Below are 115343 nucleotides of genomic sequence, written 5' to 3'. Positions count from 1 at the left end.
GGAAAGACCGACAAATCCTGCTTCGGGTTTCCCTGCTTTTGTACGTTCTTCTGCAGGTTCTATGCCATGGTCCACTGCATTTCTAAGAAGGTGGACCAGCGGATCGCCAATCTCATCGAGTACCGTTCTGTCAAGTTCGATTTCTTTACCTTCGATAACAAGGTTGATCTGTTTACCTTCTGATTTTGCAAGGTCCCTGACCATCCTCGGGAACCTGCTGAATATCTGGTCGATGGGTACCATCCTGGATTCCATGACCTCTGTCTGGATCTCGTTTGTAAGCCGGTCAAGATTGGCCAGCGATTCATCCAGGTGTTTTGCATTAAGGTCGGATGCAAGCTGGTTGAGCCTGATCTTGTTTATGATAAGCTCACCCACCAAGTTCATCAGGTTGTCCAGGCGTTCGATGTTCACCCTGACACTCTGTATGCTCTTTACAGTATCCGGCCTCTTGACAGCAGAAGTACTCTCTCCGGCTGAACTGCTTGCCTTTTTCTCTTCGGAACTTTCCTCTTTTTCTCCGCTGTCACAGATATACAGGGGTGTGATCTCAATATCCTTTACTTCAGAGATTTTTCCGATGGCTTCTTCAATGGTCTCATCGCTTTCTTTTGTTGAATAGATGATTGTGAAATCCCTGTCAAACTTTTCATCTTCCAGGTCTGTTTCAGAGGGAATGCATTTGATGATCTGTCCCAGCTTTGAGATATTTATGAGGACCAGTGTTGATCTTGCGGATTTCAATACACAGGACTCGTCGAGGACTACCTTCAGCGAAGATATATTGTAACCATCCTCCTTTGCACTTTCAATAGATTCCTTTTCCTCATTCGAAAGATCGATCTCAGGCAGAACCATTTCCTCATCTGATGAATCAGGTTCTATCTGGCTGGCTGCAAGGTCTTCTGCAGCATCTGTTATGCTCTCTGCAGCGCAGATCGTACCGTCCATGGCCTGCGCAAGTGTGGCCTGAAGGTGGGATATGTTTACCTCTTCATCGCTGTCCACATTATCTACAAGGGCTTCAAGGGTGTCGAGACATTCAAACAGGATATCGATGAGTGAATCGTTGACAGCGACCTGGCATTTACGGATCATGTCCATGAGGTTCTCCATCTCATGGGTCAGCTCGGCAATTGTTCCAAAGCCCATGGTAGCCGACATACCCTTGAGAGTATGTGCCGAACGGAACATTGTATTGATGAATTCCATCTCCTTTGGGTTTTGTTCAAGCCCCAGAAGAGATTCATTTAACTGCTGCAGATGTTCTTCGGACTCAGCTTTAAAGATATCTTTGTATTCTGACATGTCCATGTCAAATCACGCCCTTATCAATTCGATCACTGTTTCAAAATCTAACATTTCCAATCACCCGATTATTTAAGCATCATTACGATCTCATCCGATATTTTCTCAAGAGCCACAACACTATCCGAGAGACCACGCTGAACAGCAACTTTTGGCATTCCGTAAACCACGCAGGATTTTTCATCCTCAGTGATCACTTTTCCTCCGGTCTTCTTTATCTCTTCCGCACCATCTGCTCCGTCGGCTCCCATTCCTGTAAGTATGACAGACAGTATGTTCTGTCCGTATATCGGCACCAGTGATTTGAAAAGAATATTCGCACAGGGTCTGACCCCTTGCTCACGGGGTTTTTGATTCAGGGAGATTACTTCCCTGTCCCTTCCATTGATATTTTTCCGGACTATCTCCATATGGAAATTGCCGGGTGCCAGGTAAACAACCCCGTTCCTGACTGTTTCTCCGTCCTTTGCTTCACATACCTTGAGTTTTGATTGCGTATCAAGCCTCTGTGCCAGTGAAGCCGTAAATCCGGCTGGCATATGCTGAACTATAACAACAGGTATGTTTAGATTGCCGGGCAGCTTTGGTATGACCTGCTCGAGTGCACGGGGTCCTCCGGTAGAAGAGGCTATGGCGAGTATCTTCTGCCTGGATAAAGGTTTTCTTTTAACGCTTCCCAGGTTGGTCAAAGGCTTTTTCTCCCTTTTTTTGCCAATGTCCTCCCTGGACTTGGTAACCTGCTCTTCCATGAACTCAAGTTTTTTAAGATCCACCTTTGCTGCCATCTTCACTTTCTGGCGGATATTTTTGGCTATGTCTGAGATGTTCAGGCTGATATTCCCGGAAGGTTTCTGGATAAAGTCAACTGCTCCGTATTCAAAAGCACTCAATGTTCTTTCTGCAGACTTTTCATCGACGGCTGTGAGCATCACCACAGGTGTGGGGCATTCACTCATAATATATCCGAGTGCATGCAAACCGTCAAGTTCCGGCATTTCGACGTCAAGGGTAACAACATCAGGTCTGAATCTTTCGACTTTTTGCACAGCATCAAGTCCGTTCCTGGCTGTTGCTATTACTTTTAATTCCTCGTCTTCTGAGAGGATATCCGAGATAACCTTGCGCATCAGTGCCGAGTCATCGACTACAAGAACATTGATAGTCATTTACATTACTTTCCCGATTACTTCAAGCACCTTGGCAGCATCAAACGGTTTAACTATGAAATCCTGAGCTCCGCATTTGAGGGCGTCTGTTACTACAGACTGCTGCCCTATGGATGAGCACATAACTACCTTTGCATCAGGATCCATCTCCATTATCTTCTTGAGTGCATCTATGCCTTCCATATTTGGCATGACTATGTCCATGAAAACGAGTTCGGGTTTTGCTTCCGGATATTTCTGAACAGCATCTAATCCATCAACACATTCTGCTACGACTTCATGGCCGTTTTTTTTCAGGATGTCCTTGATGACCATACGCATAAAAGCGGCATCGTCCACGATCATTACTTTTGACATTTTACTTGTATCTCCCTTGATCTATTTGTGTTCGTAACAAATGCACAATAAGTGATTGTCATGTGGTTTTCTATTCCCACGTAATTATATAGATGATAATATAATATATTAATTTATTGTTTACAGTAATCTGATATAACATACTCCTGGAATGTCTGAAAACCAATGGATAAAATATTCAAGTGAATCTCTTTTGTCTGTGCAAGCAATGTTTATGCTAATCTACACAGTATGGATTATTGAATCTGTTATATTAATAATTAATTAATATTTATAAAAATAAAAAGTTTCTCATTCAATATATCTGGATAACTTATTCTCATGTCTCCTGTCTCTTTTATATGACAAAGAGAAGGATTAACAGCACACAGAATCTGACAAGAATGCTAAGACTTGTGGAGAATGCAACTATGCGCAGCCCTATACGTGGCCCGAAAATTGAGATATAACGTGGTAGCAGGCTTCTGAAACTGAACAGGGGTAGCATGAACATACTCCCGAGCATGAGAACTATCATTGCCTGATGGTAGGAAATGCTGTTGCTACTGATCATGGGTCCAAGCAAAGAGATTCCCAGTATAGGGCTTGCCACATAGCTTGTGAGGGGAACTATGCTTTCTGCGGGAACTCCGAAAACCTCGGCGACAGGTAGTACACTGAAAGCTTCAAATGCACCAATATCCCTCAGGTAGAATACAAGTGTTGTCATTCCAAGATATATCACCACGATCTTGATGAAGAGTTTCCGGTTACGCTCCAGGGATCCCTTTACCGCTTCTTTTAAAGTTATTTTTTTCTCGGTTATCTCTTCCTCGAAGATGCAGTGATTCTTTGTCAGGAAGAGTCTACTGAGAATTACAACGGTACTTATCTTTACGATGGCGGTGATGATAAAGACCATTACATAGAATCCGCCCACGACTGCACCCAGTGCCGGGAGTACAATGGGTATCTGGTAGGTGATTATCCCCCTGATGTATGCAGGTGTGCTGTTGAGCAGTGCACAGATCATGGTCTCCCTCTCATTGATACATTTCCCGTCCCTGAAATTTACCACCATGCTATTAGCTGCGACAGTGGATCCCATGGCCACGATGAATGCGGATGCACATGTATCCGGCAGGTTCGTATATTTGAAGAGTGGACTTGCAAAGCGGGAAAGTTTCTGCATAAGCCCCAGCTCGATCAGGATCCCGGTACCGAATAACCCGACAAATATCATTATGAGTACGGGAATTGCAAAGTCAAGTACATCGATCAGGATCGAGAACATAGCTTATCTTTACAGGTCAGCACCTAAATTAAGCTTATCTTCAGAAATCGATAACACTCATTGATTCTCTGAGCATGGTTCTCAACACGAAATCATCCTCTGTACCAATTGATTACGATATTAATTATAAGCAAAAACTTATATCCGGGTAATCTATTGATAGATTGTGATCACAATGAAAAAGGACCTGATGGAAATTCTTGCATGCCCCATCTGTAAAGGTGATCTTGTTCTGAACGTTGAGAAGGAAGACGAAAATGAGGTCATTTCCGGAACCCTTTACTGTTCCGTTTGTAATGAATACTATCCTATAGAGGAAGGCATACCCAATATGCTCCCGCCTGACCTCAGGGAATGAAAAAGCGAGGACATCTAATTGCAACAGGTACACATCAACAGACTTGGAGTAAACTCCATAGAGTTCGATACCGATACTGTTGAAATACCCCTGTCTCCCGGTGAGGAGCGCAGTTTTGAGATCGTAATGATAAATTACGGTGCTCCAACACACGTCAATCTGGCTGTCAGCGATTCACTGTTTGAGAATATCACCATTCTTGAAGACAATCCTTATGTCAGGCATGAAGAATACATCCCTCTCATTGCCAGGATATCATATGACGGGAGAATCTATACGCAGGGCCAGGTATTTGTTACAGTGGGATACGGTTCTAAGAAAGAAAGCTTTAATCTGAACATAGGGAGTCCGGGTCCTGATGAAAGCAATTTCTCAGTGGATGTGGACGAATCACTGTCCAGTCCTAAAAAAAGCTCTTCTCCGGTAGTTTCCCGTAAACGTGAATGGGGCACACACCTGCCAAAGATATCCCTGCAGATGCTGGAATCAACAGTTAAGCTGGCATCTTCCAGGTCTCTTTACCTTATGGCTGCATTACTGATAGTCATATCTGCAACAATGCTTGCACTGACGTTTACTTCCATTGACCTTGAACCGCTCTTTGGTTTTTATCAGGCGGTCTTTTATTCAATACTCTTAACTTCTTTCATGGCTTTTCTATTAATCAAATTACCAATATTTAAGTAAAAACTCAAGGTAGAGGCATCATATGAAATATATTATAGTAACAGGCGGAGTAATGAGCGGGCTGGGTAAGGGAATAACCACCGCTTCAATCGGTCGGAATCTAAAGAACAAGGGCTATAAGGTAACAGCCATCAAAATAGATCCTTACATTAATATTGATGCAGGCACCATGAGTCCTTTCCAGCACGGAGAGGTCTTCGTTCTGAAGGACGGAGGGGAGGTCGATCTTGACCTTGGGAATTACGAACGTTTTCTGGACACCGAACTTACAAGGGACCACAATCTCACAACCGGAAAGGTCTATGAGTCAGTCATAGCAAAAGAGCGTAGGGGAGAGTACCTGGGTAAGACGGTCCAGATCATTCCTCATATCACAAATGAGATCAAGGAACGTATCAGAAGGGTAGCTGCCAAGAGTGGTGCCGATATCTGTCTTATTGAGGTCGGAGGTACGGTTGGTGACATCGAAAGTATGCCTTTCCTGGAAGCTGTCAGGCAGATGCACAGGGAGGACCCAAAGGGTGATATTGCCTTTGTTCATGTAACACTCGTACCTCTCGATCCACAGGGGGACCAGAAGACAAAGCCGACACAACACTCGGTAAAGGAGCTCAGGGAACTTGGTCTGACTCCAAATGTGATTGTCACAAGGTGCAAGGAGCCTCTGCTTGAGAGCACGAGTTCCAAAATTGCCCTTTTCTGTGACGTTCCCGAGGAAGCTGTGATCAGTGCCCATGATGCCGCTGACATCTATGAAGTTCCTCTCATGATGGAAAAGGAGGGTCTTACCAGCTACCTGATGAAACTGATGGATCTCAGCTCCGACACCATAGATCACTCATGGTCTGAAATGGTGGACAGGATGAATAAACTCAAGGACACTGTAAATGTCGGAATTGTGGGCAAGTATACCCATCTTGAGGATTCCTATCTGAGTATCAGTGCATCCATCAAACATGCATGCATTGAGTGTGGAGTGAATTTCTGTACTAGCTGGATAGATTCCGAGTCCTTTGAGGAAGATCCGTCTCTGGTGAAAGAGCTCTCGAAATATGATGGTATCCTCGTTCCCGGAGGTTTTGGTGAGAGGGGAATAGAAGGAAAGATCATGGCGATCAGGTATGCACGTGAGAACGACATCCCCTATCTCGGACTCTGTCTGGGAATGCAGCTCTCGGTTATCGAGTTTGCACGAAATGTAGTAGGCCTGCAGAACGCCAACAGTACGGAATTCGACGAGAACACTCCATATCCTGTAATTGATCTTCTTCCCGAGCAGGAAAATGTGGTGGATATGGGTGCGACCATGCGTCTCGGAGACTACGAAGCAAGCTTAAAAGCCGGCTCACTCGCCGAGACAATATACGGATCATCCATTATTGTAGAGCGCCACAGGCACAGGTATGAGGTGAATCCGAATTACGTTGACAGGATAGAAGCTAAGGGCATGATATTTTCCGGAAAGAACCGCAACAGGATGGAGATCGCAGAGATCCCCGATAAAAAATTCTTCTTCGGGTCCCAATTCCATCCGGAATTCAAATCAAGGCCCGGACGCCCTTCACCACCGTTCAAAGCTTTCATACAGTCTATGCTTGACTGAAAAATAAAGTTAATAATTCTATGTTCTAAAGGGACATATGTCCCTCTAACTCATTTTAAGCGGTTCCACTTTCATATATTCTCTGAGAACCGTTGTTGCATAGCTTCCTTTGGGAAGTGTAAAATCCAGGGTTGCCTTGCTTTTTCCGGGATTGAGTTCATCCTCAGCAACCTGGAAAGAAGGTTCGCAATGGAGAAGTATCTCCCTGCGAAGTCCCTTTGAAGCCATGTCCGGCATATCTGCTACCTTGAAATCATTTACTGACAGGCCGGTTTCGGAAAAGATATTACTTTCAATTATTCCAGGCTCATCGGAAGCCATTTCGGTATCGTAGCCGATCAGGGGAGCAGTAACAAAAGCCCTTTTCCTTCGGATAAGATTATTCATCCCGTCAACATTTTCCCCTGTTACCTGCTGTGTTCTTGTGACATCCGGCAGACCTTCTTTATTCTTGAAACAGACAATGTCTCCAGGTACTGCTTCATTCAACGGAAGTCCTTTCTCTATACGGCGACAGACTATCCTGTTGAAAACGTATGACTGGTACGCATGTACGAAAAGTCTGCTGATATTTCTGGAAAGCACCCCAAAGCAACCTCTGTAATCTCCCGGATTTTCAACCAGATAATGCATCATCGCTCTTTCATATCTCAGGCGCAGGGGATAGAGTTTGAGTCCTTCAACAAAGTCCCTGTCCTCCCAGACCATATCGCGTACCTCTCTTACTTCATCGGGCTCATCAGGGAATGACTTTGCTATATATGTGAGCGCTGCCTTCTCAAAATCTCCCCTGAGAATGTGCTCGCCTACAAGGTGAGTCACAGGTCTGATGGCGCCAAAACGCTGTATCCCGAAGAAGTTCGGAACTCCTCCATAGGATTTTATCTCTTCACCTATTGTCGTAAGATGTGAGTTAAGCTCTTCCGGCTTTTGATCGATATCCCTGATCGTGATCACAAACTCATTTCCGTAAAGGTCACCGAGTTCAACGGACCTGTCGGACCTTCCGATCACGTTTATTTCCACATCTTTCATGTGGAAGTTTTCCATCTCTTTTTCGCCAATATCGTAGATACTGATCTTCTGGGTGGTCCTTGCTCTTTTGTCCTTGGTTCCGGCAAAGCTGATGCGTTTCTGACTGATGCCCAGCTTACGTGACATATCCCTGACAAGATGATGCATGTCCCAGTTGCTTTTGCTAAGTTCGATTACGAGATGCTTGCCGGAATCTCCTTCATCACGGTTGCTTATTTCCTTTACTACAAAATCGTCAACTTCCTGCCGGAGCCGGCCACCAAGGCCTTCTACAGATGTGCAGTACAGGTCAATGCCTGTCTGCTTTTCCACTGGGGGTATATCCATTTTATAATTCCTCGTCCTGGGGTGCGATATCAATTACTGTTACCTGGCTTGTGTTCAGGAAGGTCCATCCGCCCTCTACAGGTGCGGTACCTCCCGGAAGTCCTCCTATATATACACTGGAGGTTGGGTCCATCATGAGCCAGTAACCGTACTCATCGCTTGTATAATATACGGGTAGAGGTCCGTAATAATTCTGTATGGATCCTATGACATTCTCTATATTGCTTTCATCTCCGGCATACACTGCAGCAAATGCATGGGTGTCAGTCATATATATCCTGGCTGTTCCTCCGATCGATTCTACAAGTGACGCCAGCAGGATAGCATAGTCATCACAGTCACCGGCACCCACCTGCAGCGTGTCACGTGGCTCTGACCAGAGATCACGTCCCCTGGGATCACTTATATACTGGATATTATCCCTTGTATCATCGAAGAGGGAACATAACTGGTAGATATTATACTGGCCGGGATATTTCTTTGCTGATACGGCAGCCATTTTTCTGACTTCAATGTCATAGGGAGTTATCTTTTCGTTAACCAGCTCAAAAGTACTCACAGGGTTGTACACATAAGGGCTTTCCTCCATTACCGGCTGTGGCTCGACATCTACTGTGAACTCATCAAAGTACTGCCTCTGGTAGTCATACCACTTACCGGAAGATGTCCTGACCATCATGGATATCCCTGCTTCAAGTGTTATCTCATCGGTATTTTCCGGAATATTGAAGGATATATGTCCGATCACCTTCTCTTCACCCGGCAGTATTGTGATGCTGGTGTCCTGTCCGTGCCACTCACCATTGTTTTTCTGCAGGAGTCCAAACTCGTAGATAAAGACGGTATTGTCTCCCTGATTCTTTACGTAAATGCTGGTCACACCTTCGGTACCTTCGTAGAAACCCACATAGTAATAATAACTGCTCGATACTTCAAAACCCGGTGCCAGAACATCACTTGAAGATGGTTTGTTCTCAAGTGTATAGGGTGCCTGCTCGGGGGTAACTGGAATCGTAAGCCTTGCAGGGTCCGGCTCATATGGTGTTTCTGACTCCATCAATGTCGCTGATGAAGATGACATGAGTTCCTTTACACCCTGTATTGGTTCAGAAATACATCCTGCTGCCAGGAGTGAAACTATTATTAAAATAAAGGTCAGGGGAAGGATGTACTGTCTTTGCAGGTTTTTCATATTTTTCCCTGATATGTTTTATTAATTTTTTTAGCTTATGGTCAAAGGAGTTTAAGGTCACCGGTTATCCTGTCGAGTTCCTCTTCTTTTGCAGGCCCTATGCCAAGTACGGTTACAGTACCCGGCTTGATCTCCGTAAGCCCTGCATCCTGAATGAGTGCTGTGGCTATGTTATGTTTTCTTGCTATTTCTTTCAGCTCGAACAGTCCCCGTGTATCCGCCACTCGCAGAACAACCTTTTTCTGGCCTCCTTCCTTCCATTTCTCGAGGGTTGTCCTGTCGGCCCACTCTGAGGCAGAAACTGCAGCATGGGCAACCTGAACGGCAAGCTTGCCTTTTGATAATTTCAGGTCGTCCCTGACTATTATACATTGTTTGTATTCACTCATGGCTATATCATCGTTCTACAGCTATTTTAGATTTTACACTCAGAGCCGTTTGAGCACAGCATCAATGATATTTTCCGTGACATCAATGTTCCAGGCACTATAAATTCCAGCTCCGGATGGCGTTGCATTGATCTCCAGTATTTTTGGGCCATCCGGTCCTTCGATGATATCAACACCTGCAAAAAGAGTACCTGCAACCCTGGCGGCTTCAATACAGATATTCTCCTGTTCACTATCAAGCGTGCATCTTTCGGGATTCCCTCCCTGGCTGAGATTGTTCAGCCATGAACCCGGTGCAGCCTTGCGGTATATGGAGCCGGTAACTTCATCATCCACCACAAATGCCCTTATATCCCGGCCGGAGTTCTCAATGAATTCCTGTATGAATACTATTCCCTTCTCCCGAAGCATTGAGTCAAGCAGCCCAAAGATATCTTTTCCTCCGCTGCTTCCGTCAGGTCTGATAATCTCTCCATCCTTTATTCTGGAAATTCCGATTCCCTTGAATCCAAATACGGGCTTTAGTACAACATCCCTGAAACCTTCGAGAATATCCATAGCACTTTCAATGTCCTGTACCATCCTGGTTTCAGGAACCGGAATGCCTGCCCCTGAGAACAGGTATGAGCAATGATATTTATTTGCCGCATTCTGGATCGCAGACGGTGGATTAACAACAAGCACTCCTTCTGCCTCAAGTTGCCTGAGAAGATCAAAACGAAAAGTAACCGCATCATTTTTTCCTGAGCCCATATCTCGGACTATCAGTGCATCAAGTTCTCCCAGCCCAATCTCATCCACTGAGTATGCGCGCCCGCTTCCGATGCTGGCCTTTGCTTTTCTCAGATCGATCGTCCGGGCTTTGATACCCTTCTTCTTCGAGTTTTTGACAAATGCTTTTGCAGTCCAGTCTTCAGGGTCTGTTACGGCGATCCCAAGTTCTGTCATTTTTCTTATCCTTCAGTAATATCAGTATCAGGACTTAATGTGTAAAGAGATATTTTATCCCTTCCTTTTTCGGCTATGACACAAGCCGGGATATCGAGAACATTGTTTACAGAGTCAATTATTACTCCATCCGCAGTGGCAACTACTGAATCATTGGCTGCTTTTTTCAGCTCATGGTCCACTGTCCTTGATGTGCATACAGTTCCGGGTATTGAGGCTTCATTGAAGCTCTGCCTGATAAAGCCGGCGAGTTTTCCACTCATACTCATCTGAAGATCCAGGAGTAAAATCACGGAATGCAAATTAGCTGCCATGAGTACAGAGTTCATCAGCTCCACGGCCCTGCAGGTCGTCCTGTCATTGACATGGTTGTTGAACACTCCCCTGTTGTCTCTGATGAAACCATCATCGCCTGTCCACATCTCCTCGCCTTTCAGATAACTTTCCAGGGTGATCAGCACGTTGTATCCATCAATGAGGAGATGTCGGCCTTCGGTATCAGTACAGTTAACCCTTTTTCTCCGGCGGCCTGAGGCGACAGACGGTGCAAGCACATTTCTTGACAGTATGAAACGCTGTTTATCTTTCAACCTGTAATGATCACCTACAAATCTTACAGCGCTGCTGCCGGGATATCCTCTTTCGAGCAGATACCGGATATCCTTTGCAGCTTCTATTAATATACTGTTCCACTCATTGGTCTCTTTATTCACACAGATATCCAGCCTTTTATGGGACTAGTTTGAAAGTATACCTTTCAAGATTGAAATATGTAATTTTTGATCTTTTTAATACGATAGTTAGTATAATATTTATATGCTTTAATTATATATGTTACATTCCAAGGGAATACCGGACCATTGCTTAAAGGACAGGATGGTCCTGCTGAATGAGTGATCACGGAATGGATGATGAAAAAAAGGGCAAAGTCCTCATTGTAGATGACGAGGAAGTTAATGTTAAACTGCTTGAAGCCTATCTGATGAACGATTATGAGATAGTCACCGCCTATGGTGGGGTGGAAGCTCTTGAAAAGGTTGAAGAGCATAATCCCGACATAATACTTCTTGATATAATGATGCCTGATATTACAGGCTACAAAGTATGTGAAACACTCAAGGGTTCGGAAGATACCAAATTCATACCTATTGTCATGGTAACGGCACTCTCGGGCATCGAAGACAGGATAATGGGAATCAAAGCAGGTGCCGATGATTTTCTGACAAAACCCCTTGACAGGATAGAGATCAACACAAGGGGGAGTTCCCTTCTCAGGATCAAAAAATTACACGACGACCTGATAAATCAGCGTGACCAGGCAAAACTTTACCTGGATCTTGCATCGGTTGTACTGGTTGTGCTGGATGAAGTCGGTAATGTCAGGCTCATGAGCAAAAAGGGATATGAACTTCTGGGCTACACAGAAGAAGAGATTACAGGCACCGACTGGTTTGAGAACTATGTCCCGGACACTGCACGTCGGGAGTTCAGGGATATGTTCAACAGCTTCCTGTCGGGTGGAACTGATCTGGATGCTTATTTTGAGAGCCCCGTGTTGACCCGAAGCGGTGAGGAGAGAATAATAGGCTGGAACAATTTTGTTCCTATGATCAATAATGATCATGTGGGTGGCTTACTGATGTCCGGTACGGATATCACTGAAAGAAAAGAGGCCGAAGAGAAGATAAAACGTGCAAACGAGTATCTTGATAATCTTCTGAAGGCCTCTCCGATCGCGATGCTTTCCCTTGACAGCAAGGGAAATATCCTGACGGTCAATAATAACGCAACAGAACTTCTTGATATGGAAATCAATGACCTGCTAGGCAGGCCTCTGAGCTCTCTTATCGCCGGAGAAAGTTCCATTGAATTTAAGGACATGAAGGACAGAGAAATTGTTTTTGTCAAAGGCAACGGAGACCAGGTTCCCATGAACGTATCAACGTCCGTGATAGCAGGCAATGAAAACGACAAAAATCTCATTCTCACTTTGCAGGACAGGTCCGAGCTACGCGGACTTTTCATCACACCTCTGACAGAAGATGTTCATGAGCAGGCGGAAGAAGACGAATCAGAACTTGAAGCCGGTTTTATCTATCTCGCGGACTGTGTGGACTCCGGGGATGCCTATTCTTTCTTTTCCCATCTGGTCAAACAGGGAAAACCTGGCCTGTGTATAACAAGGAACAACCCGGAAAATATACGTGTCAGATACGGTCTTCCAAAAACTCCTTTCGTATGGCTCAGTAAGAACAGAAGTCAGGACCAGCAGACCATAGATCCGGCAGAGCTCTTCAGGATACACCCTACAATATCTGATTTTGTTGACAAGGTGGATGACGGGATCATACTTATGGATGGTCTGGAATACCTTCTGCTTGATAATGATTTTATTTCTGTTGTCAAACTGATGGAACAGACCAATGATACTATAATGGCATCAGGTTCAAGGTTTATACTGGTGATCGATCCCGATACTCTTGAGAAAAAAGAATTCCATATGCTTAAAAGATGGATGAAGACATTGAACAAAAGCGATTGAACCGGCGCAACCCGGACAATACCTTTAATTAAAAAACAGGATATAGTATTCATATACAGGCAGGGAATAATGAGATTTGTAGACACAATACCCGGTTTGAACGAGGTTTTCGATACTGATATTCCCAGGAGCAGTGTAGTTCTTGTGACCGGAGCCGCAGGTACTTTAAAATCCGGTTTCAGCTTTCAGCTGATGTCCAACTATCTGGATGAGGCAGATGAGTATGGTCTGTATATCACTCTTGAGCAGAGCAAAGAGAATCATCTCAAGAATATGGAAAGTATGGGTATACATGTCTCCGGCAGGGTGCATATTTCCGATTTCAGTGATTACAGAATAACATATGGCGACTTCCCGGATGATCTGTTGAAACTGCTTGAGCAGAATATACTGGATTTCAAGGAGAAGACCGGTGGTAAATGTACCTGTATCGTTATCGATTCCCTTGGTGCACTGTATTCTCTTATGAACATCGGGGAAAATGAACTGCGCAAGAGAATGTACAGAATGCTGGAGACATTCAGACGTGAGAACCTTACAACTTTCCTGATACTTGAAGAGGAGAAAAGTTCAGGTATCAATGACTCCTCAACCGGTGCCGAAGGTTATCTGGCAGACGGCATTATCGAACTGGGACTGCATTTTAAAGGTAATGTGGCAAACAGGTATATACGCATTAGGAAGATGCGTGCTGCTTCCCATAGTATGGAACCATGGATACTGACAGTATCCGATAACGGCCTGAAGGTTTTCAAAGGGAATTTCTGATCCTTCCAGAATACAGAACTATCGTCGGTCGACAATTCTTTTCGGACGTCCTTTTACTTTGTATAGTTCAAGCTGTCCGGGACCCACATAATTGAAAAGGATATTGAGATTTCCCTGTATGTAGGCATCTTCGAGTCCCTGTTTGAACTGGAAGAACGATCTCAGGAAATTTTCTTCAATAAGCTCCCTGTCGCATTTCTCCGGGTATTCGCATTCAACACTTACTCTTAATGTGGTTTCATCATCCTCTCCGCCGTAAAGGAAAGCCTCGTACTCGCCGGTAAGATATTCCATATTCTCACGCTGGAACACACCCTTCTCAACATCAACGCGGTTAAAAGGTGTCTCTGCCACCCAGAATGTTTCAGCTTCCCTCTGGGGATTCAGTATTTTCATATGGGTCCTGCCACAGGCGCATTTTTCCCTAGTGGTAACCACGGTGGTATCCTCTGTGTCGTAATTGAGTAAGAGTGTGCCGCACTTTGCTCCCACGGGCAGGAGTGTTGTCAGGACTATCCGACCACATTCTCCATCCTTTACGAAATCCTTCATATGGGGATCATAGACATCAAGGTGCACGAGGTCTTCCGGGACATGCAGTCCGTCAATATATGAGCACTCTCCGCACATGGTACCTTCAGTGCTTCCGTAGGTATTGAATACATCACAACCCCAGAGCTCAGAGACATAGCTACGTGATTCCTCCGGGAAGCTCTCGCCTCCTACCACAAGTTTCTCGATGCTTGATTCTGAAGGCTCCATCCCCTGCTGCTTCATCCTTTTTGCAAGGTGTATCAGTTTGAAGACACTGCCCACAATGGACGTGGGTCTGTATGAGCTCATTACTCTGGTGGGGAATGTGCATTTCCCCAAAGGCACGATTGTCATTCCGATATTTCTGGCTGCCAGTGTCATGGTATTTGCGCCCACATTCATGCCATAGGATGCACAGATGATTACCCTGTCCCCGGGACCGAAGCCCTGGGACATAAAACTCCTTGAATATTTTTCTGCATAACGTTCCCAATCCTCCCATGTAAGGAAAAACGATTTCGGGGTTCCGCTTGTGCCGCTTGTCTCATGTATTGTGAACACATCTTTCCAGTCAACCGACCTGAGGGCAAAATCATCGATTTCAGGAGGCTGGTTCTCACGTATGGTTTTCCCGGAGATTATTGGCAGGCTAAGCAGGTCTTCATGGGATTTAATCTCAGATGGTTTGATGTTGTTTTCACGGAACCATTTGCTGTAAAATGGGGAATTTTTTGCAGCATAATCTACCGTATACCTTATTCTTTCTTCCACGAGGGCATCAAGTTCCCCTCGGTCCATGGTTTCTATTTCCGGGTTATAGTATCCTGTTGCTTCCATTTTTTTACCTGCCCTGTGAATGTATTTCCGTTGATTTCAAGTGTCTGTTCTCAATTGTTTATATACTTCATCCCTGCTGTTCACAGGAAGACTGCAGTTATAGTTTTCACAGATATAGGCAGTTGCTTTTCCATCTTTCATTTCCATCTCACTGACAAATCCTGCCATCTTCTCTATTCCTGAACTCTCTCCGGAAGGCTTGAAGACCAGCACTTTATTCGGAATGAAATCATGGTTTATGCAGGACAGTATTTCTTCGGTATCCTCGTCTCCGGATTTACCCACAACTACGATCTCCCTGGAAGGACCGATAGCAAAATCAAGTGCCGACAAAAGCTGCGTGTACCCAAGGGGAACTTTCTGAACCTGACTTGCGAATATATCAAAGACCCCCCTGGCAAGATCCTCAAGATCCGTATCTGCTGTCATGCGCCCAAGCTGTAGCAGATTGAGTGCACATATTGAATTGCCTGAAGGACTGGCTCCGTCATATACATCCTTGTTCCTATATAGCAGGGATTCGGAGTAGTCGGCAGTATGGAAGAATCCACCGTTCTCCTTATCCAGGAAATGTTCTATAAGATGTTCATTTAGCTTTAGTGCCTGTTTCAGGTATTTTGTATTAAATGTCACCTGGTAGAGTTCAGTAAGACCCCAGATGAAAAATGCATAGTCTTCAAGGAAAGCTTCTACAGCGGCCTCGCCTTCTCTGTATCTGTGTAAAAGTCTGCCTTCCTGATTTTGCATATCTTTAATAATGAAATCAGCAACCCTGATGGCAAGTTCCCTATACTCTTTATCACCAAATGCAGCGGAAGCTTTAGCAAGTGAAACTATCATCAGGCCGTTCCAGTCAGTAAGTATCTTATCATCTTTTGCCGGACGTATACGCTTCTCACGATGGTCGAACAGTTTTTGCCTTATTGTCTCATACCTGGCTTTCAGGTCTGGGAAGTCCATATTGTTCTCTGCAGCAAAATTTTCCAGATCCTTCTTCTGGTGAAGGATATTCGTGCCTGTTTTGCTTCTGGTGGCTTCTTCCATGAAATTTCCACCGGGAGTGATGTTGAAGAATTTATTTATGAATTCTGCTCCATCCTTTTCCAGTACATCGTCAATCTCATCTTCGGTCCAGACATAGAATTTTCCTTCTTCCCCTTCACTGTCGGCATCCTCTGCAGAGTAGAATGCGCCTTCCGGTGAGAGCATATCTCTTATCAGATATCTGAATATCTCCCTGACAACTTTTTTATATCTTTTTTCGTGGGTTGCCTGATATGCTTCGGTGAAAGCCATGGAGATCAGTGCCTGGTCGTAGAGCATTTTCTCAAAATGGGGTACAAACCATTGTTTATCAGTTGAGTACCTGTGAAAACCAAATCCTATATGGTCGTATATTCCACCACGCCGCATTTCCTGAAGTGTTCTTTCCACCATCTCAAATGCGTCACTATCACCTGTCCTTTTCCAGTAGCGAAGCAGGAATGTCAGGTGATGCGGGGTCGGGAATTTCGGTGCGTTTCCAAAACCTCCGCTGACCGGGTCAAAGTTATTACGTAACATCTGGTATGTTCTGTCCAGAACATCCCTGTCCAGAGTTGCCTCATCTGATTCTTTTGTAGATTCGGAAATTGCTGAAACGATCTGGTCTGCATTCGATATAAGCTCCTCACGCTTTTGTGCCCACGTCTGTTGCAGCATGGGAATAAGATCCAGCATACCGGTGGCACCAAATCTGCTTTCTCTGGGGATATATGTTGCTGCAAGGAAGGGCTTCTTTTCAGGCGTCATGAAAATTGTAAGTGGCCAGCCTCCGCGTCCTGTTAGTGCCTGACAAACGGACATGTATATGCTGTCTATATCCGGTCGTTCTTCCCTGTCAACTTTGATCGGAACGAACGTATCATTTATCAGGCGTGCAACTTCCTCATTCTCAAAGGATTCCCTCTCCATTACATGGCACCAGTGGCAGGTAGAATATCCGATCGAAAGGAAGACAGGCTTGTCTTCTGCCTTTGCCTTCCGGAATGCTTCTTCTCCCCAGGGGTGCCAGTCCACCGGATTGTATGCATGCTGAAGAAGATACGGGCTTTTTTCGTTTATTAATCTGTTCGCTCCTCTTTCACTCCGCTCTGTCCTTCTTTCCTGCAATTTTATTACTTCCAGATGTCTTTTACCCACTCCGAATACTAAATCTGAGTATCTTGTTATTTATACATGCTTACCAATTTTTACAATTTTTTTCCTTCAACGATATGTCATAATGATGATAATCATCATTTAAAATATTAGAAGAAAGTTTATATAATGAACTAATCTAATTAAAATCAGTAAGAAAGTTTAGAATTTAAATTATTATCTGGTTAAAGGTGGTACAAAATGAATATTAAACTGGTTGTTATTCCTGTTATACTATTTGCAGCCGTTATCCTGTTTAGCGGCTTGATCAATGATGGCGCGGCTCCGGCTCCGGAAGTTGATGATGCTCCGGTGGATGCTGGAAACCTTGATGATACTCCGGCTCCAGAAGAACAAAAGTCTACAGCATCCAGCGACAATGATAATGTTCCTAAAGAGGAGCCTGAAAAAGAAGAGGATTTAGCTCCTCTTGGAATAGGTGGTGGATCTGCAAGTTTCTCTGGTGGCGTGTCGGCTAGTGCTCAGGAACAAACTGATAATGAGAATACCGATAATGAAGGATATACCGACGGTGAGGAGCAAAACGAAAATCAGGAAGAAGGAGGCAACGAAACGGCAGATGATGGTGAAGAACTGGCCGGTGAAGTTGAAGATGACTCTGATCAGAAAAAAGTATGTCCAACACCTGAAGAAATACCTGAGTTCCCGACAGTTGCACTTCCAATGCTTGCAATCCTTGGTCTGGCATTTATATTCAGGCGTAAGTAAGTCTAATATCAATTGAACCGTTCTTTACGGTTCAATATTTTACTTTCATATATCCGCCTATCTGTTTTTTACATATGCTTGCGTGCTTTTCTTCGTCTCTTATTAATTGTTCGAGATCTTCAAAGAATTCCTCCAGGTCATCTTCCTTCTCAAACAGTGCTTTTATGACATCTGGATCTGCATTCTTCATGTCTTTATAGGCATTTAATGCAAGGATCTCATATTTTACGATCATACTGAACATTTCCGGGGAAGAGAGTCCCTCAAAATTTAAAATATGATTTGGCAATCCTTTAGGTGTACTCTCAGGTATCTGAATGCTAGCTTTTTTAAGCCATTTTTCGACAATTGATCCGTGCCTGTCAGAATCATGGGACAATATTTCCAGAGCCTCTAAATTGTCATCCATCATTTCCAGACGCCCTTCCCAGGTGCCCATTTGCTCCATCTGTAATTCAAGCCAGTACATCTTCTGCATCAGAGCAATTAGAACTTCCTTATCTTTAATAGCCGGCAAAAAAACCCTCTTTTATTTGTTGATGAATATATAAGATGCTCTATATTTATTTACCTTTGTTGCTTAAAGCGATGCTTACTTATATTAAAGCTGTATTCTCTGGGTAATATTCCACGAATACTAGTTATGATTTATAATTATCTGGAGGATTTATATCACTACTGCAATAGCCCTGTTAAGCAGCGGTCTTGATTCTGTTACCGCTATATCGGTTGCAATGGAGCATACCGAAGTTAAATTGGCACTGGTGTTCGACTATGGGCAGCGCTCAGCCAGCCGTGAGATCGAATGTGCAAAGAAGATAAGTGAGCATTTCGGATTCGAGCTTAAGGTAGTGGACCTTGGCTGGCTTGCCGGGATAACTGGGACTTCCCTTGTAAATACCAGCAGTGATGTGCCGGAAATGTCTCTTGAGAAGATATCCGAAGAAGCAGACCCTTCAATATGTGTTGAGTCCGCAAAGAGTGTCTGGGTACCCAACCGCAATGGCGTTATGATAAACATCGCTGCAAGTTTTGCAGAAAGTATGGGACTGGATAATGTTATTGTGGGTTTCAATAAGGAAGAAGCTGTAACGTTCCCGGATAATTCTCAGGACTTTATCGATGCCATTGATAATTCTCTTTCCTATTCCACACTGAATAAGGTAAAGGTTATGTCACCGCTTATCGGACTTGATAAAAAGCAGATAGTCTCAAAGGCCATGGAAGTTAACGCTCCTCTTGAATTCAGCTGGAGTTGTTATCATGGGGAAGATATTCCCTGTGATACATGCGAGAGCTGTGTGAGGAGAAAGCGTGCTTTTGATGAAGCAGGTGTGGCTGATCCTCTGCTGGTAAGGCTTGGAGTATTACCTGAATAGGCTTTGTATTGGGATAACATGGAATGTATAATACTTGATGAAAGGCTCGATTATGACGGAAATCAGATATCGTCTCTCTGGGCATATAATCTGGCGGATGTACAGTCGGATTCTATAATAGCTTTCAGGGGAGCATGTGATGTGAAAATTGAGCATATGATTGACCTTGAGGACAAAAAACAGGGTGACATGATATTCTCCACGGACATGCTTCACTTTATTATCGAACATTTCGATTCAACAGATCTCAAACTTATTTATGCAAGACAGAGGTTGTTCACAGCAATTGTCCGTGAGATTCTCTCATCCCGCTTCCTGGATATAGAAAGGATGGGTGATGATCTTTTCATAAAAGGTAAAAAGCTCACAGTGTCCATTGCAAGTACATCCCCGGTTTCCCAGAAAATCCATTTTGGTATAAACGTGGTTCATGACCACTACGGAAGCCTGGATGAAATAGGGATAGGGGGTGATGAGGTCGGCAAAATTCTGCGGGAAATAGCAAATTCTTACACCAATGAGATCGCTGATATTGAAAAAGACCTCCGTAAATCCCGTCCACTTGATGTGATATAATGTATGCTCCCATAAGTGAGGTATTCTGCTCTGTGCAGGGTGAAGGTCCGTATGTTGGTTCCAGGCAGGCGTTCGTACGCTTTGCCGGATGTAATCTGAGCTGTCCCTATTGTGATACACAGGCAGAGGATCCTGAAACCTGCAGGTTCGAGGAAAAGCCAGGATCCGATATTTTTGAGTATCTGGACAATCCACTTTCTACAAACGCTGTTGAAAGGATGCTTTCATCTTTTGATAATATACATTCGGTGTCACTTACAGGAGGGGAGCCCCTTCTTCATGCGGATTTCATAGCAGATATGAGCATAACAAGTCCTCTGTATCTCGAATCCAACATGACCATGCCACATCTTGCAAAAAAGGTAAGGGATAAGCTGTCCTTCGTTTCCGGGGATGTTAAAATAATACCTCCTTCCTCTGTGGAGGATTTTGAGAATCATATAGAGAGGACCATAGAGTGTTTCAGGATACTCAAAACTACAAAGAACAGGGATTGCTTCTGTAAGATAGTTGTCACTAAGGATACGGATGCAGATGATATCGAAGCGGTGATAGGGGCTATCTCAGGTTATATATCCTGTCTTGTATTGCAGCCAGTCTCGCAGCCAGACAAGCTGCCAGGGCCCGGATATCTGCTGGATCTCCAGGAAAAGCTACTCGATTATGTTGATACTAAAATAATACCACAGACCCACAAGATGTGGGGGTGTCTGTAATGAAAATGAAATTAGGAATAATAGATTATATTGACAGTGCCCACTACCTCCCGGAACACAACACATGCGGAGTGGTCCACGGGCATACTTACAAGGTTGAGATCGTGATAGAAGGTGAAAAGAAGGAAAGCGGGATGGTCATGGATTTCTATGAGATCAAAAAGATCGTCAAGGAAGTCCTGAAAGAGTACGACCATGTGCTGCTTAACGAGATACTTGAGTACCCGAGTGTTGAGAATCTCTGTGAACATATGCATTCGACTCTCTCGTCAAGACTTGATTTCCCGCTGTCCCTGAAGATATGGGAAGGACAGGGCAAGTGGTGTGAAATATGTCCTTAGACAAAGTGTGCAGGATGACACAAAACTATATTATGGGTTAATGCTTATTTTGAGCTGAATTTACAGGAGCTGCCAAGGAGCTGTAAATATGGATAATCAAAAATCAGAAGAATGTGAAATGGAAATTTCCAGGGATAAGGAAGTCAAGAGAGTAATAGCACAACATCCCTGTTATTCCAAAGAGGCCCAGCACAAGTTCGGGAGAATCCACCTGGCAGTAGCTCCGAAATGCAATATTCAGTGTAATTATTGTGATCGAAAGTTTGACTGCGTTAACGAGAGCAGACCCGGTGTTACCAGTGAGGTATTAAGTCCTGAGGATGCTCTTGAGAAAACAAGACAGGTTCTCAGTGAATATCCTTTCATAAAGGTAGTCGGTGTTGCAGGTCCCGGTGACCCGCTTGCAAACGATGAGACCTTTGAGACTCTGGAACTTATCAAGAACGAGTTTCCGGACGTGACACTCTGCCTGAGTACCAACGGGCTTGTACTGCCCGAGAGAATGTCTGATATTCTCAGGACAGGTGTTACAACTCTGACCGTGACGATGAATGCAATCGACCCTGAGATCGAGGCTCAGCTCATAAGCCATGTTTCCTATAAAGGAAAGGTCTACAAGGGCATTGAAGCCGCGGAGATTCTGATCAAAAATCAGCTTGAAGGTATCAGGCTTGCGGTTGAGGCGGATCTTGTGGTAAAGGTAAATACGGTGCTTGTTCCGGGTATCAACGATGAGCATATTATCGAGGTCGCAAAGAAGATCAATGATCTCGGTGTTTATATCATGAATGTGATGCCACTCATCTGCCAGGCAAAGTTTGCTGACAGGGAAGCTCCTTCACCTGCCGAGTGCAAGGCCGTGCAGGATGCATGTGCACCCTATGTACAGCAGATGAGACACTGTCGCCAGTGCAGGTCAGATGCTTACGGTCTGATCGGTAAGGATCTCTCGCAGATGAGTGAGGAACGCCGTAACGTCATTAAACTTGATATGAAAAAGAAGATGCATTCGGATGAGAAGGCTTAGGCCTTTTCACTGAAACCTATTTATTTTGTGTCTGCATTCAATCTAATAACTCTATAATCATTGTGCAGGTGTTTTTTTGTATATTGAAGAGCTTGCGGAAAGTATCAGGAACTTTGAAGGGGTAACCCGTAAAAAACCAATATCTGATATTGTCAGTATCTTTGAGACAGTACGCCCGGAGTACAGGGATGCGATTGTGGATTTCGGTGACGACGCCGCTGTAATTGATATCGGAACCGATGATGTTATTCTTTTCGCGGCTGATGCCATATGGGGAAAGATAGTCAATAAAAGTCCCTGGTGGACCGGTTATACTTCCGTGGTTGTCAATGTGAATGATATCTCGGCAATGGGTGGAAGGCCCCTGGCCATGGTAAATGTCATGTCATCCAGTGACCATGATTCAACTGAAGAGGTGATGAGGGGTATCCGTGACGGGATAAAAAAATTCGGTGTACCCATGGTCGGAGGACATATGCACCCGGACACGCCCTATAATTCTCTGGCTGTTTCCATCATAGGTATAGCCAAAAAGGACTGTGTGATCAGGAGTGACACCGCAAAGCCGGGTGACATTGTCATTGCGGCCTATGATATGGATGGAAGGGTGGGAAAGAATTCTCCCTATAGCTGGGATACAACATCATTCAAGGAGCCTTCAATTGTACGTGACAGGTTCATGGTAATGCAGGAGATCGGCGAGAAAAAGCTTGCAACAGCCGGCAAGGACATAAGCAATCCCGGTACCATCGGTACCCTGGGAATGCTCTGTGAGGTAAGCAGGGTAGGTGCATCCGTGGATCTCAGGAATATACCAAGGCCGGATAATGTGGATTTCGAGCAATGGCTCAAGATATATCCTGCCACAGGATACGTTCTGACTGCAAAAGAGGAAAATGCTGCCGAATGTATTGAAGTGTTTGAAAAATGCGGTATCGTTGCTGCCGTAATCGGAAAGATCGAAGAGACCCGCAAACTTGACATCTATGATGACGATGGCAGAGCAACGGTTTTTGATTTCTCAAAGGATAAAATAACCGGAATCGAAATTTAAGCCGGATAAATTACGATTGGATAGTAATCAAATAGTTTTAGCATGGCCTGCGCTTATTCGCTATTGATCCATGCTTCCAGTTCTTCTTTCAGGAATTTTTCAGCAGCCTGTACTTCTTCAAGGCTTCCACGGAGCACGATAACTTCTCTTTCGGTAGGCTCTACCACAGTAACGCTTACCTTTCTGTCAAGTGGCTCGAGTTCGAACTCTTCCACCAGATCATAGATTATATATGAGGGAGTTCCGGGTGGTATTATGAGATCATAGAGGCCTTCCAGTTCATCTTCACCGATTTCGCTTCTGGCTTTGCTTTCCTCTAGATCCTCAATCTGTAATTTTTTGACCAATTTTATCACCTTGTCTTAAGGCTTGATGGTCCGCGCCGGATAAATAATAATCGCTGCGGGAACGAAAATTTCCTGAAACTAATTGACTATTTGAAGTATCCTTTATTTCTAAAAGCACGATTGAAAGTAATGGATAATGATATCTTTGATGCGGTCCTACCGGTATGTAAGGGAAGGATTTGAATGAGACTGATAGATCTATCAGATGCCAAGGGACAGATACGGGTGGAGTTTGCAGGATGTAACATGCGCTGTCCTTATTGTGTGCATATACATCAGCCAATGAAAGAATGGTCTGTTGAAGATGTTGTTGATTTTGCAAAAAAGTCCACAACTGAGAATGTTTATCTGGGAGGCGCCGAACCAACTCTCCAGAAGGACCTCATGCCTTTGCTCAGGCAGCTTCATGAAAACGGTAAAAGGATTATTTTGAAATCAAATGGCATGAGACCTGCCGTACTTGAGGAAGCTCTCCCCTATGTGGAGGGTTTTGTGCTTGAGATAAAGGCTCCGCTTGATGACATTCAGGCTATTATGGAGCTGACAGGCATGTCCGAGGAACGTAGTAAGAAATACGTAAAACTGCTGCATCAGTCCCTTGACATAGCCCGCAGGAAATGGCTCAGGATATGGATAAGGGTCATTCCGGAATATGTGAACAAGGACACAATTCCCCGTATTATGCCAGATCTGGAAGGTGCTTCCGAGGTCATGCTCTATCAGTTCATGAGTAATCCCGAATTCGATCTTCCGTTCAATGGACATGAAGGGCCTACCCCTTCGTGGAGTGAGATCAGGGAACTTGGTGAGATGATACTCCCCGGGGTAGAGCAGGTCAGGCTTGTGGGAGATCAGGGAAAGCTGGTACTGAAATAAGCTGATTTTGAAAGGTTGCTGTAGATTACTTTATATTGGTCTGGTATGCCGTTTATAGATCCCATGGGTTCCGGGACCTATGATAAACTGGTCCTGATTCCCGGCAATTGTCTTTTTCATGACCTGTCCACTGTTGAGCCTGAAAACAGTTCTCTTTTTTTCATGGCTGAGGACAGGGATTTTTGTACTCGTTTTACATATCACAAACACAAACTCGTGCTGATACTTTCTGCCATGAGGTCATACAGGGACTGGCTGGCTGAGAGATTTGATCTTGTCTATTACGGAATTGAGGATGCTACCGATCAAAGCTATAAAGAGAAACTGGGTTCTGTTCTTGAAAACCATGGGATAGAGAAACTCGTTACCTATGAATTTGAGAATGAGGGATTTTCAAAGCTTATCAGGACTTTGTGCAAGGAAAAAGAAATAACCCTTGAAACAGTTGCTTCTCCCGGTTTTATTAACTCTGTTGATGAATTCAAAACCTACAGGGGAGATAAGGAAAAACTGCTGCTGAATAACTTTTATATTTTTCAGCGAAAAAGAATGGGATATCTTATCAATGCAGATGGAAAGCCTGCAGGTGGGAAATGGAACCTTGATAAGCAAAACAGGCAAGTTCTGCTGGATTCTGTTCCTGTTCCGTCTCTGCCTTCGTTTTCCGGCGATGTTCATACCGGGGCTGTGGTGGAATTTGTTGAGAGGGAATTCTCATCCCATCCGGGAAACGGTTATGATTTCTATCTTCCGGCCACGAGAGACGATGCGCTACTATGGCTGGATGATTTTCTTAAATATCGCCTGAAGGATTTTGGCCCATATGAGGATGCGATTAGAAAAGGAGAACCTTTTCTTTTCCATTCAGTACTGTCTCCTCTGTTGAACATCGGCCTGCTGACACCTTTCGAGGTAGTTGAAAAATCTCTGGACCATTATGAAAATAACCGGGATACAATTCCTCTGTCGAGTATAGAGGGTTTTATTAGACAGATTATAGGCTGGCGTGAGTTTATGAGAGGTATGTATCACGGACCTGACATGAGAGGGAACTTTTTCGGACATCAGCGAAAGCTAAGTGAAAAATGGTACACTGGTGAGCTTGGAATCGAAGCTGTGGATGATGTGATCGGAAAAGTGCTCAAATACGGTTACTGCCACCATATAGAAAGACTAATGGTTCTCGGTAATTTCATGTTGCTGTGCGAGATTCATCCTGATGAGGTCTACAGATGGTTCATGGAGTTGTTCGTTGATGCATATGAATGGGTTATGGTGCCGAACATATATGGTATGAGCCAGTTTGCCGATGGTGGTACATTATCGACAAAACCGTACATATCGGGATCTAATTATATATTGAAGATGAGTGATTATCGCAAAGGTAGCTGGTGCGATGTATGGGATGCTCTCTACTGGCGATTCATTGACAAAAATAAAGATGTTCTTCGGAAGACTTTCCGAATGGGCATGATGGTCTCTGCTTATGAGAGGATGGACTCCGAAAGGAAAAGTAACATGCAAAAAATAGCAGAGAATTTCCTGGAAACCCTGTGACCCATTAATTCATTTTTTAAACTAAGGTAAAAAACAGTTATCGTGAACTATGATTCAAAAACAATAAAAGTTCACAAACTGCTTATTAATCAAGCAATCCGAAATTCAGAATCAGGGATTGCAACTAGGGGGTTTTAAGAATTGAAAATCAGGCTAGGTGTAATGTTATGTTTTTTGGCTGTACTATTTTTAATGTCAGCGGGAACTGTAACTGCACAAATGGTCCAGGGAAATGAAACACAGATAACGACAAACGAATCAAGACAGTATTTCCCTGTCGTTAATGATGACAAGATCGTATGGATGGATGACAGTAATGATAACTGGGATATTGCCATGTACAATCTGTCCGACGAAGAGATAATGAATATTACTACAAACGAATCACGACAATACTATCCGTCAGTCTATGAAGACACTATCGTATGGATGGACGATCGTGAGGATAACTGGGACATATTCGCATACAATGTATCTTCGGAAGAAGAGATGCAACTGACCACAAATGCATTGAGACAATACTTCCCTGCTATTTATGAGGACAAGGTTGTCTGGCAGGATAGTCGCAATGGCAACTGGGATATTTATATGTATAACCTCAGTTCCGAGGAAGAGACCCAGGTAACGACCAACGAATCCAACCAGAGGCATCCGGCTATCTATGATGATAAGATCGTCTGGGAAGACAGCCGCAATGGCAACCGTGATATCTTCATGTATAACATCACAACTGAAGAGGAGACAGAGCTGACTACAAACGAATCACATCAACGTGACCCTGCTATCTACAATGATAGTGTGGTATGGGTCGATGAAGGCAATGACAGCAGGCAGGTTGTCCTGTACAATCTCACTTCAGAGGAAGAGACGCAGTTGACAAGCAATGATTCAATAAAATGGTCTCCAAAGATCTATGATGACAAAGTTGTATGGATGGACTATCGTAATGACAACTGGGACGTCTATATGTATAACATTTCGTCAGAAGAGGAATTAGAGGTCACGTCAAACGAATCTGACCAGAGGAATCCCTCAATCTATGGGGACATTATCGTGTGGATGGATCATCGCAACGATAACTGGGATATTTACATGATGACCCTTGAAGGGTCCGAAATTACAAATATGACCGGGGAAACGGACACTACTGTGGTAACAGACTCCACAATGGATGACAACACTACTATAGAGGACAACATAACTGAGGAGGACAACGCTACCGATGACAATGTCACTGTAGTGGATAACGTGACTGATGAGAATGCTACCAGTGAAGATGATAATGAAACCATGGAGGATAGTGCCACAGAAGATACAAATTCTTCATGATTTCTGACACAACTTACACGTAGCTTCGGGAAATGCCTTATGGACATTTCCTTTTCTATTTAATTCCTCTTTTTCAATAAATGTAGAACTTTTATTCCTGATGTGTTGATCTGATTTTTATGTTCATGTAAAAGCTGATTGCAGATCAATCTTCAGTTGTTTTTTTCCTGCGCTTAACGTATATTGGACGATATCTGTCATACAGTACTACGTTCAGTGTCAGTAACAGGATGAAAAAGAGTGTGGTTTCAAGGTTTACCGAACCACCGTATCTGGACATAAGATAGAATACATAGATAAGAACGATTCCGAAGTTTGCTACTGACATGAAAATGAATTCCTGCAGAATGGATCTCCAGCTGGTTCCTCGCCTGGCCAGCCAGTGGCTCAATACGGTGTTCAGTATAATTACAAAGCTTACTCCGATAGCAAGCTGGTAGTTCGTAGCCCTGACTTCTGGAAGTATCTGAGAGAATATTATAGTGATCAGGGATACGAGGAAGATCTTCTCGACAAGTTCGCTGTTAAAGAAATGCTTTGAAGATTTTTCGTTACCGATAGTATAGATCATTCCTATATCATTGGGAATCGGATCTGCTGCGATAGAAAATCCTTTTTGCGGTGCAGGCATCTTCCGGAGTATGAGCCAGACACCAAGTATGACGATGGCTGCCCACCCCACAAGAATCAGTATTGTCCAGGGATTTGCCCTTATCATATCCGTCGTGTCAAGTTGGGCTATGTGTATCCAGTATTCCTGCGGGATCTTGATAAATATCCAGATGAATGCAACGGCAGCTATGACATGTTTTCTCGTAAGCTGTATGGGGTTCCACTTAACTCTGACAAGTTCGTAGAATATAAAGAAATATTCGAAGGTGTTTGGAAATACAAGCAACAATGTCCTTACCTGTAAAAGCTCGAAAAGCACCACTCCCACAAGTCGGTAATAGAAGAGAAAACGGTTAATCTCAAAGGCAAAGAGATTATTCCAGTTACGCATTGTGGACAGATAAGTGATGGCAAGATAATAGATGTCAAGGGCTTTGTCATATCCCTGATATCCTTCAAGGGGCAGGGCTGTGAACTGCTGGAATATCGTCTGATCGATGCCGTCAAGGACAAGGGCAGCGATGACACCCGGCAGCGGGTATCTGGGAATAGCAAGCGGAATAAAGAAGCGTGCAAGGACCACAGCCCAGAATATCAGCATATCAACTGTATCTACCATACTTTACCCCTGATTTCCCCTTTAATTCCGCCGTAGTAAGTTCCTTACGGATTCTGGTGCTTTTAAGTGGCGACCAGTTTTATACTACGTATCCTGAGGATACTGACGGAATCCACAATTATTGTATGTTCTATTTTACATTTAAACTCTTCTAAATTGCACAAGATCTGCTTAATTCTGGTATATCTCGTATAATTGGAAAAATGACAGCCAGGCAATCTATTTTCAGAAAAGGGGGGCCTGGTATACGGAAGTATCTTTTCGCCGCGGATGCTCTCTTTTTTAATTCCGGTAATTGATGCAATATGATGCTGAGTAAGAATTTTTCCATGTGTGTTCTCATTGAGATTCTGTCTTCATCTCTACCGGTAAATTTATTCGCATTAAGACTGTTATATTCGTCTGATTGAAATGCAGGAATACAAGTTAAAGCGCGGTTTTAAGCCGGATATGGACAGGATATACGAATGTCTTACAGAGACATTTCCCAGTGAGATCAGAAAAGAGGATGACAAATTCGTTACTTCTTACGGCATTCTTTCCGAGTTGACCGTCTGGATAGAGGGTAAGAAACTGGTTGTTGATACGGTTTCTGACACTTCCGTCACGGATGATGAACTTATTCTGGATTCTAACAAGCGTTTCAGGGATTTCCTTTACAACGCAACAGGCTACACTGCCAAGGAACGTCTTAAGCAGGCAAAGAAGGCAGTTTCCAAGTAAGTCTCAAAGTAATTGACTTGCTTTTTAACAAAACCGGAATCTGTTCAATATGGATTTTATTGAAAAACTGAAAAGCTTTGAGATACCCACATGTCTCAGGGTTTGTGCAGGGACCGACGGATCGGTCACCTTCCTGCTGGAGATCATGACGAGATACCAGACTGCGGTTGTGACGGAGTTCCAGCATATAATCCCTGCGGATGAGAGAATGGCAGAGATCTTCGAGGTGAAGGTCGGTGCGGATATCAATGAACGTGTGGTCACACTCATGTCAGGGGATATCCCACATGTGTATGCGCGATCCCTGTCCGCAATTGAGAAGATGCCCGAGGGCGTAAAGTGCGATATGATGAAAGCCGATATCCCCATCGGAAGGATTCTCCGTGACCACAATATAGAGACGCGCAGGGATTTCGAGGGCATTGAGCTCATAGAAGATGAACCGCTCTTCGGTGCGGATACGGTTCTGTCACGCTCATACAGGATCGTCCATCACAATGGTGTCCTGATGTGGATAAACGAGCGTTTCCCGGTGGATTCCCGCTGGGAACTCTGATCTTTTTATAAACAACGATCTCCCGACCGAAACCTTATTAATTGATTCTGCGTATTATGTGCCAGCGCCCCAAGAATTATTCTGCGCCTCGGTGGCTTAGGGGTATAGCGCGTCCTTGGTAAGGACGAGGTCGCGGGTTCAAATCCCGCCCGAGGCTTGATTTATTTCTTTTATCTAATGCTCGAATTCTGATGTTAAACGAACTCTGTTCTTGTAAAACTGTCCGGTAAAAATCTAAAATTATAAGTTAGATTTTAAACTTAAACTTCTATACCTGCTTTATTATCTTATCAACATCATAAAATTATGTCGAAAGACTTATATCATTTCTGATGTTATACTGGAACCGGGGTTGTTGGATTTAAATTGAAATGGTGTACGATATGAAATACTATATGAATGAGCTTGCCTGCCGAATATACAGCCCGGACATCCAGGAGAAGGGGATCAAATGTCTTTTATAGAGGATATCAAACCTGTCTTACTCCTGTATGTGGTCGGGGATACGTTAACCACTTTTTGTGCCCTGCAGACCGGAATGTTCTATGAAGGGAATCCGGTGTTGTCACATATATTCAGTATCTACGGATACACTGTACTTATCCCCTTGAAAATTGGCTTTATGTTCCTATTGTACCATGTTTACAAAAATGCGAATCGTTACTACTGGAACATTACAAGATATGCGGTGACCGGTATCGGCCTTCTTGCGACTGTCAGTAATATGGCGGTTGTCCTTAACGGATGAGCTGGATATGCTGAACATTTCATATGAAATGTGAATGAATACTCTTTATTTAATCTCTGTAATCGACGTAGAGTCTTTCAGATAGTACTCAAACAGTTCTTTTCCCCATGCTACTGTTACTGGACTGCAGCTCATAAGCTGTGTATAGTCATATGCCCCTTCTTTTGTAAAAGATTGTAACAACATACAGGATTCACTTAATTTAAGCGAAACAAAGTCTATGTCCCGAGGATATTTATAAAGCTTGATCTGGCTCTTACCGATTAGTTTAATTAATTCCTCATGTTCGTCTACTAAAAGTTTATTGTAAAGGCGTGGATCAAAAATGATTGACAAATTTACTTCACTGTCTATCATTTCTCTTAAAAGATCCGATAAATAAGGACGAATCGAGACTGCTATCATATCAAATGTTTTTGAGCTTTTGAATAATTCATGCGCCTCTTCATTATGATCGAAGATATCAGATAACCTGGGCTGAATTTCAGTCAAGCCATCCATTTCATATAGTCTTTCCAGCAATTGCTGAGGAATAAAATTTATGTTCCGGTTTTGCCAGTAATCATAGACATTCTCCACAACTTTATCAATGGGTAGATTGGGATTTAATTTGTCTGAAACCAGTTGCCCCATCTCTGTTAATCTGTAGAAATCTGCTTCTTTTGTTATCAGTTTATGCTTTTCCAGTAACTCTATGATTGAGAGAAAAGCCATTATGTCCATACCTGAAGCTGTACAAAGTTCATCAGATTTTTTTGGCCCATTTTCAAGAGATAGAAGTATATTCCTATTTCTTGCTGTTATCACTGTTTCAAGTGATTTATCGTTCATCAGTTTGCCTCCTACTAAAAAGGGAAGCTTAAAAGAGTTGAGTAAAAACTTTTGGAAAGAGTTCTTCAACAGCTTCCTTTCTACAAGGAATGCTCAAAGAAAAGTTGTAAGAGAATCCTTCGACAAGAATTCTTCAATCTTCCCTCTTCCACAAGGAATACTCAAAGAAAAATCGTAAGAGGATCTTTTCACAAGAATCCTTCAACTACATTCTGCGGTACTTTATATAATGGTGTGATAGCAGATATAGTTTGACAGTATAATATTAGTCCAATGGTATAATCACAAACGATGTATGTGGAAAGTTTTTCCACAATACCATAAAACTATAAATTATGTATTGTGGATCCTGGAATATTTTCAAATTCCGTGCAATGAAGTTAAAATAAGCATTAGGGAGATCTCTCTTATCAACAAGAGATGAACTATCTTGGTTTGTGAAGTTTTTCAGCAGATGATTCTTTCTTCTTCTGTCAAGTGCTTGGTTTCAGGGTATGGTATATCAAGGCGCGCATCAATATTTTTCACCCGGGTAATTTGTCCTGGCATCTATATTTATGTAAATACAAAAGAATATCTGCCTAATAAAAATTTATTTATCTATAGTCTATTGTATTTTGGTATTATTATGTTCTGAAAAATATCAGTTTCATCTAAATATTGATATAGTATAGCGATATTTACTGATCTATAGTATATTGTTCCTCTGAAAATAAATAAATTATATATATCGACCTAGATAAATATTAAGTAGTAATAGGTCTGTATACTCCCTGTGTCATGTGTCAGAAGATGAACACATCTTTTGATTCTGTGGTACTGGAGGGGAAAAACCTTGAAAAAAGAATCTTTACTGGATGTATTGCTTGAGTCCGAAATGAGGCTTGATTCCTTATTAGCCTTAAAGGAGGGTCCAAGGGACCTGGAAATGTTACTAAGAGATATGAACGCTGATGAAGAGACATTGCTTTTCCATATGAACACGCTACAGGAATACTATCTTGTTTCTGATAATGGTGAAAGATACGGACTCACAACAATAGGAGAGGTCATTGCGGATGAAATGATGCCGCTACTGGAACATCTTGACGAACTTGAAAAAACTCTTGGACCTGGGGAGGGATTTAAAAGCCCTTCGAATCCCGGCTACTCACTACGGACTTGATCGATAATATCTACATAACTCCATTGTTCGCCGGACACACTCGCCATACACAAATATTGTCGCAATGACCGGCTCTGTCCAGCAGTTCTGGCATGCCGTATCATTAAGCTAAAACATTATGACCGATCTGTCAGGATTCGGTAATTATGCAGATGAATCGGTTTGATCATTGAACCTTTTTCCTGCATCTTTTTCATATTCTCTTTTCAGCGATTCAAGCGGAGGAATGAATATCTTCTTTCCCGAGGATGTCACGAAAACACACGGGGATTTACAGGCAATTATCTCTTCCTGAATCAGATTCTGCTGTCCGAAAGGTCGCAGTACAAAGCGGGACATTAGCTGGAAACCTCCCGGATTGCATTCCAACTAAAATGATATCTCCGGCTTACGGAACAAAGTAGGCACTCAGCAAATCTGTCTTCAACTGCAATATTCAGTCTCGTTATACCTGCACCCCCGCGAGACTCCGGACATTTACTGCTATACACTCTTTCAATACGGAACGAACTCCCGTTAATTCGGTGTGTTCCTGTCCTTGCAGCTGTATGCGGTAAGCTCAGAGAGTATTAAATATCAACCGAATGCCCCTCCCATCCGATTCACTTGCTCCTGCACTAACCAAGCTAACATTTATTCTACCACTAGGATTTGAACCTTTGCCCTTTGCAAGAGAGAAAAAATATTTTTTATCAGGGTATTAAGGAGCTATCGCCAGAATTTCATCTGCTGTCAGATAACAAATACCGTCTCTTATTCAGCTGAAAACCGGATTGTAGCTGTCCTTACTGGCTTAAAGGGATAATCCTACTATTGAAGTTTCCGGAACATTTGCTAACTCTCACTAATCCGGGTAGTAACCTGATCCCACAAGGTATGCCTCATCTCCAATGTAGGTTCTTTTGATGTAGGTATGTTTCATTGATGGCTCGTTTTCACCGGGCTTTGGCCAGTAATAATCGACCCATCCTTCACCTTCCACGCTCAGTGCTGTGTCGATAAAGAGCTGCCCTATGGGTTTGCCGTTGTAGTCCTCAAGGTCGCTCATGTCCTCCCCTTCACTGCTCACGTCAGGCGGATAGACGACGCGGGTTCCGTCAGTTTTCCAGATGAATATGTAAAAATCATCATGAAACCATTCGCTATTGTTCTCCCTGAACTCCGGGAACGCCTGCTCTCCTTTATCGTTCATCAGATCGATTGCCTCATTAACCCGGGATATTGTGTACTCTTCCTGAGGTGTCAGTCCTGTTTCGATCTCTCCGACTATCTCTTCTTCCTCTTCATAGATGGATGAATCCTCAGTCGATGTACATCCAGCTGCAACTATCAGTAAAAAGCTTATGATAAAAATACAGGGTATGGATTTTGAACTACTCATTTGTACTCCCCTGTCTAGATTTATAACTTGAAGGTTAAAATCTTAGTTAGTACCTTTTACTGCAGGAAGAATTAGCTTTTTCAGAAAATACTCTAGAGTCTATTATGTAAATTCTTACTACAATTATTAATAAATTAATTTTTTATTATTTATTATATAATAAAATCTATATAGGCCCGGGTATATTGACTGTAAAACGTTATGATTTAGAGTACTCCTGATCACATATGATATCACCAAAAACGGTTCGGGCTTTTCTGTTACTATTCATCCTGACTGGTCTGCTAATTGGCGAAATCGGCTTTGTTTCTGCTCAGGATTCTGCAAATGTGACATCAGTGTCTGATCCCGGGCATAAGAAGGCAACGATACTCGTGCTTCATTCCTATTATTCTACATACGAGTGGTCAAACGATATCACAAAGGGAGTTATGTACGTTCTGGATAACAGCGAATACCGTGATGCTGATATATATTTTGAATATATGGATGCAAAAAGGCATCCCGAACCCGAGTATATCGTCAGTCTCTCTGAAGTGTACAGTCATAAGTATGATGATCCTGAGCAATTTGACCTGATAATAGTGTCTGACAATCATGCAATTGATTTCTTAACTTCAGAGGCAGGACTTGAGATCTTCCCGCCTGACATTCCTGTTGTTTTCTGCGGAGCCAATGACTTTGATCCCGCATGGCTTGAAAAAAGACCCAATATGACAGGTGTTATCGAATCCATAGAACCTTCCGAAACCCTTGATCTGATCCTGAAGTTCCATCCTGATACAAAGAACCTGCTTGTGATAAGTGATCACAATACCCACACATCACGGATAGTTACAGAGCAGACAAAACAGGCCTTTGAACCTTACAACGGGACTCTGGATATCCATTACCTTGAGGACATGACCGCAGCTCAGATGCAGGAAAGAGTTGCTTCAGTATCAAATGATACGGTTATATTTCTCCTCCTTTTTAATCGGGACAGGGCGGGAAATGAGGTGACAATGATGGAATCCATTGAGATGGTGACATCAAGTTCGAAGGTGCCTGTCTATTCTGCATGGGATTTCTATTTAGGTAAAGGGATCGTGGGTGGCAAACTGACGAGTGCTTTTAATGACGGAAGACTTGCAGGCGAGCTTGGCGTAAGATTACTCAATGGTGAGGACCCTGCCAGCATCCCGGTACAGGACAGCAAGTATCATGATTTCATGTTCGACTGGGAACAACTGGAGCGTTTCTCAATATCCGAGGATGAACTCCCGGAAGGTAGTATCATTATCAATCGCGTTCCGAATCTGTATGAGTTGTATAAGACTGAGATACTTGTGACTGCAATTGTAATCGTTTTCCTGCTCATTGTGGTTTCCTTCCTCCTGATTAACCAAAATAGGCTCAAGGACACCCAGGCTCAACTGCTTGCTGCAAAGGAGAAAGCAGAAGAAGCGGACAGGCTGAAATCCGTATTCATTGCTAATGTAAGCCACGAACTGCGTACACCTCTCAACGGGATTCTGGGTTTTTCAGAAATGATGAAACTGTCAAACATTTCCACAGAAAAGAAGTTGCATTACGCAGATGTCATTAACACAAGCGGAAAGCAGTTGCTTGGCCTGATAAACAATATACTGGACATCTCAAGCATAGAAGCAGGCAAGGTCACAGTCCGGAAGACGGAATTCGATGTCAATGAAATGCTTCTTGAGCTATATTCCGTATTCAGGCCACAGTTTGAGATTAATAAACCCGGTGTTGACCTGATATTTAATCAGGCTCATGATGACGAAAATTTCTTGATATACTCAGACAAACAGATGATCCGCCAGATCCTTACCAACCTGCTCGGCAATGCGTTGAAGTTCACACAGGATGGTATCGTAGAATTTGGCTACAGTATGCCGGATCATAATACCATTCAGTTCTACGTAAAGGACACGGGAATAGGCATCCCGGAAGAGAGGTATGATTGCGTATTCGGACGTTTCAAACAGGTGGACGACGGTTCCTCAAAACAGTATGAAGGAACGGGCCTTGGTATGTCCATATCAAAGGGTCTTGCACAGCTTCTGGGTGGCGACATCGAATTTGAGTCTGAGGTTGGTGCGGGGAGCGTTTTTTATTTGAGGGTGCCTCATGTCAGGAGGTTCCATGAACGTGATGGTAAGTTACAGTAGAACAAGTGACTACAGAATGTTTTGCTTTAATGTTTAATCTCAATGATAATTTTCAAACTCGGATTGGTGGAGGTCGACCAAACCTATAACTACACCACCAAACACAATACAAAATAAGGAATTCAATAATTTGTGCAATCGGCCGGCTTTCGGGAGTAGCGGGTCATTTGCGGGATATAGGATCTGAAGGGATCGATTTTCATGTCCGGGGTAGATGAGGATAGTCTGTTCTACAGGAGAATACTGGATAGTATATGGACCGGAGTCTGGGCTGCGGACAGGGATGGGAGAATAGTTTTCTTCAACAGGGGGATGGAAGACATCTTCAATGCCTCCGGGGATGCGGTTATGGGTAACAATGTCCTGGACTACATCAAAGAGCAGAGCATGCGCGACCAGAAGCACTTCTGTGAGCTCTTCTGCCGTGTGAAAAGAACGCTCAGGCCGGCTCCTTATGATTCCCTTGCCATGACAACAAAGGATGGCAGTCTCACGTATCTGAGCGGTGTTCTCATACCTCTGCTGGATGAGGAGGGAAACTATGACGGAATGGTGGGCACAGTCGAGGACGTCACACGCAGGAAACTCGGTGAAAAAAAGATGCTCGATTCCCTCAGGACAGAGAAAGAACTTGAAAGCATCTACAGGAGCAGTCCCGTGGTGGCATTTCTCTGGCTTGCGGGGCGTGAGAGGAAGGTGGAGTATGTGTCGGATAACATCAGCCAGTTCGGATACACGCCCGAGGAGCTCACTTCAGGGGGTATGAACTATACCGACATGATTTGCCCTGATGACCTGGAGATGATCAGGTTCCGGATGTTCTGGGCTGAACAGGACGATAGCCGGCATTTCTCCCAGCAGTACAGGATACTCTCAAGATCCGGGGATATTCACTGGGTAAGTGAGCGCTCGCTTATCCTGCGTGATGAGCGCGGCAAACCTGCTTACTACCAGGGTATAATCATCGACATCAGTGAGCTGAAGATGTCCCAGAAGGCCCGGCTGGAAGCCGAAAAGAAATACCGCCTGATATTTGAGAACTCTCCCCTTGGGATATTCGACTTTGACAATGAGGGAATCGTCCGACATTGTAACAGCATCCTGATCAGAATACTCGGACTGCCGAAAGAAGAGATAATCGGGTTCAACCTGATGACATCCCTTAGAGACGAAAAGATGAAAGAGGCTTTTGAGTCTGTTTTTGAGAAGAAGTCCGGCTATTATGAGGGTAACTACAAAGCAACCACAGGGGATAAGGTCACACCCATAAGGGCGTATTACAGCCCTAATCTCTCAAATGACGGCTCCATACCTGGCGGTATAGGGATAATCGAGGATATCACCGAGCGCAAGAGAGCATATGATTCCCTGAAGGCCTCGGAGGAGAAGTACTCCTCCCTTGTGGAGAACAGCAATGACGGGATTGTCATTATCCAGGATCAGGTTCTGAAATTCGCCAACTCGAAATTTGAGCAGCTCACAGGCTATTCCAGAGATGAGATAAACGGAAGGCCATTTCTGGACTTTATATCTCCCGAACACAGGGACTTTGTCCTTGAGAGATACAGAAAGAGACTGGAAAAGGACCCTGCAACTTCCCGCAAGTACGAGATATCTATTCTCTCCCGTGAAGGAAAAAAGATCTCCACCGAACTCAACGTCTCGCCCATAAGTCATGAAGGACGGCCTGCGGACATGGCGATAATAAGGGATATCACCGAGCGCAAAAAAGCTGAGAAATCCCTGAAACAGTATGCTCATGAACTCTCCGTGGCCAACGAAGAGCTAAAGTCCCTTGACAGAATGAAGGACGAGTTCCTTTCAAATATAAGTCATGAGCTGAACACACCTATCGTTTCCATAAAAGGATATTCTAACCTGATCTACGACGGAACCCTCGGAAATGTAAACGAAAAGCAAAAGGATGCCCTCAAGGTCGTGCTGCGTAATATCCAGAGACTTATACGCGTGGTCAACTCACTCCTCTATATCAGCATGCTGCAATCCGACACCGTCGAGTACAGATTTGAGGAGACCCGGATCACTGACATCATAAATAATGTTCTGGATGACATGACCTTCCAGATAGAGAAAAAGGACATAATTCTCGAGAAACGAGTACCTGCTGACATCCCTCCCGTTAAGGCCGACAGGGAAAAACTGGCGATACTCTTCACAAACCTCATGGACAATGCGATCAAGTTCACCGGATCCGGGGGAAAGATAATATTTGAAGTAAAGGAAGAAAGAGAAGAAGGTTTCATCCATATACGGATCACTGATACGGGTATTGGTATTCCTGAAGACCTTCTTCCGGAGATCTTCCAGCGTTTCTATCAGGTAGATGCATCCAACAGGCGCAGGTATGGGGGAACAGGCCTGGGATTGTATATCTCCAAAAGTATTGTCGATGCACATAAAGGACATATATGGATCGAAAGTGAAAAGGATGCAGGAACCACCGTACATCTAAGATTGCCGATATACGAATACTCGGTATTCTCTGAAGCTTCGGAAGATTAGAAGAGAATATCGGATTAAGGAACTTCCTGTCTGAGGATCCGTTTTCACATTTTTTCCCTGTGAGTATTGATCTTTAGTGTGATGTGCTGAGAACACCGGACATTCTGGATATCAATCCGTTGACCTTTTGCTGATCAGAGGTGTTTTTTCTTTTATTCGTCTTTAATAAATGGCTGTATCTGTCTATTATTTCCTGGGCTTCTTTACTATTTGCTTCTTTACTATTTTTTTCTGTTCGTTTTTTCATTCAAGTGCCTCAAAAGCTGTTTTCAGCACTCGGATTTCAATAATGGTTTATATCCCTTTTGTATGCAGGGTGAAAGTATTATTTAATAGTAATTTATTTTTGTGATATGCAAAAAAACATTTTCCGATCCGAACAGATATGCCTATCTTCTGCCCCTGGTCCTCCTGTCCCGTATGTATATGACAACACCCTTGCCGGAACCGTTCTGGGATTTCTTATCGATCTCGAAAAGGTTGGTTGCCTCCACCAGATCTCCGAGTTTCTTGTAGCCGTAGTTCCTTGGATCAAAATCAGGACTGCGTTTGATGAGGTTGCCTCCGACTTCAGCCAGCAGGGCCCAGCCGTCATCGTTGGCCGAATCCTCCACGGCATTTCTCAGAAGGTTAACAAGCCTTGAATCTCCCTTGAGTTCATTGGTGCTCCATTTGCCTGTAGGTGAGGATATGGTATCTTCAACCTCGTCATCTTCCTTCCTCAGGTTCTCGGTATAGATGAACTTGTCACAGGCTGCGATAAAGGCCACAGGGGTTTTCTTTTCCCCGAATCCATAGACCGTGAGGCCGGCTTCTCTAATCCTCTGTGACAGGCGGGTAAAGTCACTATCGCTGGATACGATACAGAAACCGTCAAGTTTCTCGGTGTATAGCAGGTCCATGGCATCGATTATAAGTGCACTGTCCGTTGCATTCTTGCCGGTGGTATAGGCAAACTGCTGTATCGGCTGAATAGAATGCTCAAGCAGGGTATGCTTCCATGGTGTAAGGTTTGGAGTGGTCCAGTCACCGTAGATCCGTCTGACGCTGGCAATACCGTAGATTGCTATCTCATCCATAAGTCCCTCTATTATGGAGGGTTGGGCATTATCAGCATCGATCAGCACAGCCAGTTTATCATCTTTTTCATTTTCATCCATTTTTTTGCACCATATCTGCATTCCGGTATACACAGCTAACTAATTAATATTGTGTGCATATTTTTATATTTATTTATTCCAGTCATATTTCAACACATACATACAATGGCTGACCGGTGTACAGTCTGTATTTTTAATAGCCGGGTTGATCTCGGATCACAGTTTTCATGAGTCTGTACAGCCATCTGAGGAGTAAGAGATATTTTTTAAATTACCGGGTACATGCTATGCTAAAAGTTTCTCAAGATGCTGCATGCCAAATACCTGAGTTACATCTTCCTTGTAATATTCAAAGAACTCCCTGCCCCATTCAAGTGCATCGGGGGTTCGGGACAGAAGAAGCCTGTTCTCGAAGGTCCTATCCTTTTTTGACATGAAAAGAAAAAGACCATCGTCATTCTGTGAAAAGGCCGGAAAGCGTATTTTTCCATTGTATATGAAGAATTTAATTTGTCCGCTTTCCATTGTCTCACAGAGTTTTTCATAACTTTCCGTTCTGAATTTATTCAGTATTTTCTGAGTGGTGACGAACTCCATGTCTATGTCCGTTCTTGATAATTCATGCAACACTTCCATGGAATCAGGATATATTATGCTGGTAACTATTCTGGACTTCTTTGTTCTTCTCAGTCCTTCATCAAATACCCTGTTCATTTCGAATATCTCAGGCAGTTCCGGTTCAATTATGGTATAATTCCCGATCTCATCAACTCTTTTCAGCAGCTCAATTGGTATAAAATCAATATTGTGGCTTCCCCAGTATTCCATATCCCTATCAAAGAAATTCACCATACTCAGCAGAGGTAATGTCTTGCTCATCAGCAACTCACTAATTGTGGTAAGCTCACACACCCCATCTTCTTTTAGCAGGAGATGCTTTTCCTCCATGAGCTTGATCTGTGGTAGAAGTGCCGATCGTTTTGTTTTAAGAGTCTCCAGTATTGTTTCCATATCTCGGGGACCATCATCCAATAAAAGCATTAGTCTCTTTCTTTTCTCTGAATTCAGAATGGTCTCAATAAGAGAAAGGCTGACATGCTCACCTCCTTTGATTATTGTACTGGCAATTGTTTTTTATGATCTGATAAAAGAGATTATCCTGTTCCACTTAAACTTTTCGAATTTCTGTTGTTATCTTATGTGCAGGTGATCTGTAGCCTGATTCGCCACTTTCAACTACCCGGTGACAAAAAAAATAACTAATATTCCCAGTACACCTGGGCACTTTTGACCACGCCGACACTTTTGAAGAATCCCCGCAGACGTGGGTTGTCTTTTCTGAGTTCATAGAACTGATAATCCGGAGTTTCGGTATAATATATTGATACGATACCGTATTCCTTGCCTTCTTCTATATAGGCCACCTTATCGTAACTATCAAGCTCTCCGAGTGGCGACTGTGAACCTGTACAATCAATGAATGTCAGTCCCTTATCACTTGTCTGGAATGCATTAATGGCGTGTCCCTTTTCCAGGTCGTAGAAATCAATCGAGACATATGCGGCACGTATGCCTGCCTGCTCCGCATTGTTATGCAACCTTTCTGCATAATCCACACAATCAAAGACATTGCTCTGGTAGAGTATCCTGTCAGTATCGTCTTCCTTCAGAAAGGCCATCAGCTCATCCCAGGTAGGGTCCTGGGCTGATTTGTTGTTTATCAGCTCCACAGGTTCACCGGATGCCTTGTAGGAGAGCACCCTGGGTTTCATACTTATGGAATTCTCATCGTACTCGAATGCGAATACAAAGTTTATGTATGCTAATATTATCAAAAAAATCAATGAAATGCCGGCTAATTTCCGGTACGTAATGTTACGTTTTGCTAAGCTTTTCATTTGTTTTTCACTAAAGGATGAATGTACGTTTGAGTATATATATTTTGCAATATATAATATTTTCAAAAGCTGATGGCTCAATTCCATAAAAAGGAAGTTCGGTTCATATTAATAGATTCTGAATCTTGACTATTGGAACCGACTTAAGACGTATGCATCTGAGGACTGGTTAAGGTTAAACGAAGGAAAACGAAGTCAAACACACCTCATACGCTGACCTTCAATTAAACTTATGTATTTGTTATTGTATCTATGAAAGTAACGATGCCAGAATTTGTCACGTTTTGCCGCAATGTGTTTATACCCGTTACCAATGTTTGCAGGAATAACTGCGGATATTGCACTTTCAGACGTAGTCCTGATGATCCGGAAGCAAAACTTATGACACCGGACGAGATCCTTCCGATACTGGAAAAAGGCAAGGATGCAGGCTGTACGGAAGTTCTTTACACACTGGGTGAGTATGGTGAGGAACTGCCGGAGTATCAACAATGGCTTGCAGATATGGGCTATGGGTCTACTGTTGAGTATCTTGCAGAGCTATGCAAAACTGCGATCGATAAAGGTCTTCTTCCCCACACGAACGCTGGTGTGCTGAATTTTACGGAACTTGAGACCCTGAAACCGCTGAATGCAAGTATGGGACTTATGCTCGAGACAACCGCTGAACTTGATGCACATGTCTCCAGTCCGGGAAAGGAACCTTCCGGCAGGATAAAAACGATAAAATACGCGGGAGAACTGGAAATTCCCTTCACAACAGGTTTGCTTGTTGGCATCGGGGAAACACTGGATGACCGGATCAACTCACTTCAGCTGATTGCTGAGCTGCATGAGGAATACAGGCATATACAGGAAGTCATAATACAGAACTTTACACCAAAACCCGGCACTCCGATGGCTGACTGTCCGCCCCCCACAGACGAGGAGATGATGCAGACAGTTCTGATCGCCAGGGAGATACTTCCCGAAGATGTGACAATACAGGTTGCACCAAACCTTGTGGACCCCTATGTTCTCATACAGTGCGGAGCCACAGATCTTGGTGGCATATCACCTGTAACCGTGGACTGGATAAATCCGGAGGCTCAGTGGCCAAGCGCTGAAAAGCTCAGAGAGATGCTCAGGGACATACCTCTTAAGGAGAGGTTACCGATATATCCTCAGTATCTGAAAAAGGGCTGGTACAGTGACCAGATAAAGGACCTTGTCCTGTCCCTCTCTGATGAGGAAGGTTACAGAAAGGAATTTGTTTAATACTGAATAAAGTCGGTTTTGCCGGATATATGAATACCGCTGGAGAAAGAAATGAAAGCTACTATCAGTGACGACGTTATCGAAAATGCGCTTGCGGGCGAGACTACAAAAGAAGATGCGCTCTCATTGCTTCAGGCCCACCCGTTCGAACTTTTTGAGCTTGCCGACAGGTTAAGATATGAATCCGTGGGCGATGTAGTAACATACATTATCAATCGTAATATCAACTTTACCAATAAATGCATAGGCAATTGCGGCTTCTGTGCCTTCAAGCACAATTCTGACGGCTATATTCTCAATATCGAGCAGATACTGGACAAGGTCAGGGAAGCTGACAGGCTCGGCGCAACCGAAGTATGTATCCAGGGTGGTCTGTTGCCTGATGTTGATCTGGATTTTTATCTTAACATCATTGAATCCGTCAAAGAGGAGTTCCCGCACATAAGCACCCATGCCTTCTCACCCATGGAGGTCTATCATGCAGCAAGGCAGAGTGATGTTTCTGTGGATGATGCTCTGCTGGAACTTAAAAAAGCAGGCCTTGGCTCCATGCCGGGGACAGCTGCCGAGATCCTTTCCGACAGGGTCAGGAAGATCATATGTCCCAACAAGCTCAGTACCGACGAATGGGTCGATGTTGTCACAAAGGCACACAGGACCGGGATCCCAACCACTGCCACGATGATGTACGGACACATCGAGACCATGGAAGAGCGTATCGATCATATCATGCTTATCCGGGAAGTCCAGAAGACCACAGGCGGGATCACTGAATTTGTCCCATTGCCATTCATGCCATATAATAACCGCATCGGTGAGAAGATGCTGGAATCGGGTCAGTATATAACCCCCGGTATGGAAGATCTCAAAATATATGCTCTGGGCAGGATTATTCTTAACACACATGTTAATAACATCCAGTCAAGCTGGGTGAAACTTGGCAAGAAGCTTTCACAGGTTGCCCTGTTCTGCGGTGCCAATGATCTGGGAGGAACACTTATGGAGGAGAAGATATCCAGATCTGCAGGTGCAAGCAACGGAGAATTCATGTCCGGACAAGAACTTGAATGGTTCATCAGATCTTCTGACAGGCAGCCAAAGCAGAGGAATACGGTCTATAGCAAGTTCTTTGATGCAACAGATCAATCAAAAACAGGTGTAAAGATCGCATAAGGTATGCACATGAGAGCAGTGATCCCCTACAAAAAACAAAATGCAAAATCAAGGCTTTCTCCGGCTCTTACACTTGAAGAGAGGGAATACTTTGTTGAGCTTATGCTCAGGGACGTTGTGGAAAGCCTGCAGGCTGCCGGAGTGAATAAGATCGACGTGCTCACAACACCCCAAAACGGAGTTCCGGATGACCTCGATGTTGATATTATCTTCAGTGAACACGATCTCAACAAGGCAATCAACGGCTATCTGGAAACAGTCGACGAACCCGTACTGGTTATCATGGCCGATCTTCCCCTTGTAACTCCGCAACATATAAGAAATATCACGGATATTGAAGATGATCTGGTCATCGTTCCCGGAAAAGGCGGAGGGACGAATGTCCTCTTTATAAAAAATCCTGACAGTTTCTATGTCAGGTACTATGATTCCAGTTACATTAATCATTGCAGAATTGCTCAGGAGATGCAACAATCGGTTCATGTCTTTGATTCCTTTCTGCTGAGTACCGATATCGATGAACCTCAGGACTTGGTGGAGATCATGCTTCACGGACATGGTTTGTCAAAATCCTATATTGACAGCAAGTTCGGTATGGAGGATAACGGCAGGGCACGGGTCAGAGTAAGCCTGTGTCAGTAAAATAAAATCTGCTGCTGACAGAACCGAATATTTTGCGGTTCCCGTTTTAAAAGGGAAAAAAGATATACTTTCTTCAAGAATCTTCTATAAAAAGTTACATTTAATACAGGTGATAATTGGTGACCATTAAAGTGAACAAGTTCAAATGCGGATACTGCGGTGCATGTGTAGGTGTGTGCCCTGCCGGTGCGCTTGAGTTGGTCGAAACTTGGATCGAAGTGGATGATAATTGTACAAGCTGCGGGATATGTGCTAAGATCTGCCCTCTGGGAGCTATTGAGGTGAGCAGGTGAAAGAATATTATGATGTGGTGGTGATAGGAGCGGGTCCTGCAGGTTCGATCACAGCTAAAACCGCAGCAGAAAAGGGTCTGAGTGTCCTTTTGATCGAGAAGAGACAGGAAATAGGAGATCCCGTAAGGTGTGCGGAAGGTGTAAGCAAGATCTGTCTTAAGAAACATATCGATCTGGACGACCGGTGGATATGTGCCGATGTCAAGGGCTCACGCATATTTTCCCCCGACGGTACAATGATAGAAATGGCAGAAGAGGTTGCAGGTGCCGAGGTCGGCTATGTCCTTGAACGTAAACTGTTTGACAGGGCCCTTGCATATGAAAGTGCTAAAGCTGGTGCCGAGGTATTTGTAAAGACAAGAGCCACCGGACTCATCATCGAAGACGGTTTTGTCAGGGGTGTCAGGATAATGCACCGGGGCGAGGAGCGTGAAGTCCGCTGTAAGATAGTCATTGGTGCTGATGGTGTTGAATCAAAGGTAGGCAGATGGGCAGGCATTGATACATCCCTCAAACCGGTGGACATTGAGACTTGTGCACAGTTCCTGATGAGTAATACGGGTATAGATCAGGAATATTGCTATTTCTATCTCGGCAATGAGATGGCACCTGCAGGATATATCTGGATCTTCCCCAAAGGGAATGATCTTGCAAACGTGGGAATAGGTATCCTGGGAAGTAAATCCGGACAAAAGACTGCAATTGAATATCTGGAAGACTTTGTGGCGGAGAAATTCCCTGATGCCCGTGTCCTTGAAGTGGACGTCGGAGGTGTTCCTGTAAGTGGCAGTATAGATAAGACAATTGCAAACGGTCTGATGCTTGTGGGGGATGCTGCAAGGCAGTCCGATCCGATCACAGGCGGAGGAATTGTCAATGCCATGGAGGCTGGTGAGATTGCCGGTGAGGTTGCCTATGAAGCAATTTCCTCAGGTGATCTTTCCGAGACAAAGCTCGGGGAGTATGAGAAAAAATGGCGTTCTACAGTCGGTCTGGAGATCGATAACAGCCTCATTGTCAAAAACGTGTTCATCAAATTCACCGATAAGGAACTCAACGACCTGGCTCATTCACTAAAAAATGTCAATTTTTCAACAATGAGCCTGCTGGATCTTCTTTATGCCCTTTTCAAAGCCAACAGGAAGCTCCTGTGGGATCTGAGAGTATTGTTCAAGAACGTTGCCAAATACGGGCTTGACTTTGAGCGCTGAGAAGACAGATTATCCTGTCTTCATTTTCTTATTCTTTTTTATTCCGTATCTATCTTCTCCAGAATTCCGGCGTAAGCATAACAATAACCGTGAAAACCTCAAGCCTTCCTATCCACATATTTGCTATCAGTAAAAGCTTTCCAAGAGCAGGTACTACATCGAAATTGGACATGGGGCCAACAGCATTGAATCCCGGACCTATATTACCCAGTGTGGCGATGGATGCCGTGATAGAGCTTATCAGTTCCATTCCAAGAAGAGAGAGTAATGCTGTGGATACTGCAAAGATCATCACATAGATGACGGCAAATGATACTATTGCCTGCATGATTTCTTCAGGCACTGTTTTATTGTTAAACTTGATCGGCTTTACAGCTTTTGGATGAATGGACCTGAAAAGAGCGTTCTGTGAGTACTTAAGCAGAAGCAGGAACCTGACCACCTTTATTCCTCCTGCTGTGGAACCTGCGCATCCGCCAATGAACATTACCGCAAGCAGAACGATCCTCGCAGAATCGGTCCACATATTAAAATCAGCCGTAGCATAACCTGTTGTTGTGACTATTGATACTACCTGGAATATGGCATACCTGAAGGAAAGCAGGATATTCTCTCCCATATCATTCCAGAGTGAAAAGGTCAGAATTGCGGTTGCAGTCAGTACTATAAGTGTATAGAATTTGAATTCGTTATCTTTTATCAGGCTCTGGCGGTCGGCATACAGGGTCCTGTAATGAAGAGCGAAGTTTGCTCCTGCTATGAACATAAAAACGGTGATGATTCCCTCAATGAGAGGACTATGAAATGCAGCGATCCCTTCTGCATAAGGGGAAAATCCGCCGGTTGACATGGTGGTAAATGTATGTGTAACAGCATCATACAGCGACATACCGGCAAGCATAAGCAGCGCAGCCTGTATTGCGGAAATTGCAACGTAGACCGTCCAGAGGATCCTGGCAGTTTCCCTGATCCGCGGTTTTATCTTATCTTCCGTGGGACCCGGTGCTTCAGCCCGGAAAAGCTGCCTTCCGGCGACACTGAGCTTTGGAAGGATCGCTATGAAAAGCATGATGATACCCATTCCCCCAAGCCACTGGGTCATGTTACGCCAGAAAAGTATGCTTCTGGAATGACTTTCTATGTCCTGGAGGATGGTTGCTCCGGTTGTAGTAAACCCGGACATTGATTCAAAAAGAGCGTTAATAGGAGTAATTCCGTCAAGCAGGTAGGGGATTGAGCCGAAAACAGCAGCCGTAAGCCATCCAAAGGCAACAATTGCAAAGCCTTCTCTGATCTTCCAGTCACCTTCGGCCTCATATCTATATGATATTACGATGCCCAGAACCCCGGTGACCAGTATGGCAACTGCAAAGGGCAGCAGTGAATCCCCGTAGTAGAAAGCGACCAGAAGCGGTACGACCATTACAAGTCCAAGGAACCTGAGCAGATTTCCCAGTACATTGAGTATGATCGCATAGTTCATCATGGGGACACACCATTAAAATGACTTATTTGAACAGTTTTTCCACCTGAGTATTTGCGGATTGCAGGGCAAACACAACTACTCTGTCCCCTTCTTCAATTACATATTCACCACGGGGGACGATCGTGTTTCCTTTGTGGACCACCATACTGACAATGGCTCCTGGCGGGAACTTGACGCTTTTAAGTGGTTTTCCTACAATTTTTGATTTTTTGGAAGTGGTATATTCTATTATCTCTGCTTTTTCTCCTTCTATGGTGGTAACTGTCTCGATTCCCTGGCCCATTGTCAGTTTCAGAACCTCGCTGACTGTGGCCTGCCTAGGACTTACAGCACTGTCCACACCTACCATCTCAAAAAGGGATACATAGTCCGAGCGGTCAGCTCTTGCTATTACTTTCTGAACGCCAAGCTGTTTGGCGATCAGTGCACAGAGAAGGTTTTTCTCATCGCTGTTTGTTACCGCTATGACAACATCCATTTCTCCGACACCTTCTTCCTTGAGAAGGTTGATATCGGTGCCGTCACCATTGAGCACAAGGGTGTTGGGAAGCTCATCTGCTATCTGGGTGGAGCGTTCCTTATCAGACTCTATGACCTTCAAATCGAACTCACCTTTGGATACAAGTTTTGCAAGGTAGAAGCCTACGATCCCGCCTCCTATTATCATGACCTTGCTTCGCCCGCCGACCTTTTCACCGAACTTGTCACGTACATCTTTCATGGCAGCAGGCTTTCCGATGACGACGATGTGATCATTCTCCTGTATCTTATCCTCGCCATGTGGGATTATTACTTCAGAGTCCCTGAAAAGAGCACTTACAATACAGCAATTGGCCATGTGAAGTTCCTGTAACTCTTTTCCCACAAGCTGACTGGCATCGGATACGGCAAATTCCATCATCTCAACCTTTCCCTCTGCAAAATATTCCGCTCCTATGGCATAGGGAATCGAAAGTATCTCTGCGACTTCCGAGGCCAGCGTGAGTTCGGGGCATATCATGGTATCTATGCCTATCTGGGTACGTTTTGCAACGGGTTTATCGATATAATCAGGATTACTGACCCTTGCAACGGTATTCAGCTTTCCGTCATCCTTTACAATAAGTTTTGATGCCATGCAGGCGACAATGTTGACCTCATCCGATCCGGTAACGGCCACAAGCAGATCCGTGTTTTCCAGAGTCTGGGTAAGTATGGATACATTGGCACCGTTGCCCTGTATTACCTGAACATCGAGTTCATTGGCACGCTCACATGCTTCCTCGCTCTGGTCAATGATAACAACATCATTTGCCTGGTGAAGTGCTTTTGCAATATGATAACCGACTTCACCGGCTCCGATGATTACAATTTTCATATTATTCCTTCATAATACGTGTAGTTGATAGAACAAACACGCCATATATCCGGTATTGCTTTTTAAAGCTTACCGTTATATCGGTAAAAAAAGAAATAAAAAAAGATTTCGTATATTCGGACTTTGAATTTTAATCAAATGCTTCCTTTACTTTGTCGAATATGCCCTTGCCACCTTTGGTATGCTTTGCCTGCTTACCTTCTGTTGCAAGGCTGAGTTTCTTGAAAAGCTCTTTCTGCTCGTCGTTGAGTTTTGTAGGTGTCCTTACAATGACCCTCACAAGCTGGTCACCCTGGCCGCGTCCGTGCAGGTATGGCATTCCCTTGCCCTTCAGGCGTAATATGGAATGGGTCTGGGTTCCGGGCTTGATGTTCATTTTGACTTTCCCGTGCAGTGTCGGGACCATCACATCATCGCCAAGGGCTGCCTGGGTGAAGTTGATCGGCAGCTCATACAGTATATCATCTCCGGCACGCTCGAATAGCTTATGGGGTTCAACATGGATGACCACGTAAAGGTCACCTGGCGGAGCACCCGGACTTCCATCCTCTCCTTCCCCGCTTATCTTTAAACGCATTCCGTTATCCGCACCCTTGGGTATCTTTACGGAGATCTTGCGTACCTTTTTCTGCTTTCCTGTACCTCTGCACGCTGCACAGGGATCTTCTATGATCTGGCCCGTACCATGACATGTATTACATGTGGTTGTTGACATGAAGCGTCCGAAGGGTGTATTACGGGCATGTGTGACCTGGCCGGAACCCTGGCATGTGCTACATGTTTTGGGTTCTGTGCCCGGCTTTGCACCGGTTCCGCCACATACTTCACATCTTTCAGCTCTGGGGACATTGATCTGTGTCTCGGTTCCCTTTGCAGCCTGATCAAGTGTGATCGTCATATCATATCGCAGATCAGAACCTCTTACAGGTCCACGGCGTTGCTGTCCGCCACCAAAACCTCCGAAGCCTCCAAAACCTCCGAAGGCGCCGCCGAAAATACCGCCGAGGATGTCCTCAAGATCTTCGAAACCTCTGAAGTCAGCATTTCTGAATATATCTTCCTGGCTGTAACGACTATCAATACCGGCATGACCGAAACGATCGTACTGCTCTCTCTTCTCGGCATCGGACAGAACAGCATATGCCTCGGATATCTCTTTGAATCTCTCCTCAGCATCCGCTTCTTTGTTCTTGTCCGGATGGTACTTCATCGCAAGTTTACGATATGCTTTTTTGATCTCAGCTTCTGTTGCATCTTTCGATACACCGAGTATTTCATAATAATCGCGTGTAGTGGACATGTATGATTCCTGTGAATTTCCTCTGCTATAAAAATATCAATGTAAGATACTGTCACAATTGCAGTATCTTACTTGTAGTTTTCTTAGCTCTGCTTCTCATCGTCGTCGACTACTTCATAGTCAGCATCAACGATGTCCTCATCAGAGGATCCTTCCGCTGAGGATGCTGCACCCTCCTCGGCTGAAGCGGCTGAAGCAGCCTCTTCCTGTGCCTTCTGGTACATTGCAGCGGATATGTCATACATGGCAGTCTGGAGGGCTTCGGTCTTGGTCTTGATATCCTCGATATCCTCGCCTTCCATTGCCTTCTTCAGATCCTCCTTTGCCTCTTCGACCTTTGATTTCTGCTCGGCTGTTGCAACATCTCCGGCTTCTTCGAGGGTCTTCTCAGTTGCATTGATAAGGGATTCAGCCGTGTTCTTGACCTCTACTTCTTCCTTACGCTTCTTATCTTCCTCTGCGTGTGCTTCAGCATCCTTTACCATCCTGTCGATCTCCTCATCGCTGAGACCGCCTGGCTTCTGGATGGATATAGACTGCTGCTTGCCGGTACCAAGGTCCTTTGCTGTAACATGAAGGATACCGTTTGCATCGATATCAAAAGTTACCTCTATCTGCGGAACACCTCTTGGTGCGGGAGGAATGCCGTCAAGTGTGAACTTTCCAAGTGTCTGGTTCGCAGATGCAATACCTCTCTCACCCTGAAGGACGTTGATCTCAACGGATGGCTGGTTGTCAGCGGCGGTGGAGAATATCTGGCTCTTCTTTGTTGGTATTGTCGTGTTCCTCTCGATAAGAGGTGTCGCAACTCCTCCAAGTGTCTCGATACCAAGGGTCAGCGGTGTGACATCGAGCAGGAGCACATCGTGGACCTCTCCGCTGAGAACTCCGGCCTGGACAGCCGCACCGATAGCTACTGCTTCGTCAGGGTTGATGTTCTTGTAGGGGTCCTTGCCTGTGGCCTTGCGTACAAGTTCAACGACTGCCGGGATTCTTGTGGAACCACCGATCAGCAATACTTTTTCGAGGTCTGCAGGCTTGAGCTTTGCATCCTCAAGTGCACGGTTGACAGATACCAGTGTCTTGTCGAGCAGGTCTGAGACCATCTTCTCGAACTGTGCCCTTGTGATGTCCATATCAATATGTTTGGGCTGTCCGTCGGAATCTGCAGTAACGAAAGGCAGGTTGACATTTGTGGATGTTGTACTGGAGAGCTCGATCTTTGCCTTCTCTGCTGCATCCTTCAGACGCTGCATTGCAGCTTTATCCTTGGAAAGGTCGATTCCTTCTTCCTTCTTGAATTCATTGACAATGTGATCAACAATTCTCTTGTCGAAATCATCTCCACCAAGGTGTGTGTCACCGCTTGTGGAAAGAACTTCAAAGACTCCTTCTCCGAGCTCAAGGACGGATACGTCGAATGTACCTCCTCCAAGGTCATATACCATGATCTTATGGTCGCCTTCTTCCTTGTCAATTCCGTAGGCAAGTGATGCTGCGGTCGGCTCGTTGATAATCCTTCTTACATTAAAACCTGCAATGGAACCTGCGTCCTTTGTTGCCTGTCTCTGTGAGTCGTCGAAGTATGCAGGTACAGTGATAACTGCCTCTGTTATAGTCTCACCAAGATATGCTTCGGCATCGTCCTTGAGCTTGCGCAGGATCATTGCCGAGATCTCCTGTGGGGTGTAGTCCTTTCCGTTGAGATCTACTGTGTAATCTCCTTCACCGATATGTCTCTTAATGGAACTTACACTGTTATCCGGATTTGTGATCACCTGTCTTTTGGCAATCTGTCCGACAAGCTTTTCCCCCTTCTTGGAAAAGGCAACAACTGAGGGTGTTGTTCTGCCACCTTCGGCATTCGGGATTATAGTAGGCTCCCCACCTTCGATAACCGCCATACATGAATTTGTTGTTCCAAGGTCAATTCCCAAAATCTTTCCCATACTAATTACCTCTTCATTAATTGATACGTACTATTATGTTCTTATTTTATTTTACAGCACTCTTACTTTGAAGAGTTCTTTTCTTCTTCATCGGGCTTCTTTGATACTGCGACCATTGCCGGTCTTATCACCTTCGTATGGAGGTAATAACCGGGTTTGCAGACATTGACGACCTTTCCTTCTTCGTGTTCGGGGTGTTCAACATGCATTATGGCTTCGTGCAGGTTTGGATCGAATTCCTCTCCGTGGCACTCGATCTTTTGAAGACCTTCCTTCTCAAGGATCGAAGTGAATTGTTTGAAGACCATTTCTACACCCTTCACGACAGATTCAATGTCATCCGTCTGTTTTGCAGATTCTATTGCCCTCTCAAAGTTGTCATAAACTTCAAGTAACTCTGTGATTATCTGTTCGACTGCGAACTTGCGGTATTCTTCCCTTTCGCGAATACTTCTTTTCCTGAAATTGTCAAATTCTGCAGTGAGTCGTAACAGCTTTTCCCTAAGTTGCGCAGCCTCATCTTCGGCCGGGCACTCATCTTTGGCGGGGTTCGCTGTTTCCGAACCAAGATCACCACTATTCTCAGGTTCTTTATCCATCTCAATATCTCCAGAGTTCAATGTATGATTGAGTGTACGCACTAGTCATTGTCAGGGGTTCTATAAATAGTTTTCGGATCTTAAGAAGGTTTTTGCAAAAAAAGAGACGATTTAGTTGAAAAAATATCGATATAATTGATAATATCTATATTATATGATACTAGTAAGCCGACTGTAGCTTATGTTGAAGGGTCCTGATTATGAGCATGCTCACAACCATGCATATGGCAAGGGCTGAGATCAGATGTCCCCATCCGACAGTACTGATACCTTCTGCCATTGCATATCTGATGCCTGTAAAGAAGGCAGTTGCCGAAAAGGTTGCAACAAATGATGCAATGGCTCCTCCGATTAGTGATCCAAGATAATCGGCACCCCTGTCCTCAAAATAGACCGAACCTGCAATAAAGATTACGGCGAACATCAGCAGTATGATCGGAAAGGGGACAGAAGGAGAGCCTGTTTCTGCCAGATTCATAATACCCATGGCCACGCCTATCATGAATATCGCCAGTGTGGTGGATACTGCAATAGCCTGCACAAACGGATTGTCAGCATTAAATTCCATATTCATCCCTGCTTCTAATTCACTTGATAGTATATATTTATTTTTAATTTATATTATTAGTAACAAGTCATAGTAATAGCAAATAATATATTAAATAATGCACTTGCATGCAACATGAAAATACTTCTTGCAGAGTACGCTGTCGGAGCAGGTCTTGAAGGGACCCTGATGCTGGAAGGCGCAGCCATGCTCGGGACACTTGTGGACAGTTTCTCAAGGCTCGGGCATGAGGTCGTATACCTTTCGTCCGGTCCGAAATTCAGTAGAGGAAGAGCAATCAGATCCTGCATTGAAGATTTCGAAAATGTACTTGAGAGCGAAGCGGCAAAATGTGATGCAGGGCTTGTTATCGGTCCGGATGAGATGCTTGCTGAACTCTCGGCAATTATTAAGGATAACACGCTAAATCTGGGATGCTCGCCTGAATCTGTCAGTATCTGTGCTGATAAACTGGAGTGCACCCGGAAATTGCGGGCATGTTCTATAAATGTGCCAGAAATTTATGATAAAGAATATCAGGGTCTGTGCCTGATAAAACCAAGATTCGGATGTGCATCCGAGGGTGTGAGAATCTCGCATTGTAATGATGCTGAAGAAGGATTCATTGCGAATGAATACATCGAGGGTGAACACCTCAGTGTAAGCCTTATAAGCGGAAAAAAGATACTTCCACTCAGCGTGAATAAACAGTTCATTGAGATCGATCACAAAAACCCGGATTCGGGTGTAAGCTATCACGGTAACATGGTACCTTACATGACAGATTATGAGAAAGAACTGTTTGATATTGCAGGTGCTACTGCAAAAGCACTGAAATGTAACGGTTATATCGGAATTGACATCGTACATGGTGAAAAGGATAGTTATATAGTCGATGTGAACCCACGGCCAACAAGTGCTGTTTTCGGACTTGCGAGGACACTGAAAGCCGAGATTGGTGATCTTCTCCTGAAGAACATATCAGGAGATCTTCCTGATACAGTTGACCTTGAAGGAGAGTTCTCGTTCACAAAAGATGACTTTGAGGATATTATATGAAAATAATCGGAATTGATATCGGTGGTGCAAATACAAAACTTGCTTCTGCCGATGGCGAGACTATTGAATTGCACTACATTCCTTTGTGGAAGGACACCAGGCTTCCGGAAGCTCTGGAAGAGATAGCCGAAGAACATGGTCCTGACGGAGTAAGTGTTGTGATGACCGGTGAGCTTGCAGACTGTTTTGAAGACAAGGATGCAGGAATCAGCTTTATTATGGAATCCGTGGAGAATGCATTTGACTGCGATATCCGCTATGTTGACAGTGAAGGCAAATTCTATGACGGGTCGGGAGACCTGCGTAAACTTGCTGCAGCCAACTGGGCCGCATCTGCAAACCTGATAGGTAATGAGATCGGTGACTGTATATTTGTTGATATGGGAAGTACGACCAGTGATATAATTCCTATAAAGGATGGCAGACATGTGGCAGGTATGTCCGATTTCTCACGGCTTGTTCGCAGCGAGCTTGTCTACTCGGGTGTCCTGAGGACAAATCTTGCATATCTTCTTGACAGTCTGGATGTGGATGCCGGAAAATGCCGTGTGTCTTCCGAACTTTTCGCGACCACCGCAGATGCATACCTTGTTCTGGATGATATCTCTGAAGAACTCTATACATGTGAGACTGCAGACGGTGCAGGGAAAACCAGGACCGATGCCATGCGCAGGCTTGCAAGGGTTGTCTGTGCAGATCTTGCTGAAATATCTCCTGATGATGTGTTCCGCATAGCAGAGCAGGTAAAGGAAAAACAGATCACTGTACTCAGTGAAGCAATATCACAGGTCGCAGAGGAGAATGAGCTTGATAGAATAGTATCTGCAGGTATCGGTGAGTTCCTGATCCGTGATGCTGCAAAGAGGCTTGGATTTGAATCCATATCCGTTGCTGAAAAATGGGGCTATGAGATATCAAAGGTCTTTCCGGCGTACGCTGCCGCGAGGATGTTCGAGGCAGATGCTTTAAAAGAAAAAAAGGCATAAGTTTAACAGGTAATTAATATGGAAAGGGTGGTTGTAAAATTAGGTGGCAGTCTGATGGCAGATGCGTCTGCGGTTGTCAGATCACTATCGGCTAACTTTGGTAAAGATAAGGTTCGGGACGGATTTTCAATACTCATAGTGCCCGGAGGCGGACCGTTTGCAGACGGGGTTCGTGCTGCAAGTGATAAATACGGTATAAGTGAGGATGCAGCTCACTGGATGGCGATCCTTGCCATGGAACAATATGCCTACTATATACTGGACAGAAATGATCTGCCTTACACGGATTCCATTGAGGCCCTGCCGAAAGGAGTTACAATGCTGCTTCCATACCGGATGCTCAGGGAAGTTGACAAGCTTCCCCATTCATGGGATGTGACATCCGATACAATAGCAGCATGGATTGCCTGGAAACTTGGTGCCAGATTCATCAAGGTCACGGACGTGGACGGAGTGTATGCGGAAGATGTGGTACAGACATGGATGACAGCAGATGAGGTCCTTAGTATGGGATCAACCTGTATGGACAATACGCTGCCACGATTTTTGAAAAAGTATCGTATGGACTGTATCATTGTCAATGGTAAACATCCCGAAAGGGTAGTTGATGCCGTTCTCGGGAATGACGTCGTGGGGACACATATCAAGGGGAATATTTAAATTATATACTGCGTATGTACTCAAATCATCGACATGCTGAATTTTTCAGCATTATAAGTTGAGTTCATATTGTTCAGATATCACGCTTAAAGGAGAATTTGTATGGCAAATAAAGTTGAAAAGTGTACCGCATGCGGCAAAAGGCTGGTAGATTCCGGATTTGCACGCTTCCCATGCCCAAGCTGTGGCAGAGAACTTGGAAGGTGTGTAAGCTGCAGACAGCAGAGCAATCCATATACCTGTCCGAAATGTGGCTTTGTAGGACCTTGAGGTGAAACAGATGGGAGAAGTAGCAGCAACAATCAAAGTAATGCCTGTAGATGTAGATACCGATCTTACAGCACTCAAAGGAAGACTTATTGAAGCACTGCCAGAGGGTGCAACTTTCGGAACATCCAAGGAAGAACCTATTGCTTTTGGTCTGAAGGCACTCATGATGGTCATCCTTGTAGGTGACCTCGAAGGCGGTACCGAGAAGGTCGAGGAAGCCTTTGCAGCAGTCGAAGGCGTTGAAAGCGTAATGGTAACAGAAGTCGGAAGACCTGTATAACCGTTATCTTTTTTCTTTTATTTTCTTTTTTATCTCTGTTTTTGGGCTCGTAGATCAGGGGGAGATCGTTACGTTCGCAACGTAAAGGCCGCGGGTTCAAATCCCGCCGGGTCCACTGGGAAAGTTGAATTAATTCCTGATTTTGTGTAATCCTTTGCTTTTCCTTATCCGCACAGCCACTACCTTGTATTCCGGACACAGGGAATCACTGTCATAAACATCGGATGTTATATTGTTTATCATTACATCCGGGAAGTGGAATGTGGTACTCAGAACTCCTCTTTTGACTGCATTTGAGATTTGAGCCCTGATATCTGTCTTTCCGCGAGGTGATTCCACACAGACCATATCTCCATCCTCGATTGTATATTTCCCTGCATCAGCGGGGTTTATCAAAAGCACGTCCCCGGAAACAAGTTCCCTGTTGGGTGTGCGACGGGTCATTGCTCCGCTATTGTAATGTTCCAGTCCGCGGTTGGTTGTAAGGATGAAAGGATAACCATTATTGTGTTCCTGCAGTTCTAAGCTTTGCTTGTAGGTTTGTTTATAGAACGCTCCTCTGCCCCGCTTGAAAATCTCTTCATGCAGGACCGGGGTGTCAGTACCATCCTCATGCACAGGCCACTGCAGTCCATCCTTGCCAAGTCTTTTCCATGTGATGCCTTTAAAGAACGGAACTATTCCGGATATCTCTTCCAGCACTTCCTGTGCCGAATAATCGGGTTGTGGATATCCCATGCGTTGCATGATCTCCGTGATGATCTGCCCGTCTGGTTTTGTTCCGGGTAAAGGATCGATAACTCTGTTCACACGCTGTACGCGGCGTTCCCCGTTGGTGAACGTTCCTTCTTTCTCCAAAAACGATGCAGCAGGAAGCACCACGGTGGCAAGCTCTGCGGTTTCTGTCATGAACAATTCCTGAACTACCAGGAGATCCAGTTTTCTTAACGCTTCGATCACCATCTGACTGTTAGGGTCTGTCTGGACTACATTTTCCCCGACTATCCACATGGCTTTTAGTTGATCCTGCAGGGCAGCCTCGTACATCTCCGGGATCTTATAACCAACGTGCCTGGGAAGTCTGGCTCTATAGAACTTTTCGTACAGGGCATGCACATCATCATCGGTCACATCAAGATAACCTGCACCCTGATTTGGCTGGCAGCCCATATCTGCCGCACCCTGCACGTTGTTCTGTCCTCTAAGCGGATTAACACCAACGCCTTTTCGGCCTATATTGCCGGTTATCATGGCCAGATTGGCTATGAGCATAACTGTTGCTGTTCCCTGTGAATTCTCGGTTGCTCCCAGTCCGTGGAAGGACATCGCATTCGCTGCAGAGGCATAGGCGATTGCAGCTTCACGTACCAGATTCCAGTCCACACCCGTGATATTTACAAGCTCATCGATGTTCTGTGAAAGTATATGCTGGCGGAACTCCTCGAATCCTTCGGTACGCTCTTCTATAAATCCGGTATCCGTCAGATTCTCTTTGATGATGTAGTAGAAAAACAGATTCAAAAGGGCCACGTTGGTTCCGGGTTTGAGCTGGAGATGATAATCTGCATAACGTGCCAGCTCTGTCCGGCGGGGATCAACAACTATCAGTGTCTTGCCCTGAATTGCAGCCTGTTTGATCTTAGCTCCCGTCACAGGATGTGCTTCTGTGGGATTGGCTCCGAAAACCAGTATACAATCTGTATGATCTATATCTTCAATAGAATTGGTGGCTGCACCGGTGCCAAAGGTTCGCTGCATTCCCAGAGCCGTGGGTGCATGGCATACACGTGCACAATTGTCGATATTGTTGGTACCGATCACCGCACGCATGAACTTTTGCATCAGATAGTTCTCTTCATTGGGACAGTTTGCAGATGAAATACCTGCAATGTAGTCCGGTCCGTTCTCTTTGATGATTCGTTTAAGTTCGGAGGCAATAAACTCATAGGCTTCATCCCAGGAACTTTCAACAAACTCCCCGTTCTTTTTTATCAGCGGTGTCCTGATACGATCTGGATGATCATAGAATGAGAACGCATATCGCCCTTTCACACAGAGCTGTCCGGGGTTGACCTTGCTGTCCAGGGGGCCCTCAATGGATCTGACCTTTCCGTTTTTGACAGCCACTTCCAAATTACAACCTACTCCACAGTAGGTACAGACGGTCTGAACTTTTCTGTCCGCAGCAACGGATTTGGACTCAAAGACATCCGATATAGCAGAAGTGGGGCATGCCTGCACACAGCTACCGCAACCCAGACAGGAAGAATCAATCAATGAATTATCAGTGCCTTTTATTACCCTGCTTTCAAAACCCCTGTCAGCCATACTAAGTACGAACATTCCCTGAACTTCATCACATGCTCTTATACATCGTGAACAATTGATACACTTGGACGGATCGGAGCTAATATAAGGGTGGCTCAGGTCTTTTTTTCTGTCAGGGTGATCTCTGCCGACAGGATATCGTATATCCCTTATACCAGTGAGTGCAGCAAGTTCCTGTAATTCACAATTGTTGTTAACCTCGCAGGTCAGACAATCCTGCGGATGATCACTTAGCACCAATTCAACAATGTTTTTACGTAATTTAAGAATGCGTTCTGTCGAAGGGTAGATGTACATTCCTTCGGCAACAGGTGTGTGACATGAAGCCATGACCCTGGCAGGTCCTCCCTGCTCCAGTGCAACATCCACACTACACAACCTGCAGGCACCGAAAGGCTTCAAATGTGGCGCATCACATAGTGCTGGTATGAGTTTTTCTTCACGTGAGCGTCTGACAAATTCCAGTACGGTTTCGCCTTCCTGTATCGGATATGGCTGATCATTGATATAAGCTGTTTTTTGCATGTGGATCGGATAATTTTCAGTATTCTGATTCTCTACAGGCCTTGAGATAAACTAGTCAAAATAATCTCTCAATTCACTATCAAAGTATTGAAGGGCATTTTTTACGGGCAGGGGCAACCCTCCTCCCAGCATACACAGGGAGCCCTGCTGCATGGTATCGAGGAGGTCAGTGAACAATTCACGATCAATTCTGTAATCACCATCTGTTGCCCTTTGCAACAGTTCAAGTCCACGTACGGAACCCAGTCTGCAGGGAAAACACTTTCCGCAACTCTCATGAACCGTGAATCGGAACAGGTGTTTTATGTATCCCATCATCGGGAAATCTTCGGGAATACTCACAATGGATCCATGTCCGAGTAAAATACCTTTTTCAGCAAATGATTCAAATGATATCTGTAAACTACTGATATCTGATACCGGCACAAGTCCTCCCAGCGGTCCTCCTATGTGCAGGGCTTTTACATTCTCTTTAAAACCGCCACCCAACTGTTCGACTACTGTTGCAAGCGGGGTCCCCATCTCAACTTCATAAACACCCGGTCTGTTGAAGAAACTGTCCAGTGAGATCAGTTTTGTTCCTTTGGACTGTGAAGAACCTATGCTATTGAATTTTGAACCACCATGTTCGACAATAAAAGGAAGGTTCGCCAGGGTTTCAACACTGTTCACAAGGGTTGGCATATTGAACAAACCCTTCCGCGCCGGGAAAGGAGGTCGAACTCGCACCTCCGGACGCTGTCCTTCTATGGATGAAAGCAGTGCCGTCTCTTCACCGCAGACATATGCTCCCTTAGCTTTGATCAGCTTTAGAGTAAAAGAGAAGCCCGATCCCAGAATATCGTTTCCAAGTAAACTGTTCTCCTCAAGTTCTCTGATACTTTTTTCGATGGTCTCCATTGATTCGGGATATTCAGCCCTGATGTATATTATTCCGGTATCTGCACTGCTTATATAAGCTGCTATGATCATTCCCAGCAAGACCCTCAAGGGCTGCTGTTCCATTAAATACCGGTCGGAATAGGCACCGGGGTCGCCTTCGTCGGCATTGCAGACAATGAACTTCCGTTCACCTTCAGCCTTCCTTACAGACTCAAGTTTCAGTCCCATGGGGAAGCCGGCTCCTCCACGACCTCTCAGATCTGATTTCTTAATTTCATCCAGAACATGTTCCGGGTTCAATGTAAACAGGTTTCGTAGCTGTAGGGCAAATTCTTCTGCTGTCAGTGGTGTTTGCATCAGAATGGCTGTTCCCGAAGCCAGGCTTGCATACTTTTCCTGTATCGTTTTCTTTGATTCAATGATCTGAGTGATATTATCAATAGCTATGCCCGAATAGTTCTGACCATTATACTGGAATGCGCCGTTCTCATGACATCTACCAAGGCAGGTCATTTCACCGATCTCTTCATCTCTGAAGTTCTTTTTGAGTTCACTTCTGACCCGGGGTTGCGTACCTGAACACATGCAGGCACTTCCGTTGCATACGTATGCTTTTTTATCTTTGTTTTCAGGTCTGAGAAGATCATAAAATGAAATTGTGCTGTGGATTGTGGATTCGCCTATCAGGTAATCCCTGGCAAGCTCCTGTATCTTCTCTGTGTTGGCTGTATCTTCGGTTTCTGCCATCCATGATATTCTCTCAAAAAGATTCTCATGCAAACCCTTGCGACCCGATAAATAACTTATATTTTCTGACATCGGAATTTTATCCTTTGATATTGGATTGATTTTGACCAAAGCTTATCAGGAGTCTGTCATTTTGATATGGCAATCTCCACAACTAATATACAATTCAAATACTATATTATTATATTTATTAAAAATATTTTGTCTCAATCCCGAATTCCATCTAGTTTAACCGGACACAGTATACAGACGGTATGTCAGATTCTCTTAAAAAAAGTCAAATGAACAAAGTTCCGGCTCAGGGATTTCCCGGATTCAGATTGAGTTTTTCTTTAATTTGCGGATGATTCGGGATAATATCCACCATGAAACCATCCAGCTCCTCGGTGACCCTGCTTATGATCCTGTCGATCTCCTCGCTCTCTTCCTCGTATATCCTGTCAAAGTGTGTTTCATTGACGGCAAGGAGATTGGCAGCAGCAAGTGCCATTGATATTGAGAGCACATCTGAGCTTAGCTCTTTATTGTAATCGAAATCTCCGATGGCATTTTTTATACCGGGATGGGCGGAATTGGAGATGAGTATGTAAAAATCATCGATCTGTGATTTTTTTTTATCACTGTACAACAGCTCGCGTACCCTCGATGGCCTGAGCCAGTGATGCCTGTTCTTCAACTCTTTTTCCTCATCTGCGGTCAGAACTGATAACTGCTGTCTGTAAAAGAGCTCTGCTTCCCTGTCTGTAAGATGGAGCAGGTACATATGTGTAATTCCTTCAAAAACAGCTCTGAGGTTCAGATAAGCAGGATTGTTAAGGCCGATACATGCAAGTTTATAGGCTGCGAGAAGATAATGGTTGTTTCTCTCGAACAGGACAGGGATAATGGATTCAGGTCCTTTCAGTGATCTCCTTTTTGCTGTCACATCATCAAGAAACCTTGCATTGAGTACCTTTGTAAGATAAAATAAAAGTTCAATCGAATCCTGGAGTATATCCAGCTTAGCTGCGTGCTCTTTGAAAATGATATCTTTTCTGTAATTGAGAATCGACTCGATGTCGTTATAGTCACGCCTTTTGATTCCCTGACTCATGTTTTTATCTCCCTGACAATTTTGAGTAAAAGTAAGATTTAAGTAAAACTCAATTTATACGCTTCTTATAGAAAAGGTTAACACAGGGGGTAATGTTATCCAGAACAGACTTAGCTTAGAGTATATTTTCTTAAAGATATCGATTCTGATCTGTGTTCTGCTGCTGTCATTGATGCTTTCAATGTCCGCGGCTGCACAGTATGAAGAGGATTACGAGATCACGGTTGTGGATACGGACGAGGATAATGCATCTGTGGACAGTGAAAGCACCGGAAATGTTAGTACAGTTACATTCGAGGATCAGGTCTCTGATGGTAATTCAATAGTTGTTGACACGGTGTTCCTGCCGGAAGGCGGATATATTGCCATTCATGAAGTTGTCCGCGGGGCTGTTGGTCCTGTGGTAGGAAGTAGCGATTATCTTGAACCCGGGGAGCATTCTCTGATTGAAGTGGAAATGGAACAGACACTTGATTCAGATCAGGAATTGATCGCAATGCCACACATGGATGACGGGAATGAGGTTTACGAGTTTCCGGGTCCGGACGTTCCATATGGCGTAGAAGGTGAGCCGGTGACGGATACTGCGATGATCACCGTGGAAAGTGAAATGACCGGAACGGATAATGAAAGTACTGTAAACTTCGAGGACCAGAGCAGTGAAGGAGGTACGGTTGTGGTGAATTCGGTTTTTTTGCCTGAGGGCGGATATATCGTCATACATGAAAGTGCGAATGGTTCGGTGGGACCTGTCATAGGTAATACTGAATATATGGAAGCCGGTGAGTATTCGGATGTCGAGGTTACACTTGGCCTGCCTATCGATACTGATCAGGAACTTATTGCAATGCCACATATGGATGACGGGAACGAAATTTACGAATTCCCGGGACCTGATGCACCCTATACTTCAAATGCCACTCCGGTAACTGATTCTGCGATGATCACAGTAGAAAGCGGAACTGAGGCCCAGGCACCGGGATTTGGTATTGTTTTGGCGATGGTTTTCCTGGTTCTGGCAGGATACCTTGCGAGAAAAATCCGGTAGAATTTATAGTGGCATAGTCTTACCGCAAATATGGGCCTTGCCTGCATATCTCAGGCCTGGCTCTTTTGATTTTAATTAATTTTGATTTTCACTTTAAATTGGTTTTGACATGCATGATTTTCTGGTAAATGATTCTGATATAATGTAGTATCTTTCTGTTTTAATTTATTCATTCCATATGTAAAACGCAATCCTCATTATTATCTTATTATGATATATTAAAGTATAGATATATTTAAATATTATATTATTCAGCACTATTAATTATACAACAAAAATCGAGTGAAGGCAGTCAAATACCTGTCTCTGCACTTTCAAAATGTACAAGGTGGAATAATGGGCGATCTGAAAAATATAATCATCATGGCTTTTATCATTCTGGCCTTCAGCATTCCAGGTGTTGCTTCGGCTGACGATAACAATTCGTCAGTGGTCAAAACACTGTATGCAGGTCAGGATATCGAAGCAGGAACGGTAACAGTTTCAAATGACTGTGAGTACGTAAACATTACTTACAGAACCAGTGCCAACTGGTCTATTCTGGAAACCCATCTGGATGTTGCAGATTCACTTGATGGCATCCCCATGACAAAGAGTGGAAATCCTGTCCCAGGTCATTTTGCATACGGCAACGATAGTCTTCAGAACGGGACCAACATGACCGAATATATGATACCACTGCCTGCTGAGAACGGTACACTCTACATTGCTGCCCATGCAGCTATCAGAGATGAAACTAATAACAGCAGCACCGATGAGGGTGCCTGGGCAGAAGGCAGCAGCTTCCCGGGAAAGAACTGGGCGACCTACTTCACATACGAGATCCGGGCCTGCGAGGATGAAAGTGGTTCACCTGCGGATGATGGCTCAAACAATGAAGGTGATGATTCTGACTCCTCTGACGACGATTCTTCATCCGGGGACAATGACTCGGATTCCTCTGATGATGATAACTCGGACTCTTCAAGCGATGATGACTCCTCTGAAAACGGCGATCCCGAGGATTTGGAAGACAACGATTCATCCTCTGATGATGACTCCGGTTCATCGGGTGGCGATGATTCATCAGATGGCGAAGATAATTCCGATCCTGCAGACGATGACTCATCATCCGGTGACGGGGATGATTCTGACTCCTCTGACGACGACTCTTCGTCCGACAACGATAATAATTCTGATTCATCAAACGAAGATGATGAATCTTCTGATGATGGTTCGTCCTCTGAGGATAATGGGTCCGATGATCAGGAAGATGGCGGATCAGATTCATCGGATGATAGCAGCGATTCGGGGGATTCAGATGACGGTTCCGATTCCTCCGGTGACAGTCCGGGGTCATCAGATAACGGAAGAAGTTCGAATGGAGGCTCAGGTGGTTCTTTTGTAGCTGAAGAAGCGCAAACAGAGTCCGAATCCGATGACAATGAAAGAGCCTACATGGCTGTGGATGCAGTTGAAGAGGAACCTGAGGCTCCTGTAACTATTCCGGTGGAGGAACCTGAAAGCAGTAATCCTGTAAGTGAGATCATTCCAAAGCTCAGCAATACCCTGTGGTTCATTATCTGGACATTGCTCAGTGCCATATGTGTGATGTCCGGTTATGGACTGACACAACCCTAAGATATCTGCTGATCAACATACCCTGTCAATTATGACAGGGTCTCTTTCTTTTATGATTTTATTAGATTCTGATACTGAATTTTTTTCCAATGGCAGTTACTATCCTATTTTGTCATATGCAGAGGCTCATTGTCAGCAGTGCATCCTTAAACCTGTAAACTATATATTGAAAAAGGAATTCGATAGATACACATAGGTATACTGGTGTATCATATAGAATGTTCAGGGGTGTGAGCTGCATTGCAGTATTATGTTAATACACTGGGTCCGGGGGATGTTTTCCGGGATTGGCTCGTGGAGATACTCGGGGACAGGATCAGCAACAAGGAGTGTGAGACGGACGTCTACAAATATGATCCCTCTTCACATACTGTCTGTAGATATAATTTCAGGGGTGAGGAATACAGCGTTATTGTCAAGTTCTTTGCAGAGGCCTGTGGCAATAACAGAGAATACAATGCCTGGGATGCAGTACTTAACGAGTACAGTAATCTGAAAAAGGCCGGTTCTTTGATCAATGTAGCCGAACCTGTTGCTATAAACGAAGAGTTCAACTGTGCACTTGTGACCGAGTACATAAACGGGAAGCCCCTGATGTGGTATCTGAAACATGATGACCACCTTTTTGACAGGCTGAGCTCCCTTGCACGGATGCTTCGCACGCTGCATGATAATACACAATGTGAATACAATAAGGAAAAGGAATTTGCCAATTTCCATCATACACTTGACCAGCTTTCACCGGATAGCTCAAAAAGAGAGACTTTCAACGAGCTGATAGGAAAATGGTGGTATAGTCCTGTACTCGATCGGGAATATGGGTGTATGATACACAGGGATACTTCACCCCTGAATTACATTTTCAATAATGGAACCCCTTACGCCCTTGACCTTGAAAGCTCCTGGCACCATGCCAATAATGTAAGGGATCTGGGGACACTCTGTGCCGAACTGAAAAATTACTTCAGGCTGAACTGTGGTTCAGCTTATAAAGCCGAGCCTTATATCGGTCATTTCCTGTGGCAATACAGCAGGAACGAGGATGAATTCTTCAGGATAACTAAGGCCTTGCCGTTCTTTATGAGCATAGGGCTGTTGAGGATCGCACGTCTGCACAGGAATACTGCACACTATCACTATCTTTTAAGGGAGGCGGAAGAATGTTTGAAGACCATCAGATAAAGGGTATGATCTTTGATTGCTACGGCACTCTCATTGATATCAATACAGATGAACAAAGCCGGGATACGCATGATATGCTAAGCAAGTGGCTGCAGTATCATGGTGTAAAAATTGATCCTGATCTTCTAAAGGAGACATATTTCGATAAGGTAAAGGCTAAAATGAAAGCTTCAGGGGAAAAATGTCCCGAGATAAAAATAGAAGAGATATTTGCCGAGATATGCGAGGAGAATTCCATATGGGATATTAATTCCCTGAACCTTGGTATTGAAGCTTCAAGGGTATTTCGCTCGGCTTCATTGCGCAGGCTTGAAATATTCCAGCAGAGTGTTGCTGTGATAGTCAAACATTTCTACATGCCCATGTGCGTGGTTTCCAACGGACAGCGTGTTTTTTCAGAACAGGAGTTGCGTTTTCTGGGATTGTACGACCATTTTGACTTTGTGATATTCTCCTCGGACATGGGTTACAAGAAACCGGATCACCGGCTATTCAAACATGCTCTGGAACGTCTGGAGCTTGAACCTCATGAGGTATTGAGTCTTGGGGATACGATTGAAAACGATGTAATCCCTCCCCAGGAGCTGGGTATGAAAGCAATGCACATTAAAGATGCATGGAAGCTGCTATCCTGATGCACTCATCTTCCATGCACTATATGTGATTCTAATCTGCATTTCTCACCGTTATATCAAATGTAGCTGAAGCTATTGTTATCCTGTTATCCTTCTGGATATCTTCAAGGATCAGCCGACTCAGTTTATCATGAAGTTGTCTTCTCTCTCTGGCCCGGGTCAGGTATCTGATATGGAGCTCTATCCAGTTGTCGGTCATTGTCAGATACAGGGCAGGTCCCTTTATACCATCGGCAAGGTAGTATTTCTTGCTCAGTTCCGAGATCTGGTTCTGTGCTGCAACCGTTACGTTCCTTGTCTCTTTACTGACGATATTGATTATCCTTTCATGAGCATCTTTCCAGTCACTGTCGTATGTGATCGGAACTGTGATCTCATCCCAGATGAATGGATTATCCTTGGTGTAGTTGTTGATATTGGTATTAAGCACAAAACCGTTAGGGATAGTTGTTATTCTTCCTGTGGGCTGGTCTGCGTTTACCCACTCCTTCAGCTCGAATAGTGTTGTATTGAGAATACCGATATCGATTATGTCCCCGAATTTGGAATTCACCTCTATCCTGTCACCCACCCTGTAGGTTCCGCTGACAAAGATGATAAGTCCGCCCATGAAATTCTTGAACAGGTCCTGCAGGGCAACGGTCACTCCGGCAGCGACCAGTCCGTATGATACAAGGAGAACCTGCGGATCAGCGATCCATATGCGGATGGATGCAAGCAGAAGGGCTACAACGTAGAGGATGGAGAGGATCTTGCTGATCTCATATCGTGTTTTTGCATCGCCCACCCCTCTGGTGATTGCACGCTCCAGGATGACCTTAAAAAAGAAATGAATGATCGTCAGCCATAAAAGAGTGAAGTATATCTGCCTTAAATAGGGGATGTCGTATAAGGAATTTGCAAACAGGGCAGCTATTGTGAGAGCCAGCAGGATAAAAACAATTATGAGTTGTTTCATCACTATTTTGAATGATGGGTTGGGATAAATACTTTTTTTGATTGTGGCATTAATATAGAATATAGTAATCCTATTTACTGGATTCAGATAATGATTCCAGATGCCGGATCAGGTGTCAATAAATGAGAAATATCAACAAAAAGCAGCAAAAGGCGAAAAAATATTCTGTCTGGCAGGGATGTTTTCCTGCCAGGCCATTAGTTAGTGGATTCTGTGAAAGCTATCAGTACTTTCTTGGTGGTCTGTGATTCTGGAAACATTCCCTGCAGTATACAGGCCTGTCACCGGATGGTTTGAACGGTACTTCTGTTTCCTGTTTGCAGTCAGAACATATTGCCTTGTGCATTTCTCTGGGGCCACTTGGCTTATAACCGCCACCTCTGCCGCCTCCGCCTCTTGGCTTGTAACCACCGTCTCTGTTTCCTCTGTCGCCTCTTGGGCCACCTGATTTGTTGTAGCCACCCTTTCTATTGTTGCCGCCTCTGTTATCGTCTCTCATGTTTAGTTTCATTCCTTTATTTTGTACCAATTTTCCGGTTTACCGGACTTGAGAATTATCGTGCGATCCAACTGACTAAAACCTGTTCTCCACTACTGCACCTGGCACAAAAACCGATCTTGAGGCAACAACAGAGTTATCCCTCTGGAAAACTTCAACTTGTGACATCCGGACAGATTAATTGAGACGGGAACATTATCCTGTAATCGATACGATCAATTCTCTTTATTCGCAATTAACCTAGAAGAAGTAGATAAACGGGATGTCCCCTATTAACTCATCAGGTAAGTTAACTGTATCCTCCTCTATGCTTCTTAGCTATATATTCCTTTTTGTATGTCTTTAGAAGGTGAATTCATGGGACTCCTGAAGAAAAGCTTAAAAAAGCTTCATCCCCATAAAAGTATAAAACTGACTATATAACTTCAAAGGATTTTCAGATCATGACAGACAATAATGGTAAACCTGTAATTGCAATAATGGAAGCAGATGTAAACCTCCCGGGCTCGGTAAAGTTTGCTGAGTCCATGGGTTTTGAGCCTCTTCCCATTCCAATGGTTGAAGAGAACAATGTAAAAGATGGAGGCTTCGATAATTTCTTCACGCATGTTATGAAGAAAGAAAGCGATTATGTGATCATCTGTGGAGTATCTGCAATTGATTTTATACTGCGTAAGCTTCCCTATTCCTTAAAAGAACAGTTTGTTGAAGCTTTGAGTCGTCTAAATGTCATCGCTTCGGACCCTGATACAAAGAAGTCTCTTGAGGCGGCTGCTGTGAGGGTGGAGGGAATGCCTTCCCATTACAGTGCCGAAGGGCTTGTGGATTATCTGCGTGACAACACGGAGGGAGCTGTTGTAGACATTGCCAGGGTTTATTCATGCTCATCAACACTTGTTGACGGCCTGGAGAACTTCGGTGCAACCGTTTATGAGACGATCGTCTATAATTACATAGATCCTGATGGGGAGGCTCAGAAAGAGCTCATCGAAAAAAGCGTGGAGGGCGGTATAGATGTTTTTGCCTTCACTAACTGTACAATGGTTAACAACTTCCTGGATCACGCCAAAAGGCTCGGACATGAAAAGGCTATTGTCGAGATATTGAATAACTCTGTAGTCGCTGTCATGGGTGATGCAACCGCACAGACACTCAGGCTCAACCGTGTCAGGGGTGGTGTCGAACCGGATAATTTTACCTTCGAGGAAACATTGGAAGTATCCATGCAGGCTTATAATGATTCAAAGATAAATTCGTGATCTAGATCTGAATCTTTTCTTTTTCAGTATCCGTATTCAGTGATGTGTGGATATCACTGACACCTTCCATTATCCTGAATCCGCGGGCTGTGATCATATAATCTCCTCTTTCATGTCTCTGCATGATAAGTCCTGACTCTGAGAGTTTCTGGAGGTGGAAGAGGAGGTTACCTCCCCTTAGTCCGGTAATTTCCGAAAGTGAGGAAAACGTCCTGGTTTCCGTATAAACAGCCCTGAGAATCTCCATGCGTTTCGGATGGCAGACAGGTTCAAGAATATCATCAACGACGGTCTGTATCGGCAGTGATCTCATGTCCTTGCCCTGCTCCCTGTTCATATCGTATATGTTCATGGAATGCATCAGGTTCACCTGTTTTGAAAAAAGCTCTGTAAGTTCCGAATAGCACTTATCACATTTCTTATAGGGCAGTATTCCTTTGAGCTCATCCATCTTTGCCCTGTTTTCTTCGATTGACCTTCCGGATATCCTGTCCTTTCTTATCATGTCGGTATTCTTGTCCAGCAGATCGGTAAATATTGACGTGCATTCGTCTTTCCTTTCGCATTTGCGTACCATGTTCTTTGAGAGTCCAATCCTTATCTCGTCTGTAAGGTGATTGGCAATGGTCGTATTATAGTCCTTTTTAAGATGTTGCAGGACGTTTTCCATATGCTGCTGGTTTGCATGCTCTATGAATGACTTCATGTCATTATGAATATCGAAAAGTTTTGATTTTATTTCCGAGAATTCGGTTTCAAAATCCTCTGTTTTCTTCATACTTCTGATTACGAGTCAATCTCTAAAAAGGTTTCTGGACAATACTTCAAAGTCATTGTCGTATACCCAGATGTACTTTGTATACTGCAGTGACGCTAAACTATATACCAGAAACTGTACAATTACTATTTGCTGCCTCCTTTCCCGGGAAATGATTCAGACGACGATAAAGAAAAGAGGAATTCAAATGAGTGTAAAAGACGATATCCACAGCCAGATTGTCGCAGGTCTTGAAAATGCAACATTTCCCATAGAAACCCCGGAAGAATTGCTTTCCGCCTTCCCTGCAGGTGCCGATACCACATGCAGGTCAGGGGACGTTGCGGTAACCGCCGGTGAAGCAGGTTCACTGCTCAAACCATCTGACTTCCCGTTTAGAAGTTCAAAAGCAGTTGCCGATACCATAGTTGATAGGGCAGGACTCTGATTCCTCCCCTATCATTTGCTATCCAAAAAGAATTGTATTTTCTGTTCTAATAACATCTCCTTCCCTTTTTTCCCTTTTATTTTTATATCATACAGACCAATCTAGACACAAAAAGTCATATGTGCCAGGTTGAACTATGGAATTAACGTTGCTCACTGATATCGGAATTATATTTGGTCTGTCGATGATCATACTCCTGCTTTTTCACAGGATGAAACTCTCCTCGGTTCTGGGCTTTCTCGTAACAGGTATACTTGCAGGTCCCCACGGACTTGGTATAATCACAGGTGTGGAGGAAGTCGAGGCCCTTGCTGAGATCGGTATAATCCTGCTGCTTTTCACAATAGGCATTGAGATGTCCCTCAAGGATCTCTGGGACATTAAAAAAGCAGTACTTGCTGGCGGAGGCCTGCAGGTGGCCATCACCACGGTTCTGGTCTACTATATATGCATATATATGGGGCTGAGTACCGGTACATCCATATTCATGGGCTTTCTGGTCTCCCTGAGCAGTACCGCTATTGTGCTCAAACTGCTGCAGGAGAAGGGTGAGATCTACACCCCCTATGGGAAAACATCCCTTGGCATACTGATCTTCCAGGATATCATTATAGTACCCATGATACTGCTGACACCCATACTTGCAGGGGTGCCCGGGGATTCTGATGCCGGTGCAATGGAATTCTTACTCCGTGGTCTTGGTATTATCTTACTTGTGGTGGTAAGTGCAAGGTGGATAATGCCTGCTCTGCTGTTCCAGATTGTCAAGACCAGAAATAAGGAGCTCTTTCTTGTCAGTATTATCTTTATAGTTCTTGCCACTGCATGGCTTACATCCAACGCAGGTCTGTCACTGGCTCTGGGTGCTTTCCTTGCAGGCCTGATCATCTCGGAATCTGAATACAGTCACCAGGCGATCGGTAATATCATGCCCTTCAAGGACATTTTCATGAGTTTCTTCTTCGTGTCCATAGGGATGCTGCTGGATGTAGGCTTCTTTACATCCAATCTGGTACTCCTGTTTGCTCTGGCGGCTGTGGTACTTGTCCTAAAATCAATAACTATAGGTGTAGTTACTTTCCTTCTTGGATACCCTTTCAGAACAGCTTTTATTACCGGCCTCGGGCTCTCCCAGGTGGGAGAATTCTCTTTCGTACTTGCAGGTTTCGGGCTTGATGTCGCACTGATAAACGGGGAACTCTATCAGACATTCCTTGCTGTCTCAATACTTACAATGGCAGCCACTCCATTCGTAATAACTTCTTCCCACGACATGGCGGATAGGATCCTTCAGAGGACATCGAACAGGATTCTGATCAATGGTATTTACTCAAAGGGTCTGACGCAGGTGGAAGAAAAAGAGGATGAAAGGATCTCAGATCACCTGATCGTAATCGGCTATGGCTTTAACGGAAAGACGGTTTCAAATGCAGCTAAGAGTGCAAGCATACCCTATGTGGTGATAGAAACAAATCCTGAGACTGTGCGTCGTGAGAAAAAGCATGGTGAAAAGATCCTGTATGGGGATGCAACTCATGAGGCGGTGCTGGAGTCCGCGAATATTCATTCCGCCCGTATACTTGTAGTCGGAATTTCGGACTATATAGCCACAAGGAAGATTGTAGAGGTGGCAAAGCGGATGAACCCCGATGTGTATGTCCTTGCCAGAACACGCTATCTCACTGAGATGAAGGCACTGCATGAAATGGGCGCTGACGAGGTGATTCCCGAAGAATATGAAACATCCGTTGAGATCTTCGTACGTCTGCTTAAAAAGTATCTTGTTCCCGAAGATGAGATCAACAGGTTTACCCGGGAACTACGTGCTAATGGTTATTGCATGCTCAGGAAATCGTCTCTGGAGGTAAGTGAGGCAGGTTTCGATCTTGAGAATGAACTTCCGGGTGTTGAGGTACTTTCTCTCAGGCTGGAAGATGGATGTAATGTCCATGGACACACCTTAAGAAACCTGGATATGAGGATGAAGTACGGAGTAACATTGCTGGCCATACGCAGGGGTGAGGAAATAATCTCAAACCCTGATCCAGATACAAAACTATTGTCAGATGACATCTGTATCCTGATGGGTAAACCGGATCAGCTCTTCAATTTAAGAAAGTTCTTTGAGAGCTGTTCCGGATCCACAGACCAAGAATATACAGAAAATTAATTTTTTTATACAAACGGTAAACTACCGTTTGTAATATATACTGTGTTATCTAAGTATTTCCTCAACTTAGTTTATGATTTCACCGGGTTATTGTCGTTTTGCAGGAGGTGCCGGATATATGAAGCCACTTATCGATGTTATATTCCGTTCAGAGAAAAGGAAAAGAACCCTTTTGTTGCTGAAAGAACAACCTGGTAGTATGGAATATCTTCTGGATCGGCTGAATACGACAAGACAGGCTTTACTTCCGCAGATAAGGATACTTGAGGATCATTTCCTGGTCACCGGCCATGATGATGTTTACGAACTGACTACGATTGGTAAACTGGTCGTTGACGAAATGCACCCTCTGATGGGTACTGTTAAAGTTCTCGATAATGATATTGACTACTGGGGTACACATATTTTTGATTTCATACCGGATCATCTTCTCATCAAGATCCGGGAACTGCAGGACTTCAGGACAATAAGTCCCTCTTTAAGTGAAATGTTTGAATTGAACAGGGAATATTATGAATATGCAAAACAGTCCGACTCGATGTACAAGGTAACCACTTACTTCCACCCGGATTTTCCTTCCTTCTTCGAAGAACTTACAAACAACAATGTAAACATAAATTTTGTCATTACCGAGGATGCATTTGCTAAACTACGATCGGAAAGATCCGAGGATTTCGAAAAGCTGCTCGGAAATGAACTGATCGATATGTTCGTATATCCCGGAAAGCTGGACCTTCTGACCTATACTTTTAATGATCACTGTATACTCATGCGTCTCTTGAAGAACAATGGTGAGACCGATGTCACACATATTATGTGTTCCAATCCATCGGCTGTTGAATGGGGAAAGGAGCTGTTCGAATACTTTTTGCAGGATGCACTACCCGTAACCGAAATGTGACGATATGTTCATCGGTATCGGATATATGTTCCTGTATCTTCGGTGGTATTCACGATTCTAAAAAGTGAAGTAAAAGGCGCAGGCTATGTTTAAAAAAGATACAGAGGCCTCATTCATATAATCGTGTTATGAACAATTGTATTCTGAGACCCGAATTCCAATTGTTTATTTATGTAAGTTCATCTCAGGTCCTTCATGCTTCCAGACATGCCAGTCTTCCACAAGCTCTTCCTTGGGAAGGTCTTTCATAAATCCGGGCAGAATACCCAGGGTCTCACGTATATCTTTTATAGTTTCTTCATATTCTCCCATAAGATAACCCCACTGTCATATTCTCTTTTAATTTTATAAGTTTTATGGTGCTCATAAATACATCCAATTAAAAAACAGAAATCAAGAGCAATAACAATCATATACAGAAAACAGAAAGAGATAAATTAGTGAAGGTAATTGGTGTCATCATGTTTGCCAGACACCATAAAGAAGGCTATAGAGAAGTTTTACCGGGCATAAGAATGAAGACAATAGTTTACGGGGAAAAGACCCTGATGACTGAATTTGTCATGAAGAAAGGAAGTATACTTGGTCAGCACGATCATATGCATGAGCAGACCGGTTACCTTGTTTCAGGAAAAATACTCTTAACCATCGGTGATGAGACCTTCGAAGCAGGTGCAGGTGATTCATGGAACATTCCCGGAAAAATGCCACATTCCGCAAAGATACTGGAAGATTCTGTGGCTGTGGAGGTATTCTCACCCCGCAGGGATGAGTATATCGATTGACTCTGAAGGATTTTATATGACAGAATCCGGATTCTATTATCCCGGTTTTATTCTCCATTTAAATTAAGATATCCGTCATTATCACTTGTTTCAAGTACCTTTACAGTGGAATCTTCCGGGACTACCAGCTGCATATCAACACTAACGCTTGAAGTGCCATATATCGGATATTCGATTTCGATTAATAGTTCTCTGTTGCCTTCGGTGGCAACTATATTGACTTTATCAAGTTCCTCCCTGCCTCCGAAGTAAGCTTTTTTTTGTGCGGTCATTTCAACGGTATCCCCGGCATGACTGTTGACAGTTAAATCTCCGCCTATCTGGTTGATGTGAATAACGGTTCCGGGGCTGACATTGAAGCTATCTGCTACCTCCTCGGTTTCTAATGGTTCCTCTGTAACACACCCTGATACAAGGATGTACAGTAAGATGCATGTGAATAAAATTTTGTAATATTGTTTTGGCATTGTCGACCCCACCACCACTTATTATCTTACTATTAGTCTATCGGATGTTAAAATATGTATTCATGGATCTCTACTCTTTGAATATTTTGTTGTAGATAGTTTTATTTATTATAACACATACATAGGATTCCGACTACTGTCAATGTGCTAGCTTGATGTAGTCAGTTCTTGCCAATGGATTTATTTCTTGTTAAAAGGTGAAATTATGAAAAATACATGGGAAAAGGTATTCGAGTATGCGTCATCCCCTCTTCACGGTACTCTCTCAAGGAAACTCAGAGAAGGGGTCAGCATACAGGTAAATGAAGGGAAAGTTTACTCAAAGGCCGTACTCTTTCTGGGTGAGGAGTTCGTACGTATAACCGAGGATGAGGATGATCAAAAAGTAAACACATATTACAACTGGGAAATGATCACATCCATCAGAACATGCAGTAAAAACGACTAAACGCTAATCATAACAGGCTTATCGATAGTCTGCCACTTTCTATCTCCATTTTTATTTTTTTCATCACGCTGTCAGTCAGTATCTCCACAAGGAGCTTTTAATATCTATTATCTTAGGATCGAAGAGTTTTGGTAATTCTAGTTTCTGATCTTTATTTATTTATTTATTTATTTATTTATTTATGGATACATCGAAGCTGAGTTTTTGATCTCATACAACTCAGGCTCCATGCCAGCCTGGATCAGCATTTTCCGTGACTTTATCCCATTTGAGCTGGCAAGAAAGCACAAAACTCTTATCTTAAAAAAATCTACATGTATTTGATGGATGCAGATGTTGAATTTGTCTTATATATGCTACTGATGTTAGCCATCGGACTTGGCCTGGCAGGTATACTTGCGATCCTGCTTTACTTCATCTGAGCTTATCTGCCCTATTTAGCTTTTCAGCAGGTTCTTCCTGAACATACCATACTCGTCAAATCCGCGATACATCAATATTATCAGGCCCATGAGCACATTGATTACCGTAGTTACATATATCGCAACCATGATAGCTATCTGATATTCGATGGCTGTAAGCGGGCTCGAACCACCCAGTATCTGTCCTGTCATCATACCCGGCAGGAAGACTATACCTATTGTAGCCATGTTTGCAATTGTCGGCTTGAGTGCGTTTCTGAGACTCTTTCGCATGTAAGGCATAAGAGCTTCGTGCTTTTCAGCGCCAAGGGATAATTTTGAAAGGTATCTGTTCTCGTTTCTCTGTATCTGGTCACAAAAATCATTGATTCCTACTATATTTGCCCTGAGGGAGTTACCAAGCACCATACCACCTATGGGAATGAAATATCTGGCATCGAATACGTTTGCAAGATCTATTATAAAGGAGTTGAAGTACAGAAGCATTCCCATGTTCGTTAATGCAAAGGATATGATCAGTGGGGCTATCAGTGATTGTATTTTAAGTTCAGCATTCTTCAGGACATTATGTGATGCCACTATCACCATAACCATTACCCAGATTATGTTTATGATCGCGCTGTTAAGATCAAAGACAAATGTCAGGAAGATACCCACAAGTGCCAGTTGTATTGCCATTCTGAAGGAACTTTCAAGTGTTGCCCCTATCAGTTGCAGTTTAAAGTAATAGCTTACTGCAATTGGAATTAGCAGGAGAATAAAACAAAGCATCAGTCCCAGAATAGATATGTCGTTTGCAGGCATTCAGTTCACCTTGTTTACGGAATCTTCGTTCGAGACAATGTTTTCAAAATCTATTATCCTTACACCTTCACGCTCCCATTCGGGGTCATGGGATATGGCAAGGACAGTCCATTCAGAATTTGCCATAAAATAATCAACAACCTTTGTCTTAAGGGCAGCATCCAGGTCGGACGTGATCTCATCAAGCAGAAAAATATCCTTTTTTGTCATCAGGGAAATTATGATGGAAATACGTTGCTTCTCCCCGCCCGAAAGGTTCTCGAACTTCTTATTGAGAACTTCTCTTTTCAGTGAGAACTCCGTGAGCAGCATATCCAGTGTATCGTGGTCGAATTTTCCATGGTTGGCACTGTAGGAGAATACCTCTTCGAACAGAGCCATCACTGGCCCTTCGCCGATATCGCTATCCTGTGAGATGTGGGTTGCTCTCTTTCTGATGTCCCAGAACAATTCTGAATCAGCAGGCTTTCCCTGGAAGTATATTCTACCTGAAGAGGGTCTGGTAAAACCAAGAATGAGTCTGAATACGGTAGTCTTGCCAATCCCTGATCTGCCCTTAATCAGAATCTTCTCTCCTTTGCTTACGGACAGGTCCAGACCGGAGAAGATCAATTTGTCCCGCAAACCGTCATTTACGCTTACAGAGACATCCTCCATTCTGATTATTTCCATTCGTTTTCCACCTTTGTATAAACCGGGAGAATAAAGTACCTGCAATCTAATTAAGCTTACCTTTATTTTGGCCAATTTCAATATATTGTGAGCTATATAGCAATATAAAAAGCAACTTTATATATTATAAGATTGTTCTATATATCGGGTTGGTCCCACATGAATTAAACTTACAACTCTGCCCCCGATTCTAATGCATACCAACCCATCATCTTTTTTTTACATGAAGTCCTATCCGTTTCAGGTGATCATTATGGATACGCTAATAGAAGAGGGGCAGAAAGCACCTGGTTTCTGTCTTCCCGATCAGGACGAGAATGAGGTTTGCCTGAAAGACTATAGTGGACAGTGGCTGGTCCTATATTTCTATCCCCGCGACAACACTTCCGGCTGCACAAGGGAAGCCCAGGATTTCACGGCTCTGAAAAATGATTTTGAATCTGAGGGTGCCCGGATACTTGGAGTCAGCAAGGACAGTATCAAATCACATCAGCGCTTCATCGAAACGAAGGAACTTGGAATTACCCTGCTGTCGGACGAGAGTACTGAAGTACATCAGCTCTATGGTGTATGGAGGATGAAGAAGAACTATGGCAGAGAATATATGGGAACGGTTAGGAGCACTTATCTGATCGATCCTGAAGGCAGGATTGCTGCCACATGGAACAATGTCAGGACTAAAGGGCATGCTGAGAAGGTGCTGGATAAATTAAGGGCCCTGAAAAGCCTCTGAAATCTATATGATGAGAAAATAGATAATAAGATTATTTAAAACGGCAGTAAATGAGCTATCTTGGTATAGATTATAATGTATCCAAGTACCAGCATCAGTAAAGAAATAAGCCATGCCCATCTGAGTATCCTGGCAAGGTTCTCAGGCCGGGTGAGTTTAATAAAAAAGCGATCGACCAGATTGGGTCGATCTTCCGGATCATTTTCCATATAAAGGTATTATCCTTTGATCCTTTTAAGTCTGAAGGTGTTTTCCCTTTCCATCTCTTCGAGACGGAGCCTAATGAAGGTCATTGATTCCTGAAGTTCAGGTATAACCTTGAATTCGAGAGCATTGACACGCCTTTTTGTCTTCTCGATATCATCAAGAAGCTTTTTCATGGTTGTCTCGATCTCTGCCGCAAGGATAATCTTCTCGACCAGAAGTTCGTAAGCATCCGCTGCTTCATCTGTGTATGAACTGGTTCCAAGAATACCATAACCACGTTCGTTTATGGACTTCTTGACACTGGATGATTCGATCTTAGGAACGACAACACCCATGATGTTACGGCTTTCCAGCTCGATCTCTGGTTTGCTCTGAAGTGCAAAAGCTGTGGATTTGACGGTAATTGTACCGTCAACAGCATTTGCAATACCTATCATCCGGGAAGCATCTTCATAGGCGGCATCCAGCTCGGTCCTGACATCCTTGGCCTTGCCGAGGATCTCGAAGAACTCAAGGATAAGACCATCTCTCTTCATCTTGAGCAGCTTGTGACCACTCTGTGAAAGCTTGATCTTCTTCTTAAGCTCGATAAGTTCGGAACGGGTTGGTTTAACATCTTTTGCGCCCATGTTGGATCACCTTCCAGATTCAGTTGCTCTTGTGAGCAGGGTGGTACTTCTCGATATACTTGTTATCGACCCTGGTAAGCAGGGCTTCAGGAAGTTCTGCGAGAATATCCCAGGCGACATCGAGTGTGTCCTCAATTGACCTGTCTTCATCTCTTCCCTGACGTACGAACCTGTCCTCGAAGAGGTCAGCGAACTCAAGGATCTTCTGGTCCCTTTCGGACAGAGCCTCTTTACCTACAATGGCCACAAGACCTCTCAGGTCACGACCTTCCGCATATCCGGCATACATCTGGTCGGATACTGCCTTGTGGTCGTCCCTGGTCTTTCCGTCACCGATACCTGAGTTCATCAGACGGGAGAGGGATGGGAGTACATTGATAGGTGGGTAGATACCCTTCCTGTGAAGTTCCCTGGAAACTACGATCTGACCTTCTGTGATATATCCTGACAGGTCAGGGATCGGGTGAGTGATATCGTCACCGGGCATGGTCAGGATTGAGAACTGAGTAACTGATCCTTTCCTTCCCTTGATGACACCTGCACGCTCGTAGAGTGATGCAAGGTCAGTGTACATGTAACCCGGATAACCACGTCTTCCAGGTACCTCTTCACGGGCTGCACCCATCTGACGGAGTGCCTCACAGTAGTTTGTTATGTCAGTAAGGATAACAAGTACGTGCATGTCGTGTTCGTATGCCAGGTACTCTGCAGCTGTAAGAGCCATCCTTGGTGTGATGATACGTTCTACAGCAGGGTCGTCTGCAAGGTTAAGGAAAACCACAGCTCTTTCAAGAGCACCGGTCTTCTCGAAGTCCTCCATAAATGACTGGGCTTCTTCGTTTGTGATACCCATTGCAGCGAAAACTACTGCGAAGTCTTCAGTGGATCCCGGAACCTTTGCCTGACGTGCGATCTGAAGAGCGATCTCGTTGTGTGGAAGACCTGATCCTGAGAAGATAGGAAGTTTCTGTCCACGGACGAGTGTGTTTGTTCCGTCGATGGTTGAGATTCCTGTCTGGATAAAGTCCTCAGGTGGCATCCTTGAATACGGGTTCATTGATGCACCGTTAACGTCTACCCTGTCTTCGGGGACAATACGTGGTCCGCCATCCAGTGGTTCTCCAGAACCAGAAAGGATACGACCAAGCATATCTTTTGATACAGGGAGTTTGATGGTCTCTCCGGTGAACACAACACCGGATTCCTCATTCAGTCCACCTGTTCCTTCGAATACCTGAACCGCTACAACTTCAGATGAGGTATCAAGGACCTGTCCTCTCTTTGTTGTACCGTCCGGAAGGTTGATGTGAACAAGTTCACCGTAACCTACAGGCTCGGTCTTCTCGAGGAATACCAGTGGTCCTGAGATTTCTGTGATTGTTTTGTATTCCTTGGTCATTTTAGTTACCTCCAAGTGCTGCAAATTCCTTGTCCATCTTGTCCAGGACAGTATTCAGTGCACTGTCGAAGTCCTCTTCGAATTTGACCTTTGCAAGCTCATCCTTTGACTCAAGGGCAAGGATGTCTTTCATAGGTACGCCTGACTCCAGTGCTGCCTCTGCCATGTCGCCGTACTTGGAGATTGCTTTCAATAGCTTATACTGCTTGTCGAATGAACAGTATGTATCAACCGGGTGGAACGCGTTCTGCTGGAGGAAGTATTCCCTGAGCATACGGCAGATCTCAAGAACCAATTGCTGGTTTTCAGGAAGTGCGTCGGAACCGACGAGCTGTACGATTTCCTGGAGTTCGGATTCTTCCTGTAGAAGGTCCATCGCATTGTCTCTGAGGCTTACCCAGTCAGGTGCGACATTCTCTTCAAACCAGTCAGTAAGACCCTGGGTGTACAGACTGTAACTTGTAAGCCAGTTAATTGATGGGAAGTGCCTCTTCTGTGCAAGCTTTGCATCAAGCGCCCAGAACACTTTTACGATACGGAGTGTGTTCTGTGTGACAGGCTCTGAGAAGTCACCACCAGGTGGGGATACTGCTCCGATAACTGTGATTGAACCATTCTCTCCTGAGAGTGATTTTACCGCACCTGCACGCTCGTAGAACTCTGAGAGCCTTGCTGACAGGTATGCAGGATAACCTTCCTCACCAGGCATTTCTTCAAGCCTGGATGAGATTTCCCTCATTGCTTCTGCCCATCTGGATGATGAGTCAGCCATGAGTGATACATCGTATCCCATGTCACGGTAATATTCTGCGATTGTGATTCCTGTATAAACAGATGCCTCACGGGCAGCTACAGGCATGTTTGATGTGTTTGCGATAAGGACTGTACGTTCCATGAGCGGACGACCGGTCTTTGGGTCCTGGAGTTCCGGGAACTCGTTCAGTACGTCAGCCATCTCGTTTCCACGCTCTCCACATCCGATGTAAACCACTATGTCAGTGTCACTCCATTTTGCAAGCTGCTGCTGGGTAACAGTCTTTCCTGAACCGAATGGTCCCGGGATAGCTGCTGTACCGCCCTTTGCAACAGGGAAGAGACCATCAAGGATTCTCTGACCTGTAATAAGAGGTCTTCTCGGAATGAATTTATTGTTTACAGGACGTGGCAATCTTACCGGCCACTTCTGCATCATGGAAAGTTCCGTACCGTCTGAGAGCACGCATATGGTATCTTCTACCTTGAACTTACCTGATTTTATCTCTTCAACAGTACCGGAAACATTTGGTGGCACCATGATCTTGTGCTCAATGTTCTCTGTTTCCTGTACTACACCAATTGTTTCGCCGCCTTTTACGGAGTCGCCGCTTGATACCGTTGGCTTGAACTCCCATACTCTTTCACGGTCAAGACCGTTTGCGGTGACACCTCTTTCAATGAAGTCTCCCATTTTTTCCTGGAGGACTTTCAGAGGTCTCTGAATTCCATCATAAATACTTTCTAATAAACCTGGGCCAAGTTCTACCGAAAGGGACATTCCAGTGTTCACCACGGGCTCTCCGGGCTTTATGCCGGATGTATCCTCGTATACCTGAACAGTGGCTTTTTCACCTTCGATTCTAATTACTTCACCCATTAATCCTTCGTGACCTACATGCACCACATCATACATTTTTGGTTTGATGCCTGTAATTGTGACAACAGGTCCGGCCACTCGATAAATTTCACCTTTCATTTCCACAGATCAACACCTACCGATTGTTTTATTTTTTCCCTTAAGTTCGAACTCTGACCACTACCTCCGAGAGTCACCACAGTTGGTTCAACAGATTCATTGATAGTGTTTCTCAAAATCTCCGGTAGTTTATTAAGATCATCACCGTGCATAACCAGAATACCGACTTCCCGGTCTTCAAGTATCTTGAGCACAGTAGGTTCAAGTTCGCCATCGGTAATTTCATAAATTTTTTTCACGCCAGCAAGTCTGAATCCAGTTACAAACTCACCTTGTCCGACTACTGCCAATTCCATCAAATCACCAACTGTTCCCTGATAACTTCTTCATTGAGGTTGGCGGCTTTTCCACGTATTATTATCCGCAGGTTGTTTACCTCATTCTGTTTGCTTAGCATGTAGCCCATGATTGGTACTATTGAGAGTGGATAAACATGTGAAAAGCTTGCTGCAGATTTAAGTCTGTGTTTTTTCAGCCGTGATTCGACATCGATCAAAGACTGCATATCCGGGCTAACTACTTCTGAGATATCTTCCCAGTATGGATATTTTGCAAGTTCTGAGATGAAATCTTCAAATGAAAGTGGCATTAGCCTTTCGATATCTTTGAGCTTCAGCTTGAGACCACCTTCGATCATCAGATCCATCATGTCAGGATCAGTGATCCCTGCCTTTTTCAGGCGGAAGAGTGTTGTAAGGTTCTTAATGTCAATGCCCAGTCTTGTAAATGAGGCAAATAACTTACGGTCCTTTGACCTTGAGCCGCGGGTAGCTTCAAAGAGTCCTGCATAGTACATCTTATCAAGCTGGTTCTCGATTTCAGAGAGATTGGTTCCGTCGTAATTTTTCAGAATTGGATAGTATTCTGTGTTACTAAGTTCTGAGATCACTTCTTCATAATCGCTCTTTGCTGCAAGTTCTGAAAATAACGTGTAACTAAGACTACCTGCTGCAACAATAGCTTCCAGTATATCTTCTGTGGAAGCGTCGCAGTATTTGCCTCTAAGAATTGTCTTGATATTCCAGATGTCGTACTTCTTGAGCTTTTCTGCGATAAGATAGTTCACCTCACCCTCAGAGATGTTGATCAACTTCGTGAAGGTCACGGCGAGATTTCTATTCAGAGCATGCTCAATAAGGTCTACGCCTTCATACTGCCTTGCCAGCTCATCGACATCTTCCTTATACTCAGACTCTTCAATGAACCTGGTTATCTCGTCGATACCCATGTTCATGAGTCGGGGATAGGTCTCCTTTGGCAGGATCTTACTCTTCATTGCACGAACACGTGCAGTAGTATATGCGTAGTTTGAGTGACCCTTTGGTTTGGAGCTTCCACGCTTAAATTTCTGCAACAGCTGCATTTAGAAATCACCCGAATAAGATATCAGATGTCTGCCTCAACAACTGCTCGTTCACGCTTTTCAGGATACCGTCGTATGTATAGTCCAGTCTTACTGTCCCATCTTCATTCTCAATGATAACTCCACCGAGACCTTTGATGTTACCTGCATATTCAAGCGAACTTAGCTCCTTTACAATCTCCTCTGATTCAGCATTGGAATAGATTCTCTTTCCGGATGCTTCGTTTTTCTCAATAAGTGATTTGAGAAGTTCTTTGTTCTTTTCAGGGGAAAATGCAGCTATGCTTTCTTCAGCCTGGGTATATACTTCTTCGAGTACTTCCTTGCGTGCATTGAGCAGTGTGCGCTTCACTTCAAGATTTGCACTGGATATTTCTTGCTGCCTTAATTTTGTGATATCATCTTCTGCCTTTGCAAGACGCTCACCCATGATCTTCTTGGCATTCTGCTTGGCTTCGTCCAGAATAAGAGTTGCCTCAGCATCAGCTTCACGATTCAACTGAGCTACTTCCGCCTCTGCGGCATCCTTGATATCTTTAACAACAGTTTCAAGTCCCATGCTCACACACCTTTTTAATAAATTTAAGAGCAAAAGGTGCTCTTAAATTAATTTAGCTGATCAACAGTGCAACTACCAGACCAAAGATAACGATAGTTTCTGGAATTACAGTAAGGATCAAACCTTTACCGAACAGGCCTTCGTTCTCAGCCATTGCACCGATTGCTGCGGTACCGATTTCCTTTTCAGCGATTCCGGATGCAAGACCTGTAAGTCCTACTGCGAGTCCTGCTCCGATTGCCTGTAATCCTGCTGGGTCCATCATGGTTATTGTTGATGTTACTGGTTCTGCCATTCTATTTTTCCTCCGTGTATTTTCTTATGTATCCGAATGGATCGTATTTTCTTCCCCCGCCTTCGTAGAATTTTCCGAAGAATTCTACATACTGCAACCTGAGTGCGTGTAAACCGGGGGCAATAATACTCAGGACAGTGTTAAGGGCGTGTCCGAATAAGAACACTACAATTGCAAATATGGTCATTCCGCCTATTGCGGTTCCTGGTTCCCAGATCATCTCAAAGGCGATCAGGTTCACAGTTGACGCAATATAGATGGATGACAATCCGACAGCGATAATACGTGTATATGAAAGAGAGTTACTGAGAAGTGCCGGTAACTCGATGGGTCCTTTTATACCCTCTCCCTTGACCAGCATTACAAATCCTATGAGGAATACCAATACTCCCGCAGCGATCGGAAGCATTCCCACATAGCCTAATGCTATAAGGAGGATGCCGAGTTCCACCACGATCCAGCTACCCTTTTCGAAAAGAGCTGCCGAAAAACCGTGTTTTTTGTTTTCATTAATGAAACCCAATATATAACCGATGTTGATGTGAATAACACCAATGAGAGCGGTTAATACTATCAGGGTCATTACAAGATGGGTTCTGTGTACAGGGAATGTGAACATTTCCCCGCCAATTGGTGATGCGAAAAGATCTATGGTCTCAAATCCGGCTATAAGCCCTGCTTCTACACCATGATCTGTATGTATGCTTGCTAAAGGGAAACCCAGGAACTCACCGTACAGAATTCCGAATATCAATGTAGAAATCTGACAGTAAATAAGGATGTTCATCAGGGGCTTGATCGCATCAGAGGTTACGAACTTCTTGATTCCGAAGGCAAGTGCCAGAAGGATCAATGCGTAACCAATATCTCCAAGGATCATTCCGTAAAAGAGCGGGAATGAGATGAATATCAGGGTTGTAGGATCGATTTCCTTGTATCTTGGACGGGCATACAGGTCCATAATCTCCTCAAATGGAGAGGATACCTTTGGGTTATCGTATTCAATAGGAACTTTCTTCTCGTCTTCACTGGTCATTTCCTGACTGGATACGAATGCACGTCCGTTGGTTGCTGTGTTCACAGTGATTTGAAGATCGTCATAATGCTCAGTGGGAATCCATCCGTCAATTACGAATGTACTCTCTGTGGTTGCAATCCTTAGTGGTGCTTCTGATTTTTCTGTTTCGATTGACAGAAGTTCATTGCTTGCAAGGATGAAGTCAGCATATTTGACATTGAGTTCTTCGATCTCCGCATCGGTGGATTCGATCTTGTTAACGATATTCGCTTCCTTCTTTTCCAGATCCGCGATGATACTGGATGGCACGCCACTGACATCAGGAACTCTGAGTTCCTTGAAAAGAGCTTTTGCCAGAGCGTCAGAAACCTCTTCAGATTTCTCTTTTGGAACAAACAGCACTATTACACTGTTCTTCGGATCAAAATAGAGCTTATAAGAAGATGTAATTCCCGATATTGCAGGTTCAACGTTTTCCTGCACATATCCTGAAAATACAGCAAGCTTTTCATAACCGTGATACAGGTCCAGATCCAGGTCGATGTTGGTAAAAGGAATTAGCTCTTTCTTAAGAGATTCGGTCTCTTTAAGTTCTGCTTCCAGTTCGGTCTTTTTCTCGCTGACTGCATTCACTTCTGCATCCAGCTGGTTGAGCCTGTCATCCAGATCTGTCAGGATTTTGCTTGAATCCTGTCTCTGGGCTGCAACGTCCTCTACTCCGAGAAGACTGCCAATTGATCTGATTTTGATGAGTTTCTTTGATATTTCGCTGATATTTCCAAAGGGTTTTCCAATCTTGAGTTCAGAGTCATCTTCTATATAATCTTCGATCTGGAACAGATTAGCCTTGTGCAGAGCATCGACCGTTTCTTCAAGGATATTCTTGTGGCCAACAATTACGGCACGAGTCATCTGTTTTGGCTTAAGCATGGATTGCCCTCTCAAACTCTGTTATCAGATTATCGACCGCCTGGTCTTTTCTGGATGACGCCTTTTCAGCAATTTCTTTTGCCTCTTTTTCGCCGTCCTCTATGATCTGTTTCTTTTCTGAAGCGATCGACTCTTCTGCAGATTTCATTGCACTCTGTGCTGCTTTTTGTGCATCGGCTTCGGCTTGTTTGATAATTTCCCTAGCCTCTGCACGTGCACTGGTTATTCGGTCGTGTTTACTTTTAACGCCGGCCTCAACCATATTTCGTGCATTGCCTTCTGCATCTTTTATTTCAGATAAGATTTTGTCTTTGGCCATGCTAATCCTCATGTCGTGATTGATTATTATAAATCCCGAGTAATGCACTCCTTGTACTGCTAAATCACATATAAAGGTTCCGTAGTCAACAATCCCCTGGTGGGTAATGATTTTTCATGATATTGTTTAAATATGAGATGGTTATGTTGATATATGATGTACTCGGAAAGTAGCTTCCCGGCGTTCATCTGAAAATGCCCATCTTAAGTAACTATTTTCCTTATTAATTTTACATAGTAGATTTCATTTTGTAATAAGGTCTTCAATTCTGACAGGAAGTCGTGCTTCTTCCGGGATAGTATGGATGTATTTTTTCCTGAATTCCGGGTTGCGCATCAGACAATAATCCGAAGAGCAACTGTAGGCTGCATGTCTGCCCATACGCTCCCATATTGTTGAAAGCTTTTCTTCACGGATGTTTCCAAAGGAAAGTGGTGTGTATGCACATGGGAGCACGTCTCCCCCTGCAGTTGCGTGCATCCAGCGTTTACCTGCAAAGCATCCGAACTGCTCGGGACCCATGAAGTAAGGCAGGGCTGTAACCCTTGGTCCATCAGGTTTTTTATTGATCCTTTTCTGGAAATCTGCAAGGCGCCTGACATCTTTGTCAGTGATCACTTCGTCTTCATGTTCCATCCAGCGACCCACGGCAACGATCTCATATATGGACATTTCCTGCATACCCATGTCCCATGCGAACTGGTAGAATTCTTCAAGGTCATCTATATTATAAGGTGACATTACTACGAAGAGATCTGCGAGTATGCCTGCACCGATTGCATTCCTGGCTCCTTCAATGGCGTTTTTGAAGGCTCCTTCACGGCCCCTTACTCTGTCATGTTCCTTTTCATCAGGACTGTCAAGACTCATGTGCAATGCAAAAAGTCCTGCTTCTTTGAGTTTCCTGGCACGATCCTCGTCCAGAGCAAAACCGGATGTAAAACAGGTAGCAATGGCCCTGCTTTTATCTACCCTGGCAACCATCTCGGGAAGGTCCTTACGCAGCATCGTCTCTCCGCCGTCAAATGAGATATAGTAACTGCCAAGATCCAGGGCCTGCTCTATTGTAAGATTTATCTCATCAAAGCTCAGTTCGGGGTCTGAAACGATACCTGCTGCTCCGCAATGAATGCAATCATAAGGACATTTTCCGGTGATACCAATGGAGAACTGGTCAGGTATCCTTCTTTTGAGTATGGATGCAACCTGTGCACTGATCATGCGGTTGAATGCCTCGCTTGGCATGGGAGGTACCCATGTTGAGAATATGATGTTTTCCTCGTCGGAAGAGATTGGTTTTTCTTCCTGGAATATCTTGTTTATGCGCTTTATAATGGGCTTTGCGACAGGGGACAGCGGTCCTTCGGTATCGAGTACCACTTTGCCATCCACTGTATCTGCATTTACTTTTAATACTGATCGATCGTAAACTTTCATAAATACACCTGTAATCGTAATTAAGAATTAGATTGATTTCTGGCTAGGATATTTGATGGCAGCATATCAAGGGTGATCAGGTCTGTCACCATCAGCAGCTTATCCTTTGCAACCGAAGGGCTGAACTCATCAAGAATGCTCTTTGCCCTGTTCACGTGGGAATTGACCTCGTTAACGGTCGCATCTATGGTCTCATCATGATCCATGTTTCGGCGCAATATAAGCGGTAAGGTAACTGATTCGTATGTTGACTGTTTGTCTTCCAGCCTGTTAAGGTATTCAAGCAGGTCATCGACTATCTGGTATGCATTACCCACACATTCTCCGAAATCCCTTAACTTGAGGGCAAGTTCCCTGTCAGCACCTGCAACATATGCTCCTATGGCTGCGCTTGCAGCAAACAGGGATGCGGTCTTCTTGGAGATACAATCGTAATAGTTCTGCTTCCTGAACTCACCATCAGCACTTGAGATGTCAATTGTTTCTCCTTCAGCCATGTACATCCCCGCCCTTCCGAACTCAAGTACGGAATCGGTTCCGTATGATGAGATCAGGGATATGGCCTTTGATATCAAAAAATCGCCGCAGAGTATGGCTGCCGGAACTCCGTATTTCTTGTGGGCCGACTCGACTCCCCTGCGTATGACTCCGTCATCCAGTACATCATCGTGTATCAGGGATGCGGAATGTATAAGCTCGATAGCAAGGGCTGCATTGATACTTTTCCTGGAATCTCCGCCACATAGCTCGGTGCACAGCATCAGTATTATGGGCCTGATGCTCTTGCCGCCCGAACTGCAGATGTGCAGCATCATTTTTTTCATATTGGAACTGTCGTTCATCGAAGCGACCAGTTCGTCCATTGAAGCCTTGATTAGCTGATATTCCTCAAGATTCTCTATTTCGGTCATGGTTTTTCAAGCCTTATCATTCCTTATATTTAGAAGGGCACCCCATCACGATCTTATTAGCTTCTATCATGTTCGGCGAGACCATCAAGCCACTGATGCTAATACCCTTTCCCTCATCAAGGTCTGCGGGAAGCGCTCCGGTGTACTCGACGCCGATTTCAAAATTCTCATCTTCCACATCCATAAGAGTGAAGGATATTCCTTCGGTGGATACATCCAGTGTACCATTCTTAATAGTACCCATGGTGTTGACGTTCTCCCCCACATATTTGTCCGGCTTTTCCTTTAACTCGGATATCATGGGATATCCCTGTGAAAGATCCACATTCCAGAGTCCGATGGCCCCGACAAAGATAATAAAAAATATTGCAAGAACAGTTTTCTGTTTCCTGTCCATTAAAGCACCTTCAATTAGTATAGTTTATTCCCTTAGCTTACTCATACTTCTTTCCAGAGACCGGCGTACACGTAAAAGGTGAAGGGCATATATTCCAAGTATGATCCACGTATATGCAAATGCAAGTTCCAAGGCGCTTATGATGTTCACCTCTTTGAAGTGTAAGGTTCCCGCTTTACTGAAAGATATTCAATAATATGAATCTGTATCCGTTTTTTTACCTTATGATTTTCGTACTAATAACTAACTATTAATACGGGTGTGCACTAGTATAGTGCCATCCTATAAAAAGTAAATGAAGCTCAGAACTTCAAAAATTATAATTGATGAATATGGTAAAAGCTCCAAGACTGATAGCATGGGAAACGACTGCAGGCTGTAATCTCTCCTGCAGGCACTGCCGTGGGGCATCGACTTTTGAAAAACCGGAAGGTGAACTCACAACCGAGGAGGCAACGCGCTTTATCGACGAGATTGCGCAGATGGGAAACCCCATACTCATTCTCAGTGGCGGTGAACCACTTGTAAGGGATGATATCTACGGGCTTGCTGAGTATGCCACCGAAAAAGGCCTGCGTGTTGCCCTTGCAACCAACGGGACACTTGTGACCCCGGAAGTTGCTGAAAGGCTCAGGGACGTCGGGATTAAGAGGATCAGCATAAGCCTGGATGGCTCCAGCCCGCAGACCCACGATGATTTCAGATGCATGCCCGGTGCCTTTGAAGGTGCCATGAAAGGTATCGATAATATCAAAAAGGCAGGAATAGGATTCCAGATAAACACCACCATTACAAAACGCAATCTTAAGGAGATCCCTGCCATACTTGAGATGGCAACAGAAATCGGGGCAGAGGCCCTGCATATATTCCTGCTTGTGCCAACCGGCAGGGGTAAGGAACTTGAGAATGAGGAGATCCCGGCGGTGGAATATGAGAGGGTCCTTAACTGGTTCTATGATAAGCAGAAGACTGCAAAGATCCAGCTCAAGGCCACATGCGCACCCCACTACTTCAGGATCATGCGCCAGAAGGCAAAGAAAGAAGGTATCGAGGTCAGCGTCAAGACCCATGGCTATGAGGCCATGACAAAAGGCTGTCTGGGTGGCACCGGCTTCTGTTTCGTATCCAGTATAGGGGAAGTCTATCCCTGCGGATATCTGCCCGCACTTGCAGGAAGCATTAAAGAGCAGTCTTTTAAGGATGTCTGGGAGAACTCAAAGGTCTTTAATGACCTTAGGGATGTCTCAAAACTGAAAGGCAAGTGTGGTGACTGTGAATACAATAAAGTATGTGGAGGCTGTCGTGCACGTGCATACGCTGCCACCGGGGATTATCTCGAAGAGGAACCCTACTGTATATACGTACCTGAAAAACAGTGATCTTATGATATATCTTGATGATACGGATAAAACAATACTTAATACTATACAGTTTGATTTTCCACTTGATGTCCGTCCTTTTAAAAAGCTGGGAGAAAAACTGGGTATAAGTGAAGGCGAAGTGATCAGGCGTCTTGAAAGGCTGCATGATGAAGGAGCCGTCAGGAAGATCGGCCCGGTGATAAACCGTAAACGTATCGGGGGCACAAGCACACTTGTTGCCGTAGATGTGCCAGATGAAAGGATAGATGAAGTTGCAGCTTACATAAATGAATATACTGAGGTTTCGCATAACTACCTTCGTCCGGATAAGTATAATGTCTGGTTCACCCTTTCAGCTTCTGATAAGGAGAGAGTTGATGAGATCCTTTCAGAGCTCAAAGAGAAGACAGGTCTGGAATTTATCAACCTGCCTACAAAAAGGCTGTTTAAAATAGGTGTTAAGTTCGATATCAGGTGATGAAAGTGGATGAGATCGAAGAAGCTATAATCAGATTTACTCAGAATGGTATTCCACTTACTACTTCTCCATTCAAGGACCTGGCCGAAAGCCTGGGTCTGAGCGAGGAAGAGATCGTTGAAAGGATAAAAGGGATGCAGGAGAAAGGAATAATCCGCCGCTTCGGTGCTTCCATCGGTCACAGGGATATCGGTATCGTCGCAAACGCCATGTGTATCTGGAATGTCCCCGATGAACATGTGGAGGAGATTGGCAATATCATGGCATCCTTTGCAGAGGTCACTCATTGCTACGAAAGGCCCCGACGTCCCGGATGGGATTATAATCTTTTCACCATGGTCCATTCCTATACAAGGGCGGACTGTGAAATAGTTGCAGACAGGATCTCGCAGGTGACCGGGATCAAGGACTACAGATTGCTGTTCAGTGAACGGGAGTTTAAAAAGACTGGTGTTCGTCTGTAGTTTATTCTTAGACTCAGTTGACCTTAGTCGCAATATTTAACTAATTTACAGTGAAAGGCAGAGGAATTAGAAGAGGAGTACTTTGCATGGCACCAGATAATCCTTTCCTTCCACTGCTAATTGATATGACCGACAGAAAGATCGTCATTTTCGGTGGCGGTTCTGTGGGTGAGAGAAAAACCCTTCTGTTTTCCAGGTATGCTGATGTTACGGTCATAAGCAGACATTTTTCCCGAGCTATCCGGGATGTTTCCGGAAAGGACAATGTCCATCTTGTGACAGCAGATGCGGGAAAACTGTTGGATTCCGAGATTCATGATTTAATTTATGGTGCTTTCCTTGTTATACCTGCCACAAACCAGAGGGATATCAATGAGAAGATTAGCTCTCTTGCAAGAAATAAGAATATTCTTACCAACCAGGTGGATGCAATCGGGGACATTACCGTACCCTCTGTGATCAAAAGGGGTGATCTTACCATAAGCATATCAACATCCGGTTCAAGCCCTGCATTCTCAAGGTTTGTAAGACAAAAGGTCGAAAGTGTTATCACTCCGGAGTTCGAGGGTATGATAAAGATCCAGGAGAACCTGCGCTTATACCTGAAAGAGAATGTACCCGATCAGAAAGACAGGAAAGAGCTGTTATGGGAAGTACTTGAAAGTGAGGACGTCTGGTCTGCACTTGGTGAATCCTATGACAAAGGGTTTAATATAGCACAGGGTATAGTAACTGAGAAAATAAACGAGAAAGTCCGATAGCATGTCTGTTCATAATACATTCCCAGCACATTTTGAAAAAGCTTTTCCGGGGTGTTTGGTTGACTGAGATCTCAAGTATGGTCATCACACACTCCAAGGCAACAGTAGAAGAGATGGAAGAGGTATGGGATGGTGATCTTGAGTATATCCTCCGGGAGCTTTATGCAAACGAGCTCGTATGTGAATGTGCTGTGCTTAAAACCTGCAACCGAATAGAGATATATGTTGTTTCTCCTAAGGGAAGCAGTGTACTGTTCCAGTTCGTCAAGAAAATGGGACTATCATCTAATATTTTTGACTTTTTTGATCATGAAGAATCCATTATGCATCTGCTCAGGTTGTCCTGCGGTCTTGAATCCATGATAATAGGAGAGGACCAGATACTTGGTCAGATAAAGGATCTCTATCAGATAGCGAAAAACCTCGGAACCACAGGGAAGATGCTGGATACTGCATTCAGTAAGGCAATTCAGGTGGGAAAAAGGGTAAGGACCGAGACCGGTATCAACCGGGGTGCACTGTCCATTGCATCTGCTTCTGTGGATCTTGCAGAGGATACCGTGGGTGATCTGAAGAACAAGATGGTCCTTGTGATCGGCACAGGAGAGATGGGAACCCTTGTGACAAGAGCCCTGTCGCACAGGGACATCGAACTGATGTATATCGCCAACAGGACGTATGCGACTGCAAAGGAACTTGCCGATGAGATGGGAGGTCATGCGGTCCACTTCGACCAGATAAATGAGAACCTCAAAAAGGCGGATGTGATCATAAGTGCCACCGGAGCACCACACTTCGTCCTGAGGCACGAACAGGTACTTGAAGCGATGGATTCAAGGGAGAAAGAACTGCTTCTGATAGATATTGCAAACCCCAGGGATATCGACCCTTCGATTGCAGACATTCCCCATGTGACACTATATAATATAGACAATCTGCGTGTCATCAACGAGAAGAATCTTGAACACAGGCTCGATGAGGCTAAAAAGGCACAGGTTATCATCGATGAGGAGTATGATCTGCTTATAAAACAGTACAAACGCCAGAGAGCTGATCATCTGATCTCGGAAATGTATGCCCAGTTGTATCAGGTGCGGAGTCAGGAAAAAGAGCGTGCTCTGAACAAACTGAGTGCATATCATACAATAGGCAAGGTAGAGAACCGTATAATCGATGACCTGACGCACTCCATTGTCAACAAGATAATTGCAGAACCTACCAAGGTGATCAGAAATGCTGCGCAGGTTGGTGATGATGAGATGCTGGATATGGTTTCCCGTTTATTCGATATTCAAAAGAAGACAGAGAAGATCAAGATCAAAGGTGAGCCGATACCATGTTCCCGGAACTTAGAATGAGAAGGTTAAGAAGCGGAAAAATAAGAGATCTGGTAAGAGAGACTTCGCTCTCTGTGGATGACCTTATCTACCCGATGTTTGTAGATGAGAACATTGATGATGTACAGAACACAGCATCCATGCCAGGTGTTGAACGCCTTCCCTTGAGTAAGGTAGCCGATGATGCAAAGGAAGCTGCCGACCTGGGAATACCCGCACTCATCCTCTTTGGGATACCTTCAAAGAAGGACGATATGGGAAGTTCTGCCTGGGGAGATGAGGATATAGTCCAGAAAGCGGTCCGTGAGGTCAAGGATGAACTCGGTAAAGACATGCTGGTTATAACCGATGTCTGTCTCTGTGAATACACCGACCACGGACACTGCGGTATGATCGACCGGGAGAAGGGAGAGATCCTTAACGACCCGACACTGCCACTTCTGGGAAAGACTGCTGTAAGCCATGCAAAGGCAGGTGCGGACATGGTGGCACCATCAGGAATGATGGATGGTATGATAGGTGCGATAAGGTCGGCTCTCGATGAGAACAATTTCAAGGAAATCCCGATAATGTCCTATGCAGCGAAGTATTCGTCTGCATTCTACGGTCCCTTCAGGGATGTTGCGGATTCAGGATGCTGTTTCGGTGACAGGTCAACCTACCAGATGGACCCTGCCAACTCCGAGGAGGCTATCAGGGAAGTTGAACTGGATGTCCTGGAAGGTGCGGATATTGTTATGGTAAAACCTGCACTGCCCTACCTTGATATCATCTATCGCATCAAGAATGAATTCAAGATGCCAACAGCAGCTTATAATGTCAGCGGAGAATTCGCAATGCTAAAAGCAGCCGCACAGAATGGCTGGCTGGATGAGAAACAGGTGATGCATGAATCGCTGCTTTCCATCAAACGTGCAGGTGCGGATATGATACTTACCTATTTTGCCAGGGATATGGCAAAGATGTTAAAATGATTTTACGGTGATCGTATGTCCTTAGATAAGTCAAGAGAATTATATCAGAAAGCAAGAAACCTCCTTCCCGGAGGAGTCAGCAGTCCAGTAAGGGCTATCAAGCCCTATCCCTTCTATACCCGCTCGGCAAACGGATCAAAGATCACGGATATAGACGGAAATGAGTACATTGATTTTTGTCTTGCATATGGTCCCAATATCCTGGGTCATGCACATCCTCAGGTAAAAGAGGCCATAAATTCCCAGTTAGAAAAGGGATGGCTCTATGGTACTCCCACGGAAGCCGAGGTGGATCTGGCAGACAGGATAGCCGGTATGTATCCCAGCATTGATATGCTACGCTTTGTGTCAACAGGAACCGAAGCTACAATGAGTGCTCTCAGGGCTGCAAGGGGCTTTACCGGCAAGAACAAGTTCATTAAAATTGAAGGCGGATTCCATGGTGCACATGATGCTGTTCTCGTAAAAGCGGGGTCCGGTGCCACAACACTTGGAAAACCCGACTCTCTCGGAATACCCGAGGACTTTACCAAACACACACTTCAGGTTCCATTCAATGATATTGAAGCGCTGACAGACATGATAGAGAAGTACAGTGATGATCTGGCTGCCTTTATCCTGGAACCTGTGATGGGTAATATCGGACCGGTGCTTCCCGAGGAAGGATATCTCAAGGAAGTACGCAAGGTGACCGAAGAGAACGATGTCGTGCTCATATTCGATGAGGTTATCACAGGATTCAGGCTCGCCATGGGAGGTGCACAGGAATACTATGGTGTCACACCTGATATGACCACGCTAGGAAAGATCGTGGGTGGCGGAATGCCCATAGGAGTTTTCGGTGGTAAGAAGGAGATCATAGAGATGGTGGCACCTTCCGGAAGTGTGTACCAGGCAGGTACCTTCAGCGGAAGTCCGACATCAGTTGCAGCAGGTCTTGCGGTACTGGATGTACTTGAGAAAGAGAATGTACACAAAAAGCTGGATGAGACCGGAAACAAAGTCAGGTCTGCATTGACAGATATCGTGTCAGATCTCAATCTCGACTATACGGTATCAGGAATCTCTTCGATGTTCAAGATATTCTTCGGAGACAAACCTCTGGATTACCAGGATGTGCTCAAATGTGATAAGGAAGGATATGTGAAGTTCTTCTACAAGATGCTTGACAGCGGAATATTCATACCGCCCTCACAGTTCGAGACCAACTTCCTGTCCACCGCACATACGGAAGAAGATATAGAGAAGGTCCTGGAGGCCTACAGAACAAATCTCAGATAAGCGGAGCAAAACGCATGATCATAGGAACCCGCGGAAGTGACCTTGCTCTTGCACAGGCTACAAAGGTTGAGAGTATGCTTGCAGAGAAAGGGGTGAAAACTACCAGGAAGATTATCAAGACCACAGGTGATACTTTCACTGACCGTCCCCTGCATGAGGTGGAAGGGGTCGGTGCCTTCGTGCGGGAACTCGATGACCGGATGCTCGAAGGGGAAGTGGACATAGCGGTCCACTCCATGAAAGACCTCCCGACACTCAGGCCTGAAACAATGAGTACTTCGGCTGTCCTGGAAAGGGATTCGCCCTGTGATGTGCTCCTGACAACTGACGGCTCAACACTGGAAGAGCTGCCGGAACTGGCGGTTATTGGTACCACATCCATGCGCAGACGTGCACAGATCCTCCGGTATCGGCCTGATCTCGATGTGCAGGATCTGCGAGGTAATATCAATACCCGTATCAGGAAACTCAAGGATGGTCTATATGACGGCATATTGCTGGCAGAAGCGGGTCTGCAGCGTATGGGTTGGGAGATGGTTGTTCAAAGACTGAATACCGATGACTTCTGTCCGTCCGCAAACCAGGGAACAATAGCAGTTGTCACTCTTTCCGGTAGCGAGGCGGAAAAGGCTACTTCAATGCTTGATCATGAGAAGACACGTATCGAGACAGGTATTGAGCGCATCGTTGTAGCTGACATAGAGGGAGGGTGTACTGCACCTGTCGGCTCTTTCACTGAGTTCGTGAATGATGAGGAACTGCATGTACTTGCGGAAGTTCTCTCACTGGACGGTACCATGCAAGTGCGTATTGACGAGATCATCCCACTGGAAAACTACGAGGAACATGCCCGCAGGCTTGCCAGGGAAATGGTGGCTATGGGTGGAAAGGAACTTGTCCAGAGGGCGGTTTGCCAGCTTTCAAATAAAATGCTTTGATCAATTGTTATTATGATAGAGATTACAGGTCTTAAGCTCAGGAATCCCACGATACTGGCAGCAGGTATCATGGGAACCACGGCTGCATCCCTTGTACGTGTTGCTAAGGAGGGAGCCGGTGCTGTTGTTACAAAATCCATCGGTCCGCAGCCAAAGGAAGGACACAAGAATCCGAGCATGGTAAATCTTGGATATGGTTTCCTGAATGCCATGGGACTTCCAAATCCCTCTTATCCTGATTTTTCAGCAGAACTTGAAACGGCCGGAGCTAAAGCAGATGTTCCGGTAATTGCCAGTATATTCGGGGGGAATTCCGATGAGTTTGTACAGGTTGCCGAAGGGCTGGCAGATGCAGGGGCGGATGCCTTCGAGCTTAACGTAAGCTGTCCCCATGCACAGGGCTACGGTGCATCCATCGGATGTGATGCCTGTGCGGTAGAGGAAATAACCGCTTCTGTCAGTGACATGACCGACATTCCGGTATGGGTGAAACTGACTCCGAACGTAACTGACATAGTCAGTATAGGAGAAGCGGCCCAAAGAGGTGGTGCTGATGCAATCGTTGCCATCAACACCGTACGCGGCATGGCAATAGATATCCATAGCGGATATCCTCTACTTGGTAACAGGTTCGGAGGACTTTCCGGGAGTGCTGTTAAGCCGGTTGCTGTCAAATGCGTGTATGATCTCTATGAGGCCCTTGACATACCCGTGATCGGTGTGGGCGGAATCTCCTGCTGGGAGGATGCCGTGGAGATGATGATGGCAGGTGCATCTGCCGTGCAGATCGGTTCTGCTGTCTATGACGGGGTAGATGTTTTCAGAAGTATTGCAGACGGGATCGATAGTTTCCTTGCGGACAGGGACCTGAGCTTTGATGATATAATAGGGCTTGCCCACAGGAGGATCTGATGTATCCCGTTGATGTTACGATTACAGAAATAGTGCAGGAGTCACCTTCCACTAAGACCTTCTTTTTTGACAAGAGCTTTGAAGAAGCACTTCCTGGCCAGTTTGTCATGGTCTGGATAAGGGGTACGGATGAGATCCCGATGACCCTCTCCTACAGGAACGCCATAACTGTGCAGAAGGTGGGAGATGCCACTGAGAAGATGTTCGAACTTCAGGAAGGGGACCACCTGGGCATCCGCGGACCATTCGGTAAGGGATTCACTCTTCCCCAGGCTGATGAGAAAGTCCTCCTTGTAGCAGGAGGCGTGGGTGCTGCAGCAATCGCTTTGCTTGCCGAATATTCAATGTCGGTGGGCAGTTCTGTGACGACGATACTTGGTGCAAGGAATGCAGATGAAATGCTGTTCCTTGACAGGCTCACACCCTGCGGAGGACTTCACCTGACAACGGACGACGGTTCTGCTCACAGGTGTGGCTTCGTAACCGATGTCCTTGTGGAAACCGATACATTGGAGTTTGACAGGATATACACATGCGGCCCCGAGATGATGATGAAATGTGTCTTCGGAATCCTTGAGGAGCAGGGTTCCCTGGAAAAAGCCGAGTTCAGCCTTCACAGGTATTTCAAGTGTGGCATAGGAGTTTGTGGTGCATGCTGCATGGATGGGGATGGTCTCAGGGTCTGTAAGGACGGACCCGTGTTCAATGGATTACAACTTGTTGATTCCGAGTTCGGCAAATACATGAGGGGTCCGAGCGGGAATAAAAAGCAATTCTAGGTACCTTAATGTCCCGCTTTGCCCGTCCCATTGTTGTAGTCAGTAAATGTCTGGGCTTTGCTCCCTGCCGTTATGACGGGCAGATAATTTCCTGCGATTTCATTGATCGAATGAAGTCGTTTGTGGATTTTATTGATGTCTGTCCGGAATGTGAGGTCGGACTTGGTGTTCCAAGGGATCCGATCAGGATCGTTCTTGATGGGGGGAAAAAGCTTGTCCAGCCTGCTACAGGGCAGGATTTAACGCAGAAAATGGAGCGATTTGCCCGATCCTATCTTGAGAATCTTGATGATTTTGATGGTTTTGTACTCAAATCCAGATCTCCATCCTGTGGGATAGGAAGTACCAAAATATATCCGGATGCTGAAGGCACTGTGTGTCTGGATAAACGAGGGAACGGCTTTTTTGCAGATGCTATTACAGACAAATATTCTCATCTTCCGGTCATGGAGGATGAACAGCTTGATGATATTCTCCTGCGGGACCATTTTCTGACCACGATCTTTACGCTGGCTTCTTTCAGGAAGATGTCATTTTCGGTGAGTATGCGTTCACTGATAGAGTATCACACCTGCAACAAGCTTCTGTTCATGTCCTGTAACAAGAATATCCTGGCAAGGATGGGCAATGTCGTTGCAAACAGGGAAGGACTTCCTGCAGAGGAGGTTTTTGCACTTTATCTTGATCTGCTTACGGAATTGCTGTCAGAGCTCCATGAAACCGGTTCCACTATCAATGCTATGATGCATGCGTTCGGCTACCTTTCCAGATATCTGGGTGCTCAGGACAAGTTCATTTTCCTGCAGCAATTGCAACAATACCGTGAAGATGTTTCCGTTCTTTTCAGTCTGAAGGAAAAACTCATGTCATGGGCACTGCACTTTGATGTTGATTATATATCTAACCAGACATTTTTCAGGCCGTATCCTCAGGAACTTGTCTTGCGTTAACCAGAACAGGAACCTGAGATAGTTTGATATGCATGGCAGTGTCATATCCTTTTGTGACATTATACTGACTAATCTTATAATTCTCTGGAGAGGAACTAAAATGGAAGACCCTGATCAGGAAACCATGGACGAGATTGAAAAACTGATGGGTGAGGATGATAACGAAGCCGGCGAAACCATGCAGGTCTGCCCTGTCTGCGGAAGCACGGACCTCTATTATGAAGCAGGGGGAGTTGAAGGTCTGTATCACTGTAAATATTGCGGGTACATAGGTTCCTTTGTTGTGGATGCGAACGAAGAGATGGCAAAGCTCATCAGAAAGGAATATGACAGTGGTGCCACTGATATTCAAAGCTAGATGGTGCTATATCTGAAATATCATCCTTTAACTTAGAATGCAAAAAGAATCAGAAAAAAGATAGTTTCAGGCATCACAACCAAGTGATGCCTTTATACTGATGTTATTATTCAGCTTCTAACTTAAGCAGCTGAACCAAGAGGAAGAGCAAGTACTTCGGTCTTCCTGATCTCTACCCTTCTGAGCGGGTAGATGGTCTTTGCGTTCCTGTATATATTTGCGGAAAGCTTACCCATGATCGCTTCCTCGATGAACTGCTCGAAATTGAGTTCTGCAGCACGCTCGGTTACGATTTTGTCCATTACTTCCCTTATGCCCTTGATCTGGCTTGTTCTTGCCCTTTTAACAGTGAAGCAGATAGGCTTGACCCTGATGAGATAACCGTCCTTGGTCTTTACATCGAGGTTGTTGTCAATCCTTGAGGTCTGGCGCTTGACAATGGAACGCAGGTAGTCGGTTGTGATTTCGTGACCGATGAATCTGGTGTTGGCAACATCGCCGTTAACGTCGCTGATCTCGAGCTTGAGCTTTGTGTTGTGCTTTGTGAAATCGTTAGCTATCTCGCCAACTGTTGTCTCAACAACACGTCCGATAAGCTGCTCTGGATCCTCTGCAGGGCTTACTCCGATGTTTGTCCTGCTGATGAACTCGGGTGTTTCTACGTTATACCAGGTCTTTGTTTTCCATTTGTCTAACTTTCTCTGTACTTTCTTTGCCAAGAAATTCCTCCGAATGAATGTGATTCTGTGTGATATATTAAATTAAGTGATCAATTAAATGTTCAACGGGCTATCGCTATATGAATAATGATTATGTACACTAGATTGGCTCTCTATACAAGTCATGTCCATATATAAATAAATCGGTTAGCATCTTGATTAAGCCTCAGAACAGGTAAATATCAATAGATAAGTATTTTTCCTTTTATCTTTTCCGCTTATATCAGATTTAAAGTGACTCTTGATCTGCTTTATGTGCTAATATTCTTATTGTTTTCAATCCAGTTTTAGCAAAGTATTTATATTGCCTATCGGAATAAAGTTGCTTGTGTCCTAGTGCTGTTAAAGGCTAATAACTGAGTGTTGATCATTATGCATCCCAAGGAATATTTTGTCCCGAAACTGATAGAAGCAGTTCTGAAATATGATGAAAATAAAGTAGAAGAAATTGCTCTTGATGCACTTAGTGCGGGAACCGATCCTGTCATCCTGGTAGAAGAAGGACTCAGTGTTGCCATGGAACGGGTAGGAGAGATGTTCAGTGAAGGGAAGTTATACCTTCCGCATGTGATTGCGGCTTCAGAAGCAATGAATGCCGGGGTAAGGGCTCTTCTGCCAGCTCATGAAGAATATGTTCCAATGAGTGGATTCAAAGCTACTGTCATGATCGGGACCATTGAAGGGGATATTCATTCAATAGGAAAGGATATTGTTGCTGCCTCACTTCAGATCGCAGGCTACAGGGTAATTGATCTTGGGATCGACGTTCCTGTTGAAGAATTTACTGAAAAAGCGTTGGAACTGTCTCCGGATGTAGTTGCCACATCGGCTCTCATGAATATAACCATGGTAAATCAGCAGGTACTGGAAGAAAAGTTAAAGGATACCGGTATCCGGGACAGGTTGAAAACTGTCGTGGGCGGTTCTCCTGTAAGTGATGAATGGGCTCTTGAGATCGGAGCGGATATATATGGTGCTGATGCTGCCGATACTGTGGAAAAACTGAACGTTTTGTTTTGTTCTGCAAAAGAAAGTATACTCATTGAGGACAGAGAGAAATGTAGGGCAGTCCGAATCGGTGAATTTGCAAGCGGTTGAGCCTATAAAAAAGATATAAGGGCAGAATTACCATTCAACTGCGCCTTTAGTATGCTTCATTCGTGTTTTCAAGCTTTTTCTGCTCTGTGTCGAACATCGGTATCTCCATTTCCAGGTACCAATGCTGCATGAACGTGAGCATATGATATTTCAGGAAAACTTTTCCTGGCATCTCTACAATTGATATTATGAATATCAAAAACAAGAGTTCCAGGAACACAATTATGCCTGCCATACTCCATATAATAATACTAGGATCGGACAGTACCGGCTCGAATATGTAGTATAATGCCAGATCGACTATTCCCAAAACGACCAAAAGAATTACAGCAACTATTATTGCTACGATTCCTACTGCTATACCGACCGCTATTCGCAATACTGCTCTTCCTATCCAGTAGAGAACTATCTGTTTCCAATCATTCCTGAATGTTCGCAATACCCGGGAAAATGCTGCAGATATGCTTTTTGAACCGTACATTGACACGGGTATGGACAGGTTTATGAAAGAATTTAATGCACCGGATATAACTGCTGCCATTACTATGGCTACAATCAGTAGAAGTAAAGAAAACAAGAAACCAATCCAGGACTCGCTTTCGGCAGTTCCTATCATCAGCAGAAATACGGGAAGCACCATTATTATTGCTAAGACAATGACTGCAACTGCAACCAGAAGACGGAAAATGAAGAGCCAGAAGCCTTTTCCTAGATAGTTGCGAAAATATTCCCTGAGCTTGACTTCGTTGCTGACCAGGGAATCTACAAAAACGTATTCCATAACATTCCTGATGTATGCGAACAAAACAAGAACTACTAACAGAAGGATGATTGCTGTTACTATCAGACTGAAATATTGGTCTGATGTTACAAAATTAACAAAACTATCAAAGGCGGAAGAAAGCTCAGCATTCATTTCCGGATCGTCAAAAGATCCACCAGATCCCGTGCTGTTACTCAGGAACGGGCTCCCTGCTCCAAGGAATACTATTAATGCGAGTTTCATCCATTTCCAGAAATCAAATGGCTCAAGAAGGCTCTTTTTTGTTCTTTTAAAGGCACTATCTACTGCATCAACCACATACCAACTCGTATAAATAAATATACAATGTTTTCTATATGAATTTATTGTTTTTGTGTAATGGTTGGTTTACAGCGGATAGTTTCCGATTATAACAAAAACTTTTTTATCGATAAACTACATGTCAGCCACATTCACAATTGTGAATGATCAATAATGTAGAACTCTTTGGCTGAACTATCAATATGATAACCCGATTAGCAACTCATTGTTAATAGGTGAGTTATTTAGTAAAACAGCCATTTTATCTTAATTATTACAAACATCTGGAAGGACTAAAATGAAAAATTCATTAAAATCGATCAGGGAAACAAAACCACTGGTTCATCACATAACTAACTGGGTAACGATATACGATTGTGCTAACATGACAAGGGCATTCGGTGCGCTTCCGGTTATGGCTCATGCCCGGGAAGAGGCAGCGGATATGACTGGCATTGCATCTGCCCTTGTGCTGAATATCGGAACCCTTACTTCTGATCTGATAGATGCTATGATAATTTCCGCAAAGGCTGCGAACGAAAAGAACATACCTGTGGTACTTGATGCAGTGGGTGTAGGTGCCACCGGATTCCGTGATGACATGGCTGCAAAGATACTGGATTCAGTCCAGGTTGATATCATCAAGGGTAATTACTCCGAAGTTGCCAGACTTGCAGGTGAGGACGCCCGGACCAGAGGCGTCGAGGCGACATCCATTGATGCAGACCCGAAAAAAATCGCAAAGGAGTATGCGGACTTAAGATCATGCGTGGTAGTCATGACCGGGAAAGAGGATATCATCAGTGATGGGAAAAGAGTTTTTATGGTGAAGAACGGACATGAATCAATGGGCTCAATTGTTGGTACCGGCTGTATGGCAGCTTCTGTTATCGGAATTTTTGCTGCGGTCAATCCCGACTATTGTGATGCTGCAAAGGATGCACTGTGCTATTTCGGAATAGCCGGGGAACTGGCGGCAGGAAAATCCGGTGGTCCGGGTACCTTCAAAATGCATTTCTATGACGAAGTATCCCGTCTTTCGGATGAGGAAGTACAGGCAAAGCTGAATTTTAAGGAATACTGACCCAACTACGATGCCAGCCGGTCAGTATCTTTTACAAAATGGGAAGTTGAAAATGAACACTAAAAGATCTCTACTCGAGATGATCGACTTTTATCTTGTCACCGATTCCGGCCTCTCTAAAAAAGGAACCGTTTCGGATGTAAAATGTGCTGTTGCAGCAGGATGCCGGATAGTGCAGTACAGGGAAAAGTCAGGAAGTACGAAGGATATGATACTTGAAGCGTCACAGATCAAAAAACTCTGTGGTAATGAAGCGATCTTTCTGGTGAACGACCGGATCGATGTTGCACTGGCGGTGGAGGCTGATGGTGTTCATATAGGGCAGGATGATATGCCCATAGATATTGCAAGGCAGCTTCTGGGTCCTGATAAGATCATCGGCCTCACCGTCCATAATATTGAAGAGGCTATTGAAGCTGAAAGAGAGGGTGCCGATTATGTTGGTCTGAGCCCCATATTTGATACTTCCACCAAAAAGGATGCCGGAAATGGCATTGGTCCTGAAAGCATCAGGGCTGTAAAGGATGCTATAAGTATCCCTGTTATTGCAATTGGCGGAATCAATAAAGAGAACTGCGTGAGTGTTGTTCGGGGAGGCGCTGACAGCCTTGTAGCTATCTCTGCAGTCGTGTGCAGTGAGGATGTGGAAAGGGAAACAAGGAGTTTTATTGATACTATCCGGAAAACAAAACTGGATATGTAAGAATCTCGAACACCGACTGTTGAAAGTGGTTAAAAAATGGAAAAAAGGAAAAATAGAATTTATTCATATCGGGTAAAAGCGAACCTGAACCAGCTTGCTTCCGTGGTTGTCATACTGCCAGAAGTGATCTGTTCCATCGGAAGGGTATAGAAGTGAATCATAGTTTGTCAGGCCTGTCAGATAATCGAATACCCACATCTCTTCATTCTCTTCAAACAATCCCTGTTCTGTAAGGTTATCCAGGTAACCGACGGTATCAGGTTCTTCTGTAGCATCTACATAGAAAAGGTCTGTAGCATCCGTCCATCCTGCTTTTTTGCTTTTGGAAACTCTCAAATCACCAATGTCAAAATAATATGTGTCGTTGCACTTTACCCATCCGTTGATGTCTGTGTATCCTCCAGGTTTGCCTTTTGCAGCAATATAGACATTATACTTGCCCGGAGCAAGCTGGAATGCTGCTTTACCGTCATCAAATGCATTTCCGTCAAGGACAGCAAATTCATCTCCCTGTGTCATCTCTATTGTTATACCGGAAAGTACGGTCTCATTTCCTTCATCATATACGGTGAAATTAAAGGAACTTGTGTCCTCGGGAACAAACATTGTATGCCTGTCTCCGTTGTCATAACTGCCGCCGCCGTTCCAGTCTGTTTTTTTGCCGATGATGTTCAGGTTGTAGTGCTCTCCGTTAAAATCCACTCCCGGTTTTGCCGCCGCACCCACTGAAACCATCAGTCCGGCACATATAATTACCACTGCAATGCCCAATACAAATATTTTTGTTTTCATCTGATCTCCGCCTGTATATTTATTTTTTAGACTTTGCTGAATCTCTCATCGTACTTTTACTGGTAATCTGACACATTATCAAGTATGTAGCTTGATCTTCCCCTCACTTTCTGCTTTCGACTGTCAGATTTGAGATTTTTTTCAGAGCCTTAATCAACGGATTGATGAACACTTACATGTGTATAGTGTGCACATATGTTCCAAAAATTCGCTTGATCGAGTGTTAATGGGAAATTTTATGTCCACTCTTATTTAAAATTGTGTAGTAGTATGTTCATTTTGCTTCACAGAGTATGATAAAATTATTAAACTAGTTTGTGCTGGCTATTTTTATTCATTATTGAGTTTCATTATAAATATTTATATAAAATGTGGTCATAAACTTCGCCAAAATCATTCATGGAAAGCTTGATTTTTCGTGAAGACTGCAACGAAAGATGAGTATTACGGTGGACCAGGAATCTATGAGCCAGAATCAGAACCCAGAGCAAAAAGCCAGGGATATCATTGATGAAAAGCTAGATGATACTGGCTGGAAAGTGCAGGATCGAAACAAGATCGACTGGAACGTCTCATCCGGAATTGCAGTAAGAGAATACTGGACTGATGTTGGGCCTGCGGATTACGTTCTTTTTGTTGATAAAGTGCCTGTAGGGATTATTGAGGCAAAAAAGGAAGAAGAAGGGTGCAAATTAACAGTTGTGGAAGAGCAGTCAGCTGAATATGCTTCCAGCAAATTGAAGTATCTGGACAATGACCCGCTTCCCTTTGTTTATGAAAGTAATGGGGAGCTTACAAGGTTTACAGATTATCGCGACCCAAAACCACGGTCCAGACCAGTTTTTTCTTTCCACAGGCCCGATACTTTCATAGCATGGCTCAAAAACGATAAGTCACTCCGATCCCGGTTGATGAATATTCCGGAGCTTGGAATACAGGGGCTGCGTGATTGTCAGGTCAAGGCGATCATGAATCTTGAGGAATCATTTAAGGATAATCGTCCAAAGGCACTGGTCCAGATGGCAACAGGGTCGGGTAAGACATATACTGCTATTACATCTATCTACAGATTGCTTAAGTTTGCAGATGCTAAGAGAGTGCTTTTCCTTGTGGATACAAAGAATCTCGGAGAACAGGCAGAGCAGGAGTTTATGGCCTATGTTCCGAATGACGATAACCGTAAGTTCACGGAATTATATAATGTGCAGCGTCTGCGTTCCAATTTTATTGCTTCTGACAGTCAAGTTTGTATCTCCACTATCCAGCGTCTTTATTCGATACTGAAAGGGGAAGAGCTGGATGAGGAAATGGAAGAGGAGAATCCGGCTGAAAGGAAAGAATGGCAAAAGAAACCTGTGCCTGTAGCTTATAATAAAGATATACCAATTGAAACGTTTGATTTTGTTGTTATAGACGAATGCCACCGTTCCATATACAATCTCTGGAAACAGGTGCTTGATTATTTCGATGCTTTTCTGATAGGACTGACTGCCACACCTGATAAACGTACATTCGGCTTTTTCAATGAGAATGTGGTTAGTGAATACAGTCATGAGGATGCGGTTGCCGATGGGGTGAATGTAGGGTATGATGTATACACTATCGAGACCGAGATCACCAAAAACGGTGCTCAGATACAGGCCGGCCAGTATGTGGACCGCAGGGAGAAACTCAGTCGTAAAAAACGCTGGGAACAACTGGATGAGGACTACACTTACACAGGGAAGAAACTGGATAAAGATGTTGTCAACCCCAGCCAGATACGCAATGTAATAAAGGCATTCAGGGATAAGCTGCCGGAGATATTTCCCGGAAGGAATGAGGTTCCAAAGACGCTGATATTTGCCAAGACCGACAGTCATGCCGATGATATTATCCAGATAGTCAGAGAAGAGTTCAATGAAGGGAATGCTTTCTGCAAGAAGGTTACATATAAGGCAGAGGATGACCCGAAATCAGTACTTGCAGCTTTCCGTAATGACTATAATCCGAGAATTGCCGTGACGGTGGATATGATTGCCACCGGTACGGATGTTAAGCCACTGGAATGCCTGCTTTTCATGAGGGATGTGAAGAGCCGCAATTATTTCGAGCAGATGAAGGGACGCGGTACAAGGACCATTGAACTGGATGACCTGAAAAAAGTGACACCTTCGGTTGTTTCTGCCAAGACCCATTTTGTTGTTGTGGATGCCTCCGGTGTGACTAAATCGGTTAAAACCGAAAGCAGGGCTATGGAACGTAAGAAAGGTGTTCCCATGAAAGAACTGCTGGAGGCTGTGACCTTCGGAGCGGAGAGTGAAGACCTCTATGTTTCCCTTGCCAGCCGTCTTTCAAGGCTGAACAAGCAGCTTACTGATGATGAAAGGGAGACCTTTGCTGAGAAGGCAGATGGAAAGAACATAAACCAGGCTGTCAGGGACCTGCTCAATGCCTATAATCCGGATATAATTGAGGCAAAAGCCTTTGAGATCAAACAACGTGATCCGGAGATTCCCGAATCGGAACTGAAGACACAGGCCCAAAAGGAACTCATAGATACTGCAAGATCAACCTTTACCAGGGAGTTGAACGAGTATATCGAAAATGTCCGCAGGGTGCATGAGCAGATCATTGATTCGGTGAACATTGACAGGGTCACCCGGGCTGAATGGGATAAGGATGCTGTGGCAAAGGCGGACGATCTTGTAGATGATTTCAAGGCATACATGGAAGCCAATAAGGATGAGATCACGGCACTAAGTATCTTCTATGACCAACCTTACCGGCGCAGGGACGTGACCTTCAGGATGATAAAAGAGGTGATGGATAAACTGAAAGCTGAAAAGCCGCAGTTTGCCCCACACCGTATATGGCAGGCATACGAGCAACTGGAAGATGTCAAAGGTAATTCACCAAAGAACGAGCTTACAGCCCTGATCGCGCTTATCCGAAGGATCACTGGTATAGATCCGGTTCTTACAGCATACGACCAGACCGTGAACAGGAATTTCCAGGACTGGGTTTTTGGAAAACAGGCTGGAACCCTGAAGTTCACCGAGGAACAGATGGACTGGCTGCGCACAATTAAAAACTATGTGACCAATAGCTTCCATCTGGAAATGGATGACCTTGACTATGCACCTTTTGACCGCCTTGGCGGTCGTGGCAGGATGTACCAGTTATTTGGTGATGAGATGGCCGGGATTATTAATGAGATGAATGAGGCGCTGGCGGCTTGAATATGGATGAATGGATAGAGAGTATTCTTGCAGCCGGCGAAGGATACCATATTGAGTTCAAGGAGAGTCTTGATAAGTCGTTTGTGGAAGAGGTTTGCGCTTTTGCTAATTCCAATGGCGGTAAGGTTTTTCTTGGAGTTAGCGATAAGGGAATTATCAAGGGAGTTCAGACCGATAACAGTTTCAGATCAAGAGTGCAGGATTCCCTGAGACAGCTGCAGCCACAGTTAGATGTTAAAATCGAAGTATATGACAATTTCATTGTTGCCGATGTGCCGGAGGGAAGCGAAAAACCTTATGCCTGCTCCAGAGGCTTCTTTCTCCGGAACGGGGCAAATTCCCAGAAGCTTAACCGTAATGAGATAATAGCTTTTTTCCAGAAGGAAGGTCGTATTCGTTTTGAGGAACTGAGAAATGACAAGGCTGATTTTGAGACGGATTTTGATGAAAGGGCGTTTCGTAATTTCCTGAAGCTCGCGGGCATTACCAGTTCCATCGACCGGATGGATCTGCTCAGGAATCTGGATTGCATTACCGATGACGGAAAACTGAACAATGCCGGTGTGCTGTTCTTTGCAAAGGATATCGATTTCCTGCTGAATCATGCGATAGTGGTCTGTGTTCTGTATAAGGGAATCGAAAAAGTGAATATTCTTGACAAGAAAGATTTCAAGGAGAATATTGTTGAGAACATCGATAATGCTATCCTTTTTGTCAAAAGGCATACCAATGTGGAGTACAGGATTGAAAAGATCCGCCGTGAGGAAATTCCCGATATACCCGATATAGCCCTCAGGGAAGCTATTATCAATGCAGTATGCCACCGTGATTATTTTGACCGGGGTTCCAATGTGCTTGTTGAGGTCTTTGACGACAGGGTTGAAATATCAAATCCCGGCGGCCTGCCAAGTGGCCTGAAACCCTCTGAGTTCGGTACCCGGAGTGTTGCCCGCAATCCCCTTATTGCCTCCCTGCTGCATCGGATCGATTATATCGAGAAGGTCGGCACCGGGATAAACCGTATCAAGCAGGCTGTGGAAGAAAGTGATAAAGCATCGGTGGAGTTCTCCTACGATGGCAGTTTTTCTGTGGTTTTCCGAAAACGCGATGCAAGTTCGGAGAAGACTGTGGAGAAAACTGTGGAGAAAACTGTGGAGAAAACTGTGGAGAATTCCGCAGAAAAGATCATCGAAGCAATTAAAGAGAAACCTTCCATCACCACAAAAGAACTGACCAGGATAACAGGCCTATCCCGACGCGGAGTGGAGTGGAATATTGCTAAATTGAAAGAAGAAGGGCGTTTGAAGCGCATAGGACCTGACAGAGGCGGACACTGGGAAGTGACGGACCAATCTGAAAGCTGAAACACTGAGTTTTAATCTTTTGTTTTCTGTGGTATAAACTGTGGTATAAACTGTGGTATAAACTGTGGTTTAATTTGTGGGATAAATCGTACTTTGCACTTATTCAATATAATAATGAAATATATTTATATCACATGCACATTTTAAATTTATATTGTTTATGGAAGTAGAGTTGGCGGACTAATATGAAAATCCTGTATGATACTAACATTCTGATTCATATTCTTGATCCAAAAGAACTTGCTCCTGATCTCCAAAATCTGTTGAGACTGATAAGAGAGCATGGACATCAAGAGTATATTCATCCTGCCTCTCTTAAAGACCTCGGAAATGATACTGATATCGAGAGAAGGAAAATTACTTCATCAAAAGTTCATGGCTATCCCATAATTCCTTCTCCACCGATACCTAATGATGAGTTTATATCTCTGGTTGGTGCTCCAAAGAATTCACATGATGAAAACGATAATGAAATTCTTTTTTCGCTACAAAAGAACCTTGTTGATTTTCTGATCACAGAGGATAGAGGAATCAGGAAAAAGGCGTTTCTCTTAAACCTCGATGACAGGGTTTTTTCTATAAGTTCTGCTCTTGCTTATTTTTCTTCACTTCACAAACGTTATTTTCCAAGCCATACTCTGTTGAAAAAATGCTATGCTCATGAAGTTGATATCGAACAACCGTTTTTTGACTCCCTGAAAGCAGATTATGGAGAAGAAGATTTCAAATTATGGTATGATAAGTGCATAAATGAAGGTCGTGAGTGCTATGTGTATCAAATCGGTGATGAAGTAAAAGCATTTCTCATGTTAAAAGAAGAAAACGAGCCAATAGAAACACATATTCCTATTCCTGCTGTGAACAGAGTTAAAATTGCGACTTTGAAAGTAGACCTGACAGGTTCCAAAATCGGTGAACTTTTCCTTAAAATTGCTTTTGAATACTGCGTTAAGAATGAAATCTTTGAAATTTACCTGACTCACTTTGAGATCGAAGATGATACTCTGATTCATGTGATTCGAAATTTTGGTTTTGAGAGAGTGGGAGAACTAAGCCACAATAACGAACCGGTATATCTTAAAAAACTCTTGCCTGAAAATAAAGACCTAGGTGCTTTGGAGATCGCCAGAAAATATTATCCTTGTTTTAAAGATGGTGAAAACATCAGAAAATTCATAATCCCCATTCGTCCAGAGTATCACGACACCTTATTCCCGGAATATGTGAAAAGACAAATGAAAATCACTGACTATTGTGAGATCAATATTCCGGGCAATACGATTAAGAAAGCCTATCTTTCTGATAGATATTCTTCAAGATTGAGGACCGGAGATATTGTTCTGTTCTATCGGTCGCATGATCAAAAAGCAATAACTTCCCTGGGAGTAGTTGATCAGGAACCGATTAGAACTAACGACCAAAATGAATTCAAAAGGATTGTAGGTAAAAGAAGCGTGTATTCTGAAGAACAACTCACAGAGAAAGCAGATAAAAATGCATTTATAATCCGTTTTAAGCACCACTTTTTCTTACCAGATCCAATGGATCTGAATGAACTTATCCATGAAAATATTTTAAAAGGACCACCACAATCAATAACAGAAATAAACCATGAGAAATATCTAGCCCTAAAAACTGGTGGCAAACTCGATGAACGTTTTACTATCAATTAAACCAAAGTATGTTGATGAGATAATAGCTGGTAAAAAGAAATTCGAGTTTAGAAAAGCTATTTTTAAAAAAAGAGATATCAGTAAAGTTTTCATTTATGCAAGCTCTCCTGTTAAAAAAATAGTTGCATCATTTGAGATTGTAAGAATAATTGAAGATTCACCTCAAAATCTCTGGAAACAATGTAGTGAATATGCCGGCATCCCGGAAAAGGACTTTTTTGACTACTATAAAACATCGGATATCGGCTATGCAATTGAAATCACTAATTTTGAAAAATTTTCTGAACCAATCGATCCCTATATCTTGAAAAAAGACTTCAGACCACCCCAATCTTACTGCTATTTACCTCTGGATTATTTTGAAACAAAATCATATCAAAGCTCTTTAAACAAAGACTATACAATGTCTTCAGCAGAGGAAAAGGAAGAGTACAATTCTGAATATCGTTCCATTCCACAAGAGACTTCACAAAACATCCAAAGTTCAGGATTTGCACAAGAAAAGGTTGGATGGGAAGAGTCTGAGGTTGGTTCTATCTTTGAAACTGTTACTGGAAATACACCTTCAAAGAAAAAATCTGAATACTATGGTTCTGAAATTCCATTAATAAAGCCACCTGAATTGTTCAATTCAATTATCGGAGAGCCCTCTGAATATTTATCTAATAAAGGAGCAGAGAAAGCAAGAGTTGTTCCAGAAGGAACTGTTTTGATAACATGCATTGGAAATTTAGGCAGGGTTGGTTTAGCAAATAAAAAAATTGCTTTCAATCAGCAAATCAATGCCATAGAACCAACACAATTTATTGAACCTAAATTTACATATTATCAAGTACAATCACTTTTTTTTAAAAATCAGCTCAATAATTTAGCTTCTGCTACAACTGTTACCATTGTAAATAAAAGTAAATTTGATTCGATACGATTTATTGTTGCTCCACTCCCCGAACAACGCGCCATAGTCTCCAAGATCGAGCAGCTCTTCAGCGAACTCGACAACGGCATCACCAATCTCAAACTGGTACAGGAGCAGCTCAAAGTTTACAGGCAGGCGGTGCTAGATGAAACATCAAAAATTGAAACTTTTGTGCCTATCACTGAGGTAATTGAAGAACTCGGACAAGGTTGGAGCCCAAAATGTAACAAAGAACCATCCACAAATGATGATGAGTGGGGGGTGATAAAAACAACTGCAATCCAAGCTGGCCACTTCAATGAAAGAGAGAACAAGAAATTACCTAAAAACCTTGAACCAAAGTCACAACATGAATTGAATGCAGGCGACATCTTAATTACACGTGCTGGTCCGAGAGTCAGAGTTGGGGTATGTTGTTTAGTTAAAAAAGTCAGACCTAGATTGATTAATTGCGATAAAGCATACAGAATTAAACTCAAAAAAGACCTTATTGTGCCTGAATTTTTTGAATACACAATGAATTCTGCAAAGTATACACTTATTATAGAGGGTTTGAAAACTGGAATTAGTGATAGTGGTGTGAATCTCACGCAAAAAAGATTTTTGAATATGAAAATCCCGTTGCCTACAATGCCAGAACAACAAGCCATCGTCCAGGAAATAGAAACACGCCTTTCAGTCTGTGACAAAATGGAGCAGGACATCGCGGAGAATCTGGAGAAGGCCGAGGTGCTGCGGCAGAGTATTTTGAAAAAGGCGTTTGAGGGGAAGTTGCTTGATGAGCGGGAGCTGGAGGAAGTGAGGAACGCGCCGGACTGGGAGCCGGCTGATGTTTTGCTGGAGAGGGTGAAGGCGGAGAAGAAGGGGAAGAAGTGAGAACAAATGGGACTGGAAAGATTGAAAAGATTGCTTGAAGAGCAGGAAGGAATCCATCTGGAATTCAAGGAAGCACGTACCTCCTTGCCTGTAAATGTATTCGAGACAATTTGTGCCATGCTCAATCGGGATGGAGGAGACATAATTCTTGGAGCGGATGACAATGGTAAGATTATCGGTGTTGAGCATAACAAAATCGAGTCCATCGTCACTAATTTGGTCAATCTGTCAAACAATCCTCAAAAACTCGAACCACCGTTCATACTATTTCCGCAAATCTATGAAATAGAGGGGAAATGGCTGATACATATTCAGGTTCCTGCCAGTTCACAGGTGCATAAAACTGCCAACAAAGTATTCAATCGCAGCAATGACGGCGATTTTAAAGTCACACAGCCACAGCAGATCGCAGAGATATACAACTACAAAACATCCCATTACACCGAAGGAATAATTTATCCTGCACTGCGTTTTGAAGATTTCAAAGCCGACCTGTTTCCCAAAATAAAGAACCTTATCAGAAGCCACAACGACAATCATCCGTGGCTGGCGCTGACAGATCAGCAGATGCTTGAAAAAGCAGGTCTATGGAAAAGAGATCTCAAAACATCGCAGGAAGGTTACACCCTTGCAGCAGCCTTGCTACTGGGAAAAGATGAAACTATCCAGCAGATAATTCCATACTTTAAGATCGATGCACTGGTTCGCAGAGAAGACATTTATCGTTACGATGACCGTGAATACATTCAGACAAATCTTATAGAAGCCTACGAGCAGCTAATGACGTTCATCAGCAAACATTTACCCGATAAATTTTACATGCAAGGTGACCAGCGAGTAAGTCTTAGAAATAAAATATTCAGGGAAATAGTTGCAAACTTGATAGTCCACAGGGAATATATGAATGCATACCCCTGCACATTCATAATCTACGAAGACCGGGTGGAAGTTGAGAATGCCAATAACCCACACGGTGAAGGGCCAATTGATCCTGAAAGATTTGCTCCGTTCCCCAAAAACCCTGCAATCGTAAAATTCTTCATGCAGCTTGGAAGGGTGGATGAATTAGGTTCCGGTGTTTTAAACGTAAATCGTTTGATAAAAGAATATACTGATGATGGAACTCCTCAGTTTATAGAAGGAAACGTGTTCAAAACCGTCATTCCGATTGCTCATGAGTCAATTGAGGGAGCAATTGAGGGAGCAATTGAGGGAGCAATTGAGGGAGCAATTGAGGGAGCAGTTGAGGGAGTAACCCAACAGGTGAAAGAAAAACTGACTTTACTTTTGCAAATGATTGCAGAAAACGAAGGTCAAAAAGTTCCTTACTATGCAGCCATAACCAAAATGTCGGTTAGCAGTGTTGAAAGATACATTAAGAAATTAAAGACTGCTGATCTGATAGATTTCAGAGGCAAATCAACATTGACCGGGGGTTATTACCTAACAGATAAAATGAAGAAAAAGCTAAAAGGAAAAATTCATGGGAAAAACAATGACTGAGAACACATCATCCATCGTATCCAAAGTTTGGAGCTTCTGTAATGTACTGCGTGACGGAGGGGTGAGCTACGGGGATTACCTTGAGCAGCTCACCTACCTGATATTCCTGAAGATGGCCGAGGAGTACAGAAATCCTCCGTATAGCAGGGATATCGGTATCCCGGGAGAATATAGCTGGGATACTCTGAAACAGAAGCGTGGTGCTGAACTTGACACGCATTACAGGAAACTGCTTGAGGAACTTGGCAAAAAGTCGGGGATGCTCGGGCAGATATTCCTCAAGGCTCAGAACAAAATAAGCGATCCTGCAATGCTCTACAAGGTCAT

The 115343-nt window shown here is 44.1% G+C and carries 116 protein-coding genes and 2 tRNA genes (2 of these 118 only partly in view); 65 read left to right on the top strand and 53 right to left on the bottom strand.

Going from position 1 to position 115343, the window contains the following annotated elements; all coding sequences use genetic code 11:
* The 4 genes from HWN40_RS09905 to HWN40_RS09890 form a co-directional block, all read right to left on the bottom strand.
* Positions 1 to 1314, bottom strand: partial view of a chemotaxis protein CheA gene (locus HWN40_RS09905; RefSeq protein ID WP_176965579.1) — the 5' portion only. The gene continues 717 nt to the left of window position 1, outside the view; the window shows 1314 of its 2031 coding nt (coding positions 1-1314); it begins with the start codon at positions 1312 to 1314; the stop codon falls past the left edge of the window.
* A gap of 62 nt (positions 1315 to 1376) precedes the next feature.
* The gene (locus HWN40_RS09900; RefSeq protein WP_176965578.1) at positions 1377 to 2474 is read right to left on the bottom strand and encodes a protein-glutamate methylesterase/protein-glutamine glutaminase; all 1098 of its coding nucleotides are present in this window, start codon (positions 2472 to 2474) and stop codon (positions 1377 to 1379) included.
* Positions 2475 to 2831, bottom strand: a complete 357-nt coding sequence (locus tag HWN40_RS09895) for a response regulator (protein WP_176965577.1) — start codon at positions 2829 to 2831, stop codon at positions 2475 to 2477.
* A 337-nt stretch (positions 2832 to 3168) separates the two neighbouring features.
* The gene (locus tag HWN40_RS09890) at positions 3169 to 4104 is read right to left on the bottom strand and encodes a nucleoside recognition domain-containing protein (RefSeq protein WP_176965576.1); all 936 of its coding nucleotides are present in this window, start codon (positions 4102 to 4104) and stop codon (positions 3169 to 3171) included.
* A gap of 175 nt (positions 4105 to 4279) precedes the next feature.
* On the opposite strand from HWN40_RS09890, the gene HWN40_RS09885 reads away from it, so the two are divergent.
* Genes HWN40_RS09885 through pyrG form a run of 3 tightly spaced genes read left to right on the top strand, consistent with a single transcriptional unit; the run spans position 4280 to position 6752 of the window.
* The gene (locus HWN40_RS09885; protein ID WP_176966375.1) at positions 4280 to 4462 is read left to right on the top strand and encodes a methytransferase partner Trm112; all 183 of its coding nucleotides are present in this window, start codon (positions 4280 to 4282) and stop codon (positions 4460 to 4462) included.
* Between the two features lie 18 nt (positions 4463 to 4480).
* Positions 4481 to 5149: a DUF7524 family protein gene (locus HWN40_RS09880; RefSeq protein WP_176965575.1), complete on the top strand. Its 669-nt coding sequence runs from the start codon at positions 4481 to 4483 to the stop codon at positions 5147 to 5149.
* A gap of 22 nt (positions 5150 to 5171) precedes the next feature.
* Entirely contained in the window at positions 5172 to 6752 is a 1581-nt protein-coding gene (pyrG, locus tag HWN40_RS09875; protein WP_176965574.1) for a glutamine hydrolyzing CTP synthase, read from the top strand.
* A gap of 45 nt (positions 6753 to 6797) precedes the next feature.
* On the opposite strand, the gene truD is transcribed toward pyrG, so the two are convergent.
* The 5 genes from truD to HWN40_RS09850 are packed head-to-tail and all read right to left on the bottom strand — an operon-like array spanning position 6798 to position 11356.
* Positions 6798 to 8114, bottom strand: coding sequence for a tRNA pseudouridine(13) synthase TruD (gene truD / locus HWN40_RS09870; protein WP_176965573.1), 1317 nt, complete (start codon positions 8112 to 8114; stop codon positions 6798 to 6800).
* A gap of 1 nt (position 8115) precedes the next feature.
* Positions 8116 to 9306, bottom strand: a complete 1191-nt coding sequence (locus HWN40_RS09865; protein ID WP_176965572.1) for a transglutaminase domain-containing protein — start codon at positions 9304 to 9306, stop codon at positions 8116 to 8118.
* 41 nt (positions 9307 to 9347) lie between these two features.
* The gene (gene pth2, locus HWN40_RS09860; protein WP_176965571.1) at positions 9348 to 9695 is read right to left on the bottom strand and encodes a peptidyl-tRNA hydrolase Pth2; all 348 of its coding nucleotides are present in this window, start codon (positions 9693 to 9695) and stop codon (positions 9348 to 9350) included.
* Between the two features lie 39 nt (positions 9696 to 9734).
* Positions 9735 to 10643, bottom strand: coding sequence for a tetrahydromethanopterin:alpha-L-glutamate ligase (mptN, locus tag HWN40_RS09855; RefSeq protein ID WP_176965570.1), 909 nt, complete (start codon positions 10641 to 10643; stop codon positions 9735 to 9737).
* Positions 10644 to 10648: 5 nt separating this feature from the next.
* Positions 10649 to 11356, bottom strand: coding sequence for a DUF434 domain-containing protein (locus HWN40_RS09850; protein ID WP_246275894.1), 708 nt, complete (start codon positions 11354 to 11356; stop codon positions 10649 to 10651).
* Between the two features lie 176 nt (positions 11357 to 11532).
* Here HWN40_RS09850 and HWN40_RS09845 point away from each other — a divergent pair, with 176 nt between their 5' ends.
* Both HWN40_RS09845 and HWN40_RS09840 read left to right on the top strand, forming a co-directional pair.
* Positions 11533 to 13185 carry a DUF835 domain-containing protein gene (locus HWN40_RS09845; protein ID WP_176965569.1) on the top strand — a complete coding sequence of 551 codons (1653 nt, stop codon included), beginning with the start codon at positions 11533 to 11535 and terminating at the stop codon, positions 13183 to 13185.
* Positions 13186 to 13254: 69 nt separating this feature from the next.
* Entirely contained in the window at positions 13255 to 13953 is a 699-nt protein-coding gene (locus HWN40_RS09840) for an RAD55 family ATPase (protein ID WP_176965568.1), read from the top strand.
* Between the two features lie 18 nt (positions 13954 to 13971).
* Here HWN40_RS09840 and ftsA read toward each other — a convergent pair whose 3' ends face one another.
* Both ftsA and HWN40_RS09830 read right to left on the bottom strand, forming a co-directional pair.
* Positions 13972 to 15324 carry a coenzyme F390 synthetase gene (gene ftsA, locus HWN40_RS09835; RefSeq protein WP_176965567.1) on the bottom strand — a complete coding sequence of 451 codons (1353 nt, stop codon included), beginning with the start codon at positions 15322 to 15324 and terminating at the stop codon, positions 13972 to 13974.
* A gap of 36 nt (positions 15325 to 15360) precedes the next feature.
* Positions 15361 to 17475, bottom strand: coding sequence for a thioredoxin domain-containing protein (locus tag HWN40_RS09830; protein WP_176965566.1), 2115 nt, complete (start codon positions 17473 to 17475; stop codon positions 15361 to 15363).
* Between the two features lie 228 nt (positions 17476 to 17703).
* Here HWN40_RS09830 and HWN40_RS13565 point away from each other — a divergent pair, with 228 nt between their 5' ends.
* On the top strand, positions 17704 to 18231 hold the full coding sequence (locus HWN40_RS13565) for a PEF-CTERM sorting domain-containing protein (RefSeq protein ID WP_246275893.1): 528 nt from the start codon (positions 17704 to 17706) through the stop codon (positions 18229 to 18231).
* A 31-nt stretch (positions 18232 to 18262) separates the two neighbouring features.
* Here HWN40_RS13565 and HWN40_RS09820 read toward each other — a convergent pair whose 3' ends face one another.
* Positions 18263 to 18700, bottom strand: coding sequence for a hypothetical protein (locus tag HWN40_RS09820; protein ID WP_246275892.1), 438 nt, complete (start codon positions 18698 to 18700; stop codon positions 18263 to 18265).
* Between the two features lie 202 nt (positions 18701 to 18902).
* Between HWN40_RS09820 and queC the strand changes: the two genes are divergently transcribed.
* From queC to HWN40_RS09790, 6 genes are all read left to right on the top strand, one after another.
* Positions 18903 to 19610: a 7-cyano-7-deazaguanine synthase QueC gene (queC, locus tag HWN40_RS09815; protein WP_176966373.1), complete on the top strand. Its 708-nt coding sequence runs from the start codon at positions 18903 to 18905 to the stop codon at positions 19608 to 19610.
* Between the two features lie 18 nt (positions 19611 to 19628).
* On the top strand, positions 19629 to 20186 hold the full coding sequence (locus HWN40_RS09810) for a DUF366 family protein (protein WP_176965564.1): 558 nt from the start codon (positions 19629 to 19631) through the stop codon (positions 20184 to 20186).
* Positions 20186 to 20902 (top strand): 7-carboxy-7-deazaguanine synthase QueE, encoded by a 717-nt coding sequence (locus HWN40_RS09805; protein ID WP_176965563.1) that lies wholly within the window; start codon positions 20186 to 20188, stop codon positions 20900 to 20902. Before HWN40_RS09810 ends, HWN40_RS09805 begins: the two co-directional genes overlap by 1 nt.
* The gene (gene queD, locus HWN40_RS09800; protein ID WP_176965562.1) at positions 20902 to 21243 is read left to right on the top strand and encodes a 6-carboxytetrahydropterin synthase QueD; all 342 of its coding nucleotides are present in this window, start codon (positions 20902 to 20904) and stop codon (positions 21241 to 21243) included. The genes HWN40_RS09805 and queD overlap by 1 nt, the downstream gene beginning before the upstream one ends.
* Before the next feature lie 88 nt (positions 21244 to 21331).
* Complete coding sequence (gene nifB, locus HWN40_RS09795) at positions 21332 to 22270, top strand: nitrogenase cofactor biosynthesis protein NifB (RefSeq protein WP_176965561.1); 939 nt, start codon at positions 21332 to 21334, stop codon at positions 22268 to 22270.
* Between the two features lie 76 nt (positions 22271 to 22346).
* Positions 22347 to 23324, top strand: coding sequence for a methanogenesis marker 2 protein (locus HWN40_RS09790; RefSeq protein WP_176965560.1), 978 nt, complete (start codon positions 22347 to 22349; stop codon positions 23322 to 23324).
* Between the two features lie 53 nt (positions 23325 to 23377).
* On the opposite strand, the gene HWN40_RS09785 is transcribed toward HWN40_RS09790, so the two are convergent.
* The gene (locus tag HWN40_RS09785; protein WP_425487352.1) at positions 23378 to 23680 is read right to left on the bottom strand and encodes a hypothetical protein; all 303 of its coding nucleotides are present in this window, start codon (positions 23678 to 23680) and stop codon (positions 23378 to 23380) included.
* A 174-nt stretch (positions 23681 to 23854) separates the two neighbouring features.
* On the opposite strand from HWN40_RS09785, the gene HWN40_RS09780 reads away from it, so the two are divergent.
* The 3 genes from HWN40_RS09780 to HWN40_RS09770 all read left to right on the top strand — a co-directional run bounded on the left by HWN40_RS09780 (position 23855) and on the right by HWN40_RS09770 (position 27433).
* A complete protein-coding gene (locus tag HWN40_RS09780) occupies positions 23855 to 24547 on the top strand; it encodes a radical SAM protein (protein WP_176965558.1) in 693 nt (230 codons plus the stop codon).
* Between the two features lie 45 nt (positions 24548 to 24592).
* A complete protein-coding gene (locus tag HWN40_RS09775) occupies positions 24593 to 26104 on the top strand; it encodes a cryptochrome/photolyase family protein (protein ID WP_176965557.1) in 1512 nt (503 codons plus the stop codon).
* A 192-nt stretch (positions 26105 to 26296) separates the two neighbouring features.
* Complete coding sequence (locus tag HWN40_RS09770) at positions 26297 to 27433, top strand: hypothetical protein (protein ID WP_176965556.1); 1137 nt, start codon at positions 26297 to 26299, stop codon at positions 27431 to 27433.
* Between the two features lie 145 nt (positions 27434 to 27578).
* On the opposite strand, the gene HWN40_RS09765 is transcribed toward HWN40_RS09770, so the two are convergent.
* Positions 27579 to 28664 carry a hypothetical protein gene (locus HWN40_RS09765; RefSeq protein WP_176965555.1) on the bottom strand — a complete coding sequence of 362 codons (1086 nt, stop codon included), beginning with the start codon at positions 28662 to 28664 and terminating at the stop codon, positions 27579 to 27581.
* Positions 28665 to 29075: 411 nt separating this feature from the next.
* On the opposite strand from HWN40_RS09765, the gene HWN40_RS09760 reads away from it, so the two are divergent.
* The 4 genes from HWN40_RS09760 to HWN40_RS09745 all read left to right on the top strand — a co-directional run bounded on the left by HWN40_RS09760 (position 29076) and on the right by HWN40_RS09745 (position 30691).
* Positions 29076 to 29387, top strand: coding sequence for a DUF5611 family protein (locus HWN40_RS09760; RefSeq protein ID WP_176965554.1), 312 nt, complete (start codon positions 29076 to 29078; stop codon positions 29385 to 29387).
* Positions 29388 to 29436: 49 nt separating this feature from the next.
* A complete protein-coding gene (locus HWN40_RS09755; RefSeq protein ID WP_176965553.1) occupies positions 29437 to 29943 on the top strand; it encodes a chorismate--pyruvate lyase family protein in 507 nt (168 codons plus the stop codon).
* Positions 29944 to 30028: 85 nt separating this feature from the next.
* Positions 30029 to 30100: transfer RNA gene (locus HWN40_RS09750), tRNA-Thr, on the top strand.
* Positions 30101 to 30394: 294 nt separating this feature from the next.
* The gene (locus HWN40_RS09745) at positions 30395 to 30691 is read left to right on the top strand and encodes a DUF5658 family protein (RefSeq protein ID WP_176965552.1); all 297 of its coding nucleotides are present in this window, start codon (positions 30395 to 30397) and stop codon (positions 30689 to 30691) included.
* Between the two features lie 45 nt (positions 30692 to 30736).
* On the opposite strand, the gene HWN40_RS09740 is transcribed toward HWN40_RS09745, so the two are convergent.
* Complete coding sequence (locus tag HWN40_RS09740) at positions 30737 to 31522, bottom strand: helix-turn-helix transcriptional regulator (protein WP_176965551.1); 786 nt, start codon at positions 31520 to 31522, stop codon at positions 30737 to 30739.
* 835 nt (positions 31523 to 32357) lie between these two features.
* On the opposite strand from HWN40_RS09740, the gene HWN40_RS09735 reads away from it, so the two are divergent.
* Positions 32358 to 32687: a hypothetical protein gene (locus HWN40_RS09735; RefSeq protein WP_176965550.1), complete on the top strand. Its 330-nt coding sequence runs from the start codon at positions 32358 to 32360 to the stop codon at positions 32685 to 32687.
* 144 nt (positions 32688 to 32831) lie between these two features.
* On the opposite strand, the gene HWN40_RS09730 is transcribed toward HWN40_RS09735, so the two are convergent.
* Entirely contained in the window at positions 32832 to 33026 is a 195-nt protein-coding gene (locus tag HWN40_RS09730) for a hypothetical protein (RefSeq protein WP_176965549.1), read from the bottom strand.
* A gap of 505 nt (positions 33027 to 33531) precedes the next feature.
* Positions 33532 to 34068 carry a cache domain-containing protein gene (locus tag HWN40_RS09725; RefSeq protein ID WP_176965548.1) on the bottom strand — a complete coding sequence of 179 codons (537 nt, stop codon included), beginning with the start codon at positions 34066 to 34068 and terminating at the stop codon, positions 33532 to 33534.
* Between the two features lie 227 nt (positions 34069 to 34295).
* On the opposite strand from HWN40_RS09725, the gene HWN40_RS09720 reads away from it, so the two are divergent.
* Positions 34296 to 36242 (top strand): sensor histidine kinase, encoded by a 1947-nt coding sequence (locus tag HWN40_RS09720; protein ID WP_176965547.1) that lies wholly within the window; start codon positions 34296 to 34298, stop codon positions 36240 to 36242.
* 201 nt (positions 36243 to 36443) lie between these two features.
* Positions 36444 to 38765 (top strand): PAS domain S-box protein, encoded by a 2322-nt coding sequence (locus HWN40_RS09715; protein ID WP_176965546.1) that lies wholly within the window; start codon positions 36444 to 36446, stop codon positions 38763 to 38765.
* A gap of 73 nt (positions 38766 to 38838) precedes the next feature.
* On the opposite strand, the gene HWN40_RS09710 is transcribed toward HWN40_RS09715, so the two are convergent.
* The 4 genes from HWN40_RS09710 to HWN40_RS09695 form a co-directional block, all read right to left on the bottom strand.
* A complete protein-coding gene (locus HWN40_RS09710) occupies positions 38839 to 39012 on the bottom strand; it encodes a hypothetical protein (RefSeq protein WP_176965545.1) in 174 nt (57 codons plus the stop codon).
* A 142-nt stretch (positions 39013 to 39154) separates the two neighbouring features.
* Positions 39155 to 39925 carry an NYN domain-containing protein gene (locus HWN40_RS09705; protein WP_176965544.1) on the bottom strand — a complete coding sequence of 257 codons (771 nt, stop codon included), beginning with the start codon at positions 39923 to 39925 and terminating at the stop codon, positions 39155 to 39157.
* Positions 39926 to 40150: 225 nt separating this feature from the next.
* On the bottom strand, positions 40151 to 40876 hold the full coding sequence (locus HWN40_RS09700; protein ID WP_176965543.1) for a helix-turn-helix transcriptional regulator: 726 nt from the start codon (positions 40874 to 40876) through the stop codon (positions 40151 to 40153).
* A 248-nt stretch (positions 40877 to 41124) separates the two neighbouring features.
* Positions 41125 to 41763: a hypothetical protein gene (locus tag HWN40_RS09695; protein WP_246275890.1), complete on the bottom strand. Its 639-nt coding sequence runs from the start codon at positions 41761 to 41763 to the stop codon at positions 41125 to 41127.
* A gap of 264 nt (positions 41764 to 42027) precedes the next feature.
* On the opposite strand from HWN40_RS09695, the gene cofG reads away from it, so the two are divergent.
* The 5 genes from cofG (at position 42028) to HWN40_RS09670 (ending at position 46339) form a co-directional block, all read left to right on the top strand.
* Complete coding sequence (gene cofG / locus HWN40_RS09690) at positions 42028 to 43020, top strand: 7,8-didemethyl-8-hydroxy-5-deazariboflavin synthase subunit CofG (RefSeq protein ID WP_176966371.1); 993 nt, start codon at positions 42028 to 42030, stop codon at positions 43018 to 43020.
* Between the two features lie 51 nt (positions 43021 to 43071).
* A complete protein-coding gene (cofH, locus tag HWN40_RS09685; protein ID WP_176965542.1) occupies positions 43072 to 44193 on the top strand; it encodes a 7,8-didemethyl-8-hydroxy-5-deazariboflavin synthase subunit CofH in 1122 nt (373 codons plus the stop codon).
* Between the two features lie 9 nt (positions 44194 to 44202).
* The gene (gene cofC / locus HWN40_RS09680; protein ID WP_176965541.1) at positions 44203 to 44835 is read left to right on the top strand and encodes a 2-phospho-L-lactate guanylyltransferase; all 633 of its coding nucleotides are present in this window, start codon (positions 44203 to 44205) and stop codon (positions 44833 to 44835) included.
* A 119-nt stretch (positions 44836 to 44954) separates the two neighbouring features.
* Positions 44955 to 45128, top strand: coding sequence for a 4Fe-4S binding protein (locus HWN40_RS09675; protein ID WP_176965540.1), 174 nt, complete (start codon positions 44955 to 44957; stop codon positions 45126 to 45128).
* Complete coding sequence (locus tag HWN40_RS09670) at positions 45125 to 46339, top strand: NAD(P)/FAD-dependent oxidoreductase (RefSeq protein WP_176965539.1); 1215 nt, start codon at positions 45125 to 45127, stop codon at positions 46337 to 46339. Before HWN40_RS09675 ends, HWN40_RS09670 begins: the two co-directional genes overlap by 4 nt.
* A gap of 49 nt (positions 46340 to 46388) precedes the next feature.
* Here HWN40_RS09670 and HWN40_RS09665 read toward each other — a convergent pair whose 3' ends face one another.
* The 6 genes from HWN40_RS09665 to HWN40_RS09640 form a co-directional block, all read right to left on the bottom strand.
* Positions 46389 to 47822, bottom strand: a complete 1434-nt coding sequence (locus HWN40_RS09665; RefSeq protein WP_176966370.1) for a TrkH family potassium uptake protein — start codon at positions 47820 to 47822, stop codon at positions 46389 to 46391.
* Positions 47823 to 47847: 25 nt separating this feature from the next.
* A complete protein-coding gene (gene trkA / locus HWN40_RS09660; RefSeq protein ID WP_176965538.1) occupies positions 47848 to 49182 on the bottom strand; it encodes a Trk system potassium transporter TrkA in 1335 nt (444 codons plus the stop codon).
* A gap of 130 nt (positions 49183 to 49312) precedes the next feature.
* A complete protein-coding gene (gene dnaJ / locus HWN40_RS09655; protein WP_176965537.1) occupies positions 49313 to 50482 on the bottom strand; it encodes a molecular chaperone DnaJ in 1170 nt (389 codons plus the stop codon).
* An 83-nt stretch (positions 50483 to 50565) separates the two neighbouring features.
* The gene (gene dnaK, locus HWN40_RS09650) at positions 50566 to 52431 is read right to left on the bottom strand and encodes a molecular chaperone DnaK (protein ID WP_176965536.1); all 1866 of its coding nucleotides are present in this window, start codon (positions 52429 to 52431) and stop codon (positions 50566 to 50568) included.
* Between the two features lie 62 nt (positions 52432 to 52493).
* Positions 52494 to 53030, bottom strand: coding sequence for a nucleotide exchange factor GrpE (gene grpE / locus HWN40_RS09645; protein ID WP_176965535.1), 537 nt, complete (start codon positions 53028 to 53030; stop codon positions 52494 to 52496).
* A gap of 160 nt (positions 53031 to 53190) precedes the next feature.
* Positions 53191 to 53604 carry a heat-shock protein gene (locus HWN40_RS09640; protein WP_176965534.1) on the bottom strand — a complete coding sequence of 138 codons (414 nt, stop codon included), beginning with the start codon at positions 53602 to 53604 and terminating at the stop codon, positions 53191 to 53193.
* 108 nt (positions 53605 to 53712) lie between these two features.
* Between HWN40_RS09640 and HWN40_RS09635 the strand changes: the two genes are divergently transcribed.
* The 6 genes from HWN40_RS09635 (at position 53713) to HWN40_RS09610 (ending at position 56947) form a co-directional block, all read left to right on the top strand.
* Positions 53713 to 54636, top strand: a complete 924-nt coding sequence (locus tag HWN40_RS09635; protein ID WP_176965533.1) for an ATP-grasp domain-containing protein — start codon at positions 53713 to 53715, stop codon at positions 54634 to 54636.
* The gene (locus HWN40_RS09630) at positions 54633 to 55622 is read left to right on the top strand and encodes a hydantoinase/oxoprolinase family protein (RefSeq protein ID WP_176965532.1); all 990 of its coding nucleotides are present in this window, start codon (positions 54633 to 54635) and stop codon (positions 55620 to 55622) included. Before HWN40_RS09635 ends, HWN40_RS09630 begins: the two co-directional genes overlap by 4 nt.
* Positions 55623 to 55640: 18 nt before the next feature.
* Complete coding sequence (locus HWN40_RS09625) at positions 55641 to 56282, top strand: amino acid kinase family protein (protein ID WP_176965531.1); 642 nt, start codon at positions 55641 to 55643, stop codon at positions 56280 to 56282.
* Between the two features lie 102 nt (positions 56283 to 56384).
* Entirely contained in the window at positions 56385 to 56552 is a 168-nt protein-coding gene (locus HWN40_RS09620; RefSeq protein WP_176965530.1) for a zinc finger domain-containing protein, read from the top strand.
* Between the two features lie 10 nt (positions 56553 to 56562).
* On the top strand, positions 56563 to 56832 hold the full coding sequence (locus HWN40_RS09615; protein ID WP_176965529.1) for an elongation factor 1-beta: 270 nt from the start codon (positions 56563 to 56565) through the stop codon (positions 56830 to 56832).
* 43 nt (positions 56833 to 56875) lie between these two features.
* Positions 56876 to 56947, top strand: a tRNA-Ala gene (locus HWN40_RS09610).
* Positions 56948 to 56961: 14 nt separating this feature from the next.
* Here the strand turns inward: HWN40_RS09610 and fdhF are convergent.
* The 3 genes from fdhF to HWN40_RS09595 all read right to left on the bottom strand — a co-directional run bounded on the left by fdhF (position 56962) and on the right by HWN40_RS09595 (position 62407).
* Positions 56962 to 59685 (bottom strand): formate dehydrogenase subunit alpha, encoded by a 2724-nt coding sequence (gene fdhF / locus HWN40_RS09605; protein WP_176965528.1) that lies wholly within the window; start codon positions 59683 to 59685, stop codon positions 56962 to 56964.
* Positions 59686 to 59736: 51 nt separating this feature from the next.
* The gene (locus HWN40_RS09600) at positions 59737 to 61386 is read right to left on the bottom strand and encodes an NADH-ubiquinone oxidoreductase-F iron-sulfur binding region domain-containing protein (RefSeq protein WP_176965527.1); all 1650 of its coding nucleotides are present in this window, start codon (positions 61384 to 61386) and stop codon (positions 59737 to 59739) included.
* 226 nt (positions 61387 to 61612) lie between these two features.
* Positions 61613 to 62407, bottom strand: coding sequence for a hypothetical protein (locus tag HWN40_RS09595; protein ID WP_176965526.1), 795 nt, complete (start codon positions 62405 to 62407; stop codon positions 61613 to 61615).
* A gap of 172 nt (positions 62408 to 62579) precedes the next feature.
* On the opposite strand from HWN40_RS09595, the gene HWN40_RS09590 reads away from it, so the two are divergent.
* The 4 genes from HWN40_RS09590 to HWN40_RS09575 all read left to right on the top strand — a co-directional run bounded on the left by HWN40_RS09590 (position 62580) and on the right by HWN40_RS09575 (position 66892).
* The gene (locus HWN40_RS09590) at positions 62580 to 63455 is read left to right on the top strand and encodes a DUF7282 domain-containing protein (RefSeq protein WP_176965525.1); all 876 of its coding nucleotides are present in this window, start codon (positions 62580 to 62582) and stop codon (positions 63453 to 63455) included.
* 336 nt (positions 63456 to 63791) lie between these two features.
* Complete coding sequence (locus HWN40_RS09585) at positions 63792 to 65075, top strand: hypothetical protein (RefSeq protein ID WP_176965524.1); 1284 nt, start codon at positions 63792 to 63794, stop codon at positions 65073 to 65075.
* Positions 65076 to 65315: 240 nt separating this feature from the next.
* Positions 65316 to 66257 carry a BUD32 family EKC/KEOPS complex subunit gene (locus HWN40_RS09580; RefSeq protein WP_176965523.1) on the top strand — a complete coding sequence of 314 codons (942 nt, stop codon included), beginning with the start codon at positions 65316 to 65318 and terminating at the stop codon, positions 66255 to 66257.
* A complete protein-coding gene (locus HWN40_RS09575; RefSeq protein ID WP_176965522.1) occupies positions 66236 to 66892 on the top strand; it encodes an HAD family hydrolase in 657 nt (218 codons plus the stop codon). Before HWN40_RS09580 ends, HWN40_RS09575 begins: the two co-directional genes overlap by 22 nt.
* Positions 66893 to 66923: 31 nt before the next feature.
* Here the strand turns inward: HWN40_RS09575 and HWN40_RS09570 are convergent, their stop codons facing one another.
* Both HWN40_RS09570 and HWN40_RS09565 read right to left on the bottom strand, forming a co-directional pair.
* A complete protein-coding gene (locus tag HWN40_RS09570; RefSeq protein WP_176965521.1) occupies positions 66924 to 67850 on the bottom strand; it encodes a mechanosensitive ion channel family protein in 927 nt (308 codons plus the stop codon).
* A 223-nt stretch (positions 67851 to 68073) separates the two neighbouring features.
* Entirely contained in the window at positions 68074 to 68349 is a 276-nt protein-coding gene (locus tag HWN40_RS09565; protein WP_176965520.1) for a CxxC-x17-CxxC domain-containing protein, read from the bottom strand.
* Between the two features lie 443 nt (positions 68350 to 68792).
* Here HWN40_RS09565 and HWN40_RS09560 point away from each other — a divergent pair, with 443 nt between their 5' ends.
* Positions 68793 to 69608, top strand: a complete 816-nt coding sequence (locus tag HWN40_RS09560; protein ID WP_176965519.1) for a uroporphyrinogen-III synthase — start codon at positions 68793 to 68795, stop codon at positions 69606 to 69608.
* A gap of 1 nt (position 69609) precedes the next feature.
* Here the strand turns inward: HWN40_RS09560 and HWN40_RS09555 are convergent, their stop codons facing one another.
* Positions 69610 to 70386 carry a winged helix-turn-helix domain-containing protein gene (locus HWN40_RS09555; RefSeq protein WP_176965518.1) on the bottom strand — a complete coding sequence of 259 codons (777 nt, stop codon included), beginning with the start codon at positions 70384 to 70386 and terminating at the stop codon, positions 69610 to 69612.
* Positions 70387 to 70573: 187 nt separating this feature from the next.
* Here HWN40_RS09555 and HWN40_RS09550 point away from each other — a divergent pair, with 187 nt between their 5' ends.
* The 3 genes from HWN40_RS09550 (at position 70574) to HWN40_RS09540 (ending at position 73884) form a co-directional block, all read left to right on the top strand.
* Entirely contained in the window at positions 70574 to 70813 is a 240-nt protein-coding gene (locus tag HWN40_RS09550) for an MTH865 family protein (protein WP_176965517.1), read from the top strand.
* A 136-nt stretch (positions 70814 to 70949) separates the two neighbouring features.
* Positions 70950 to 72983 carry a monovalent cation:proton antiporter family protein gene (locus HWN40_RS09545; RefSeq protein ID WP_176965516.1) on the top strand — a complete coding sequence of 678 codons (2034 nt, stop codon included), beginning with the start codon at positions 70950 to 70952 and terminating at the stop codon, positions 72981 to 72983.
* 118 nt (positions 72984 to 73101) lie between these two features.
* Entirely contained in the window at positions 73102 to 73884 is a 783-nt protein-coding gene (locus HWN40_RS09540) for a helix-turn-helix transcriptional regulator (RefSeq protein ID WP_176965515.1), read from the top strand.
* Between the two features lie 165 nt (positions 73885 to 74049).
* Here the strand turns inward: HWN40_RS09540 and HWN40_RS09535 are convergent, their stop codons facing one another.
* Complete coding sequence (locus HWN40_RS09535) at positions 74050 to 74196, bottom strand: hypothetical protein (protein WP_176965514.1); 147 nt, start codon at positions 74194 to 74196, stop codon at positions 74050 to 74052.
* Between the two features lie 128 nt (positions 74197 to 74324).
* Here HWN40_RS09535 and HWN40_RS09530 point away from each other — a divergent pair, with 128 nt between their 5' ends.
* Complete coding sequence (locus tag HWN40_RS09530; protein ID WP_246275889.1) at positions 74325 to 74669, top strand: cupin domain-containing protein; 345 nt, start codon at positions 74325 to 74327, stop codon at positions 74667 to 74669.
* Between the two features lie 47 nt (positions 74670 to 74716).
* Here HWN40_RS09530 and HWN40_RS09525 read toward each other — a convergent pair whose 3' ends face one another.
* Positions 74717 to 75136: a hypothetical protein gene (locus HWN40_RS09525; protein ID WP_176965513.1), complete on the bottom strand. Its 420-nt coding sequence runs from the start codon at positions 75134 to 75136 to the stop codon at positions 74717 to 74719.
* Between the two features lie 205 nt (positions 75137 to 75341).
* Between HWN40_RS09525 and HWN40_RS09520 the strand changes: the two genes are divergently transcribed.
* The gene (locus HWN40_RS09520; RefSeq protein WP_218165468.1) at positions 75342 to 75584 is read left to right on the top strand and encodes a hypothetical protein; all 243 of its coding nucleotides are present in this window, start codon (positions 75342 to 75344) and stop codon (positions 75582 to 75584) included.
* A 437-nt stretch (positions 75585 to 76021) separates the two neighbouring features.
* Here the strand turns inward: HWN40_RS09520 and HWN40_RS09515 are convergent, their stop codons facing one another.
* Positions 76022 to 76810 (bottom strand): ABC transporter permease, encoded by a 789-nt coding sequence (locus HWN40_RS09515; protein ID WP_176965512.1) that lies wholly within the window; start codon positions 76808 to 76810, stop codon positions 76022 to 76024.
* Positions 76811 to 77482 (bottom strand): ABC transporter ATP-binding protein, encoded by a 672-nt coding sequence (locus tag HWN40_RS09510; RefSeq protein ID WP_176965511.1) that lies wholly within the window; start codon positions 77480 to 77482, stop codon positions 76811 to 76813.
* A 253-nt stretch (positions 77483 to 77735) separates the two neighbouring features.
* On the opposite strand from HWN40_RS09510, the gene HWN40_RS09505 reads away from it, so the two are divergent.
* Positions 77736 to 78215: a peroxiredoxin gene (locus HWN40_RS09505; protein ID WP_176965510.1), complete on the top strand. Its 480-nt coding sequence runs from the start codon at positions 77736 to 77738 to the stop codon at positions 78213 to 78215.
* Positions 78216 to 78250: 35 nt separating this feature from the next.
* On the opposite strand, the gene HWN40_RS09500 is transcribed toward HWN40_RS09505, so the two are convergent.
* The 13 genes from HWN40_RS09500 to HWN40_RS09440 all read right to left on the bottom strand — a co-directional run bounded on the left by HWN40_RS09500 (position 78251) and on the right by HWN40_RS09440 (position 89411).
* The gene (locus HWN40_RS09500) at positions 78251 to 78424 is read right to left on the bottom strand and encodes a hypothetical protein (RefSeq protein WP_176965509.1); all 174 of its coding nucleotides are present in this window, start codon (positions 78422 to 78424) and stop codon (positions 78251 to 78253) included.
* 9 nt (positions 78425 to 78433) lie between these two features.
* A complete protein-coding gene (locus HWN40_RS09495; RefSeq protein ID WP_176965508.1) occupies positions 78434 to 79051 on the bottom strand; it encodes a V-type ATP synthase subunit D in 618 nt (205 codons plus the stop codon).
* A 19-nt stretch (positions 79052 to 79070) separates the two neighbouring features.
* Positions 79071 to 80450, bottom strand: a complete 1380-nt coding sequence (locus tag HWN40_RS09490; protein WP_176965507.1) for an ATP synthase subunit B — start codon at positions 80448 to 80450, stop codon at positions 79071 to 79073.
* A gap of 1 nt (position 80451) precedes the next feature.
* Entirely contained in the window at positions 80452 to 82188 is a 1737-nt protein-coding gene (locus HWN40_RS09485) for an ATP synthase subunit A (RefSeq protein WP_176965506.1), read from the bottom strand.
* Positions 82179 to 82478: a V-type ATP synthase subunit F gene (locus tag HWN40_RS09480; protein ID WP_176965505.1), complete on the bottom strand. Its 300-nt coding sequence runs from the start codon at positions 82476 to 82478 to the stop codon at positions 82179 to 82181. Before HWN40_RS09480 ends, HWN40_RS09485 begins: the two co-directional genes overlap by 10 nt.
* Complete coding sequence (locus HWN40_RS09475; RefSeq protein ID WP_176965504.1) at positions 82478 to 83545, bottom strand: V-type ATP synthase subunit C; 1068 nt, start codon at positions 83543 to 83545, stop codon at positions 82478 to 82480. Before HWN40_RS09475 ends, HWN40_RS09480 begins: the two co-directional genes overlap by 1 nt.
* A 7-nt stretch (positions 83546 to 83552) precedes the next feature.
* Positions 83553 to 84104: a V-type ATP synthase subunit E gene (locus HWN40_RS09470; RefSeq protein WP_176965503.1), complete on the bottom strand. Its 552-nt coding sequence runs from the start codon at positions 84102 to 84104 to the stop codon at positions 83553 to 83555.
* Positions 84105 to 84156: 52 nt separating this feature from the next.
* Positions 84157 to 84399, bottom strand: coding sequence for a V-type ATP synthase subunit K (locus HWN40_RS09465; protein ID WP_176965502.1), 243 nt, complete (start codon positions 84397 to 84399; stop codon positions 84157 to 84159).
* 1 nt (position 84400) lies between these two features.
* Positions 84401 to 86347, bottom strand: coding sequence for a V-type ATP synthase subunit I (locus HWN40_RS09460; RefSeq protein ID WP_176965501.1), 1947 nt, complete (start codon positions 86345 to 86347; stop codon positions 84401 to 84403).
* Complete coding sequence (gene ahaH / locus HWN40_RS09455) at positions 86340 to 86666, bottom strand: ATP synthase archaeal subunit H (protein WP_176965500.1); 327 nt, start codon at positions 86664 to 86666, stop codon at positions 86340 to 86342. Before ahaH ends, HWN40_RS09460 begins: the two co-directional genes overlap by 8 nt.
* Positions 86667 to 86909: 243 nt before the next feature.
* Positions 86910 to 88103 carry a radical SAM/SPASM domain-containing protein gene (locus tag HWN40_RS09450; protein ID WP_176965499.1) on the bottom strand — a complete coding sequence of 398 codons (1194 nt, stop codon included), beginning with the start codon at positions 88101 to 88103 and terminating at the stop codon, positions 86910 to 86912.
* Positions 88104 to 88123: 20 nt separating this feature from the next.
* Entirely contained in the window at positions 88124 to 89014 is an 891-nt protein-coding gene (locus HWN40_RS09445; protein ID WP_176965498.1) for a polyprenyl synthetase family protein, read from the bottom strand.
* Positions 89015 to 89030: 16 nt separating this feature from the next.
* A complete protein-coding gene (locus HWN40_RS09440; RefSeq protein ID WP_176965497.1) occupies positions 89031 to 89411 on the bottom strand; it encodes a cytochrome c maturation protein CcmE domain-containing protein in 381 nt (126 codons plus the stop codon).
* Between the two features lie 332 nt (positions 89412 to 89743).
* On the opposite strand from HWN40_RS09440, the gene ahbD reads away from it, so the two are divergent.
* The 12 genes from ahbD to HWN40_RS09380 all read left to right on the top strand — a co-directional run bounded on the left by ahbD (position 89744) and on the right by HWN40_RS09380 (position 100004).
* A complete protein-coding gene (gene ahbD / locus HWN40_RS09435; protein WP_176966367.1) occupies positions 89744 to 90790 on the top strand; it encodes a heme b synthase in 1047 nt (348 codons plus the stop codon).
* 4 nt (positions 90791 to 90794) lie between these two features.
* Entirely contained in the window at positions 90795 to 91250 is a 456-nt protein-coding gene (gene ahbA, locus HWN40_RS09430; RefSeq protein WP_176965496.1) for a siroheme decarboxylase subunit alpha, read from the top strand.
* Positions 91250 to 91714: a siroheme decarboxylase subunit beta gene (gene ahbB, locus HWN40_RS09425; protein WP_176965495.1), complete on the top strand. Its 465-nt coding sequence runs from the start codon at positions 91250 to 91252 to the stop codon at positions 91712 to 91714. Before ahbA ends, ahbB begins: the two co-directional genes overlap by 1 nt.
* An 86-nt stretch (positions 91715 to 91800) precedes the next feature.
* Positions 91801 to 92475 (top strand): precorrin-2 dehydrogenase/sirohydrochlorin ferrochelatase family protein, encoded by a 675-nt coding sequence (locus HWN40_RS09420; protein ID WP_176965494.1) that lies wholly within the window; start codon positions 91801 to 91803, stop codon positions 92473 to 92475.
* 59 nt (positions 92476 to 92534) lie between these two features.
* The gene (gene hemA / locus HWN40_RS09415; protein WP_176965493.1) at positions 92535 to 93833 is read left to right on the top strand and encodes a glutamyl-tRNA reductase; all 1299 of its coding nucleotides are present in this window, start codon (positions 92535 to 92537) and stop codon (positions 93831 to 93833) included.
* Positions 93812 to 94786, top strand: a complete 975-nt coding sequence (gene hemB, locus HWN40_RS09410) for a porphobilinogen synthase (protein WP_176965492.1) — start codon at positions 93812 to 93814, stop codon at positions 94784 to 94786. The genes hemA and hemB overlap by 22 nt, the downstream gene beginning before the upstream one ends.
* A gap of 15 nt (positions 94787 to 94801) precedes the next feature.
* On the top strand, positions 94802 to 96067 hold the full coding sequence (hemL, locus tag HWN40_RS09405; RefSeq protein WP_176965491.1) for a glutamate-1-semialdehyde 2,1-aminomutase: 1266 nt from the start codon (positions 94802 to 94804) through the stop codon (positions 96065 to 96067).
* A gap of 14 nt (positions 96068 to 96081) precedes the next feature.
* Positions 96082 to 97005: a hydroxymethylbilane synthase gene (gene hemC / locus HWN40_RS09400; protein ID WP_176965490.1), complete on the top strand. Its 924-nt coding sequence runs from the start codon at positions 96082 to 96084 to the stop codon at positions 97003 to 97005.
* A gap of 12 nt (positions 97006 to 97017) precedes the next feature.
* Positions 97018 to 97917 carry a dihydroorotate dehydrogenase gene (locus HWN40_RS09395; protein WP_176965489.1) on the top strand — a complete coding sequence of 300 codons (900 nt, stop codon included), beginning with the start codon at positions 97018 to 97020 and terminating at the stop codon, positions 97915 to 97917.
* On the top strand, positions 97917 to 98696 hold the full coding sequence (locus HWN40_RS09390; protein ID WP_176965488.1) for a dihydroorotate dehydrogenase electron transfer subunit: 780 nt from the start codon (positions 97917 to 97919) through the stop codon (positions 98694 to 98696). Before HWN40_RS09395 ends, HWN40_RS09390 begins: the two co-directional genes overlap by 1 nt.
* An 8-nt stretch (positions 98697 to 98704) precedes the next feature.
* Positions 98705 to 99646 carry a YbgA family protein gene (locus HWN40_RS09385; RefSeq protein ID WP_176965487.1) on the top strand — a complete coding sequence of 314 codons (942 nt, stop codon included), beginning with the start codon at positions 98705 to 98707 and terminating at the stop codon, positions 99644 to 99646.
* 100 nt (positions 99647 to 99746) lie between these two features.
* Positions 99747 to 100004: a hypothetical protein gene (locus HWN40_RS09380; protein ID WP_246275888.1), complete on the top strand. Its 258-nt coding sequence runs from the start codon at positions 99747 to 99749 to the stop codon at positions 100002 to 100004.
* Positions 100005 to 100126: 122 nt separating this feature from the next.
* Here the strand turns inward: HWN40_RS09380 and HWN40_RS09375 are convergent, their stop codons facing one another.
* Positions 100127 to 100723, bottom strand: a complete 597-nt coding sequence (locus HWN40_RS09375) for a 30S ribosomal protein S3ae (RefSeq protein ID WP_176965486.1) — start codon at positions 100721 to 100723, stop codon at positions 100127 to 100129.
* Between the two features lie 372 nt (positions 100724 to 101095).
* Here HWN40_RS09375 and HWN40_RS09370 point away from each other — a divergent pair, with 372 nt between their 5' ends.
* Positions 101096 to 101821 carry a cobalamin B12-binding domain-containing protein gene (locus HWN40_RS09370; RefSeq protein WP_176965485.1) on the top strand — a complete coding sequence of 242 codons (726 nt, stop codon included), beginning with the start codon at positions 101096 to 101098 and terminating at the stop codon, positions 101819 to 101821.
* A gap of 46 nt (positions 101822 to 101867) precedes the next feature.
* Here HWN40_RS09370 and HWN40_RS09365 read toward each other — a convergent pair whose 3' ends face one another.
* On the bottom strand, positions 101868 to 102902 hold the full coding sequence (locus HWN40_RS09365) for a DUF7544 domain-containing protein (protein WP_176965484.1): 1035 nt from the start codon (positions 102900 to 102902) through the stop codon (positions 101868 to 101870).
* A gap of 280 nt (positions 102903 to 103182) precedes the next feature.
* On the opposite strand from HWN40_RS09365, the gene thiM reads away from it, so the two are divergent.
* Together thiM and thiE are read left to right on the top strand one after the other, a co-directional pair.
* A complete protein-coding gene (gene thiM / locus HWN40_RS09360; RefSeq protein WP_176965483.1) occupies positions 103183 to 103968 on the top strand; it encodes a hydroxyethylthiazole kinase in 786 nt (261 codons plus the stop codon).
* A gap of 52 nt (positions 103969 to 104020) precedes the next feature.
* A complete protein-coding gene (gene thiE / locus HWN40_RS09355; RefSeq protein WP_176965482.1) occupies positions 104021 to 104671 on the top strand; it encodes a thiamine phosphate synthase in 651 nt (216 codons plus the stop codon).
* 63 nt (positions 104672 to 104734) lie between these two features.
* Here thiE and HWN40_RS09350 read toward each other — a convergent pair whose 3' ends face one another.
* Positions 104735 to 105463, bottom strand: a complete 729-nt coding sequence (locus tag HWN40_RS09350; RefSeq protein WP_176965481.1) for a hypothetical protein — start codon at positions 105461 to 105463, stop codon at positions 104735 to 104737.
* Positions 105464 to 105927: 464 nt separating this feature from the next.
* On the opposite strand from HWN40_RS09350, the gene HWN40_RS09345 reads away from it, so the two are divergent.
* The 6 genes from HWN40_RS09345 to HWN40_RS09320 form a co-directional block, all read left to right on the top strand.
* Positions 105928 to 108684, top strand: coding sequence for a type I restriction endonuclease subunit R (locus tag HWN40_RS09345; RefSeq protein WP_176966365.1), 2757 nt, complete (start codon positions 105928 to 105930; stop codon positions 108682 to 108684).
* 2 nt (positions 108685 to 108686) lie between these two features.
* Positions 108687 to 110048, top strand: coding sequence for an AlbA family DNA-binding domain-containing protein (locus HWN40_RS09340; RefSeq protein ID WP_176965480.1), 1362 nt, complete (start codon positions 108687 to 108689; stop codon positions 110046 to 110048).
* Positions 110049 to 110233: 185 nt separating this feature from the next.
* Complete coding sequence (locus tag HWN40_RS09335) at positions 110234 to 111721, top strand: PIN domain-containing protein (protein WP_176965479.1); 1488 nt, start codon at positions 110234 to 110236, stop codon at positions 111719 to 111721.
* Positions 111699 to 113513 (top strand): restriction endonuclease subunit S, encoded by a 1815-nt coding sequence (locus HWN40_RS09330; RefSeq protein ID WP_176965478.1) that lies wholly within the window; start codon positions 111699 to 111701, stop codon positions 113511 to 113513. Before HWN40_RS09335 ends, HWN40_RS09330 begins: the two co-directional genes overlap by 23 nt.
* A gap of 30 nt (positions 113514 to 113543) precedes the next feature.
* Entirely contained in the window at positions 113544 to 115016 is a 1473-nt protein-coding gene (locus HWN40_RS09325) for an RNA-binding domain-containing protein (protein WP_246275887.1), read from the top strand.
* Positions 115009 to 115343: the beginning of a type I restriction-modification system subunit M gene (locus HWN40_RS09320; protein ID WP_176966363.1), read on the top strand. It continues 1165 nt past the right edge of the window; the window shows 335 of its 1500 coding nt (coding positions 1-335); the start codon lies at positions 115009 to 115011; its stop codon lies beyond the right edge, outside the window. Before HWN40_RS09325 ends, HWN40_RS09320 begins: the two co-directional genes overlap by 8 nt.

Source organism: Methanolobus zinderi, assembly GCF_013388255.1.
Lineage (GTDB): Archaea > Halobacteriota > Methanosarcinia > Methanosarcinales > Methanosarcinaceae > Methanolobus > Methanolobus zinderi.
This window is presented reverse-complemented; position numbering and strand designations above follow the sequence as displayed.

Excerpts from the sequence above, each read along its gene's own strand:
- HWN40_RS13565 (WP_246275893.1), top strand. The coding sequence starts at position 17,704 with ATGAATATTAAACTGGTTGTTATTCCTGTTATACTATTTGCAGCCGTT.
- HWN40_RS09470 (WP_176965503.1), bottom strand. The coding sequence starts at position 84,104 with ATGGGACTTGAAACTGTTGTTAAAGATATCAAGGATGCCGCAGAGGCG.
- HWN40_RS09465 (WP_176965502.1), bottom strand. The coding sequence starts at position 84,399 with ATGGCAGAACCAGTAACATCAACAATAACCATGATGGACCCAGCAGGA.
- ahaH (WP_176965500.1), bottom strand. The coding sequence starts at position 86,666 with ATGGCCAAAGACAAAATCTTATCTGAAATAAAAGATGCAGAAGGCAAT.
- HWN40_RS09720 (WP_176965547.1), top strand. The coding sequence starts at position 34,296 with ATGATATCACCAAAAACGGTTCGGGCTTTTCTGTTACTATTCATCCTG.
- HWN40_RS09770 (WP_176965556.1), top strand. The coding sequence starts at position 26,297 with ATGTCAGCGGGAACTGTAACTGCACAAATGGTCCAGGGAAATGAAACA.
- HWN40_RS09615 (WP_176965529.1), top strand. The coding sequence starts at position 56,563 with ATGGGAGAAGTAGCAGCAACAATCAAAGTAATGCCTGTAGATGTAGAT.
- HWN40_RS09335 (WP_176965479.1), top strand. The coding sequence starts at position 110,234 with ATGAAAATCCTGTATGATACTAACATTCTGATTCATATTCTTGATCCA.
- thiE (WP_176965482.1), top strand. The coding sequence starts at position 104,021 with ATGAACACTAAAAGATCTCTACTCGAGATGATCGACTTTTATCTTGTC.
- hemL (WP_176965491.1), top strand. The coding sequence starts at position 94,802 with ATGTCCTTAGATAAGTCAAGAGAATTATATCAGAAAGCAAGAAACCTC.
- HWN40_RS09460 (WP_176965501.1), bottom strand. The coding sequence starts at position 86,347 with ATGCTTAAGCCAAAACAGATGACTCGTGCCGTAATTGTTGGCCACAAG.
- HWN40_RS09345 (WP_176966365.1), top strand. The coding sequence starts at position 105,928 with ATGAGCCAGAATCAGAACCCAGAGCAAAAAGCCAGGGATATCATTGAT.
- HWN40_RS09740 (WP_176965551.1), bottom strand. The coding sequence starts at position 31,522 with ATGAACGATAAATCACTTGAAACAGTGATAACAGCAAGAAATAGGAAT.
- HWN40_RS09625 (WP_176965531.1), top strand. The coding sequence starts at position 55,641 with ATGGAAAGGGTGGTTGTAAAATTAGGTGGCAGTCTGATGGCAGATGCG.
- HWN40_RS09700 (WP_176965543.1), bottom strand. The coding sequence starts at position 40,876 with ATGGAAACAATACTGGAGACTCTTAAAACAAAACGATCGGCACTTCTA.
- HWN40_RS09865 (WP_176965572.1), bottom strand. The coding sequence starts at position 9,306 with ATGAAAAACCTGCAAAGACAGTACATCCTTCCCCTGACCTTTATTTTA.
- HWN40_RS09340 (WP_176965480.1), top strand. The coding sequence starts at position 108,687 with ATGGATGAATGGATAGAGAGTATTCTTGCAGCCGGCGAAGGATACCAT.
- hemC (WP_176965490.1), top strand. The coding sequence starts at position 96,082 with ATGATCATAGGAACCCGCGGAAGTGACCTTGCTCTTGCACAGGCTACA.
- HWN40_RS09370 (WP_176965485.1), top strand. The coding sequence starts at position 101,096 with ATGCATCCCAAGGAATATTTTGTCCCGAAACTGATAGAAGCAGTTCTG.
- HWN40_RS09475 (WP_176965504.1), bottom strand. The coding sequence starts at position 83,545 with ATGCAGCTGTTGCAGAAATTTAAGCGTGGAAGCTCCAAACCAAAGGGT.
- HWN40_RS09490 (WP_176965507.1), bottom strand. The coding sequence starts at position 80,450 with ATGACCAAGGAATACAAAACAATCACAGAAATCTCAGGACCACTGGTA.
- dnaK (WP_176965536.1), bottom strand. The coding sequence starts at position 52,431 with ATGGGAAAGATTTTGGGAATTGACCTTGGAACAACAAATTCATGTATG.
- cofG (WP_176966371.1), top strand. The coding sequence starts at position 42,028 with ATGCCAGAATTTGTCACGTTTTGCCGCAATGTGTTTATACCCGTTACC.
- HWN40_RS09500 (WP_176965509.1), bottom strand. The coding sequence starts at position 78,424 with ATGGAAAATGATCCGGAAGATCGACCCAATCTGGTCGATCGCTTTTTT.
- HWN40_RS09665 (WP_176966370.1), bottom strand. The coding sequence starts at position 47,822 with ATGAACTATGCGATCATACTCAATGTACTGGGAAATCTGCTCAGGTTC.
- fdhF (WP_176965528.1), bottom strand. The coding sequence starts at position 59,685 with ATGCAAAAAACAGCTTATATCAATGATCAGCCATATCCGATACAGGAA.
- HWN40_RS09575 (WP_176965522.1), top strand. The coding sequence starts at position 66,236 with ATGTTTGAAGACCATCAGATAAAGGGTATGATCTTTGATTGCTACGGC.
- HWN40_RS09725 (WP_176965548.1), bottom strand. The coding sequence starts at position 34,068 with ATGAGTAGTTCAAAATCCATACCCTGTATTTTTATCATAAGCTTTTTA.
- HWN40_RS09495 (WP_176965508.1), bottom strand. The coding sequence starts at position 79,051 with ATGGGCGCAAAAGATGTTAAACCAACCCGTTCCGAACTTATCGAGCTT.
- cofC (WP_176965541.1), top strand. The coding sequence starts at position 44,203 with ATGAGAGCAGTGATCCCCTACAAAAAACAAAATGCAAAATCAAGGCTT.
- HWN40_RS09395 (WP_176965489.1), top strand. The coding sequence starts at position 97,018 with ATGATAGAGATTACAGGTCTTAAGCTCAGGAATCCCACGATACTGGCA.
- HWN40_RS09810 (WP_176965564.1), top strand. The coding sequence starts at position 19,629 with ATGGAATGTATAATACTTGATGAAAGGCTCGATTATGACGGAAATCAG.
- HWN40_RS09820 (WP_246275892.1), bottom strand. The coding sequence starts at position 18,700 with ATGTACTGGCTTGAATTACAGATGGAGCAAATGGGCACCTGGGAAGGG.
- HWN40_RS09840 (WP_176965568.1), top strand. The coding sequence starts at position 13,255 with ATGAGATTTGTAGACACAATACCCGGTTTGAACGAGGTTTTCGATACT.
- HWN40_RS09710 (WP_176965545.1), bottom strand. The coding sequence starts at position 39,012 with ATGAAAAAACGAACAGAAAAAAATAGTAAAGAAGCAAATAGTAAAGAA.
- HWN40_RS09565 (WP_176965520.1), bottom strand. The coding sequence starts at position 68,349 with ATGAGAGACGATAACAGAGGCGGCAACAATAGAAAGGGTGGCTACAAC.
- HWN40_RS09600 (WP_176965527.1), bottom strand. The coding sequence starts at position 61,386 with ATGTCAGAAAATATAAGTTATTTATCGGGTCGCAAGGGTTTGCATGAG.
- HWN40_RS09730 (WP_176965549.1), bottom strand. The coding sequence starts at position 33,026 with ATGTCCCGCTTTGTACTGCGACCTTTCGGACAGCAGAATCTGATTCAG.
- queD (WP_176965562.1), top strand. The coding sequence starts at position 20,902 with ATGAAAATGAAATTAGGAATAATAGATTATATTGACAGTGCCCACTAC.
- HWN40_RS09595 (WP_176965526.1), bottom strand. The coding sequence starts at position 62,407 with ATGAGTCAGGGAATCAAAAGGCGTGACTATAACGACATCGAGTCGATT.
- HWN40_RS09505 (WP_176965510.1), top strand. The coding sequence starts at position 77,736 with ATGGATACGCTAATAGAAGAGGGGCAGAAAGCACCTGGTTTCTGTCTT.
- ahbB (WP_176965495.1), top strand. The coding sequence starts at position 91,250 with ATGAAAGTGGATGAGATCGAAGAAGCTATAATCAGATTTACTCAGAAT.
- cofH (WP_176965542.1), top strand. The coding sequence starts at position 43,072 with ATGAAAGCTACTATCAGTGACGACGTTATCGAAAATGCGCTTGCGGGC.
- HWN40_RS09560 (WP_176965519.1), top strand. The coding sequence starts at position 68,793 with ATGACAGACAATAATGGTAAACCTGTAATTGCAATAATGGAAGCAGAT.
- HWN40_RS09330 (WP_176965478.1), top strand. The coding sequence starts at position 111,699 with ATGAACGTTTTACTATCAATTAAACCAAAGTATGTTGATGAGATAATA.
- hemB (WP_176965492.1), top strand. The coding sequence starts at position 93,812 with ATGTTCCCGGAACTTAGAATGAGAAGGTTAAGAAGCGGAAAAATAAGA.
- HWN40_RS09635 (WP_176965533.1), top strand. The coding sequence starts at position 53,713 with ATGAAAATACTTCTTGCAGAGTACGCTGTCGGAGCAGGTCTTGAAGGG.
- HWN40_RS09570 (WP_176965521.1), bottom strand. The coding sequence starts at position 67,850 with ATGAAACAACTCATAATTGTTTTTATCCTGCTGGCTCTCACAATAGCT.
- pyrG (WP_176965574.1), top strand. The coding sequence starts at position 5,172 with ATGAAATATATTATAGTAACAGGCGGAGTAATGAGCGGGCTGGGTAAG.
- truD (WP_176965573.1), bottom strand. The coding sequence starts at position 8,114 with ATGGATATACCCCCAGTGGAAAAGCAGACAGGCATTGACCTGTACTGC.
- HWN40_RS09620 (WP_176965530.1), top strand. The coding sequence starts at position 56,385 with ATGGCAAATAAAGTTGAAAAGTGTACCGCATGCGGCAAAAGGCTGGTA.
- ahbD (WP_176966367.1), top strand. The coding sequence starts at position 89,744 with ATGGTAAAAGCTCCAAGACTGATAGCATGGGAAACGACTGCAGGCTGT.
- HWN40_RS09695 (WP_246275890.1), bottom strand. The coding sequence starts at position 41,763 with ATGAAAAGCTTAGCAAAACGTAACATTACGTACCGGAAATTAGCCGGC.
- dnaJ (WP_176965537.1), bottom strand. The coding sequence starts at position 50,482 with ATGTCCACTACACGCGATTATTATGAAATACTCGGTGTATCGAAAGAT.
- HWN40_RS09845 (WP_176965569.1), top strand. The coding sequence starts at position 11,533 with ATGAGTGATCACGGAATGGATGATGAAAAAAAGGGCAAAGTCCTCATT.
- grpE (WP_176965535.1), bottom strand. The coding sequence starts at position 53,030 with ATGGATAAAGAACCTGAGAATAGTGGTGATCTTGGTTCGGAAACAGCG.
- HWN40_RS09480 (WP_176965505.1), bottom strand. The coding sequence starts at position 82,478 with ATGGAATTGGCAGTAGTCGGACAAGGTGAGTTTGTAACTGGATTCAGA.
- HWN40_RS09525 (WP_176965513.1), bottom strand. The coding sequence starts at position 75,136 with ATGCCAAAACAATATTACAAAATTTTATTCACATGCATCTTACTGTAC.
- HWN40_RS09440 (WP_176965497.1), bottom strand. The coding sequence starts at position 89,411 with ATGGACAGGAAACAGAAAACTGTTCTTGCAATATTTTTTATTATCTTT.
- HWN40_RS09755 (WP_176965553.1), top strand. The coding sequence starts at position 29,437 with ATGGATTTTATTGAAAAACTGAAAAGCTTTGAGATACCCACATGTCTC.
- HWN40_RS09590 (WP_176965525.1), top strand. The coding sequence starts at position 62,580 with ATGCTTTCAATGTCCGCGGCTGCACAGTATGAAGAGGATTACGAGATC.
- HWN40_RS09640 (WP_176965534.1), bottom strand. The coding sequence starts at position 53,604 with ATGAATATGGAATTTAATGCTGACAATCCGTTTGTGCAGGCTATTGCA.
- HWN40_RS09380 (WP_246275888.1), top strand. The coding sequence starts at position 99,747 with ATGGAAGACCCTGATCAGGAAACCATGGACGAGATTGAAAAACTGATG.
- HWN40_RS09390 (WP_176965488.1), top strand. The coding sequence starts at position 97,917 with ATGTATCCCGTTGATGTTACGATTACAGAAATAGTGCAGGAGTCACCT.
- mptN (WP_176965570.1), bottom strand. The coding sequence starts at position 10,643 with ATGACAGAACTTGGGATCGCCGTAACAGACCCTGAAGACTGGACTGCA.
- HWN40_RS09535 (WP_176965514.1), bottom strand. The coding sequence starts at position 74,196 with ATGGGAGAATATGAAGAAACTATAAAAGATATACGTGAGACCCTGGGT.
- HWN40_RS09445 (WP_176965498.1), bottom strand. The coding sequence starts at position 89,014 with ATGACCGAAATAGAGAATCTTGAGGAATATCAGCTAATCAAGGCTTCA.
- HWN40_RS09550 (WP_176965517.1), top strand. The coding sequence starts at position 70,574 with ATGAGTGTAAAAGACGATATCCACAGCCAGATTGTCGCAGGTCTTGAA.
- nifB (WP_176965561.1), top strand. The coding sequence starts at position 21,332 with ATGGATAATCAAAAATCAGAAGAATGTGAAATGGAAATTTCCAGGGAT.
- pth2 (WP_176965571.1), bottom strand. The coding sequence starts at position 9,695 with ATGAGTGAATACAAACAATGTATAATAGTCAGGGACGACCTGAAATTA.
- HWN40_RS09515 (WP_176965512.1), bottom strand. The coding sequence starts at position 76,810 with ATGCCTGCAAACGACATATCTATTCTGGGACTGATGCTTTGTTTTATT.
- HWN40_RS09555 (WP_176965518.1), bottom strand. The coding sequence starts at position 70,386 with ATGAAGAAAACAGAGGATTTTGAAACCGAATTCTCGGAAATAAAATCA.
- HWN40_RS09350 (WP_176965481.1), bottom strand. The coding sequence starts at position 105,463 with ATGAAAACAAAAATATTTGTATTGGGCATTGCAGTGGTAATTATATGT.
- HWN40_RS09765 (WP_176965555.1), bottom strand. The coding sequence starts at position 28,664 with ATGGTAGATACAGTTGATATGCTGATATTCTGGGCTGTGGTCCTTGCA.
- HWN40_RS09780 (WP_176965558.1), top strand. The coding sequence starts at position 23,855 with ATGAGACTGATAGATCTATCAGATGCCAAGGGACAGATACGGGTGGAG.
- HWN40_RS09760 (WP_176965554.1), top strand. The coding sequence starts at position 29,076 with ATGCAGGAATACAAGTTAAAGCGCGGTTTTAAGCCGGATATGGACAGG.
- HWN40_RS09705 (WP_176965544.1), bottom strand. The coding sequence starts at position 39,925 with ATGGATGAAAATGAAAAAGATGATAAACTGGCTGTGCTGATCGATGCT.
- HWN40_RS09890 (WP_176965576.1), bottom strand. The coding sequence starts at position 4,104 with ATGTTCTCGATCCTGATCGATGTACTTGACTTTGCAATTCCCGTACTC.
- ahbA (WP_176965496.1), top strand. The coding sequence starts at position 90,795 with ATGATATATCTTGATGATACGGATAAAACAATACTTAATACTATACAG.
- HWN40_RS09885 (WP_176966375.1), top strand. The coding sequence starts at position 4,280 with ATGAAAAAGGACCTGATGGAAATTCTTGCATGCCCCATCTGTAAAGGT.
- HWN40_RS09420 (WP_176965494.1), top strand. The coding sequence starts at position 91,801 with ATGGCACCAGATAATCCTTTCCTTCCACTGCTAATTGATATGACCGAC.
- ftsA (WP_176965567.1), bottom strand. The coding sequence starts at position 15,324 with ATGGAAGCAACAGGATACTATAACCCGGAAATAGAAACCATGGACCGA.
- thiM (WP_176965483.1), top strand. The coding sequence starts at position 103,183 with ATGAAAAATTCATTAAAATCGATCAGGGAAACAAAACCACTGGTTCAT.
- HWN40_RS09540 (WP_176965515.1), top strand. The coding sequence starts at position 73,102 with ATGAAGCCACTTATCGATGTTATATTCCGTTCAGAGAAAAGGAAAAGA.
- trkA (WP_176965538.1), bottom strand. The coding sequence starts at position 49,182 with ATGAAAATTGTAATCATCGGAGCCGGTGAAGTCGGTTATCATATTGCA.
- HWN40_RS09805 (WP_176965563.1), top strand. The coding sequence starts at position 20,186 with ATGTATGCTCCCATAAGTGAGGTATTCTGCTCTGTGCAGGGTGAAGGT.
- HWN40_RS09545 (WP_176965516.1), top strand. The coding sequence starts at position 70,950 with ATGGAATTAACGTTGCTCACTGATATCGGAATTATATTTGGTCTGTCG.
- HWN40_RS09895 (WP_176965577.1), bottom strand. The coding sequence starts at position 2,831 with ATGTCAAAAGTAATGATCGTGGACGATGCCGCTTTTATGCGTATGGTC.
- HWN40_RS09775 (WP_176965557.1), top strand. The coding sequence starts at position 24,593 with ATGCCGTTTATAGATCCCATGGGTTCCGGGACCTATGATAAACTGGTC.
- HWN40_RS09585 (WP_176965524.1), top strand. The coding sequence starts at position 63,792 with ATGGGCGATCTGAAAAATATAATCATCATGGCTTTTATCATTCTGGCC.
- HWN40_RS09385 (WP_176965487.1), top strand. The coding sequence starts at position 98,705 with ATGTCCCGCTTTGCCCGTCCCATTGTTGTAGTCAGTAAATGTCTGGGC.
- HWN40_RS09510 (WP_176965511.1), bottom strand. The coding sequence starts at position 77,482 with ATGGAAATAATCAGAATGGAGGATGTCTCTGTAAGCGTAAATGACGGT.
- HWN40_RS09630 (WP_176965532.1), top strand. The coding sequence starts at position 54,633 with ATGAAAATAATCGGAATTGATATCGGTGGTGCAAATACAAAACTTGCT.
- HWN40_RS09745 (WP_176965552.1), top strand. The coding sequence starts at position 30,395 with ATGTCTTTTATAGAGGATATCAAACCTGTCTTACTCCTGTATGTGGTC.
- HWN40_RS09450 (WP_176965499.1), bottom strand. The coding sequence starts at position 88,103 with ATGAAAGTTTACGATCGATCAGTATTAAAAGTAAATGCAGATACAGTG.
- HWN40_RS09715 (WP_176965546.1), top strand. The coding sequence starts at position 36,444 with ATGTCCGGGGTAGATGAGGATAGTCTGTTCTACAGGAGAATACTGGAT.
- HWN40_RS09900 (WP_176965578.1), bottom strand. The coding sequence starts at position 2,474 with ATGACTATCAATGTTCTTGTAGTCGATGACTCGGCACTGATGCGCAAG.
- HWN40_RS09520 (WP_218165468.1), top strand. The coding sequence starts at position 75,342 with ATGAAAAATACATGGGAAAAGGTATTCGAGTATGCGTCATCCCCTCTT.